Annotated in this window: 109 protein-coding genes and 1 riboswitch (1 of these 110 cut by a window edge); of the genes, 55 read left to right on the forward strand and 54 right to left on the reverse strand. The window is 72.4% G+C overall.

Annotated features, from left to right (window positions below; genetic code table 11):
* Window positions 1–65 precede the first annotated feature (65 nt).
* Window positions 66–464: a hypothetical protein gene (locus tag AB0J87_RS24890; protein ID WP_363968718.1), complete on the reverse strand. Its 399-nt coding sequence runs from the start codon at window positions 462–464 to the stop codon at window positions 66–68.
* Window positions 465–578: 114 nt separating this feature from the next.
* Between AB0J87_RS24890 and AB0J87_RS24895 the strand changes: the two genes are divergently transcribed.
* Both AB0J87_RS24895 and AB0J87_RS24900 read left to right on the forward strand, forming a co-directional pair.
* Entirely contained in the window at window positions 579–1139 is a 561-nt protein-coding gene (locus AB0J87_RS24895) for a TetR/AcrR family transcriptional regulator C-terminal domain-containing protein (protein ID WP_355198945.1), read from the forward strand.
* Window positions 1140–1339: 200 nt separating this feature from the next.
* Window positions 1340–1531, forward strand: a complete 192-nt coding sequence (locus AB0J87_RS24900) for a DUF5999 family protein (protein ID WP_185074362.1) — start codon at window positions 1340–1342, stop codon at window positions 1529–1531.
* A 1-nt stretch (window position 1532) separates the two neighbouring features.
* Here the strand turns inward: AB0J87_RS24900 and AB0J87_RS24905 are convergent, their stop codons facing one another.
* A complete protein-coding gene (locus tag AB0J87_RS24905; protein ID WP_363968720.1) occupies window positions 1533–2123 on the reverse strand; it encodes an alpha/beta family hydrolase in 591 nt (196 codons plus the stop codon).
* A gap of 82 nt (window positions 2124–2205) precedes the next feature.
* On the opposite strand from AB0J87_RS24905, the gene AB0J87_RS24910 reads away from it, so the two are divergent.
* Complete coding sequence (locus tag AB0J87_RS24910; protein WP_363968722.1) at window positions 2206–2556, forward strand: hypothetical protein; 351 nt, start codon at window positions 2206–2208, stop codon at window positions 2554–2556.
* A gap of 146 nt (window positions 2557–2702) precedes the next feature.
* On the opposite strand, the gene AB0J87_RS24915 is transcribed toward AB0J87_RS24910, so the two are convergent.
* The 13 genes from AB0J87_RS24915 to AB0J87_RS24975 all read right to left on the reverse strand — a co-directional run bounded on the left by AB0J87_RS24915 (window position 2703) and on the right by AB0J87_RS24975 (window position 17377).
* Complete coding sequence (locus AB0J87_RS24915; RefSeq protein WP_363968724.1) at window positions 2703–3500, reverse strand: tetratricopeptide repeat protein; 798 nt, start codon at window positions 3498–3500, stop codon at window positions 2703–2705.
* A gap of 49 nt (window positions 3501–3549) precedes the next feature.
* Window positions 3550–4140, reverse strand: a complete 591-nt coding sequence (locus tag AB0J87_RS24920; RefSeq protein WP_363968726.1) for a hypothetical protein — start codon at window positions 4138–4140, stop codon at window positions 3550–3552.
* 175 nt (window positions 4141–4315) lie between these two features.
* Window positions 4316–7141 (reverse strand): aminomethyl-transferring glycine dehydrogenase, encoded by a 2826-nt coding sequence (gcvP, locus tag AB0J87_RS24925; RefSeq protein ID WP_363968728.1) that lies wholly within the window; start codon window positions 7139–7141, stop codon window positions 4316–4318.
* A gap of 168 nt (window positions 7142–7309) precedes the next feature.
* A riboswitch (glycine riboswitch) is annotated at window positions 7310–7409 on the reverse strand.
* A gap of 118 nt (window positions 7410–7527) precedes the next feature.
* Window positions 7528–8148: a MerR family transcriptional regulator gene (locus AB0J87_RS24930; RefSeq protein WP_350734655.1), complete on the reverse strand. Its 621-nt coding sequence runs from the start codon at window positions 8146–8148 to the stop codon at window positions 7528–7530.
* A 147-nt stretch (window positions 8149–8295) separates the two neighbouring features.
* Window positions 8296–8766, reverse strand: a complete 471-nt coding sequence (locus AB0J87_RS24935; RefSeq protein ID WP_090771501.1) for a bifunctional nuclease family protein — start codon at window positions 8764–8766, stop codon at window positions 8296–8298.
* Window positions 8767–8898: 132 nt separating this feature from the next.
* Window positions 8899–9552, reverse strand: a complete 654-nt coding sequence (locus tag AB0J87_RS24940) for a MerR family transcriptional regulator (RefSeq protein ID WP_363968731.1) — start codon at window positions 9550–9552, stop codon at window positions 8899–8901.
* Between the two features lie 46 nt (window positions 9553–9598).
* On the reverse strand, window positions 9599–10111 hold the full coding sequence (locus AB0J87_RS24945; protein WP_185074355.1) for an FHA domain-containing protein: 513 nt from the start codon (window positions 10109–10111) through the stop codon (window positions 9599–9601).
* Window positions 10112–10382: 271 nt separating this feature from the next.
* On the reverse strand, window positions 10383–12887 hold the full coding sequence (locus tag AB0J87_RS24950) for a mannose-1-phosphate guanyltransferase (RefSeq protein WP_350734658.1): 2505 nt from the start codon (window positions 12885–12887) through the stop codon (window positions 10383–10385).
* Between the two features lie 4 nt (window positions 12888–12891).
* Window positions 12892–13473: a CDP-alcohol phosphatidyltransferase family protein gene (locus AB0J87_RS24955; protein ID WP_319717518.1), complete on the reverse strand. Its 582-nt coding sequence runs from the start codon at window positions 13471–13473 to the stop codon at window positions 12892–12894.
* Window positions 13474–13561: 88 nt separating this feature from the next.
* Window positions 13562–14398: a GNAT family N-acetyltransferase gene (locus AB0J87_RS24960; RefSeq protein ID WP_363968734.1), complete on the reverse strand. Its 837-nt coding sequence runs from the start codon at window positions 14396–14398 to the stop codon at window positions 13562–13564.
* Window positions 14388–14984, reverse strand: a complete 597-nt coding sequence (locus AB0J87_RS24965; protein WP_363968736.1) for a phosphoribosylanthranilate isomerase — start codon at window positions 14982–14984, stop codon at window positions 14388–14390. Before AB0J87_RS24965 ends, AB0J87_RS24960 begins: the two co-directional genes overlap by 11 nt.
* 129 nt (window positions 14985–15113) lie before the next feature.
* Window positions 15114–15788 carry a response regulator transcription factor gene (locus tag AB0J87_RS24970; protein ID WP_192783287.1) on the reverse strand — a complete coding sequence of 225 codons (675 nt, stop codon included), beginning with the start codon at window positions 15786–15788 and terminating at the stop codon, window positions 15114–15116.
* Window positions 15785–17377, reverse strand: coding sequence for a histidine kinase (locus AB0J87_RS24975; RefSeq protein WP_363968738.1), 1593 nt, complete (start codon window positions 17375–17377; stop codon window positions 15785–15787). The genes AB0J87_RS24970 and AB0J87_RS24975 overlap by 4 nt, the downstream gene beginning before the upstream one ends.
* Window positions 17378–17505: 128 nt before the next feature.
* Here AB0J87_RS24975 and AB0J87_RS24980 point away from each other — a divergent pair, with 128 nt between their 5' ends.
* The gene (locus tag AB0J87_RS24980) at window positions 17506–18096 is read left to right on the forward strand and encodes a methyltransferase domain-containing protein (protein WP_363968740.1); all 591 of its coding nucleotides are present in this window, start codon (window positions 17506–17508) and stop codon (window positions 18094–18096) included.
* A gap of 191 nt (window positions 18097–18287) precedes the next feature.
* Here the strand turns inward: AB0J87_RS24980 and AB0J87_RS24985 are convergent, their stop codons facing one another.
* From AB0J87_RS24985 to AB0J87_RS25005, 5 genes are all read right to left on the reverse strand, one after another.
* The gene (locus AB0J87_RS24985; RefSeq protein ID WP_363968742.1) at window positions 18288–19070 is read right to left on the reverse strand and encodes an enoyl-CoA hydratase/isomerase family protein; all 783 of its coding nucleotides are present in this window, start codon (window positions 19068–19070) and stop codon (window positions 18288–18290) included.
* Window positions 19064–19981, reverse strand: a complete 918-nt coding sequence (locus tag AB0J87_RS24990) for an alpha/beta hydrolase (RefSeq protein WP_363968744.1) — start codon at window positions 19979–19981, stop codon at window positions 19064–19066. Before AB0J87_RS24990 ends, AB0J87_RS24985 begins: the two co-directional genes overlap by 7 nt.
* 9 nt (window positions 19982–19990) lie before the next feature.
* Window positions 19991–20677, reverse strand: coding sequence for a gamma-glutamyl-gamma-aminobutyrate hydrolase family protein (locus AB0J87_RS24995; RefSeq protein ID WP_363968746.1), 687 nt, complete (start codon window positions 20675–20677; stop codon window positions 19991–19993).
* Between the two features lie 372 nt (window positions 20678–21049).
* A complete protein-coding gene (locus tag AB0J87_RS25000) occupies window positions 21050–21349 on the reverse strand; it encodes a molybdopterin synthase sulfur carrier subunit (protein ID WP_192783282.1) in 300 nt (99 codons plus the stop codon).
* A gap of 3 nt (window positions 21350–21352) precedes the next feature.
* Window positions 21353–22432: an exo-alpha-sialidase gene (locus AB0J87_RS25005; protein ID WP_363968748.1), complete on the reverse strand. Its 1080-nt coding sequence runs from the start codon at window positions 22430–22432 to the stop codon at window positions 21353–21355.
* A gap of 178 nt (window positions 22433–22610) precedes the next feature.
* Between AB0J87_RS25005 and AB0J87_RS25010 the strand changes: the two genes are divergently transcribed.
* A complete protein-coding gene (locus AB0J87_RS25010) occupies window positions 22611–23378 on the forward strand; it encodes a helix-turn-helix transcriptional regulator (RefSeq protein WP_363968750.1) in 768 nt (255 codons plus the stop codon).
* 70 nt (window positions 23379–23448) lie between these two features.
* Here AB0J87_RS25010 and AB0J87_RS25015 read toward each other — a convergent pair whose 3' ends face one another.
* Both AB0J87_RS25015 and AB0J87_RS25020 read right to left on the reverse strand, forming a co-directional pair.
* Window positions 23449–24894 (reverse strand): sialidase family protein, encoded by a 1446-nt coding sequence (locus AB0J87_RS25015; protein ID WP_363968752.1) that lies wholly within the window; start codon window positions 24892–24894, stop codon window positions 23449–23451.
* 66 nt (window positions 24895–24960) lie between these two features.
* Window positions 24961–26079 (reverse strand): globin domain-containing protein, encoded by a 1119-nt coding sequence (locus AB0J87_RS25020; RefSeq protein WP_363968754.1) that lies wholly within the window; start codon window positions 26077–26079, stop codon window positions 24961–24963.
* A 306-nt stretch (window positions 26080–26385) separates the two neighbouring features.
* Between AB0J87_RS25020 and AB0J87_RS25025 the strand changes: the two genes are divergently transcribed.
* Window positions 26386–26676, forward strand: a complete 291-nt coding sequence (locus tag AB0J87_RS25025) for a hypothetical protein (protein WP_363968756.1) — start codon at window positions 26386–26388, stop codon at window positions 26674–26676.
* Between the two features lie 7 nt (window positions 26677–26683).
* Here the strand turns inward: AB0J87_RS25025 and thyX are convergent, their stop codons facing one another.
* The 3 genes from thyX to AB0J87_RS25040 all read right to left on the reverse strand — a co-directional run bounded on the left by thyX (window position 26684) and on the right by AB0J87_RS25040 (window position 30843).
* Window positions 26684–27418 (reverse strand): FAD-dependent thymidylate synthase, encoded by a 735-nt coding sequence (gene thyX / locus AB0J87_RS25030; RefSeq protein ID WP_363968758.1) that lies wholly within the window; start codon window positions 27416–27418, stop codon window positions 26684–26686.
* A gap of 87 nt (window positions 27419–27505) precedes the next feature.
* A complete protein-coding gene (locus AB0J87_RS25035) occupies window positions 27506–28666 on the reverse strand; it encodes an amidohydrolase family protein (RefSeq protein ID WP_363968760.1) in 1161 nt (386 codons plus the stop codon).
* A 50-nt stretch (window positions 28667–28716) separates the two neighbouring features.
* The gene (locus AB0J87_RS25040) at window positions 28717–30843 is read right to left on the reverse strand and encodes an anthranilate synthase component I (RefSeq protein ID WP_363968762.1); all 2127 of its coding nucleotides are present in this window, start codon (window positions 30841–30843) and stop codon (window positions 28717–28719) included.
* 312 nt (window positions 30844–31155) lie between these two features.
* Here AB0J87_RS25040 and AB0J87_RS25045 point away from each other — a divergent pair, with 312 nt between their 5' ends.
* The 6 genes from AB0J87_RS25045 (at window position 31156) to AB0J87_RS25070 (ending at window position 40015) form a co-directional block, all read left to right on the forward strand.
* Window positions 31156–32346 carry a cytochrome P450 gene (locus AB0J87_RS25045; protein WP_363968764.1) on the forward strand — a complete coding sequence of 397 codons (1191 nt, stop codon included), beginning with the start codon at window positions 31156–31158 and terminating at the stop codon, window positions 32344–32346.
* Window positions 32343–33173 carry an oxidoreductase gene (locus tag AB0J87_RS25050; protein WP_363968766.1) on the forward strand — a complete coding sequence of 277 codons (831 nt, stop codon included), beginning with the start codon at window positions 32343–32345 and terminating at the stop codon, window positions 33171–33173. Before AB0J87_RS25045 ends, AB0J87_RS25050 begins: the two co-directional genes overlap by 4 nt.
* On the forward strand, window positions 33170–33793 hold the full coding sequence (locus AB0J87_RS25055; protein ID WP_350734690.1) for a TetR/AcrR family transcriptional regulator: 624 nt from the start codon (window positions 33170–33172) through the stop codon (window positions 33791–33793). The genes AB0J87_RS25050 and AB0J87_RS25055 overlap by 4 nt, the downstream gene beginning before the upstream one ends.
* A 129-nt stretch (window positions 33794–33922) precedes the next feature.
* Window positions 33923–37444 (forward strand): S8 family serine peptidase, encoded by a 3522-nt coding sequence (locus AB0J87_RS25060; protein ID WP_363968769.1) that lies wholly within the window; start codon window positions 33923–33925, stop codon window positions 37442–37444.
* A 58-nt stretch (window positions 37445–37502) separates the two neighbouring features.
* Window positions 37503–39089, forward strand: a complete 1587-nt coding sequence (locus AB0J87_RS25065) for a CocE/NonD family hydrolase (protein WP_363968771.1) — start codon at window positions 37503–37505, stop codon at window positions 39087–39089.
* Window positions 39071–40015 (forward strand): WYL domain-containing protein, encoded by a 945-nt coding sequence (locus AB0J87_RS25070; protein WP_355198988.1) that lies wholly within the window; start codon window positions 39071–39073, stop codon window positions 40013–40015. Before AB0J87_RS25065 ends, AB0J87_RS25070 begins: the two co-directional genes overlap by 19 nt.
* A gap of 7 nt (window positions 40016–40022) precedes the next feature.
* On the opposite strand, the gene AB0J87_RS25075 is transcribed toward AB0J87_RS25070, so the two are convergent.
* Complete coding sequence (locus AB0J87_RS25075; protein WP_363968773.1) at window positions 40023–40913, reverse strand: SDR family oxidoreductase; 891 nt, start codon at window positions 40911–40913, stop codon at window positions 40023–40025.
* Between the two features lie 78 nt (window positions 40914–40991).
* Here AB0J87_RS25075 and AB0J87_RS25080 point away from each other — a divergent pair, with 78 nt between their 5' ends.
* From AB0J87_RS25080 to mctP, 3 genes are all read left to right on the forward strand, one after another.
* Entirely contained in the window at window positions 40992–41540 is a 549-nt protein-coding gene (locus AB0J87_RS25080; protein WP_363968775.1) for a VOC family protein, read from the forward strand.
* Window positions 41541–42022: 482 nt separating this feature from the next.
* Window positions 42023–42232: a DUF3311 domain-containing protein gene (locus tag AB0J87_RS25085; protein WP_350734699.1), complete on the forward strand. Its 210-nt coding sequence runs from the start codon at window positions 42023–42025 to the stop codon at window positions 42230–42232.
* Complete coding sequence (gene mctP / locus AB0J87_RS25090) at window positions 42229–43836, forward strand: monocarboxylate uptake permease MctP (protein WP_363968777.1); 1608 nt, start codon at window positions 42229–42231, stop codon at window positions 43834–43836. Before AB0J87_RS25085 ends, mctP begins: the two co-directional genes overlap by 4 nt.
* Window positions 43837–43878: 42 nt before the next feature.
* Here the strand turns inward: mctP and AB0J87_RS25095 are convergent, their stop codons facing one another.
* Window positions 43879–44223, reverse strand: coding sequence for a DUF6285 domain-containing protein (locus AB0J87_RS25095; RefSeq protein WP_363968779.1), 345 nt, complete (start codon window positions 44221–44223; stop codon window positions 43879–43881).
* A 61-nt stretch (window positions 44224–44284) separates the two neighbouring features.
* Here AB0J87_RS25095 and AB0J87_RS25100 point away from each other — a divergent pair, with 61 nt between their 5' ends.
* From AB0J87_RS25100 to AB0J87_RS25120, 5 genes are read left to right on the forward strand one after another with little or no spacing between them, the layout of a single operon-like run.
* Window positions 44285–45079 carry a CPBP family intramembrane glutamic endopeptidase gene (locus tag AB0J87_RS25100; RefSeq protein ID WP_363968781.1) on the forward strand — a complete coding sequence of 265 codons (795 nt, stop codon included), beginning with the start codon at window positions 44285–44287 and terminating at the stop codon, window positions 45077–45079.
* A gap of 52 nt (window positions 45080–45131) precedes the next feature.
* Window positions 45132–46322, forward strand: a complete 1191-nt coding sequence (locus tag AB0J87_RS25105; protein ID WP_363968783.1) for an acyl-CoA dehydrogenase family protein — start codon at window positions 45132–45134, stop codon at window positions 46320–46322.
* A complete protein-coding gene (locus AB0J87_RS25110; RefSeq protein ID WP_363968785.1) occupies window positions 46319–47284 on the forward strand; it encodes a phosphotransferase family protein in 966 nt (321 codons plus the stop codon). The genes AB0J87_RS25105 and AB0J87_RS25110 overlap by 4 nt, the downstream gene beginning before the upstream one ends.
* A gap of 22 nt (window positions 47285–47306) precedes the next feature.
* Entirely contained in the window at window positions 47307–48026 is a 720-nt protein-coding gene (locus AB0J87_RS25115) for an ABC transporter ATP-binding protein (protein WP_363968787.1), read from the forward strand.
* Complete coding sequence (locus AB0J87_RS25120) at window positions 48023–48844, forward strand: ABC transporter permease (protein ID WP_350734712.1); 822 nt, start codon at window positions 48023–48025, stop codon at window positions 48842–48844. Before AB0J87_RS25115 ends, AB0J87_RS25120 begins: the two co-directional genes overlap by 4 nt.
* Here the strand turns inward: AB0J87_RS25120 and AB0J87_RS25125 are convergent.
* Together AB0J87_RS25125 and AB0J87_RS25130 are read right to left on the reverse strand one after the other, a co-directional pair.
* On the reverse strand, window positions 48798–49424 hold the full coding sequence (locus tag AB0J87_RS25125) for a TetR/AcrR family transcriptional regulator (RefSeq protein ID WP_363968789.1): 627 nt from the start codon (window positions 49422–49424) through the stop codon (window positions 48798–48800). The genes AB0J87_RS25120 and AB0J87_RS25125 overlap by 47 nt on opposite strands.
* Before the next feature lie 33 nt (window positions 49425–49457).
* Window positions 49458–49916 (reverse strand): hypothetical protein, encoded by a 459-nt coding sequence (locus tag AB0J87_RS25130; protein ID WP_363968791.1) that lies wholly within the window; start codon window positions 49914–49916, stop codon window positions 49458–49460.
* Between the two features lie 148 nt (window positions 49917–50064).
* Between AB0J87_RS25130 and AB0J87_RS25135 the strand changes: the two genes are divergently transcribed.
* Genes AB0J87_RS25135 through AB0J87_RS25150 form a run of 4 tightly spaced genes read left to right on the forward strand, consistent with a single transcriptional unit; the run spans window position 50065 to window position 54660 of the window.
* Window positions 50065–50835 carry a hypothetical protein gene (locus tag AB0J87_RS25135; RefSeq protein ID WP_350734717.1) on the forward strand — a complete coding sequence of 257 codons (771 nt, stop codon included), beginning with the start codon at window positions 50065–50067 and terminating at the stop codon, window positions 50833–50835.
* The gene (locus AB0J87_RS25140; RefSeq protein WP_355199011.1) at window positions 50832–51962 is read left to right on the forward strand and encodes a hypothetical protein; all 1131 of its coding nucleotides are present in this window, start codon (window positions 50832–50834) and stop codon (window positions 51960–51962) included. Before AB0J87_RS25135 ends, AB0J87_RS25140 begins: the two co-directional genes overlap by 4 nt.
* A 2-nt stretch (window positions 51963–51964) precedes the next feature.
* Window positions 51965–53386: a hypothetical protein gene (locus AB0J87_RS25145; RefSeq protein WP_350734851.1), complete on the forward strand. Its 1422-nt coding sequence runs from the start codon at window positions 51965–51967 to the stop codon at window positions 53384–53386.
* A complete protein-coding gene (locus tag AB0J87_RS25150) occupies window positions 53383–54660 on the forward strand; it encodes an AAA family ATPase (protein ID WP_363968794.1) in 1278 nt (425 codons plus the stop codon). The genes AB0J87_RS25145 and AB0J87_RS25150 overlap by 4 nt, the downstream gene beginning before the upstream one ends.
* A gap of 12 nt (window positions 54661–54672) precedes the next feature.
* Here AB0J87_RS25150 and AB0J87_RS25155 read toward each other — a convergent pair whose 3' ends face one another.
* Window positions 54673–55617: a GNAT family N-acetyltransferase gene (locus AB0J87_RS25155; protein WP_363968796.1), complete on the reverse strand. Its 945-nt coding sequence runs from the start codon at window positions 55615–55617 to the stop codon at window positions 54673–54675.
* A gap of 95 nt (window positions 55618–55712) precedes the next feature.
* A complete protein-coding gene (locus tag AB0J87_RS25160; protein WP_363968798.1) occupies window positions 55713–57284 on the reverse strand; it encodes an MDR family MFS transporter in 1572 nt (523 codons plus the stop codon).
* A gap of 104 nt (window positions 57285–57388) precedes the next feature.
* Here AB0J87_RS25160 and AB0J87_RS25165 point away from each other — a divergent pair, with 104 nt between their 5' ends.
* On the forward strand, window positions 57389–57934 hold the full coding sequence (locus tag AB0J87_RS25165; protein WP_350734725.1) for a helix-turn-helix domain-containing protein: 546 nt from the start codon (window positions 57389–57391) through the stop codon (window positions 57932–57934).
* 93 nt (window positions 57935–58027) lie between these two features.
* Window positions 58028–58459 (forward strand): ATP-binding protein, encoded by a 432-nt coding sequence (locus AB0J87_RS25170; RefSeq protein ID WP_363968800.1) that lies wholly within the window; start codon window positions 58028–58030, stop codon window positions 58457–58459.
* Between the two features lie 18 nt (window positions 58460–58477).
* Here the strand turns inward: AB0J87_RS25170 and AB0J87_RS25175 are convergent, their stop codons facing one another.
* From AB0J87_RS25175 to AB0J87_RS25185, 3 genes are read right to left on the reverse strand one after another with little or no spacing between them, the layout of a single operon-like run.
* Window positions 58478–58837 carry a hypothetical protein gene (locus AB0J87_RS25175; protein WP_363968802.1) on the reverse strand — a complete coding sequence of 120 codons (360 nt, stop codon included), beginning with the start codon at window positions 58835–58837 and terminating at the stop codon, window positions 58478–58480.
* A 58-nt stretch (window positions 58838–58895) separates the two neighbouring features.
* Complete coding sequence (locus AB0J87_RS25180) at window positions 58896–59858, reverse strand: Ppx/GppA phosphatase family protein (protein ID WP_363968804.1); 963 nt, start codon at window positions 59856–59858, stop codon at window positions 58896–58898.
* 15 nt (window positions 59859–59873) lie between these two features.
* Window positions 59874–61094: a cytochrome P450 gene (locus tag AB0J87_RS25185; protein ID WP_363968806.1), complete on the reverse strand. Its 1221-nt coding sequence runs from the start codon at window positions 61092–61094 to the stop codon at window positions 59874–59876.
* Between the two features lie 118 nt (window positions 61095–61212).
* On the opposite strand from AB0J87_RS25185, the gene AB0J87_RS25190 reads away from it, so the two are divergent.
* Window positions 61213–62061 (forward strand): formylglycine-generating enzyme family protein, encoded by an 849-nt coding sequence (locus tag AB0J87_RS25190; RefSeq protein WP_363968808.1) that lies wholly within the window; start codon window positions 61213–61215, stop codon window positions 62059–62061.
* 4 nt (window positions 62062–62065) lie between these two features.
* Window positions 62066–63196 (forward strand): UDP-N-acetylglucosamine--N-acetylmuramyl-(pentapeptide) pyrophosphoryl-undecaprenol N-acetylglucosamine transferase, encoded by a 1131-nt coding sequence (locus AB0J87_RS25195; RefSeq protein WP_350734736.1) that lies wholly within the window; start codon window positions 62066–62068, stop codon window positions 63194–63196.
* Window positions 63197–63414: 218 nt separating this feature from the next.
* On the opposite strand, the gene AB0J87_RS25200 is transcribed toward AB0J87_RS25195, so the two are convergent.
* From AB0J87_RS25200 to AB0J87_RS25215, 4 genes are all read right to left on the reverse strand, one after another.
* Entirely contained in the window at window positions 63415–64299 is an 885-nt protein-coding gene (locus AB0J87_RS25200) for a hypothetical protein (RefSeq protein WP_350734738.1), read from the reverse strand.
* A 21-nt stretch (window positions 64300–64320) separates the two neighbouring features.
* On the reverse strand, window positions 64321–65229 hold the full coding sequence (locus AB0J87_RS25205; protein ID WP_363968811.1) for a hypothetical protein: 909 nt from the start codon (window positions 65227–65229) through the stop codon (window positions 64321–64323).
* 23 nt (window positions 65230–65252) lie between these two features.
* Window positions 65253–66140 (reverse strand): hypothetical protein, encoded by an 888-nt coding sequence (locus AB0J87_RS25210; protein WP_350734741.1) that lies wholly within the window; start codon window positions 66138–66140, stop codon window positions 65253–65255.
* A 186-nt stretch (window positions 66141–66326) separates the two neighbouring features.
* Window positions 66327–67898 carry a hypothetical protein gene (locus tag AB0J87_RS25215; protein WP_363968812.1) on the reverse strand — a complete coding sequence of 524 codons (1572 nt, stop codon included), beginning with the start codon at window positions 67896–67898 and terminating at the stop codon, window positions 66327–66329.
* A 152-nt stretch (window positions 67899–68050) separates the two neighbouring features.
* Here AB0J87_RS25215 and AB0J87_RS25220 point away from each other — a divergent pair, with 152 nt between their 5' ends.
* On the forward strand, window positions 68051–68707 hold the full coding sequence (locus tag AB0J87_RS25220) for a response regulator transcription factor (RefSeq protein ID WP_350734744.1): 657 nt from the start codon (window positions 68051–68053) through the stop codon (window positions 68705–68707).
* A 2-nt stretch (window positions 68708–68709) separates the two neighbouring features.
* Window positions 68710–69870, forward strand: a complete 1161-nt coding sequence (locus AB0J87_RS25225; protein WP_363968813.1) for a HAMP domain-containing sensor histidine kinase — start codon at window positions 68710–68712, stop codon at window positions 69868–69870.
* Here the strand turns inward: AB0J87_RS25225 and AB0J87_RS25230 are convergent, their stop codons facing one another.
* Together AB0J87_RS25230 and AB0J87_RS25235 are read right to left on the reverse strand one after the other, a co-directional pair.
* On the reverse strand, window positions 69871–72696 hold the full coding sequence (locus AB0J87_RS25230) for a hypothetical protein (protein ID WP_363968815.1): 2826 nt from the start codon (window positions 72694–72696) through the stop codon (window positions 69871–69873).
* A gap of 74 nt (window positions 72697–72770) precedes the next feature.
* Complete coding sequence (locus AB0J87_RS25235) at window positions 72771–74648, reverse strand: propionyl-CoA synthetase (protein WP_363968817.1); 1878 nt, start codon at window positions 74646–74648, stop codon at window positions 72771–72773.
* Between the two features lie 45 nt (window positions 74649–74693).
* Between AB0J87_RS25235 and AB0J87_RS25240 the strand changes: the two genes are divergently transcribed.
* The 3 genes from AB0J87_RS25240 to AB0J87_RS25250 are packed head-to-tail and all read left to right on the forward strand — an operon-like array spanning window position 74694 to window position 79197.
* Window positions 74694–75332, forward strand: coding sequence for a nucleotidyltransferase domain-containing protein (locus tag AB0J87_RS25240; protein WP_363968819.1), 639 nt, complete (start codon window positions 74694–74696; stop codon window positions 75330–75332).
* Entirely contained in the window at window positions 75329–76078 is a 750-nt protein-coding gene (locus tag AB0J87_RS25245) for a nucleotidyltransferase domain-containing protein (RefSeq protein ID WP_363968820.1), read from the forward strand. The genes AB0J87_RS25240 and AB0J87_RS25245 overlap by 4 nt, the downstream gene beginning before the upstream one ends.
* Window positions 76075–79197: an AAA family ATPase gene (locus tag AB0J87_RS25250; RefSeq protein WP_363968822.1), complete on the forward strand. Its 3123-nt coding sequence runs from the start codon at window positions 76075–76077 to the stop codon at window positions 79195–79197. Before AB0J87_RS25245 ends, AB0J87_RS25250 begins: the two co-directional genes overlap by 4 nt.
* A gap of 13 nt (window positions 79198–79210) precedes the next feature.
* Here the strand turns inward: AB0J87_RS25250 and AB0J87_RS25255 are convergent, their stop codons facing one another.
* Window positions 79211–79984: an arylamine N-acetyltransferase gene (locus AB0J87_RS25255; RefSeq protein ID WP_363968824.1), complete on the reverse strand. Its 774-nt coding sequence runs from the start codon at window positions 79982–79984 to the stop codon at window positions 79211–79213.
* Between the two features lie 36 nt (window positions 79985–80020).
* On the reverse strand, window positions 80021–80956 hold the full coding sequence (locus tag AB0J87_RS25260; protein ID WP_363968826.1) for a GNAT family N-acetyltransferase: 936 nt from the start codon (window positions 80954–80956) through the stop codon (window positions 80021–80023).
* Window positions 80957–81086: 130 nt separating this feature from the next.
* Between AB0J87_RS25260 and AB0J87_RS25265 the strand changes: the two genes are divergently transcribed.
* A complete protein-coding gene (locus AB0J87_RS25265) occupies window positions 81087–82013 on the forward strand; it encodes a hypothetical protein (protein ID WP_350734758.1) in 927 nt (308 codons plus the stop codon).
* A gap of 68 nt (window positions 82014–82081) precedes the next feature.
* A complete protein-coding gene (locus AB0J87_RS25270) occupies window positions 82082–82597 on the forward strand; it encodes a hypothetical protein (protein WP_363968828.1) in 516 nt (171 codons plus the stop codon).
* A 60-nt stretch (window positions 82598–82657) separates the two neighbouring features.
* On the opposite strand, the gene AB0J87_RS25275 is transcribed toward AB0J87_RS25270, so the two are convergent.
* Window positions 82658–83452 (reverse strand): methyltransferase domain-containing protein, encoded by a 795-nt coding sequence (locus tag AB0J87_RS25275; protein ID WP_363968830.1) that lies wholly within the window; start codon window positions 83450–83452, stop codon window positions 82658–82660.
* 146 nt (window positions 83453–83598) lie between these two features.
* Here AB0J87_RS25275 and def point away from each other — a divergent pair, with 146 nt between their 5' ends.
* The 5 genes from def to AB0J87_RS25300 all read left to right on the forward strand — a co-directional run bounded on the left by def (window position 83599) and on the right by AB0J87_RS25300 (window position 87040).
* The gene (gene def, locus AB0J87_RS25280) at window positions 83599–84138 is read left to right on the forward strand and encodes a peptide deformylase (protein ID WP_363968832.1); all 540 of its coding nucleotides are present in this window, start codon (window positions 83599–83601) and stop codon (window positions 84136–84138) included.
* A 7-nt stretch (window positions 84139–84145) separates the two neighbouring features.
* Window positions 84146–84766, forward strand: a complete 621-nt coding sequence (locus AB0J87_RS25285) for an XRE family transcriptional regulator (RefSeq protein WP_363968834.1) — start codon at window positions 84146–84148, stop codon at window positions 84764–84766.
* Window positions 84759–86180: a pyridoxal-dependent decarboxylase gene (locus tag AB0J87_RS25290; protein WP_363968836.1), complete on the forward strand. Its 1422-nt coding sequence runs from the start codon at window positions 84759–84761 to the stop codon at window positions 86178–86180. Before AB0J87_RS25285 ends, AB0J87_RS25290 begins: the two co-directional genes overlap by 8 nt.
* Window positions 86181–86265: 85 nt before the next feature.
* Window positions 86266–86682, forward strand: coding sequence for a CBS domain-containing protein (locus AB0J87_RS25295; protein WP_350734769.1), 417 nt, complete (start codon window positions 86266–86268; stop codon window positions 86680–86682).
* A gap of 10 nt (window positions 86683–86692) precedes the next feature.
* A complete protein-coding gene (locus tag AB0J87_RS25300; protein WP_355199057.1) occupies window positions 86693–87040 on the forward strand; it encodes an MmcQ/YjbR family DNA-binding protein in 348 nt (115 codons plus the stop codon).
* Between the two features lie 15 nt (window positions 87041–87055).
* Here AB0J87_RS25300 and AB0J87_RS25305 read toward each other — a convergent pair whose 3' ends face one another.
* Genes AB0J87_RS25305 through AB0J87_RS25315 form a run of 3 tightly spaced genes read right to left on the reverse strand, consistent with a single transcriptional unit; the run spans window position 87056 to window position 89112 of the window.
* Window positions 87056–87283 (reverse strand): 4-oxalocrotonate tautomerase family protein, encoded by a 228-nt coding sequence (locus AB0J87_RS25305; protein ID WP_363968838.1) that lies wholly within the window; start codon window positions 87281–87283, stop codon window positions 87056–87058.
* Window positions 87284–87316: 33 nt separating this feature from the next.
* Complete coding sequence (locus tag AB0J87_RS25310; RefSeq protein WP_363968840.1) at window positions 87317–88258, reverse strand: phosphotransferase; 942 nt, start codon at window positions 88256–88258, stop codon at window positions 87317–87319.
* On the reverse strand, window positions 88258–89112 hold the full coding sequence (locus AB0J87_RS25315; protein WP_363968842.1) for a hypothetical protein: 855 nt from the start codon (window positions 89110–89112) through the stop codon (window positions 88258–88260). Before AB0J87_RS25315 ends, AB0J87_RS25310 begins: the two co-directional genes overlap by 1 nt.
* An 88-nt stretch (window positions 89113–89200) precedes the next feature.
* Between AB0J87_RS25315 and AB0J87_RS25320 the strand changes: the two genes are divergently transcribed.
* From AB0J87_RS25320 to ptsP, 8 genes are read left to right on the forward strand one after another with little or no spacing between them, the layout of a single operon-like run.
* Window positions 89201–89962: a DeoR/GlpR family DNA-binding transcription regulator gene (locus tag AB0J87_RS25320; protein WP_363968844.1), complete on the forward strand. Its 762-nt coding sequence runs from the start codon at window positions 89201–89203 to the stop codon at window positions 89960–89962.
* On the forward strand, window positions 89959–90915 hold the full coding sequence (gene pfkB, locus AB0J87_RS25325; RefSeq protein WP_363968846.1) for a 1-phosphofructokinase: 957 nt from the start codon (window positions 89959–89961) through the stop codon (window positions 90913–90915). Before AB0J87_RS25320 ends, pfkB begins: the two co-directional genes overlap by 4 nt.
* A gap of 32 nt (window positions 90916–90947) precedes the next feature.
* Entirely contained in the window at window positions 90948–92057 is a 1110-nt protein-coding gene (locus AB0J87_RS25330; protein ID WP_350734782.1) for a PTS mannitol transporter subunit IICB, read from the forward strand.
* 3 nt (window positions 92058–92060) lie between these two features.
* Window positions 92061–92369, forward strand: a complete 309-nt coding sequence (locus AB0J87_RS25335) for a PTS lactose transporter subunit IIB (protein ID WP_225963163.1) — start codon at window positions 92061–92063, stop codon at window positions 92367–92369.
* Window positions 92362–92790, forward strand: a complete 429-nt coding sequence (locus AB0J87_RS25340; RefSeq protein ID WP_363968849.1) for a PTS sugar transporter subunit IIA — start codon at window positions 92362–92364, stop codon at window positions 92788–92790. The genes AB0J87_RS25335 and AB0J87_RS25340 overlap by 8 nt, the downstream gene beginning before the upstream one ends.
* A complete protein-coding gene (locus AB0J87_RS25345) occupies window positions 92787–93791 on the forward strand; it encodes a zinc-dependent dehydrogenase (protein ID WP_350734785.1) in 1005 nt (334 codons plus the stop codon). Before AB0J87_RS25340 ends, AB0J87_RS25345 begins: the two co-directional genes overlap by 4 nt.
* Before the next feature lie 10 nt (window positions 93792–93801).
* The gene (locus tag AB0J87_RS25350; protein ID WP_363968851.1) at window positions 93802–94083 is read left to right on the forward strand and encodes an HPr family phosphocarrier protein; all 282 of its coding nucleotides are present in this window, start codon (window positions 93802–93804) and stop codon (window positions 94081–94083) included.
* Complete coding sequence (gene ptsP / locus AB0J87_RS25355; RefSeq protein ID WP_363968853.1) at window positions 94076–95686, forward strand: phosphoenolpyruvate--protein phosphotransferase; 1611 nt, start codon at window positions 94076–94078, stop codon at window positions 95684–95686. The genes AB0J87_RS25350 and ptsP overlap by 8 nt, the downstream gene beginning before the upstream one ends.
* A 132-nt stretch (window positions 95687–95818) precedes the next feature.
* On the opposite strand, the gene AB0J87_RS25360 is transcribed toward ptsP, so the two are convergent.
* From AB0J87_RS25360 to AB0J87_RS25370, 3 genes are all read right to left on the reverse strand, one after another.
* Window positions 95819–98302, reverse strand: coding sequence for an ATP-dependent Clp protease ATP-binding subunit (locus AB0J87_RS25360; protein ID WP_363968855.1), 2484 nt, complete (start codon window positions 98300–98302; stop codon window positions 95819–95821).
* Window positions 98303–98384: 82 nt separating this feature from the next.
* The gene (locus AB0J87_RS25365) at window positions 98385–99428 is read right to left on the reverse strand and encodes an aldo/keto reductase (RefSeq protein ID WP_350734792.1); all 1044 of its coding nucleotides are present in this window, start codon (window positions 99426–99428) and stop codon (window positions 98385–98387) included.
* A complete protein-coding gene (locus AB0J87_RS25370; protein ID WP_363968857.1) occupies window positions 99425–100063 on the reverse strand; it encodes an SDR family oxidoreductase in 639 nt (212 codons plus the stop codon). Before AB0J87_RS25370 ends, AB0J87_RS25365 begins: the two co-directional genes overlap by 4 nt.
* Before the next feature lie 24 nt (window positions 100064–100087).
* Between AB0J87_RS25370 and AB0J87_RS25375 the strand changes: the two genes are divergently transcribed.
* From AB0J87_RS25375 to AB0J87_RS25385, 3 genes are all read left to right on the forward strand, one after another.
* Entirely contained in the window at window positions 100088–100780 is a 693-nt protein-coding gene (locus AB0J87_RS25375; protein ID WP_357741486.1) for an HAD family hydrolase, read from the forward strand.
* Window positions 100781–100843: 63 nt separating this feature from the next.
* The gene (gene gndA / locus AB0J87_RS25380) at window positions 100844–102268 is read left to right on the forward strand and encodes an NADP-dependent phosphogluconate dehydrogenase (protein WP_363968859.1); all 1425 of its coding nucleotides are present in this window, start codon (window positions 100844–100846) and stop codon (window positions 102266–102268) included.
* Window positions 102269–102665: 397 nt separating this feature from the next.
* Window positions 102666–103016 carry a VOC family protein gene (locus AB0J87_RS25385; RefSeq protein ID WP_363968861.1) on the forward strand — a complete coding sequence of 117 codons (351 nt, stop codon included), beginning with the start codon at window positions 102666–102668 and terminating at the stop codon, window positions 103014–103016.
* A gap of 27 nt (window positions 103017–103043) precedes the next feature.
* On the opposite strand, the gene AB0J87_RS25390 is transcribed toward AB0J87_RS25385, so the two are convergent.
* Genes AB0J87_RS25390 through AB0J87_RS25400 form a run of 3 tightly spaced genes read right to left on the reverse strand, consistent with a single transcriptional unit; the run spans window position 103044 to window position 105918 of the window.
* Complete coding sequence (locus AB0J87_RS25390; protein ID WP_363968863.1) at window positions 103044–104153, reverse strand: helix-turn-helix domain-containing protein; 1110 nt, start codon at window positions 104151–104153, stop codon at window positions 103044–103046.
* A gap of 42 nt (window positions 104154–104195) precedes the next feature.
* Window positions 104196–104969: an acyl-CoA thioesterase domain-containing protein gene (locus AB0J87_RS25395; RefSeq protein ID WP_363968865.1), complete on the reverse strand. Its 774-nt coding sequence runs from the start codon at window positions 104967–104969 to the stop codon at window positions 104196–104198.
* Window positions 104970–104973: 4 nt separating this feature from the next.
* Entirely contained in the window at window positions 104974–105918 is a 945-nt protein-coding gene (locus AB0J87_RS25400) for a YafY family protein (RefSeq protein WP_363968866.1), read from the reverse strand.
* Between the two features lie 51 nt (window positions 105919–105969).
* Between AB0J87_RS25400 and AB0J87_RS25405 the strand changes: the two genes are divergently transcribed.
* On the forward strand, window positions 105970–107046 hold the full coding sequence (locus AB0J87_RS25405; protein WP_363968868.1) for an epoxide hydrolase family protein: 1077 nt from the start codon (window positions 105970–105972) through the stop codon (window positions 107044–107046).
* A 13-nt stretch (window positions 107047–107059) separates the two neighbouring features.
* Here AB0J87_RS25405 and AB0J87_RS25410 read toward each other — a convergent pair whose 3' ends face one another.
* Both AB0J87_RS25410 and AB0J87_RS25415 read right to left on the reverse strand, forming a co-directional pair.
* Complete coding sequence (locus AB0J87_RS25410; RefSeq protein WP_363968870.1) at window positions 107060–107305, reverse strand: hypothetical protein; 246 nt, start codon at window positions 107303–107305, stop codon at window positions 107060–107062.
* A 13-nt stretch (window positions 107306–107318) separates the two neighbouring features.
* Window positions 107319–108431 carry an inorganic phosphate transporter gene (locus tag AB0J87_RS25415; protein WP_363968872.1) on the reverse strand — a complete coding sequence of 371 codons (1113 nt, stop codon included), beginning with the start codon at window positions 108429–108431 and terminating at the stop codon, window positions 107319–107321.
* A 179-nt stretch (window positions 108432–108610) separates the two neighbouring features.
* Between AB0J87_RS25415 and AB0J87_RS25420 the strand changes: the two genes are divergently transcribed.
* The 3 genes in view from AB0J87_RS25420 to AB0J87_RS25430 are tightly spaced (each overlapping or abutting the next) and all read left to right on the forward strand, a layout consistent with a single transcriptional unit that may run on beyond the window.
* Window positions 108611–109720 (forward strand): glycosyltransferase, encoded by a 1110-nt coding sequence (locus tag AB0J87_RS25420; RefSeq protein ID WP_363968874.1) that lies wholly within the window; start codon window positions 108611–108613, stop codon window positions 109718–109720.
* Complete coding sequence (locus tag AB0J87_RS25425; protein WP_363968876.1) at window positions 109717–110586, forward strand: SGNH/GDSL hydrolase family protein; 870 nt, start codon at window positions 109717–109719, stop codon at window positions 110584–110586. Before AB0J87_RS25420 ends, AB0J87_RS25425 begins: the two co-directional genes overlap by 4 nt.
* A protein-coding gene (locus AB0J87_RS25430; protein ID WP_363968878.1) for a glycosyltransferase family 1 protein crosses the window boundary here: on the forward strand, window positions 110510–111656 show its 5' portion. It continues 20 nt past the right edge of the window; 1147 of the gene's 1167 nt are visible here — the first part of the coding sequence; the start codon lies at window positions 110510–110512; its stop codon lies beyond the right edge, outside the window. Before AB0J87_RS25425 ends, AB0J87_RS25430 begins: the two co-directional genes overlap by 77 nt.

Consider the following 111656-nt stretch of genomic DNA (forward strand, 5'->3'; position numbering starts at 1 on the left):
CATGCCCGTGTTCATGCCCGTGGGTTTATGCCCGTGGGTTTTATGCCCGTGGGACGGGCGGAGCGTCAGAGGGTCGCGGGCACCGGGCGCGGCACGCGCGGGATCCCCCACATCCGGTTGTCCTCGCGCAGCGTGCGCAACCGGTCGACCTCGGCCGTCCACATCGACCCGGCGGGCGTCGCCTTGGCCTTGCGGCGCGCGATCCGGTCGTCGTAGGCCTTCACCCCGAACGTGGCCCGCTGCCCCGCCTCGGCGGCGCGCAGGGCGTCGGTCAGCGCGCGGTCGAAGGCCCGCCCGGCTGCCATCAGCTCGATCTCATCGGCCGCCGCGGCGCGCAGCACACGCAGCGTCTCCTCGGCTTCCCGGGCCTTGTCGAGCAACTCGGGGAAGCTCTTGGAGATCTCCTGGTCCGCGTGGTAGCGAACCTCGGCCTCCCGGCTCACCCGCGGACGGAAAAACGCCATCGACCCTGCCCTTTCACACAGCCGGCACTCGTTCAACCGCCAAGGGTACGCCGTGATACGACACAGCGGGAAATCGACCCGGCGCGACCGGCTTTACGAAGTAAGATGATCTCCATGCCCGCCAAGAGACCGCCCGTCCCGCTCTCCCGCGAGCGCATCATCGAGGCCGCACTCCACATCGCCGACAGCCAGGGCCTGCGCCGGCTCACCATGCGCCGCCTGGGCGACGCCCTGGAGGTGGAGGCCATGGCCATCTACCACCACCTGCCCAGGGGCAAGGAGGCGCTGATGGACGCCCTGGCCGAGCACGTCACCGCGGTCCGCGTCGAGCAGGCGGCCACCTGGCAGGAGACGGCCAAGGCCTGGTGCCGGGCGGGGCGGGAGCTGCTGCGCGAGCATCCGGGCGTGCTGGCGCTGGCCCTGACCAAGCCCCCCAAGGGCGCCACGGCCATCGCCATCAGGGAGCAGACGGAGCAACTCGCCGACGGCGGGCTGACCGACGCCGCGGAGGCCGTACGGGCGCTGAGAGCCTTCGTCTTCGGCAGCGTGGCCGTCGAGGTGCAGCAGTCGGGCTGGGCCGATCCTGAGGTTGATGAATGGGTCAGGCGGGACGAAAGGGCCGATATCGATTTCGAGCGCGGACTCGACGCTCTGCTCAAGGGATTGCAAACGTAGTGCGCGTGTCGCGCTTGGACCGTTATCCTGCATACGGCACGCTGTGTCGAAGGTCACACGAACGGGGATCCCTTCTGTAACAGTCCTGATGGACTATGTCCGGGAGCGTGACATCCGTCGCACACTTGCCAGAACAATTACCCGAGCCGGCTCCCGCCCCTCCCAACGGGAGCATCCCACGAGATATCGGAGGCACGCCGATGTGCCCGCACGACCCGGCCTGTCCGGATGCCGAGGCGCCCGACCGCGAGAAGGCACGCACTCTGGCCTGCCACCCCGAACAGGGGTGGAGCCTGCTCTGCAACGGTGTCGTCCTGTTCGAGGACACCGGGGAACTGCTGCCCAGCGGCGCCGCCATCGCACCACACCGACCCGTGGTCGGCGCGGCGTGAACTAGGCGTAGTGGACTATCCACTCCGCCACGACCTCGCCCACTCGGGCGGGGTCCTTCTTGAGGTCGTGTCCCTCCCCCGGCAGCACCACCAGGCGTGCCGCGTCAGCGGCGTCCGGCACGCCGAACGGATCCCGGTCCCCGTTGACCACCAGCACGTCCACTCCGGCGCCGCGTAGCTCGTCGGCCCTGGAGCGTTCCGGCTTCCCGGGCGGGTGCAGCGGAAAGGCCAGCGCCACCACGGCCGCCGCGCCGACCGCCCCGGCCGTACGGCAGGCGACCCGCGCCCCGTTGCTCCGCCCTCCCTGCACCAGCGGCAGCCCCGGCCAGAGCGTACGCACCTCCTTGAGGACGATCTCCCACGCCTCGTCCTGTTTGACCGCCGACCCCGGCGCCCGCGCCCCCGCCACCCTGAACGCCTGCGTCACCCTGGCCACGACGGCCCCGGACTCGAGCGCGGCGTCCCGTACGGCGAGCAGGTCGGGAGCGTCCACTCCCCCGGCCGAACCGTGGGTGAGCACCAGCAGCAGCCGCGGGTCCGCCACCTCGTCCACCTGGACGAGCGCGGGCCCTCGCGGGGTCATGACCTCCATGCCAGCACCGTACCTGGGGAGGATCGCGCCCTAGCCCTCAGGTTGGATGACGGCGTGGCGCCGGCGATGGATGATTGCTGTCATGCCAGATAAGCGCCCCATCCGGGATGATCTCCAGGCGACCCTGGACGCCCGCCGGGACCTCGGTCCCGAGTACGAAGCCGCGCTCGTCGAGTCGTTCGTGGAGCGGCTCGACGCCACGATCTCCGCCCGCGTACGTTCCGAGCTGGACCACCACGGCGCCACGCCGCACCGGCAGAAGAGCCCTCCGGGCGCGGCGATGATCCCGATCGCGCTGGGCTCGATGGGCATCGGCATCCCCTTGACGGCCATCGCGGCCGGCAACGCGGGGCTGGTGGGGCTGACGATCACGTGGATCGCGATCGTGGTCATCAACGTGGCCTCGGCCGCGGCCATCATGCGCCGCAACTGACCCCGGCGGAAGCACGGCGGAAACCCGGCGGAGGCCTACGGGAGCGCCCCCGCCCTTTCCCCCGCCCGGACGCCTCTCTCCGGTCGGGCGCGCCGAACGGGCTCGGCAGTCGGGCGTGCGTCAGGCGGGCACAGCCGGCCAGCGCGTCAGGCGTCGCGGTGGTAGCGGAGGCGGACCTCGGCGGCGAGGGTCTCGTCCTCGTGCTCCAGCCCGTACGACCACACCCGTCCCGCGTCGTCGGCGCGCCCCCGCAGCGGCAGCGTCCGGGCCAGGAGCTCGATGGCCAGGGCGCCGGTCTGCGGGTCCGCCCCGTACTCGACGGTCTCCGCGAACTCCGCGCAGGCCAGCTCCAGATGCGTGATCCCGAGCTGGACCCGCAGCCCCGGCACCTCCTCGGCCGGTGCGTATTCCAGCGCGTCCAGGAGCACGTCGGCCGCCGCCCCCGGCTCCCCGTGCTCCAGCAGCAGGTCGGCCAGCTCCTGGGCCGCCCGCGCGCCGACGCCCGGGTCGCCGCCCTCGATGGCGGCCCGCAGCTCCTTCTCGGCCTCGTCCAGGTCGCCGACGGCCGTCGCGAGCCGGGCCAGCGCGAGGTGAGCAAGCGGCACATATGCGGCCGTTCCGACCCCCAGGACGGCCTGCCAGGCGGCCCTGGCCTGCTCGGCACGGCCCTCCCGTTCGAACCCCTGGGCCAGGTGACAGGCGGCCTGGGCGGCGTACTCGGGATGCCCGGTGGCCAGCGCGGTCCTGGCGGCGGCCCTGGCGGCCTCCACGTCGCCGCGCTCCTCCAGCACCACGGCGAGCCCCACCGCGGCCTGGGCCCGGTCCGGGCCGTGGGGGTCGGCGGCCAGCTCGGCGAGTATGGCGGCGGCGCCGTCGAGATCACCGCGTTCGGCCAGGCGGCGGGCGGCGTCGAGGGGCGGGGTCTCCAGCTCTGAGGACGTCAAGAGAGCTCCTTCTGGCGACGGTCGCACCGAGCCTAACCATTTCTGTCGATCATGTCTGCTCAGTTGACGCGGAAGGACTGACCGGCTTCGGACCCCTGCGCAGCAGCAGGCGTACGGTCCTGATCATGACCAGCCCGAACGCGAGCTGGAACACCGCCTGCCCCACCACCAGCGGCCCTTCGGCCAGCACGACCGACACGCCGGAGGCCACCCCGGCGGCCACTTGTAAGCCGACCAGCGCCGCCCCGGTGGACGCCCACGACACCATGCGCACCGCCAGCACCAGCTCGTGCAGGAACAACGCCGCCCCGAACGACCTGTGTACCCAATGCACGCCGCTCCCGAGGGTGTAAGGCGTGAGCAGGATCCCCAGCAGAAGCACCGCGAACGAGTCCCCGGCCACCGCCACGAACCGCGGCGCGGGGAGGGCGGGCGCGGCGGCCCGCAGCGCTCTCCGGGTGTAGAGGGCCGCGCCGAGGAACCCGACGGCGTACGGGACGACCGTGCGCCAGTGGACGCCGAAGTCGCTCATCCCGCAGTTGAAGGAGAGGCATCCAGGCATGATCACCAGGCAGACGGCCAGCCCGGATAACAGGCATACCTGCCCTTTGGCCAGGTCGCCCACCACGCCGTCGCCCATCACCGGCCTCCCAGCCGATGATCCCACGCCAACCCGGCCCCCGCGATGCCCCCCACGGGGTGACGGACGCCCGCCAGGGGAGCCCGTGATCGGCGCGGGCGCGGTGGTGAAGCCGCGCCCGCGGTGAGCTCCTAGTCCTCCTACGCGAAGCGACGAGGACCCACGCCCAAGGCTCCTAGTCCTCGTAAGCCTCCAGCGGCGGGCAGGAGCAGACCAGGTTCCGGTCCCCGTAGGCCTGGTCGATCCGGCGCACCGGCACCCAGTACTTCCCGTCCCGCACCGACGGCAGCGGATAGGCGGCCTCGCCGCGCGTGTACGGGTGGTTCCACTCGTCGGCGCTGACCGACTCGGCCGTGTGGGGCGCGTTCCGCAGCGGGTTGTCCGCCGGGTCGTAGGCCCCCGACGCCACCTTGTCGATCTCGCCGCGGATCGCGATCAGCGCGTCCACGAACCGGTCGAGCTCCCCGAGGTCCTCGCTCTCGGTCGGCTCGATCATCAGCGTCCCCGCCACGGGGAACGACATGGTCGGCGCGTGGAAGCCGTAGTCGATGAGCCGCTTGGCGACGTCGTCCACGGTGACCCCGGTCTCCTTGGTGATCTGCCGCAGGTCGACGATGCACTCGTGGGCCACCAGCCCGCCGCGCCCCGTGTAGAGCACGGGGAAGTGCGGGGCGAGCCGCCTGGCCAGGTAGTTGGCCGACAGGATGGCCTGCTCGGTGGCCGCCGTGAGGCCCTCGGAGCCCATCATCCTGATGTACGCCCACGAGATCGGCAGGATCCCGGCCGAGCCGTACGGGGCCGCCGAGACGGGGCCCACCGGCGTGCCGTCGTGCAGCGGGTGGCCGGGCAGGAAGGCCGCCAGGTGGCCGCGGACCGCGACGGGGCCGACACCCGGTCCGCCGCCGCCGTGCGGGATGCAGAACGTCTTGTGCAGGTTGAGGTGGGACACGTCGGCCCCGAACTCGCCCGGCTTGGCCAGCCCGACCAGCGCGTTGAGGTTGGCCCCGTCCACGTAGACCTGGCCGCCGGCCTCGTGCACCTTGGCGCACACCTCGGTGATCGTCTCCTCGTACACGCCGTGCGTCGAGGGGTACGTCACCATGATCGCGGCCAGCGCGTCACGGTGCTTGTCGATCTTGGCGTCGAGGTCGGCCAGGTCCACGTTGCCGTCGGAGTCGCAGGCCACGACCACGACCCGCATGCCCGCCATGATCGCGCTGGCGGCGTTGGTGCCGTGGGCGGAGGACGGGATGAGGCAGACGTCGCGCTCGCCGTGGCCGTTGGCGCGGTGGTAGGCGCGGATGGCCAGCAGTCCGGCGAACTCGCCCTGCGAGCCGGCGTTCGGCTGGATGGAGACGCGGTCGTAGCCGGTCACCTCGGCCAGCCAGCCCTCCAGCGTGCCGATCAGCTCGCGGTAGCCCTCGGCCTGGTCGTCCGGCGCGTACGGGTGGATCGCGGCGAACTCGGGCCAGGTGATCGGCTCCATCTCGGTGGTCGCGTTCAGCTTCATCGTGCAGGAGCCGAGCGGGATCATGGAGCGGTCGAGCGCGATGTCCTTGTCCTGCAGCTTGCGCAGGTAGCGCAGCATGGCGGTCTCGGAGCGGTGGCTGTGGAAGACCGGGTGGGTGAGGTAGCCGGACTCGCGCGCCAGCGAGGCGGGCAGCGCGTCCGCGTCCAGGGCCACGCCGGCCCGCTCGACGCCGAAGGCGGCCCACACCTTGGCGACCTCGGCGGCGCCGGTCTTCTCGTCGCAGGAGATCGACACGTGGTCGTCGTCGACGCGCCAGAGGTTCACGCCCTGCTCGACGGCGGCGGCGACCACCTCGGCGGCCCGGCCGGGCACGCGTACGAGCACGGTGTCGAAGAACTCGCGGTGCACGACCTCCAGGCCCGCCTGGCGCAGCCCGCCGGCCAGGGCCACGGCGTGCCGGTGCGCCCGGTGGGCGATCCGGCGCAGCCCCTCGGGGCCGTGGTAGACGGCGTACATGCTCGCGATGACGGCGAGCAGGACCTGCGCGGTGCAGATGTTGCTGGTGGCCTTCTCGCGGCGGATGTGCTGCTCGCGGGTCTGCAGGGCCAGCCGGTACGCGGGGTCGCCGTCGGCGTCCACCGACACGCCCACCAGGCGGCCGGGAAGCTGGCGCTGCAGGCCCTCGCGTACGGACATGTAGGCCGCGTGCGGCCCGCCGAACCCGAACGGCACCCCGAACCGCTGCGAGGAGCCGATCGCGATGTCGGCGCCCAGCTCGCCGGGCGCGGCCACGAGGGTGAGGGCCAGCAGGTCGGCGGCGGCCACGACGAGCGCGCCCGCCTCGTGCGCGGCGGCGGCCACGGCGCGGAAGTCGCGCAGCCGCCCGGACGCGCCCGGGTACTGGACGAGCACGCCGAAACACTCGGGCAGCCCACCCTCGAGGGAGTGCTCCACCAGCGTGATGCCCAGGGGCTCGGCCCTGGTGGCGAGCACGGCCTTGGTCTGCGGCAGCGCGTCGGCGTCCACCACGAACACGCTGCTCTTGGACTTGCCCGAGCGGCGGGCCAGGGTCATCGCCTCGGCGGCGGCCGTGGCCTCGTCGAGGAGGGAGGCGCCCGCGACGGGCAGGCCCGTCAGGTCGGAGACGACGGTCTGGAAGTTCAGCAGCGCCTCGAGGCGGCCCTGCGAGATCTCCGGCTGGTACGGGGTGTAGGCGGTGTACCAGCCCGGGTTCTCCAGCAGGTTGCGCCGGATGACGGCGGGGGTGATCGTGTCGTGGTAGCCCAGGCCGATCATGGAGGTGAGCACGCGGTTGCGCCCGGCCAGGGCGCGCAGCTCGGCGATGGCCTCGGCCTCGCCGACGGCGGCGGGCAGCTGGAGCCGGTCCTTGGCCCTGATGGCCTCGGGGACGGCCACGGCCACCAGATCCGCCACGGACTCGAAGCCCACGGCCTCGAGCATGCGCTGCTGCTCGGTCGCGGATGGGCCGATGTGCCTGGACGAAAACGGCGGAGCTGACAGGTCGGTCATGGACAGTGCCTCCCGAGGCTATGGAGACCGGCGCCGTGGCGCGGGCGAATGCCGGGTCTCCCCCTCTGTCAGCGCGGCGACGCCGCGACCTGAGAGCTTCACCCCGGGAACGGGGCTTGCACCGTCGGTGAGGCACGCCTGGCGGGCGCGCCTGCTTTCCAGAGTTGCCTCACCCGAGCGGTACAGGGTGCCTGAGAGATTCCGGGGAGGGTTGCTCCTTCGGCGCCCTGAGACCGGCGGGTCCCAGGGACTCTCCCGCACGGGGTCGTCAGCCTTGCTGTCCTAGATTACAACCCTCCGCGTTACGCATGAATTTCCCCGTCGATGCGTTATGTGCGGATTGCCCGGTGGGCCGCGTCCGGCGGCCCACGGCAGAAGGGGGTGTGCTAGCTGAGGCGCCGCGCGCGGCGACGGCGGGCGAGCTCGTCAGCGGGGTGGTCGGCCGGGACGCTGTCCTCGACCGCCGCTCGTTCCCCCGGCAGCTCCGCGAGGGAGCCCTCGACCTCTCGCCAGACCCGGCCGAGCGCGATGCCGAACACGCCCTGACCGCCTTGGAGCAGGTCTATCACCTCGTCGGCCGAGGTGCACTCGTAGACGCTGACGCCGTCGCTCATGAGCGTGATCTGCGCGAGGTCGGCGACCCCGCGGTCACGCAGATGCTGGACGGCCGTACGGATCTGCTGCAGCGACACCCCGGTGTCGAGGAGCCGCTTGACGACCTTGAGCACCAGGATGTCCCGGAAGCTGTAGAGCCGCTGGGAGCCCGAGCCCTGCGCGGCTCTTATCGTGGGCTCCACGAGGCCCGTGCGCGCCCAGTAGTCGAGCTGCCTGTAGGTGATGCCGGCCGCCGCGCAGGCCGTCGGCCCGCGGTATCCGATGTCCGCCGGCAGCGACGCCGGCTGTTCGTCGAAGAGCAGGCCCTGCTCTCCGGCACGCTGCCGCGCGCTCTCGCGCCGAACCGGATCTTCCTGGCCGGCCGTCTTTCCCTCGCCGCTGCTGACCGCCACGCGGACCTCCGGCTTTCTCTCATCCCGCGGCCTGATCTGGGGGTTCGTAAAGGGCGACCACGGGTTTCACTTGCACCGTAGGACCGTGACCATGCTCAGTCAACGATCCGGCTCGGCGCGTCGTGAAGCGTAAATGCACCGAAATACCTACCCCGCCCTGCCGAAGTCTTCGGGAGTGATCGTGTCAAGGAACTCTCTGAACTTCTCCACCTCGTCTTCCTGGTCGTCCGGGATGATCACCCCGGCCTCCTGGACGACCTCCTCGCTGGCGAAGATGCGCGCTCCGGTGCGCAGGGCGAGCGCGATCGAGTCGGACGGCCGCGCGCTCACCTCCACGCCGTTGGAGAAGACCAGGTCGGCGAAGAAGATGCCGTCGCGCAAGGCGACGATGTTGACCGCTCGCAGGCCGACGCCCAGAGCGCTCAGCACGTCTCGGAAGAGGTCGTGGGTGAGCGGACGCGGCGGTGGCTCCTCCGCTTGGGCCAGCGCGATGGCCGTCGCCTCGGTCATGCCAATCCATATAGGAAGGAACCGCTCCCCGTGTGCCTCCTTGAGCAAGACGATCGGCTGATTTGTGGGCATTTCGACTCGAACGCCCACGACCTCCATCTGCAACACGGGCTGCTCCGTATTCCTGACCGGTCACCCGGCACAGCTATTTGCGGGTCGCTACTGCTGACTGGCTACTGCAATTCAACGTAACACCCGGCGGGCATGGAATGCGCCTCCGCCTCCCAGCTCGCCAGGGTCTCAACGCCCCAGTACGGACCGGATCCCCGACCGCACAAGGGATGCGTGCAGGTCGAGCAGGAGTGTGGAAAGCTCCCTGGCGACCTCGTCGGCCTCCCCGATGGCGCCGGGGGCCCGCCGTTTGAGTATGGGCGCGACCGCCTGCTCGACGAGCCCGCACTCGCGCTCGGCCGCGGCCTTGACCGCCCGCAGGTGGCGGGCGCGCAGGCCGAAGCGGGCCAGCGCGCCGATGCTGCGGGCCACGTTGAGCGCCTCTTCGTCGTAGCGCCTGGCCACCGGGGCGAGCAGCCCGTAGTCCTCGAGCTCGGTGAGCGTCTCGTCGTCGATCTCCGCCGCCTCGAGCAGCTCGGCCCGGCTGAGCCGGACCTCCGTCTTCTCCTGGACGGCGCGCGGACGGCCGAAGCTCTCGGCCATCCTGTCCTTGATCACCCGCAGCGGCAGGTAATGGTCGCGCTGCTCGCGCAGGATGAAGCGCAGCTGCTCCACGTGCAGGTGAGTGAACTTGCGGTAGCCGGACGGGCTGCGCTCCGGCTCGATCAGCCCCTCACCCTCCAGGAAGCGGATCTTGGAGATCGTCACATCGGGGAACTCGCCCTGCAGGAGCGCGAGCACCTCCCCGATGCTCATGTGAGAGCGTGCCGCCTGGGAGGTCATGTGACCTCCCGGGACGGCGCGTCCACGAGTCGCTCGCTCGGCTCGATCATGCGCCGGCGTGGGTCCGCATCAGGAAGACGAGGCGGAACTTGCCGATCTGCACCTCGTCTCCGGAGTGCAGGGGAACCTCCTCGATGCGTTCCCTGTTGACGTAGGTGCCGTTGAGGCTGCCCACGTCGCGCACGGAGAACTGACCGCCGGGGTGGCGGTAGAACTCGACGTGGCGGCGGGAGACCGTGATGTCGTCGAGGAAGATGTCGCTCTCCGGGTGGCGCCCGGTCGTGGTGAGGTTTTTGTCCAGCCGGAAACGGCTCCCCTGGTTGGGGCCCCTGGTCACCGTGAGCAGCGCCGTGCCGGGCGGCAGCTGCTCGACCAGAGCCCGCTCCGCCAGGAGCATGTCGCCTGCCTCAGCCTCGTATGCCTCGATTCCCGCGATGGAGATCGTCGACGTGGTGTCCCCGGAGACCTCGGGTCTGGTCAGCGGTGACCCACAGCGGGAACAGAAACGGGCATCCTCGGGGTTGGCGTGCCCGCACTGCGTGCAGTAGACGCTCGGCATCGATCGGCTCGGCCTCCTACCGCGAAGACGCGGCGACGGTGCTCAAAGACGCGCCTCGCTTCGCTTTTTCAAGTTTGCGAATGCCGCAAGATACGCTGATCAGCGGCAAAGGTCAAGGCGGGGCACTGGACTGTGGTTTGGACGCAGACAAAGTTACCGCCGCTTCCGCCCCTTGGTCCATGCCGCCGCGCGTTTCTACATTACGATCTTGCGGCACTGTCTGGGCACGTCAACCCTAATGGCTTTTTTCCTCACCCTCCGCGACGATTGTTCACATGGCGGCCTGCTCCACGATGCGGGCCCACCGTTCGAGCAGGGCCTGGGCGCCGTCCATGTCGCCCGCCTCGGCCCACAGATCGGTCACGGGCTCGGTGGCCGCGGGCAGCACGAGCACCCAGCTCCCGTCGTCGTGGGCCACCCGCACGCCGTCGGTGGTGTCGATGCGCCGGCCCTCGTGCTCGGCCTCCGCCGCCTCGATGACCGAGCGCATGACGGCGCCCTTGGCCGCCCACGGCGTGGGGATCGTGCGCTTGAGCATCTTGACCTCGGGGATCCTGGCGTCGATCTGGCTGAGCGACAGGCGGGTGCGGGCCACCAGCCCGAGCAGGCGCATGAACGAGGCCAGCCCGTCGATGGCCGGGCTGAACTCCGGCACCACGAAGCCGCCGCGCCCGTCCGCCGCGAAGATCATGTCGGGGCCGGCGGCGGCCGAGGTGAGGGCGTCGAGCGCGGTGGAGGTCCACTGCACCTGTACGCCGTGGAAGCGGCAGACCTGCTCGGCGACTCTGGTCGTGGTGACCGGCAGGGCCACCTGGCCGCCCCTGCGCTCGGCGGCGACGAGGTCGAGGACGACGAGCAGGGAGCGTTCGTCGTTGATGAGCTGGCCCATCTCGTCCACGAGGGCGATGCGCTCGCCGACCGGGTCGAAGCGGACCCCGAACGCCGCCCGCGACGAGCTGACCAGCTCCGACAGGCGCTGCAGGTCGCGGCGGCGCTCGGCGAGCGTCTCGGTGGGCGAGACGTCGTCGAGGCGGGCGTTGACGGTGAGCACCTCGACCCCGACGCGGCCGAGGAGCGTGGGCAGCACCAGCGAGGAGGTGCCCCCCGCGCAGTCCACGACGACCTTCATGTCCCTGACGTCGCCCACGTCCACGTGCCGCAGGAGCTCGTGGGTGTAGTCCTCGACGGCCCTGGCCGGATACGTGAGCTCGGCGATCTCCCCCGGGAACGCGCGCCGGAACTCCTGCCGGGAGAAGACCCGCTCCAGCTTGCGCTGCGCGGCCGGGGGCAGGTCCGCGCCGCGGCCGTCCATGATCACGATGTCCACGCTCTGCGGATCGCCCGGGGTGGTGCGCAGGGTGATGCCGCCCGCGGCCGACTCGCGGGCCGTGTGGAAGCGCGTGACCGGCAGCGGGGCGGCCTCCAGGTCCAGGACGTTGATCGCGCCCGCGGTGAGCGCGCCGATGACGGCCCGCTTGAGCGCCCTGGCGGCCAGGGAGCAGTCGCGGGAGGTGACGACGTACTCGCCCTTCTTGAGGGTGGTGGCGTACGCGCTGGCCAGCCGGACGCACAGCTCGGCGGTGATCTCGACGTTGACCAGGCCGCTGACGCCCCTCGGGCCGAACAGGTTGCGCTGGCCGCGCGACTCCCAGATGACGCTGGTGTTGACGACCGCGCCGGCCTCGATGGTCTTGAACGGGTAGACCTTGACGCCGCTGGAGACGTACGCCTCGGGCTCGATGACGCACTCGTCGCCGATGACGGCGTTCTCCTCGATGCGGGCGCCGGCCATGATGTCGGTGCTCTTGCCGATGACGCAGCCGCGCAGGTGGGCGCCGGGGCCGAGGTAGACGTTGTCGTGGACGACCGCGCGGTGCAGGAAGGCGCCCTCGCGGACGACCGCGTTGTTGCCGAGCACGGTGTACTCGCGCAGCTCGGCGCCCGCCTCGACCTTGGCGTAGTCGCCGATGAGCAGGGGGCCCTTGAGCACGGCGTCGGGGTCGACCGAGGCCGAGTCGGCGACCCAGACGCCCGGCGAGAGCTCGAAACCGCCGATCTCCAGGTTGACCCGGCCGGACAGGGCGTCGGCCTGGGCCTTGAGGTAGCTGTCGTGGGTGCCGACGTCCTCCCAGTAGCCGTCGGCCACGTAGCCGTAGATGGCGGCGCCGCTGTCGAGGAGGGCGGGGAAGACGTCCGAGGACCAGTCGACGGGCTCGCCCGCGGCGACGGTGGCGAGGACCTCGGGCTCCATGATGTAGATGCCGGTGTTGACGGTGTCGGAGAAGACCTGGCCCCAGGTGGGCTTCTCGAGAAAGCGCTGAACGCGTCCCCCGTCGTCCACGATGATGATCCCGAATTCGAGGGGGTTCGGGACGCGCTTGAGGCCGATTGTCACAAGTGCCGAATTTTCACGATGAAACCGGATCATGTCGGTTAAATCGATATCTGTCAGGGCGTCGCCGGAGATCACCAGGAAACGGTCGTCGCGGAGCCGGTCCTCGGCGTTCTTGACGCTGCCCGCCGTGCCGAGGGGCACGTCCTCGGTGGCGTACTGGAGGCTCATGCCGAGCTCGTCGCCGTCGCCGAAGTAGTTGCGTACGAGCGCCGCCAGGAACTGGAGCGTGACCACCGTCTCGGTGATGCCGTGGCGCTTCAGCAGGCGCAGCACGTGCTCCATGATCGGGCGGTTGACCACGGGCAGCAGGGGCTTGGGCTGGTTGGCGGTCATGGGACGCAGCCGAGTTCCCTCTCCGCCTGCCATGACGACCGCCTTCACCCGATCACTCCTTTTTGGCCGAGGTTACGAGTTGCAGCACCTGTACCACATACAACACGCCTGCCCACCAGTACAGGCCCGTTCCCCAAAGCGCGAACGCCCACCCGACAATTCGTGCTATATCGGCATACCACCCCGTATGGGAGGCAAGGAAGAGGAGAGGGAAGGCGTACATGAGGTTGAACATGGCAGCCTTGCCCAGGTAATGCACCTGAAGTGCCTTGTAGCCATGTTTGCGAAGTACGGGGATGAAACAGGCGACGAAGAGTTCGCGCCCCAGGATGACCACGACCAGCCACCACGGGATCACGTCGCGTAGCAGCAGGCCGATGATGGTGGCGAAGACGTAGAGCTTGTCGGCGGCGGGGTCGATGATCCGGCCGAGCCTGCTGGTCTGGTTGAAGGCGCGCGCGATCTTTCCGTCGAGCCAGTCCGTGAAACCGGCCACCGCGAGGATCGCGATGGCCCATCCGTCCGCCTTGGGCCCGAGAACCAGCCAGAGGAAGACGGGGACGCCGAGGAGTCGCAGGAAGCTCAGCAGGTTGGGAACCGTCCAGATACGGTCCTCGGCGGAAGTTTCGCTCACGAGCAGACCCTACTGCGTGGAACTCTGACACAGCGGTCCCGCATGGGGCGCTCACATTTCCGCCCTTCCCGCCCACCCCGGAGTGAGGTCAGGTGCGCAAGAAGGCGTGGGTGCGGCCCAGCTCCTCGAAGCCGAGCTCGGCGTAGAAGTCCTTCGGCCAGTCGGCCGCGTCGGCCACCAGGAAGATCAGCTCGGCCTCCGCCGCCTTGGCGAGCAGCGCGGTCATGAGGGCGCGCGCGTGCCCCTTGCCCCGATGATCCGCGCCGGTGAAGACGCTCTCGATCTGGGCCACGCCGCCGTGCTCGTACAGGTCGGCCCTGGCGGCGATCTCCCCGTCCGGGGCGCGTACCCCCCAGAAGCTCACCGCGTCGGCGCCGCGCAGCCGGCCCTCCACCCGCAGGGCGAGCCTGTCGATCACCTCGTCCGGCGCCTGCGGCAGCGTGTGGCGCCAGTCGCGCCGCAGCACCGGCAGCAGCTCGGCCAGGGAGATCCGCTCGGCCACCCCGGAGCCGGGCGGGGTCGCGCCGCGGAAGGCCATGATCAGGTTCGTCTCGTGCTCGTAGCCGGCGGCGAGGAACGCGGGCGCGAGCGCCGTACCGAGCCGGTCGTCGTCCACGCACACCAGCCGGTGCTCCCGCTCCGCGAGCACCTCGTCGGCCGCCCGCAGCAGCCGCTCCGCCGCCTCCCGGGCCTCCTCCGGAGTCTCCGGGACCGGCCCGGGGCCGACGATGAGCTTGTTGTCGTCGTGGGAGCCGGGATAGCGCCCGTCGATCACCGCGAACCCGCCCGGGACGGTCACCTCCCGCGGCGCCCTGCGGCGCGCGAAGGCGTGCTGGAAGCCCACCGCGCGAGCCAGGTCCGCGGCGCCGGTGTCCAGGGCCGCGTCCGGGGCCGCGGCCAGGTCCGCGGCGGGCTCAGCCGGCACGCCGCGCCGCCTCGAGGAACGCCCGGATGAGCGCCGAGTCCTTCACCCCGGGCGAGGTCTCCACGCCGCTGGACACGTCGACGCCCCACGGGGCGGCCGCCGCGATCGCCTCCGCCACGTTCGACGGGGCGAGCCCGCCGGCCAGCAGCCACTGCCCCGACGCGCGGCCGCGGACGGCCGCCCAGTCCCACGCCTGCCCGGACCCGGCGTGCGGCGCGTCCACGAGGAGCAGGTCCTCGTCGTAGGCCCCGCAGCGCAGGTCGGCCTCCGCGTCGACGGCCCTGATCAGCCGGAGGCCGAGGTCCTTGAGCGCGGTGAAGTCGCCGTGCGGGTGCCTGCCGTGCAGCTGGATGGCCCGTACGCCGGACGCCAGCGCCGCCGCGCGCACCGTGTCAGGGTCCTCGCCGCGGAACACCCCCACGGTCAGCACCTGGGCGGGCACCAGCGCGGCCAGCTCCGCGGCCCGCTCGGGCGCGATCATGCGCGGGCTCCGGGTCATGACGAACCCGATCGCGTCCGCGCCCGCCTCGACGGCGGTGGTCACATGCTCGGGCTCGCTCAACCCGCAGATCTTCACATACACCACACCCCCGACCCTAGCGGCGGCGGGGGCCACCGGTGACCATGCCCACGCCGGTCCACCCGGAGGATGAGCGGCCGTCCCCCGTCCGGCGGACGAGCGGGGCGGGTTCATGGGTGGGGTCAGGGGCGGGGGTCAGGGGCGAGGCAGGCGTACCGGGCGGAAGGAGGCGTCCACGAGGCCGGTGCGGTGGGCCACGACGGCGGCCTGGATGCGGTTGCGCAGCCCCAGCTTCTCCATGGCCGCCGCGATGTGGGTCTTGACCGTCGTCACGCCCACGTGCAGCTCCTCCGCGATCTCCGCGTTGGACAGCCCGGTGCCGACCAGGGCGAGCACCTCCAGCTCGCGTTCGGTCAGCCCTGCGGGCGGGGGCGCGGCGGCCTGCTCCTCGGCGTCCAGGAACCGCTCCACGACCCGGCGCAGCACCGACGGCGCCAGGAGCTGCTCCCCCGCCGCCGCCCGGCGCACGGCGTCCACCATGCGCTCCGGTTCGTCGTCCTTGACCAGGAATCCGACCGCGCCGGCCCGCAGGGCCGCGTACACGTTGGCGTCCTCCGCGAACGTCGTCAGCACCACGATCCGGGCGCCCGGCCGGGCGGCGAGCACGCGTTTGATCGCCTCCAGCCCGTCGACCCTGGGCATGCGCAGGTCCATGAGGATCACGTCGGGCAGGTGGCGCTCGGCCAGGCGGACCGCCTCGGCCCCGTCCACGGCCTCCCCCACGACCTCCATGTCGCCCGTGGCCTGCAGCAGCATCCGCACGCCCGCCCGTACGAGCGCCTGGTCGTCGGCCACCAGCACGCGGATCATGCGACGCTCCTGGCCGGGAGGCTGGCGGCCAGGAGCCAGCCGCCCTCTCCGTCGGGCCCGGCGGAGAGGGTGCCGCCGAGGGTGCGGACGCGTTCGCGCATGCCGGCCAGGCCGCGCCCGGACGAGGGCAGGCGCTCGACGACGGTGGGCGGGCGGCCGTTGCGGATCCGTACGGACAGGCCCTCCGCCGAGGGGGTGACGCTGACCCGGACCTCGGTGCCGGGGCCGGCGTGTTTGAGCACGTTCGTGAGTCCTTCCTGGACGATGCGGGCGGCGGAGGCCCTGGCGATGAGGGGCGCCCGGTCGGTGGCGGGGTCGAGTTCGAGGTCGACGACGAGCCCGGCGGCGGCCATGCGTTCGGCGGACTCGCGGACCACGTCGGCGGGGTTGGCCAGCAGGTCGGGCTGGCGTTCGGGGTCGCGCAGCAGGTCGAGCAGGTCGCGCAGGTCCTGCAGCACCTGGTGTCCCGTCTCGCGGATGTCGGTGAGCGCGTCGGCGACGGGGCCGTCGGGGGCGGTGTAGCGGGCGGCGCTGGCCCGCAGGACCATGGCGCCCACGTGGTGGGCCACGATGTCGTGCACGTCGCGGGCGATGCGCTCGCGTTCGGCGAGCTGGTCGGCGCGCACCTGGGCGACGGCCGCGCGGGCCGCCTCCTCGGCGCGCAGCCGCTCGGCGGCCGCCGCGGCCTGCCGCATGCCGAGGTAGCGGCCGATGGCGATCGGCGTGGCCACCAGCGTCATGAGGATGCCGACGCGGAACGGCGTGGTCTGGGTCTCCTGGCCGACGACGGCGATCGCGGTCAGCATGCAGCCGGCGGCGTAGGCGATGATCGTCCACGCCCAGGAGGTCACCCGCATCGCGAACACGCCGATCGCGATGAGCGTGAGGATCACGCAGGTGTTGACGACCTGGTTCAGATAGGTGTCGGCGGAGACGAGCAGCGCGCCCTGCAGCAGGAGCACCACCCCGGGCAGCCGCCGGGCGATGCCCAGCGACAGGCCGCCGACCACGGCGAGCAGGCCGACCACCCAGACGGGCTGGGTGCCCGCGTGCCAGGAGGTCCAGGTGCTGAGCACGGTGATCGCGACCCCGCCCGCCGCCAGCAGCGCGTCGGGGGTGACGTCCCGCTCCTCCAGCGGCCCCGCCGAGCCGCGCAGGTACGCCCCGAGCACGGCCGGGAAGACCGCCAGGAAGACCGAGTACACCCAGGTGTTCATGACGACCGGGATGCCGGGGTCGACGATGTTCATCGCGGTCGCGACCATCGCGGCGGCCACGGCGAGCACAGTGCCCCGCCAGCCGGAGCGGTATCCCACGACTCCGAGCGCCACGCAGACCAGGATCTGCGCCGTGTTGGACGTGAACGACCCGAGCTGGTCGGTCACCACCAGGAGCCCGGCCAGGTAGAGCGCGACGGGCACCGGCCGGCGCCGGACGAGCCCCATGGGCAGGCCCACCAGCAGCGCCATCGGGATGTTCATCTCGGCGGGCAGGTATCTGGTGTCGCCCGCGTGCGCCGTCGTCAACAGGTCCAGGCCCACACCTGAGACCGCGAGCAGGACATCCAGCGGCAAACCACGCCAACGCATGGACTCACGGTATCCGTGGAGCTTGTCGGCGGGGGTCCTCCTTGCGGAGGACCCCGTCTCCTCCAAGTGGCCGGAGGTCCGCCCGGAGGGCGGAGCGTCCACCCGCGATCTTGCCTTAGGTTCGGGGCATGCCCAATGACTCCGCACTTTTTCTCGGCCAGTTCTTCCGGGCGCCGACCACGATCGGGGCGGTCGCCCCCAGTTCGCGGTGGCTGGCCTCGGCTGTCTGCGCCCCGATCCCCGAGCGCGGCGAACCGACGGTGGTCGAGCTCGGCCCGGGCACGGGCCCGTTCACGGCGGAGATCCAGCAGCGGCTGGGCGGGCGTGGCCACCACCTGGCCGTGGAGGTCAACGAGCCCATGGCGCGGCTCCTGGCGGCCCGGTTTCCGGCCGTTGACGTGGTGAACGCCGATGCGGCGCGGCTGGGCGAGTTGCTGGCCGAGCGCGGGTTGCAGCAGGCGGACGTGGTGGTGAGCGGGTTGCCGTGGGCGGCGTTCCCGCAGGAGTTGCAGCATGCGCTGTTGAGTGCGGTGACGTCGGTGATGAGCCCTGGTGCGGCGTTCACGACGTTCTCCTACATTCACGCCATCCCGCTGAGCTCAGCGCGCCGGTTCCGGGCGCTGCTGGCCGAGCGGTTCGAGGAGGTCGTGCCGGGGCGTACGGTGTGGCGCAACACGCCGCCCGCCTTCGTCTTCCACGCGCGCCGCCCCCGCTCATAGGACGGGCACGTAAATCTCCGGCAAAGCTTCGGCGGAGGCGGCCGTGGTGCGCGCAGGCCGGGGTGAGTCTCTGCCTCGTCCCCGGAGCAACGTTCTCGGCCTCGGTGAACAAGCCCTCGGCATCCGCGCGGCGACCAGGCCGTCCCCGTCCACCCCCCGCTACCCGGACGCGGGGGAAGCACACCCGCGGATCAGCCGAACGACGGCGGCCGCTTCTCCCGCACCGCGCGCACGCCCTCGACCACGTCGGGGCCGGTGAAACCGAGGAACTCCATGGCCAGCGAGGCGTCGAACGAGGGCCCGGCCAGGCGCAGCCAGTTGTTGAGCGAGTATTTGGTCAGCCTGATCGCCTCCTGAGAGCCGGAGGCGAGCCTGACCGCGATCTCCATGGCCTTGTCGTGCACCTGGTCGTCGTCCACGCACAGGCTGACCAGCCCCATCCGCTCGGCCTGCTCGCCCGTGACGGGCTCGCACAGCAGCAGGTGGTATTTCGCCTTGGCCAGGCCGCACAGCAGCGGCCACACGATGGCCGCGTGGTCGCCGGCCGCGACGCCGAGCCTGGTGTGCCCGTCGATGATCCGCGCCGTACGGCCGGCGACGGAGATGTCGGCCAGCAGGGCCACGGCGAGCCCCGCGCCGACCGCCGGCCCCTGGATCGCCGAGACGATCGGCTTGGAGCAGTTGAGGACGTTGTAGACGATGTCGCGGGCCTCGGCGAACACGCGCAGCCTGGTCGCGTGGTCGAGGGTCATCTCCTCGATCATGGACAGGTCGCCGCCCGCGGAGAACGCCTCGCCCTCTCCCCTGACGACGACGGCCCTGACGCTGTCGTCCCGGTCGGCGTCGCGCCAGATCTCGCCCAGCTCGCGGTGGGCGGTCGCGTCCACGGCGTTGAGCCGGCCCGGCTCGCTGATCGTGACCCGCAGGACGCCGTCGGCCGGAGTGTCGATCGTGAGCTTGTCGTACGTCACCATGACCCCCGCAGCCGCTCCGCGACGTACTCGCGGGCCTCGACCGCCTGGTCGAACAGGCCCGGCAGGCCGAAGAAGCCGTGCACGGCGCCGTCCCATCTGCGGCTCTGCGCCGGCACGCCCGACTCCGCCAGGCGCCGGGCGTAGTGCTCGCCCTCGTCTCTCAGCACGTCGTACTCGGCCGTCACCACGGTCGCGGGCGCCAGGCCGGCGACGTCGGGCAGCCGCAGCGGCGACAGCCGCGGGCCGGCGGGGTCGGCGTCACCGGCGTACTGCCTGGCGTACCACGCCAGCTCGGCGGCGCCGAGCGCGTAACCCTTGGCGTATTCGGCGTGGCTGGGCGTGTCCATGGCCAGGTCGAGCACCGGGCAGACGAGCGCCTGGTGCGTGAGGCCCAGCCCGGCGTCGCGGGCCTGCCAGGCGGCGACGGCGGCCAGGTTGCCGCCCGCGCCCTCGCCGACGACCGCGACGCCGCCGTTGCCCTGGTAGAAGGCCGGCCGGGCGAACAGGTCGCGCACGACGGTCCACGCGTCGTCGGCGGCGGCCGGGAACGGGTGCTCGGGCGCGAGCCGGTAGTCCACGGACACCACCACCGCGCCCGTGCGGATCGCCAGGTCGCGGCAGAGCCGGTCGCTCCGTTTGACGCCGCCGTAGACCCAGCCGCCGCCGTGGAAGAAGACCGCGACGGGCAGCGCGCCGTCGCCGGGGTCGGCGCGGTAGATCCTGATGGGCACGCCCTCGGCCTGCTCGTCACGGACGAAGGGGAGCTTGGTGAGCGGGCCGCGGTGGATCGCCACCCGGTCGGGCTGCGCGCGCGTCTCCTGGATCTCTTCCGGGCCGAACGCGTCGTAGTCGGTGCCCGCGTCCGGCACGTAACGGGCGAGATAATCCCGCGCCTGAGGGTGCAGCGGCATGATCGCAGCCTATCGGGCCGCCTCGATGAACGCATCGAAGATCCGCGCATCTCCGTCACTCTCCGGATGCCATTGGACACCCACACCGAACCGGTGCCCCTGCAACTCGATCCCCTCCACGATCTGGTCCTCGGCCCAGGCCACGGCCAGCAGGCCGGTGCCGAGGCGGCGTACGGACTGGTGGTGAGGGGCGCTGACCTCGACCCGGTCGCCCACGGCCTTGCCGAGCTTGCTGGAGACGCTGACCTGGATCGTGTGGGTCGCGCCCGGCTCGCCGTGGCGGTCGCTGTCGAGCACCTCGGGCAGCCAGGGGATCAGCGTGCCGCCCTGGGCGACGTTGAGCACGTGCATGCCCCTGGCGATGGCCAGGATCGGCAGGTCGGCGCGGACGGCGGCCCTGGCCAGGGCCAGCTCGAACCGGTCGCGGTGCTGCTGCGGCTCGGCCACCCGCTCGTCGGGCTCGCCGCCGTAGTTGCCCGCGCCGAGCTCCACACCGTCGGCCAGGACGATGCCCTGCAGGCCGCTGATGTAGTCCTCGATGGCGGGGGTGCCGATCGGCGGGAGCATCACGGGAGCGCCCCCGGCCCGCCCGACCGCCCTGGCGTAGGAGGGGGGCGACAGTACGGCCTCGCGTACGTAGTCGCTCCAGCGGGCGGCTTCGAAGTAGGCGGTGATACCGATGAGCGGTCGGGACATGCGATCTCCAGGGGGCAAGGTGGAGTCCGTGCCGCCATCAGCCTGTCAAGATGACGGCCGCATGCCCCATCATGGCGCAAGGTCTTTCCGATATGTCAGGTCTCCCAAAGATCTACCACGTCTGTCCCCACCCTGACGCCACGCCCCCTCCGCCGGCACGACGCGACGGGCCGGGGCGGGCGCGGCGTGGTACGCCTTCGGGCCTCCCCACTCAAGCACCCACCTCGCCTCCAGCCGCCCTACACCGGCGGTCCTGGCGGCGCTCGCGCGCACGCGGGTGCGGCCGCGGGGCGCTGGGTTGCGGGCGCGGGTGAGGAGTGGGGTGTTGAGGTGCCGGGGTGGGCGTGGGGTTGGGGTGGGTGGGGTGGTGGGTTACGTGAGGGTGGGGGTTACGTAGATCTCGGCGCCCGGGGGGAGGGCGCAGTCGAGGTAGCCGAGTCCGTGGGCGTTCTCGCCGCACACGATCATGTTGATGTGCCGGCGGATCCGCCCGTACTCGTCGCGTAGCCGCTCCTCCAGCAGCGGATGCGTACGCCGGAGCATGTCGAGGGCCGCTCCCAGGGTGGGCGGCGAGTCGCGGTCGGCGGCCACGGCGAAGACCTTGACCTCCGAGCGCCCGCTCACCCAGCGCCGCAGCATGCCCGGGAGCACGAAGACGACCATCGTGACCATCGGCTAGAGCACCGCCGCCCGCACGGTGAGCACGTCGGGCAGGTGGCGGACGACCGGTGACCAGGTCTCGCCGCCGTCGCGCGAGCCGTGGACCTCGCCGTCGCGCGTGCCGAAGAACACCCCCGCCTCCGAGGCCGTCATCGCGTCACGCAGCACGGCCGCGTGCACGGGGCCCTCGGGCAGGCCCGAGGCGAACGGCTGCCAGGTCGCGCCCGCGTCGTCGCTGCGGAAGACGCGGTAGCGGTGGCCGACCGGGGTGCGGTCGATGTCGGCCGTCAGGGGCAGCACGAAGACCGTGTCGGGCCGGGACGGGTGGACCGCGATCGGGAAGCCGAAGTCGGACGGCAGGCCGGCGCCGATGTCGTGCCAGGCCTCGCCGAAGTCGTCGCTGCGGTAGACGCCGAAGTGGTGCTGGAGGTAGAGCCGCTCGGGCCGGGAGGGGTGCATGGCGACCTTGTGCACGCACTGCCCGAACTCCGGATATTGCGCCCCCTCGGGCAGGAACGCGGCCCGGATGTTGCGGTTGGCGGCCTGCCACGACAGCCCGCCGTCGAAGGAGCGGTAGAAGCCGCCGGTGGAGATCGCGACGCCGATGATCCGCGGGTCGGTCGAGTGCGGGACGATGGTGTGCAGGCACAGGCCGCCGCCGCCCGGCTGCCACTGCGGCCGGTGCGGGTGCTCCCACAGGCCCTCGACCAGCTGGTACGTGACGCCGCCGTCCTCCGAGCGGAACAGCGCGCCCGGCTCGACCCCGGCCCACACCACCCCCGGCTCGGACGGCGAGGGCGCGAGCTGCCACACCCTGGTCAGGGTCGCCTCGGTCTTCTCCGGGAAGGCGATGGGCGGCTGCTCCGCCTCCTTCCACGTCTTCCCGAGGTCATCCGAATACATGACGGACGGACCGAAATGGCCGTATTCGATCCCGGCCAGGAGCCGGGGTGAGGGGCCTCTCGTGTCGATCGCCACCGAGTGCACCCCGACCGTCGAGAACTGGATCGGCTCGACGTCGAACGGACCGCCGCCGGTGGAGCGGGCGAGGAAGAGGCCCTTGCGGGTGCCGATCGCGAGCAGTGTGTCACTCATGGCGTGCTCCCTTGTTGGTCTGCGGCCATCGTGCCACGCAGGGCCGACAGTCTCAGAGGACTGGGAGTTTTCGGCCCGCGAAGCCGCATTACCTGGGGGGTAATCGTGACGCTTCCCTCCAGCGGCTACTGTGCCGGGCATGGGAGCAGTAGCCGTAAAAGAAGAGACATTTGGTGAGTTGTTGCGTTCGTGGCGGCAGCGGCGGCGGGTGAGCCAGCTGGACCTGGCCATCGAGGCCGACGTTTCGGCCCGCCACATCAGTTTTCTGGAGACCGGGCGCGCCCGGCCGAGCCGCGAGATGGTGATGAAGCTGGCCGAGGAGCTGGATGTGCCGCTGCGGCAGCGCAACAGGCTGCTGATGTCCGCCGGGTTCGCTCCGGTCTATCCGGAACGCGAGGTCCGCGCTCCGGAGATGGAGGTCGTACGGCAGGCACTGGACAAGATCCTGGCGGGGCACGAGCCGTACCCGGCGGTCGTGGTGGACGCGGCCTGGAACCTGGTGGCGGCCAACTCGGCGGCCGCGATGTTCATGGACGGGGTGCCCGCCGAGCTGCTGAAGGAGCCGATCAACGTGATGCGGCTCTCGCTGCACCCCGACGCGATGGGCGGCCGGCTGCTGAACCTGGCCGAGGTCCGGGCGCACCTGCTCTACCAGCTGCGCAGGCAGGCCGAGGGGTCGGGCGACGCGCGGCTGGCCGCGCTGCACGACGAGCTGGCCTCGTACGAGTATCCGGGGGTGGACCTGAACGTGGCGCACGTGCCGGGCCCCGCCGACATCCTGGTGCCGCTGCGGATCGCGGCCGGTGACCGGGTGCTGTCGATGTTCACGACGATCGCGACGTTCGGGACGCCGGTGGACGTGACGGTCGCCGAGCTGGCCATCGAGACGTTCTGGCCGAACGACGAGGAGACCGCCGCCGCGTTCCACCAGGGCCTGCGGGGTTAGCGGGCGGGCCCCCTCCTCGCCTCCGGGGTCAGCCGGAGGGCCGGGCGCCCCAGCGGGCGGACTGGGCGCCTCAGCGGGCGGGGGCGGGCGGGCCGGGCAGTTCCTCGCCGGCCGCGATCGGCGCCTCGATGGCGAGCGTGGGGCGGCCTCCGCCGGTGATCGGCAGCCCGCCCGTGACGGTGTAGGTACGCATGTCGAACGCCCCGCCCGCCGGCGCCGCCGCGGCGGTGAAGGCCACGTGGGCGTTGCCGCCGGGGACGACCGAGGTGGAGATGTAGTCGCCCGCCATGCGGCCGTGCGCGGAGTCGGCGAGCCAGTCGAGCTCCATCGGCCCGTGCAGCTCGACGGGGGCCGACCAGCTCGCCCCGCCGTTGGCGGAGGAGGTGTAGCCGACCGTGAGGCGGCAGGTGGCGGCCGTGCAGGCGGCGGACGGGTAGCGGTAGTAGGCGAGCGCCAGCCGGGCCGTCTCGCCCGCGCCGGCGGGGTCGACGCCGAGGCCGGGGATGAAGTGGTCGCCGCCGTCGTCCGTGACGCGCAGGATGTGACTCCACTCCGCGCCCGTGGCCGAGGTGCTCATGACGATGTCGTTGCCGCCGCAGCTGAGCTGGAAGCGGCAGTCGGACCAGGCGACGTACACGGTGCCGGCGGCGTCCACCTCGGCCGAGGGCAGGGGCGCGGCCCGCAGCCCGCCCGCGACCTTGTGCCGCTGCACGGTGGCGACGAGCACGCTGCGGCCCCAGCTCTCGCCGCCGTCGCGGGAGCGCAGGGAGCGGATCTGGCCCTCGTCGCTCAGGTACGGGACGACGAGGGCGCCGTTCGGCCGCACGACCGGCTGCCCGCCCAGCCCGGTCGCGGACGTGCCGGTCTCGGCCCAGGTCAGGCCGCCGTCGGAGGAGCGGGCCACCTTGATCGCGTTGCCCGCGGCGACGTCGTCGTAGACCGCGTAGCAGCGCCCGTAGTACGGGCTGCGGGCGCCGTTGTCGCAGGCGACCCAGCTCTTGTCCAGGTCGCCCCCGCCCGCGACGGCGGTCGTGACGGGATCGCTCCAGGTCAGGCCGCCGTCGGCGGAGCGGCTGGTGAGCACCGCCGCCCCGGTGACCCCGTCCTGGTCGGTGAGCGCCAGCGAGGAGATCAGCCAGACGCCGTGCCGGGCGTCGTAGGCCACCGACGGGTCGCTGGCCCGCCCGTGCACGCCGCCGCCGGACGTGGTGATCCCCGGCAGCACGCCCCTGGTCCAGGTGGCGCCGTTGTCGGCCGAGGTCGCGTACGCGATGCCGGACGCCCCGCCGTCGAAGAACCTGCCGATCTGCTGGGCGGTCACGATCGTCGTGCCCGCCTGGAAGGTGTCGGGCCCGGCCTGAGTGCCCGCCTGAAACGTGTCGGGCCCCGCCTGCGGGGCGGTCCCCAGCTCCGTCAGCGGGAGGGCCTCCGACGACGCCAGGGCGGGCAGCGGGATCAGGAGGAGCACCAGGGTCAGCAGCCCGCCGATTCCTCGGCGCCGGGCGGGGGATGGCACAGTCCACCTCCACGTTGGCGTGTCATCCTCCACCTCGCACCTTTCGACCCGAAGTGTCAAGATCTGTCAGCGTTCGGCCTGGACGATGTCCCGGTGAATGCGTGACAGAGGCACGCCGTCGATCTGGAGGCGGCGTACGGTCTCGTTGACCATGCCGGGCGGGCCGCACACGTACACGTCGTGCTCGGCCCAGGAGTGGAAGCGCTGCACGACCTCGGGCAGGTGGCCGCGCATCCCGCCGTACCCCGGCTGGCCGGACACCACGGGCAGCACCCGCAGCCAGGGGAACGACGACTCCATCCTGATCAGGTCGGGCAGGTCGTAGAGCTCCTCGACCGTGCGCGCGCCGTACAGCAGGTGGATGTTGGGCCGGCGGCCGGAGGCGATGATGTGCTCGATGATCGCCTTCAGCGGGGCCAGGCCGGTGCCGCCCGCCACGCACAAGACGTCGCGCAGGCTGCTCTCGCACGGCCCCATCGTGCCCATCGGCGGGCCCAGCAGCAGCGTGTCGCCGATGCGGGTGTGCCTGATGAGCGTGCTGGACACCCAGCCGCCGGGGACCGAGCGGACGTGCAGCCTGAGCGTGTTGTCGGCGCGCGGCGCGTTCGCGATGGAGTACGTGCGCCAGACCCTCGGCCAGCGCGGGGTCTGCACGTTGAGGTACTGGCCCGGCGTGTACGGCAGCCGCTCGGCCGGCCGCAGCGTGAGGACCGCGATGTCGAGGTGGCGCCGCTCATGGTCGATCACCTCCGCCGGCCACCAGGCGGGCGAGACCCCGGAGTCGGACGCGGCCGACTCGATCATGAGCTTGGCGGCCGCCGTGTAGGCGGCGACCCAGGCGGCCTCGATCTCGTGGTTCCAGATCTCGGCGGCGAAGCGGCGGATGGTGGCGAGCAGGGCGTTGCCGACGGCGGTGTAGTGCTCGGCGATCACGCCGTACTTGCGGTGGTCCCTCCCCAACTGGCCCAGGTACGTCGCGAGGCTGCCCGGGCTGTCCAGGCTCCACACGATGCGGGTCAACGCGCTGAACAGGCGGTCCCGCTGGACGTCCATGGCGGGCGGGAACATGCCCCGCAGATGCGGGCTCTCGGCGAACAGCCGGCCGTAGAAGTAGGCCGTCGCCTTGTCGGCCACCGGTTCGATGACGGAGAAACTCTCTTTTACCAGGCGCGGATTCAACGACATTTACCAACCCCACCTATGGACCGGAATCGGGTTCCGGTCGTGTCGTTCACCTCCCTGACGGCTCCGGGTCTTGAGCGCGCGGCCCCTCCCCGGTACAACCGATGCGCTCAAAATTGAGTGTTACACCACTGATGACGCGTCACAACCGTTTCTCCTCAATACGGTGCGAAGCCAACCATCTGTAGTTACCTCGTTATGTCTCGCATACGAATTTCGGACGGAAAATGCGAGGAAAAATCGTATTTGCCGGTGGAGTTGGCGCTGGGAGCCATTCCCGTCCCAGCGCGAGGGGCGTACCATCCGGCCATGGCAGCGCTCCATCCCAGGCGCGTGGCCTGGGAAGGCGCCCGGATCTTCGTCTCCGCCGCGAACACGGACGCCTACTGGTGGCTCAGCGACACGGTCGGCCACCGCCTGGGGCCCATGTACCAGTCGCAGTTGTGCGAGACGCGGAGGCGGCTGCAGGCGCAGGCGGACGCGATCCACGCGGAGGCGGGCGCGTGGCGGGCCCGCCTGGACGAACTCCTCGACACCCACCCCGCGACCGCGTCGATCCTCACTCAGATGATCAGCGAGACCACGTCCCGCCTGCCCTGAGGCGAGGTCAGGGGCAGACCCGCCCGTTGGCCTCGAACGCCGCGTGGGTCAGAGGCATGAGCTCCGCCCACAAGGCCTCCATCTTCTCGGCGACCATCTCGATCTCACGCTGCGGGAACGACGGGAACGTGGAGTCCTCGCGCTTGACCCGCAGCGACAGGAAGTTCATCAGGGCGCGGGCGTTGCAGGTGGCGTACATCGAGGAGTAGAGGCCCACCGGCAGCACCGTACGGGCCACCTCGCGCGCCACCCCCGCCTCGAGCATTTCCAGATAGGCCCGATAGGACTGCCGGTAGCTCTCCTGGGTCGCCTCGGTCACCAGCTTGTGCTGCTCGGCGGTGCCGTCCAGGAACACGTACTTGCCGGGCTTTCCTTCCTGCACCAGCTTCCGCTCAGGCCCGGGCACATAGAAAACCGGCGTCAACTTCCGATACCTGCCGGACTCCTCGTTATAGGAAAAGGTCCGGTGCCTCATGAATTCCCGGAAAACGAAGATCGGCGCACTGACGTAGAAGGTCATGGAAGAGTGCTCGAACGGCGTGCCGTGCCGGTCGCGTATCAGGTAGTTGATGAGGCCCTTGGAACGCTGGGGATCGGCCTCGATCTCCTCCAGCGAGCTCTCACCCTTCGTGGAGACGCGCGCGGCCCACAGCACGTCGGCGTCCGACGCGGCGGCCTTGACCAGCTCCACGTCCACGTCGCTGCGGAACGTGATCTCGGCCTCGGGTTCGACAGTGCCCACGAAGAGCCCCCCTGCTCAGGTCGGGTGTTGTGACGGCCCCCAGCAAACCAGGTCGAGGCCGCCCGGCGCGAGTCGGCCCCCCGGGACTCACAGGCGGTAGACGCGGCGGGCGTTCCCCGAGCCGATCATGTGGGCGATCCGGGCGGCGTCCGCGGCGCTCCACTCCCCCGCCGCCAGCCTCGACCCGAGCGCCGCGCCGAGCGCCTGCCGGTAGTAGAGCGCGCCCAGGTAGCAGGTTTCGGCCACCCCGTGGCAGCCGGAGCTGAACAGCAGTTTATGGAACGGCGCCAGCTCCAGCAGCTCGTCCACGGCCCTGGCCGAGGCGGCGGCGGTGTGCGGGAGCGCGAGGCCGACGTCCACGTAGACGTGCGGGTGGACGCCGGCGAGGTAGGCGGCCTGGCGGTGGAACGGGTAGCAGTGCAGCAGGATGAGCGGCACTCCGACCGGCTGCAGCATCCTGGCGAACGCGCCCAGCCGGCCCGGGTCGGTGCGGTGCAGGTCGGGCCCCGAGCCGCCGAAACCGGTGTGGAACTGCACGGGCAGCCCTCTTTCCCTGGCCACGTCGACCGCGCTCCAGAGCAGGTGGCGCAGCAGGACCTCGTCCGTCAGCGGCTGCTTCGGGTCCGACAGCCGCCGGTTGGCCGCCGCGATCACCGCTCCCCTGGTGGGCCTGGCCGGGTCGAAGTCGAGGCCGTACAGCGACGCGACGACGGTCTTCAGCCCGACCGCCCGGGCGGCCCTGGCGGTCAGCTCCTCGCCGACGCCGTCGAGGTAGTCCACGGCCAGCGGGGCCTCCTCGGCCACGTCCCGCTCGATCTGCTCGATCCGTACGAGCTCGTCGGCGGCGGCCCCGCCGTGGCGGCCCATCTCGGTGGCCGTCAGCAGGTCGACGTCCCCCGGGCCAATGTCAGCGGGCGCGGTGTCCACCAGGAACGCCACCACCCCGGCCCCGGCCAGCAGCCGCCGGTTGACCTCGGCCGCGCCCAGCTCCTCCCGGCGCGAGACGTAGACGGCCGGCGGGGCGTGCGGCTCCAGGTCGAGCAGCGGCGCGCACCAGCGGCGCACGGCCACCCCGAGCGGCGCGTCGAAGTGGGTGGTGCCGGGCGGCGCCGGGCTGCCGCCCTCGTTGATGAGCAGTTCGAACTCGGCTCTGCTCAGATCGTCCCGCCGCACCCCGTGACAGTGGTGGTCGACGAGCGGGGCCAGCAGCGCGTCACGCACCGTGCCGGGCAGGTCTACGGGGAGCATGCGGAGACTCTAGGGGAGCCCCGCACGCTCCCGCGGCGGTTTTACCGTAGTTATCTGCGGGACAGACGCAGCACGTTCGCGATGACCTTCGCGCCCGCGCCGCCCTCCTGCGTGAGGATCGACTCGGGGTGGAACTGCACGGCGAAGCGCCGCCGCTCGACGTCCTCGATCGCCATGACGTTGCCGTCGGGCGTGAGCGCGGTCGCGGCGAAGCCGACGACGCCGGGCTGCTTGGCGTGCAGCGAGTGGTAGCGGGCCGCGGTGAACTCGTCGGGCAGCCCCTCCAGCAGCGCGCTGTCGGCGATCCGCGAGACCTGGCCGCGCTTGCCGTGCTCGGGGTAACCGAGCAGCTCCAGCGTGCCGCCGGCCTGCTCGACCATGGCCTGCAGGCCCAGGCAGACGCCGAAGACCGGCAGGTCGCGGGCGTAGATCTGGTCGATCAGCGCCGACATGCCGAAGTCGGACGGCCAGCCGGGCCCCGGCGAGAGCACCACCAGGTCGGGCGCGATCTCGTCGATCATGTGGGCCGGGAAGCCGTGGCGCAGCGTCACCACGTCGGCCCCTTCCTGGCGGAAGTAGTCGGCCAGCGTGTTGACGAAGGAGTCCTCGTGGTCGACGAGCAGCACCTTCATGCCCTGGCCCGGTTGCGGCCTGGGCTCGGGGACCGGGACGGTGCCCGGCCGGTTCACCGCGGCCAGGGCGCCGAGCAGGGCGCTGGCCTTGAGCTCGGTCTCGCGCTCCTCCGCTTCGGGGTCGGAGTCGAACAGCAGCGTCGCCCCGGCCCTGACCGTCGCCACGCCGTTCTTGATCTGGGCGGTACGCAGGGTCAGGCCGGTGTTCATGGAGCCGTCGAAGCCGATGAAGCCGATGGCGCCGCCGTACCACCTGCGGGTCGTGGCCTCGTGGTCCTCGATGAACTGCATGGCCCACGTCTTGGGCGCGCCGGTGACCGTCACGGCCCACATGTGGGTGAGGAACGCGTCGAGCGCGTCGAACTCCGGCCGCAGCCGCCCCTCGATGTGGTCGACCGTGTGGATCAGGCGGGAGTAGAGCTCGATCTGGCGGCGCCCGATGACCTTGACCGTGCCGGGGACGCAGATGCGCGACTTGTCGTTGCGGTCGACGTCGGTGCACATGGTCAGCTCCGACTCCTCCTTGACGCTGGACAGGAGGGTGCGGATGGCCTCGGCGTCCTCGACCGGGTTGCTGCCGCGGGCGATGGTGCCGGAGATGGGGCAGGTCTCGACGCGGTCGCCGCTGACCCGGACGTACATCTCGGGCGAGGCGCCGACCAGGTGCTCGCCCTCGCCGAGGCTGATGATGAACTCGTACGGCGCCGGGTTGCTCTGCCGCAGGCCGCGGTAGAAGGCCGACGGGTCGGCGCAGACGGAGTGGAAGACCTGCCCGGGCACGACCTCGAACAGGTCGCCGCGCTTGAACCTCTCCTTCGCGGCCGCCACGACCTTGGCGTACGTGCCCTTCTCCGGGTTCTCGGGCAGCTCGCCGGGGGTGACGGGCTCGGCGGTGGCGCCGGTGCGCTCCAGGCCGCGGGTGGTGGCGCCGTCGACGGTGAACTCGTAGCGGAATTCGACGCTGGACTCGCGCTGCCGGTCGATCACGATGATGCGGTCGGGCAGGTGGAGGACGAGGTCTCGCTGGTCGTCGGGGCGGACGAGCTCCTGCCTGATGGGCTCGAACTGGAAGGCCAGGTCGTAGCCGAACGCGCCGTACAGGCCGAGGTGCGGGTCGTCGCCCTTGAAGGCGGCGATGACCTCGCGGATCGCGGTGAACACCGTGGGCCGGCGGCTGCGCATCTCCTCCGGCAGCAGGTCCTCCGACTCGGGGACGTACACCTCGACGCGGTCCGGCGTCGGCTCGGCGACCGGCTTCCCGGCGGCCAGCAGGCAGGAGGCGACGGCGGGCAGCACGACCCTGCCGCGCTCGTTCAGCGCGGTCGCTGAGATGACGCGGCCCTTGGCGACCAGCTCCAGGCACGGGTCGACGTAGCCGAAGGCCCATCGGCTGTAACGGCCCGGGTAGTCCATGCCCGAGGAGAACGCGCCGCCGCGCCTGTGCCCGAGCGAGGTCACGATCTCTTCGAGTGCGGCCTCGTCCACCTCACGCGCCTCGCGCTCGACACCGATGCCCCCGGCGGTGGTATATCCGCTCGTCTCCACTTCCTGCCCCTTTACCACGTCAAATGATCGAGCCCCGGGGGCGGACACGCGAAAGGCCGCCATCCGGGGCGGCCGTCCGTTGAGGAATGCGAAACACGCGCCGCCTAGGAGCGGCGCCACCACTGGAGCTGAGCGTGACTTCGCATGCGAACAGGTTAACCGGCGGACCATGATCGCGCAACGCCGACCCGCCCCCCTGCCGACGTACGGCGCGCCAGCCCCCTCGCGCCCGGTGAGCGGCCGAGGGTGGGGTGGGTGCGCGAGTTTGAATACAGAGCTGTACTGTATTCATGGATCGAGAGGAGAACCACGATGTCCGAGACCGAGGCGATCACCCTCCCCACCCTGCGGCCGAACCCGTTCGACCCTCCCGACGGCCTCGCCGAGCTGCGCGCGACCGCCCCCATCACTCGCCTCGCCTACCCCGACGGCCACCTGGGCTGGCTGGTCACCAGCCACGCGCTCGTGCGCGAGGTGCTGGCCGACCGGCGCTTCAGCACCCGCACCGAGCTGCGGCACGTCCCCATCGAGAGCACCACCACGGGCCGGCCGAGCCCGCCCGGGATGTTCATCGGGATGGACCCGCCCGATCACACCCGTTACCGGCAGTTGCTCACCGGCGAGTTCACGGTGCGCAGGATGCGCATGCTCACCGAGCGCATCGAGGAGGTCACCGAGCGGCAGCTCGACCTCATGGAGCGGCAGGGCCCGCCGGCCGACCTGGTGGAGGCGTTCGCGGCGCCGGTGCCGGCGGTGGTGATCTGCGAGCTGCTCGGCGTGCCCGACGAGGAGCGGGCGGGCTTCATGGCCGAGGCCACCGAGCTGGTGCGCCCGGACGCCCCGCAGGAGCGGAAGGTCTCCACGTTCCTGACGATGCAGGCGCGCATCCGCGACCTGGTCGTGGCCAAGCGGGCCGAGCCCACCGACGACATGCTCAGCGGCCTGACCAGGAGCGACCTCTCCGACGAGGAGCTGGCCAACATCGGGTTCCTGCTCCTGGGCTCCGGCCTCGACACCACCGCCAACATGCTCGCCCTGGGCACGTTCGCGCTGCTGCGCCATCCCGGCCAGCTGGCCGTCCTGCGCGACGAGCCCGGCCGGGTGGACCAGATGGTGGAGGAGCTGCTGCGCTACCTCACGATCGTCCCCTTCCTCGTCCGTACGGCGCTGGAGGACGTCGAGCTGGGCGGCGAGCTGGTCAGGGCCGGTGAGACGGTCACCGTCTCGATGCCGTCCGCCAACCGCGACCCGGGCCGCTTCCCCGACCCGGACGTCCTCGACCTGCGCCGGGACACCGGCGGGCACGTGGGCTTCGGCCACGGCGTGCACCAGTGCCTGGGCCAGCAGCTGGCCAGGGTGGAGATGCGGGCCGGCTATCCGGCGCTGTTCAGGCGGTTCCCGTCGCTGCGGCTGGCGGTCGAGCCGGAGCAGGTGCCGCTCCGTACCGACATGCTCATCTACGGGGTCCACAGCCTCCCGGTGACCTGGGACGTCCGGGGATGAGCGGCGTCAAGGGCAGGGTCTGCCTCGTCACGGGCGCGTCGTCCGGCATCGGCCGCGCCACCGCGCTGGAGCTCCTGCGCGCCGGCCACACCGTGTACGGCCTGGCGCGCCGCGTGGAGCGGATGGACGCGCTCCGCGACGCCGGCGGCCACGCGATCGGCGCGGACGTGACCAAGGACGCCGACCTGGAGCGGGCCGTGCGGACGGTCCTCGACGAGCAGGGGCGCATCGACGTGCTGGTGAACAACGCGGGCACCTCCGTGTACGGCGCCACCGAGGAGGTGCCGATGGAGCGGGCGCGGCAGGTGTTCGAGGTCAACCTGTTCGGCCTGGCGCGGCTGACCCAGCTCGTCCTGCCGCACATGCGCGAGCGCCGCTCCGGCACGATCGTCAACATCTCCTCGATCGGCGGCGAGATCGCCCTGCCGCTGGGCGCCTGGTACCACGCCTCCAAGCACGCGCTGGAAGGGTATTCCGACTCGCTCCGGGAGGAGGTGGGGCGGTTCGGGGTGCGGGTCGTGGTGGTGCAGCCCGGGATCATCAAGACGGAGTTCGGCGACGACACGCCGCGCGAGCTGCGGGAGATCTCGGGGCACGGGGCATACGCGGACGACGCGGAGTGGATGGCGCGGCGGAGCGAGGCGGGGTTCGGGCCGGGCAGCAAGGCGTCGGACCCGAGCGTGGTGGGCCGGGCCGTCGTGCGGATCGTGGCCGCGCGCGACCCGAAACCCCGCTACGCCGTCGGCTACCTGGCCGGGCTGCTGCTGTGGGTCAATAGACTCCTGCCGGACCGCCTCTACGACAAGATGGTGACCCGCCGCGCATGATGACCACCGACGACCTCGGCACGACCGGCACGCGAGCCGCGCGACCGGCCGGACGGCCGCGCAACCAGGAGGCCGACACGGCCATCCTGGCGGCCGCGCTCGACCTGCTCATCGAGTACGGCGCCCAGCAGACCAGCATCGAGCAGGTCGCCAAGCGGGCCGGTGTGACGAGGGCGACGGTCTACCGCAGGTACACCGACAAGACGGCGCTGCTGGTGCGCACCCTGAAGTGGGCTTTGCACGACAACGACCCGGCGCTCACCGGCTGGCGCGACCTGGACCACATGTTCGAAGAATGGGCGCTGCATCTCGCCGATCCGCGTAACCGGGTCCTGCTCCGGCGGGTCTTCGGCACGGTCGACGACTATCCCGAGCTGGTGCGGACGTACCGGGAGAGCAACGGCGGGCGGCGGGCGGCGGTGGTGCGCGAGGCGCTGACCGCGGCCCGCGAGCGCGGGGAGCTCCCGCCCGACCTCGACGTGGACGTGGTGCAGGAGCTGCTGACCAGCGCGGTGACGGGCCATCTGGTCGGCCGTCCCGACGACGAGGGCGCCGAGGAGATCAAGGCGTACTTCCTTACGATCATGCGACAGGTCGGTTACCGGCGACATATCAGCTGACCAGATTACATTTCAGGCAGTCACGTTACATTTCGCGACACCTCTTGCTTTCCCGACACGATCTCTTCACGCTTCTCGACAGAAGCGTAAAGATCACCTCTTGTCTCGAGGGACTCGAAGGAGAGTCGCGTGCCCAACACCCCCCGCTGGCGTGCGGTCCTGGCCGGGATCGCCGTCATCGCAGGCTTATGCGTGCCGCAGGCCCCGGCGCTGGCCGCCCCGGAGCCCGCGAAGATCGACGCCGCCGTCCAGGCGCAGCTCGACAAGGACGACAAGGCCACCTTCTGGGTCCGGCTGAAAGGGGCGGCCGACCTGAGCGGCGCCCGCCGGGCCGTCACCAAGGACACGAAGGCCGAGCTGGTCTTCGAGGCCAAGACCGAACGGGCCGCCGCCTCCCAGGCGGGCCTGCGCAAGCTGCTCGACTCCCGCCGCACCGACTACACCCCGTACTGGATCGTCAACGCCGTACGGGTGACCGCCGACGCGAAGCTCGCGGGCGAGATCGCCAAGCTGGCCGAGGTCGAGAGCATCCAGCCGGTCCGCACCGTCAAGCTGCCGGACCCCACGCCGGGCAAGGCCGAAGCCAAGGTGAACGTCGCGGACTCGGCGACATCAGAAGTCGCCGTCGAGTGGAACATCGACCGCGTCAACGCCCCTCGTGTCTGGAGCGAGCTGGGCAACCGCGGCGAGGGCATCGTGATCGCCCACATCGACTCCGGCGCCCAGTTCGACCACCCCGAGCTGGTGCAGAGCTACCGGGGCAGGAACCAGGACGGCACGTTCACGCACGACTACAACTGGTTCGACCCGGCGCGCGTCTGCCCGACCGCCGCGCCGTGCGACAACAACGGCCACGGCACGCACACCATGGGCACGATGGTCGGCGCGAACGGCATCGGCGTCGCGCCCGGCGCCAAGTGGATCGCCGCCAAGGGCTGCGAGGTCAACACCTGCACCGACGCCTCCCTGCTGGCGGCCGGGCAGTGGGTCCTGGCGCCGACCGACCTGAACGGCCGGAACCCGCGCCCCGACCTGGCCCCCGACATCGTCAACAACTCCTGGGGCGGCGACGGGTACGACCCCTGGTACAAGGAGACGGTCGAGGCGTGGGTCGCGGCCGGGATCTTCCCGGCGTTCGCCAACGGCAACGAGGGCCCCGCCTGCCGCACCAGCGGCTCGCCCGGCCAGTACGTGGAGAGCTACAGCGCGGGCGGCTTCGACATCAACAACACGTTGTACAACCGCTCCAGCAAGGGCGAGGGCGAGAACGGCGAGATCAAGCCGAACATCGCGGCCCCGGCCGTCAACGTGCGCTCCTCGACCCCGGGCAACTCCTACGAAAGCTTCACCGGCACCTCGATGGCCTCGCCGCACGTGGCGGCCACGGTCGCGCTGATCTGGTCCGGCTCGCCCGGCCTGCAGGGCAAGGTGGCGGCCACCCGGCCGCTGCTCGACAGCACCGCCGTCGACGTCAGCGACACCAGCTGCGGCGGCACCGCGGCCGACAACAACGTCTGGGGCGAGGGCCGGCTCGACACGTACGCCGCCGTGCAGGCCGCGCCGCACGAGGACCTCGGCGACCTGCGCGGCACCGTCACCTCGGCCGGCTCGCCCGTGGCGGGCGTGACGATCACGCTCTCGGGGCCGCTGAGCCGTACCGTGACGACCGGCCAGGACGGCACGTACGCCGTGCCGCGCCTGCTGCCGGGCGACTACCAGGTCAGCGCGGAGAAGTTCGGCTACGAGAAGGCGAGCGCGACGGCCACGATCGCGGCCGGGCAGGCCGCGACCGCGGACGTGTCCATGACCAGGCTGCAGTCCGGCGTGGTGTCCGGCACGGTCAGCACCGCGGGCACGCCGGAGGCGGGCGCGACGGTGGAGGCCACCGGCACGCCGGTGAGCGCCGTGACCGACGCCTCGGGCCGCTACAGCCTGACGCTGCCGCGGGGCGACTACGAGCTGCGGATCACGCCGGTGTCCCGCTGCTCCAGCGGCACGACGGCGTCCGTCTCGGTGGCCGGTGACGTGACCAAGGACATCGAGCTGCCGCTGCGCGGCGACAACTTCGGCTACACCTGCAGGAGCGGTGCCCAGGCGTACGTGGCGGGCACCGAGAAGCTGGCGCTGAGCGGCGACGACGAGGCCGTGCAGGTGACGCTGCCGTTCCCGATCCCGTACTACGGCACGGGGTACGGCAAGGCGTGGATCGGCACGAACGGGTACGTCTCGTTCGCCACCGACCGGGTCACCACCGGCAGCAACGGCCGGCTGCCGACCACGACCACGCCCAACAACGCGGTCTACCCGTACTGGGACGACCTCATCATGGACGCCCAGGCCGGGGTCTACACCGGGGTGACGGGCACGGCGCCGCACCGGACGTTCGTCGTGGAGTGGCGCAACGCCGGCTTCTACAACGCCGCCGGCCTGCGGGTGTCGTTCTCGGCGCTGCTGGGTGAGGACGGCTCGATCGCCTTCCGGTACAAGGACATCGACAGTGAGCGCGAGCAGGGCTCCAGCGCCACCATCGGCATCGAGAACGCGGGCGGCACCGACGCCATGCTCTACTCCTACGAGGAGCCGGTGGTGTCCACCGGGCAGGGCCTGACGTTCACGGCCAGCCGGCACGGCCTGGTCACCGGCGCGGTCACCGACGCCAACGACGGCAAGCCGCTGGCCGGGGCGACGGTGAAGGTGGGCGACGTGGCCACGTTCACGACCGCCGAGGACGGCTCGTTCTACGGGCAGGTGCTGGCCGGCGACTACGAGGTCGTGGTGTCCAAGGAGCACTACGGCACCTTCACCAAGGCCGTCACGGTCGCGCCCACCACGGTGACGCGGATCGACACGGCGCTGGTCACCGGCCAGGTGAGCGCGTCGGCGGGCGAGCTGACCGTGGTGATGCCGGCCGGGTCCACCCGCACCAGGACGCTGGAGCTGACGAACCTGGGCGCGCCGACTCCGTACACGGTGGCCTCGGAGCCGTGGTTCGCCACGACGCCGGCCTCGGGCGAGCTGGCCAAGGGGCAGAAGGTGACCCTGAAGGCCACGCTCTCCAGCGCGGGCGTCGCGCCCGGCACGGTCAAGACCGGCACGCTCCTCGTCCGGTCGGCCAGCGGCCGGCAGCCGACCATCGAGATCAAGGTCTCGGTCGTGGTGCCGAAGCTGCAGGTCGCCATCGACACGGGCGCCACGAAGAACGTGGTCGACGGCGCCGGTGACACCTGGACGCCGGACAAGAAGTACGCGGCGGGCAGCTACGGCTACGTGGCCACCTCGACCAGCACGTCGAGCACGTCCAAGACCATCGCGGGCACCGCCGACCAGGCGCTGTTCAGGACCGCCAGGGAGAAGATGCTGGAGTACCGCTTCGACAACGTGCCCGCCGGCACGTACACGGTCGAGCTGGACTTCGCCGATCTGAAGAGCACGCAGCCGGGCAAGCGGGTCTTCGACGTCCTCGTCGAGGGGCAGCTGGCGATCCCGGCGCTCGACCTGGCCCTGGAGGCGGGCACGTACACGGCGGTGAGCAGGCAGTACACGGTGAAGGTCACCGACGGCCAGCTCAACGTGCGCTTCGCCACCCGGCAGGGCGCCACGATCGTGAACGCCGTCCGCATCTCGGAGCGCCCCGACCGGGCGACCCCGTAGCGGCCCACGGGTGCCCCCGGGCTGTCACGGCCCGGGGGCATCTGTTACTGGTTAGTACATGAGACGCGTGCGGCTCCAGCGGGATCTTCCCGTTCCGATGCCCGACGGCGTGACACTCCTGGCCGACCATTACGCCCCGGCCGGAGGCGAACGGGCACCCGTCATCCTGATGCGCTCCCCGTACGGCCGGCGCGGCCTGTTCGGCTGGTACTACGGCCGCGGCTTCGCGCGGCACGGCTTCCACGTCGTCATCCAGAGCTGCCGCGGCGGCTTCGGCTCCGGCGGGCTGCTCGACCCGCTCGGCGACGAGCACGACGACGGCCTGGCCACCATCGCCTGGCTGCGCAAGCAGGCCTGGTACGGCGGCTCGTTCGCGATGTTCGGCCCCTCCTACCTCGGCTACGCGCAGTGGGCCGTCGCGCCCTACGCCGGGCCCGAGCTGAAGGCCATGGCCACGCAGATCACCGCCTCCCAGTTCAGGGACGCGGCGTACGTGGGCGGCGCGTTCGCGCTGGAGTCGACGCTGAGCTGGACCACGCTCACCGACGGCATGTCGCGCCGGTTCGGCGGCGCCGCCCTGCTGACCGCGCCCCGGCTGACCCGCAGGGCGGTCCTGTCCGGCCGCCCCGTGGCCGAGCTGGACCTGGCCTCGGCCGGGCGGCCGCTCCGGTTCTACCAGGACCTGCTCATGCACCACGCCCACCCGGACGTCCCCTACTGGGACAAACGTGACTTCTCACCGCAGGTGGGCGAGGTGGAGGCGGCCGTCACCATGCTGGGCGGCTGGTACGACGTCTTCCTGCCGTGGCAGCTCAAGGACTACACGGCGATGCGGGCCGCGGGGCGGCGGCCGTACCTGACGATCGGGCCCTGGTACCACATCGACACCCGGCACGGGCGGCCCGCCATGGCCGAGTCGCTGGCCTGGTTCCGCGCGCACCTGCTGGGCGACCGCTCCGGGCTGCGGCCCGACCCCGTGCGCCTGTACGTGACGGGGGCCGAGGAGTGGCGCGACCTCCCCGACTGGCCGCCGCCGGGGATGCGGGAGCAGCGCTGGCACCTGCAGCACGGCTTCGGGCTGGGGACGGACGGGCCCCTGGACACCTCGCCCGACCGGTTCCGGTACCACCCCTCCCATCCGACGCCGGTGATCGGCGGGCCGGTCCTGCTCGGCGACTCCCGGCCGCGTGATCAGCGGCGGCTGGAACAGCGGCGCGACGTGCTGGTGTACAGTTCGGCGGCACTGGAGTCGGACGTGGAGATGATCGGGCCGGTGCGGGGCGAGCTGTTCGTGCGGTCGAGCACGCCGTACGTGGACGTGGTGGTGCGGGTGTGCGACGTGCACCCGGACGGGCGCTCGTTCAACGTGTGCGAGGGTGTGCGCCGCCTTTCGGCGTCGGACTCCCTGGACGGGGTACGGCGGGTCTCCGTGGACCTGTGGCCGATCGCGCACCGGTTCGGGCGCGACCACCGGATCAGGGTGCACGTGGCAGCCGGGGCGTACCCGACGATCGCCCGCAATCCCGGCAACGGCGACCCGCTCGGCGGGGGCGACGGCGCGATGGTGCCCGCCGACGTCGAGGTGTTCCACTCCCCCGACCGTCCCTCCGCCGTGGTGCTGCCGCTGTGCGCGCCTCGCGGTTGATGTCGCTGGTCCTGCTGCTGCAGGGCCGGGGCGGGATGACGGCGGCCGAGCTGGCCAAGGAGCTGGAGGTCTCCGAGCGGACCGTGCACCGGGACGTGCTCGCGCTGTCGGAGGCGGGCGTGCCCGTCTACGCCGACCGGGGACGGGGCGGCGGCTACCGGCTGCTGGACGGGTACCGGACGCGGCTGACCGGGCTGGACCGGGCCGAGGCGGAGGCGCTGTTCCTGTCGGGGGTGCCGGCGGCGCTGCGGGAGATGGGGCTGGAGGAGGTGGCGGCCACGGCCCGGCTGAAGGCCGCCGCCGCGCTCTCCCCCGCGCTGCGGGACGCGCCGGCCGTCGCGGCGCAGCGCTTCCACCTGGACGCGCCCGGCTGGTTCGTCGGCGACGACCCGCCGCCGGAGGCGCTCGCGCCGCTGGCCAGGGCCGTGTGGAACGACCGCCGCGTCTCGGCCGTCTACAAGGGGAAGGTGCGCACGCTGGAGCCGTACGGGCTGGTGCTCAAGGCGGGCGCCTGGTACCTGGCCGCGCGGCTCGGGACCCGGTTCCTGATCTTCCGGGTGCACCGGTTCGGCGCGGTGTCCGTGCTCGCCGAGCCGTTCGGCCGGGAGCCCTCCTTCGACCTGGCCGCCTTCTGGGCGGAGCAGTCGGCGGAGTTCAGCCGGTCGCTGCTGCGGGACGTGGTCACGCTGCGGCTCAGCGAGCACGGGGTGCGGATGCTGCGGCACATCGCCGACCCGGCCGCGCTCGACGACGCGCTCGCCTCGCTCCAGCCGGACGGGACGGTGCGGCTGGCGGTGGAGTCGGTGCCGGTGGCGTACTCGCAGGTGCTGCGGTTCGGGCCGGAGGCGGAGGTGCTGGACCCGCCCGAGCTGCGGGAACTGGTCGCCGACGCCGCCGCCCGCACGTCCGCCCTCTACCGGCCCTGACCGGCCTTCAGCGGTACTCGGCCGGGTCGGTGTCCTTGCCCGGCTCCCGTCCCTCCGTGATGAAGCTCCACACCCGCGGGCGGCTGCCGTCCACGTCCGTGAAGCCGTACGCGCCGGCCAGGTCCTCGCTGGAGACCGACCTGCCCGACCAGCGCTGCCGGTCGGGGTCGGTGGCGAGGGCGGCGACGCCTCTGCCGACGTACGCGGGGGTCTCGGAGACCATCCAGGTGACGTCCACCTTCGCCTCGCGCCAGTTGTCCTCGGTGACGCCGAAGTTGTCGAGCATGGCCTCCGAGCGCAGGAACCCCGGCGTCACCGCCACCGCGGTCCCCCCGTACGGGCGCAGCTCGCGCGACCAGGCGAAGGCCAGCCGGTTCACCGAGACCTTGGCCAGGTCGTAGTAGACGTTCTCGCGGTAGCGGGTCTCGTTGAAGGCCCAGGTGCCGTCGGTGACCTCGACGACCAGGCCGCCCTCGTTCCTGATCAGCAGCGGGAGCAGGTGGCGGCTGCTGATGATGTGCGTGTCGACCGCCAGCCTGAGCAGCCGGAAGCCCTTGTCCATGTCGTGCTTCCAGACCGGGGTGTCCCAGGCCCAGAGGTGGTCGCTGCCCCACACGTCGTTCACCAGCACGTCGAGCCTGCCCTGCTCGCGCTCCACCCGCTCGGCCAGCGCCTCGACCTGGCCGGGCTCCAGGTGGTCGACCTGGACCGCGATGCCCGTCCCGCCGGCCGCGGTCACCAGCTCCGCCGTCTCCTCGATGGTCTCCGGCCGGTTCATCTCCGAACGCCGCTCCCGCGTGCTCCTGCCCGTGCAGTAGACCGTCGCGCCGGCCGCGCCCAGCGCCACCGCGATGCCCCGTCCCGTTCCGCGGGTCGCCCCCGCCACCAAAGCAATCATGTGGCCGATCGTTCCCCGGATACCCGACATCTCATGTCATGTTTTTTCGTATAACCCTGTGATAAGTACGGAGTTACTATGAACAGCGAATTCGAGCTCCGCGGGGTCAACCATGTCGCGCTGGTCTGCTCGGACATGAAGCAGACCGTCGACTTCTACTCGGGCGTGCTGGGCATGCCGCTGATCAAGACGATCGAGCTGCCCATGGGCTGGGGCCAGCACTTCTTCTTCGACTGCGGGGGCGGGAACGCGCTGGCGTTCTTCTGGTTCCCGGACGCGCCGGAGGGCGTGCCGGGAGTGTCGGCGCCGAAGAACCTGCCGGATCGGGGGGAACTGCTGTCGGCGGTCGGGTCGATGAACCACATCGCCTTCGACGTGCCGCCGGAGCGGATCGAGGAGTACCGGGAACGGCTCGTGGCCAAGGGGGTGGACGTGGGGGTGGTGCTCAACCACGACGACAGCGAGTTCGGGGTGGCGCCGGAGATGCACGACGGGGTGTTCGTCAGGTCGATCTACTTCAAGGATCCCGATGGGGTGCTGGTGGAGTTCGCGGCCTGGACGCGCCGGGTGGGGCAGCCGGGGGACGTCCACCACGACCCCAGAACCGCCGCCGACCGCACCGTCTGACCCACGAACGCGGGCACCTCGCGCCCGTGGAGGGCTGGGCACCGACGACAGCGCCGACCTCCACCGCACCCCGACCCGCCGACGCGGCGCTCCGAAGCGCCACCCCACGACGGCCCTACGCCATGCGCCACGGCACGCGCCGCCCGGTGATGGCCCCACGCCGCCGCCCAAGCACCGCCCCACGACGGTCCGCCCGTCCGGTCCCGTTATCCGGAGACTCGCCGGTGCGGTGGCTTGGTGGGGTGCGGGACCGTTCGTCGCGGGGAAGGGACCATTCGGCGATCAGGGGGAGGCGTGCGGCGGGTGAGTGTTTATGGTTTCTGTGGCGACGCGTGTGGCCCCCTTTCAAGGGCCGAAGATTTAGGCCAAACCGTAATATTGCCGACATTTGGATTAATACCGCCGTAAAGCTACTCTCCCTCCATTGACTACCCGTCAGGAACCGGTCACAGCCGGCTCCAGATCCACTCATCGGAGGGTTGATGACTACCGGGGAACCCGGGCAGCCACGCACCGACCGCAGCCCCTGGAACTGGCTGCTGATCCTGCCCATCGTGCTGCCGCTGCTGACGTTCCTGTTCAACGCCGACGAGCCCCGCCTGCTGGGCTTCCCGCTCTTCTACTGGCTCCAGCTGGCCTTCATCGTGGTCGGCGTCGTGTCCACGACCATCGTCTACAGGATGACCAAGTGAGCGCGCACACGACCGAGCTGGTCGTCTTCGTGCTGCTGTTCCTCCTGGTCACCGTCATGGGGTTCGTCGCCGCGCGGTGGCGGCGGCCGAACGACCTGGCCAGCCTCAACGAGTGGGGGCTCGGCGGGCGCAGCTTCGGGTCCTGGATCACGTGGTTCCTGGTGGGCGGCGACCTCTACACCGCCTACACGTTCGTGGCGGTGCCGGCGCTGGTGTTCGGCTCCGGCGCGATCGGGTTCTACGCGCTGCCGTACACGGTCGTGGTGTACCCGCTGGTGTTCCTGGTGCTGGCGCGGATGTGGTCGGTGTCGCACGTGCACGGGTTCGTCACCCCTGCCGACTTCGTCCGGGCTCGCTTCGGGTCTCCGACGCTGGCGCTGGTGATCGCGATCACCGGGCTGGTGGCGACGATGCCGTACATCGCGCTCCAGCTCATCGGCATCGAGTCGGTGCTGAAGGCGATGGGCATCACCGGGCACCTGCCGATCGTGATCGCGTTCGCGATCCTGGCCGCGTACACCTACCAGTCGGGCCTGCGGGCGCCCGCGCTGATCGCGTTCGTGAAGGACACGCTGATCTACATCGTGATCCTGGCGGCCGTCATCTACATCCCGGCCAAGCTGGGCGGCTGGGACTCGATCTTCGACGCGGCCAAGGCCAAGTTCGACGCCACCCCGGCACCGGGCGACGGCATCATCCTGAACGCCAACAACCAGCTCCAGTACGTGACGCTGGCCTTCGGCTCGGCGCTGGCGCTGTTCCTCTACCCGCACAGCCTCACCGGCGTGCTGGCCTCGAAGAACCGCAACGTCATCAAGCGGAACATGACCGCGCTGCCCGCCTACAGCTTCGTGCTCGGCCTGATCGCGCTGCTCGGCTTCATGGCCATCGCGGCCGGCGTCAAGCCGGTGATGACCAACGGCAAGGCCGACAACAACACGATCGTGCCCCTGCTGTTCGACAAGATGTTCCCCGACTGGTTCACGGGCGTCGCGTACGCGGCCGTCGGCATCGGCGCGCTCGTCCCCGCGGCGATCATGTCGATCGCGGCGGCGAACCTGTTCACCCGCAACATCTACCGCGAGTACTTCAACAAGACCGCCAGCGACCGCGAGGAGGCCAACGTCTCCAAGATCGTGTCGCTGCTGGTCAAGGTGGGCGCGGTGCTGTGCATCCTGCTGCTCGACCCGCAGTTCTCGATCGACCTGCAGCTCATCGGCGGCGTGATCATCCTGCAGACGCTGCCGGCGGTGGCGCTGGGCCTGTACACGCGGTGGTTCCACAAGGGCGGCCTGATCGCGGGCTGGGCGGCCGGCCTGGTGGCGGGCATGTGGATGCTGTACCTCATCCCGAACCCGGCCAACGGCAAGCTGCACTTCGGCGGCTCGGCGTTCGCGCTGTCGAACCTGGGCTTCGACACCAAGATGACGATCTACCCCGGGTTCGTGGCGGTGGCCGTGAACGTGCTGGTGGCGGCGCTGGCCACGCTGCTGTTCCGGGCGACCAAGGTGGCCGACGGCGAGGACGCGACGGCTCGCGACGAGTACTTCGCCGACGAGGGCGACCCGAAGGTCAAGGACCTGGATCTGACCGGCTCGCACTGACCCCCCGCTGACGGCCCGTCCTGCCACGAGCGGGGCGGGCCGTCAGTCGTGCGGGTAGGCGGGGTTGGCGACCGCCAGCTTCGCCCGTACGGCCTGCTCCAGGGCGGTGACGAGCGCGTGGTCGTCCTCGATCCGGCCCTCGCGGATGGCGGCGGCCAGCTCGGCGTCGTCGGCCATGCCGAGCGCGGCCAGCCGCGCCGCGTGCTCGCGGGCCTGCTCCGGGCCGAGCGTGATCTCCCGTTCCACCATGCCGAGCACGTTGATCGCCACCCGCGCGTGGAAGCGCACCCGCCCGTCCACGGCCGGGAGCACGTCGCTCTGGAGGAAGTCGCGGACGGCGGCCACGAGCTGGGCCGCCGTCGGCACGTCGTGCGGAGCAGATGTCATCTGTTTTCTCCTCAAGGCACTATTTATTCGCGTCCGATCGATGAACGGCTAGCCTGCGGCCATGCGCACAGAGTCTCCCACCGCCTCCCCCCTGGGCCCGCCCCCGGCGCTCGGGCCCCGGCTCATCCGGGCCGAGCTGTTCGTCGTGTTCTCGGTCTCCCTCGGCGCCAGCGGCCTGCTGGCGCTGCTGCGGCTGATCGGCTCGCTCACGGCGCCCGAGCAGCTGAAGGGCCAGCAGGCCGTGCTGGTCCGGTCGATGGCGCCCGGGCGGCCGTGGCTGGACCTGGCGCTGCAGCTCGCCGACATCGCCGTCAGCGTGGCGCCGGTCGCGCTGGTGGCGTACCTGATGGTGCGCTCCGGGGAGTCGCTGCGCACGATCGGCGTGGACTTCCGGGAGAAGGGCCGCGACACGGTGCGCGGGGCGGTGCTGGCGGCCGCGATCGGCGGCACGGGGCTGGCGTTCTACCTCGTCGTGTGGGCCACGGGCGTGAACCTGACCGTCGTCGCCGGCCAGCTCCCCCAGGTGTGGTGGCAGGTCCCGGTGCTGCTGCTCGCGGCGGCGCAGAACGGGGTGCTGGAGGAGGTGCTCGTCGCCGGGTACCTGCTGCACCGGCTCGGGCAGGCCGGGTGGACGCCGTGGAAGGCGGTCGCGGTGTCGGCGCTGCTGCGGGGGTCGTACCACCTGTATCAGGGGTTCGGCGGATTCGTCGGGAACGTCGTGATGGGTCTGGTGTTCGGGCGGCTCTACCAGCGCTGGGGGCGCGCGATGCCGCTGGTGGTGGCGCACACGCTGATCGACGCCGTCGCCTTCGTCGGGTACGCCTTCCTGCACGGCCGCGTGAGCTGGCTGCCCTGAAACCGTCCCGAAACCGTTGACCTGACAACTGGTTTCGGGTGAGATCCGGAACATGAGCTTCGCCGTTCCCGACGGTGTCCGGCCGGTCCGCGACGCCGTCCACGCGTTCATGACCGAGCGGGTGGAGCCGGCCGAGCCGGTGCTGCACGCGGGCGGGCCCGAGGCCGCGGCGGCCCTGGACGAGCTGCGGGCCGAGGCCAGGAAGGAGGGCCTGTGGGCGCTCGGCCACCCGCGTGAGCTGGGCGGCGGCGGCCTGCCGTTCCTCGATTACGTCTACGTCAACGAGGTGCAGGGCCGCAGCGAGTACGGGCAGCTCGCGCTGGGCACGTTCACGCTGCAGGACTCGCTGATGCTGCACGAGCACGCCTCCCCCGAGCAGCGCGAGCGCTACCTCGAACCGCTCGTGCGGGGCGACATCTGGCCCAGCTTCGCCATGACCGAGCCGTCGATCTCCAGCAGCGACCCCACCCAGATCAGGACCGCCGCGGTGCTCGACGGGGACGAATGGGTGATCAACGGTCACAAGTGGTTCACGACCGGGGCCTCGCGGGCCGCGTACACGACCGTGATGTGCCGGACCGAGCAGGACGCGCCGCCCCACCTGGCCTTCTCCATGATCCTCGTGCCGACGGACACGCCCGGCTACCGCATCGTCCGCGAGACGCCCGTGCTGGGGCTCGACGGGGCGCACTGCGAGGTCCGGTACGAGGACGTCCGCGTCCCCGCCGCCAACCTGCTCGGCCCGCGCGGCCACGGGTTCGTCATCGCGCAGCGGCGGCTCGGCCCCGGCCGGATCTTCCACTGCATGCGCTGGCTCGGACAGGCGCAGCGGGCGTTCGACCTGATGTGCCGCAGGTTGCAGGAGCGGACCGCGTTCGGCGAGCCGCTGGCCGGGAAGCAGCTCATGCGCCAGCACGTGTTCGACTCCTACGCCGAGATCCAGGCCGCCCGGCTGCTCACGCTCCACGCCGCCGAGGCCATCGACGCGGGCTCGCAGGCCCGGGTCGAGATCGGCGCGATCAAGGTGGTCGGGGCGCGCACGCTGCACAACGTGATCGACCGGGCCATCCAGGTGTACGGCGCCGCCGGGCTCACCCCCGACACGCCCCTGGACCGGATGTACCGGCACGCGCGGGCCGGGCGGATCTACGACGGGCCCGACGAGGTGCACATCGACGCGGTGGGGCGGCGCATCCTGGGCGAGTACGCGGCGGGCGGCAACTGGGAGTTCGGCCTGCGATGACCCGGCTCCACGAGATCGTCGGCGAGGTGTTCGGGGCAGACGCGTCGGTGCCCTTCAGCGCCCGGCTGCCCGGCGGGGCGTCCCGGGAGACCTGGGCCCTCGACGTCGTCACGGGCTCCGAGCGGCACGAGCTGATCCTGCGGCTCGACTCCCCCGGGGCCGCGCTGGAGGCCGGCGCCCCGCTCGCGTCGGAGGCCGCGCTCATGCGGGCCGCGTCCGGCGCCGGGGTGCCGGTGCCCGCGATCGTCGCCGCCGGGGAGTCGTACATCCTCATGACCCGCGTGGCCGGCGAGACCATCCCGCGCAGGATCCTGCGCGACGACGCCTACGCGGCGGCGCGGCCCCTGCTGGCCGGGCAGTGCGGGCGGGCTCTGGCCGCGATCCACCGCATGCCGCCCGGCTGCCTGGCGCAGGAGGGGGCGGAGGATCCGCTGCGGCGCTGGCGGGACGTGCTGGACCTGCTGGGCGAGCCGCACCCGGTGTTCGAGCTGGCGCTGCGCCGGCTGGCCGCCGACCGGCCCATCGACCGGCCCACCGGCACGCGGCGCACGGTCGTGCACGGCGACTTCCGCAACGGCAACCTCATCGTCGGGCCCGACGGCATCAGGGCGGTGCTCGACTGGGAGCTCGCCCACCTCGGCGACCCCCTCGAAGACCTCGGCTGGCTCTGCGTGAAGGCGTGGCGGTTCGGCTCGCCGCTGCCGGTCGGCGGCTTCGGCGCCTACGACGAGCTGATCGACGCGTACGAGGCCGCCGGCGGGGACCCGGTGGACCGGGACGCGCTGCGCTGGTGGGAGACGTTCGGCGTGCTCAAGTGGGGGATCATCTGCGTCATGCAGACCATGCGGCACCTGCGCGGCGGCGCCCGGTCGGTGGAGCTGGCCGCGATCGGCCGGCGCGTGTGCGAGAACGAGTGGGACCTGCTGCGCATGCTCCGGGGAAAACCCGTTGCCCCGGCGTGACCCCGGACCGCACGCTTGACCGGTGGCCATCCTGGAAGCGTCCCATCTGGTCAAGCGGTTCGGCGGGGTCACCGCCGTGCGCGACCTCAGCCTCACCGTGGGCGAGGGCGAGGTCGTCGGCCTGCTGGGCCCCAACGGCGCGGGCAAGTCGACCACCCTCCACATGCTGCTCGGCCTGATCACCCCCGACGCGGGCACGATCCGGCTGTTCGGCCTCGAGCTGGCCCGGCACCGCACCGAGACGCTCAGCCAGGTCAACTTCGCCGCCAGCTACGTGGACCTGCCCGGCGTGCTGCACGTGCACGAGGTGCTCGACGCGTTCGCCCGGCTCTACGCGCTGCGCCACCCGCGCCGCCGGGTGGAGGAGATGATCGAGCTGTTCGAGCTGGGCCCGCTGCGCAGGCGGAAGGTGATGGACCTGTCGTCGGGCCAGCGCACCCGCGTGCACCTCGCCAAGGCGCTGCTCAACGCGCCCAGGCTGCTGGTGCTCGACGAGCCCACGGCCAACCTCGACCCCGACGCCGGCGACCGGGTCCGCAGCCTGCTGTCCCGCCTGGCCAGGGAGGAGGGCAGCGCCATGCTGATCACCTCGCACAACATGCGCGAGGTCGAGCGCATGTGCGACCGGATCCACTTCATGGCGGACGGCGTCGTCGTGGCCGCCGGCAGCGCCAAGGAGCTGGCCGGCCACTACGGGGCCGAGGACCTGGAAGAGGTGTTCCTGAAGGTGGCACGCGGATGACTACGGTGACTCTGCCCCCGTTGAGCCTGGCCGCCCGGCGCACGCGCGTCATGGGTGTGGTCCGGCGCGACTTCGCGGCGCTGCGGCGCAGCCCGGTCAGGATGTTCGAGATCCTGTTCTGGCCGACGATCGAGCTGGTGCTGTGGGGCTTCGTGACGCTGTTCCTGCAGGCGCAGCGCGTGCCGTTCGTGGTGGCGTTCCTGCTCGGGGCGGTGCTGCTCTGGCAGGTGCTGCAGAAGGCCAGCAACGAGATCTCGATCGCGTTCCTGGAGGACATCTGGTCGCGCAACCTGCTCAACGTGCAGGTCAGCCCGCTGTCGAGCGTCGAATACCTGGCGGGGCTCGTCCTGTTCTCGCTGGGCAAGGTGGCGTTCGCGGTCGCGGTGATGGCCGGGCTGGCCCTCGGCCTCTACGGGTTCGGGCTGTCGAGCATGGGCGTGGGGCTGGTGCCGTTCATGGGGATCCTGCTCGTCCTCGGCTGGTCGCTGGGCCTGGTCGGCATCGCGGCGGTGCTCCGCTTCGGTGAGAACGCACAGGTGATCGCCTGGTCGCTGGTGTTCGTGGTGCAGCCGCTGGCCGGGATCTTCTACCCGATCTCGGTGCTGCCGGAGCCGCTGCGGACGATCTCGTGGCTGCTGCCGGCCTCGCACGTGTTCGAGGGCATGCGCACGGTCATGGGCGGCGGCGCGGTGCCGTGGGACCGGCTGGCCTGGGCGGGCGGGCTCAACGTGGTCTACCTGGCCGGCACGGTGGGGCTGTTCGCCTGGGCGCTCAGGTATGCCCGGCGGCATGGGAAGCTCTCCCGTTTCGGGGACTGACGGCGGGCTGCCGGACGAGGGCCGCGGCGATCACGTCCACCAGGCCCTCGACCACCTGTACGCGGTCCACCTCGGGGTGCTCCAGCCACCAGTCGCCGGTCGTCTGCACCATGCCGACGAACGCGTGCCCCAGCACCTGCGCCCGCACCGGGTCGGGCACCGCGCGCTCGCCGGCCAGCAGGCCGCCGAGCTCCTCGCCCAGCCCCCGCACGAGCGCGGTCATGTGGGAGCGGAACCTGGAGTCCTCGGCGCTGGCCCGGTGGAACAGGAACCGGTAGAGGTTGCGGTTGGCCGAGATCAGGTCGAGGTAGACGCCGATGGTCGCCCGCGCCCGGCCCCGCAGGTCGGCGCCAGGGGCGACGAGCTCGGGACGCAGCTGGGCGATGACCGTGCGCACGTGGCGGTCGGCCAGCGCCTCGTAGAGGCCGCTCTTGTCGCCGAAGTGGCGGTAGAGGATGGGCTTGGTGATGCCGGCCTCGGCGGCGATGGCCGCCATCGAGACCTCGGGGCCCTGGGTCAGGATGACCCGGTCGGCTGCGTCGAGCAGCGCTCTGCGCCGGTCGGGGTCCCGTCCACTCACCCGCCCAGGATAGGCCGCCCCGGAATCCGCCCTTCACCTGCCCAGGACGGACCGCAACCGGCCGGGCAGCAGCGCCGAGAGCACCAGGAGCGCGCCGATGATCGTGTAGAGGCCGGTCATCCCGGCCATCGTGCCGGGCGGCTCGGTCAGCTCGGCCCAGGGGACGCCGTTCGGCTGCGACCACGGCAGGCCGCCCTCCCGCGCCCAGGGCAGGCTGCCCGCCACGCCGAGCGCGGCGTTCAGGTCGAGGGCGAACACGGCCCCCGCCGCCGCCAGCGGGATGCCGCAGCCGAGGGCCGCCGCGGGCCAGGCGGTCAGGAGGGTGACGATGACGGCCACCACGATCAGGTAGCCGAGCGCCGCGGGCGACGGGCCGAACGTGGCGCTGCTCGTACGCAGGGCTCTGGCGGCCGCCTCGGTCAGGTAGTAGACGGGCACGAGGGCGGCCACGCCTGCGGCGGCTCCCACCAGATGTCGATTCTCACGGGTCACACCGCCTTCGTCCCCGCCTCGTACGCCGATTACGCACGTCAGACCGCTGTCCACTGGCAGCGCGGCCGCCTTTACGTCGTAGATCACACGTTCGCCTCGAAATCGCTAAATTACTGGAAAATACTGGGACTGTTGGTACGCTCGCGCCATGAGTGACCGGCTGGACGATCTCGAACGGCGGATCGACGAGCTCCGGGCGGGCGTGCGCAAGGCGATGCGGGTCAGGGACGGCGCCACGGCCCGCGCCCTGCGCGCCGAGCTGCGTACCGCGGAGCGCGAATGGGACGCCCTCGTGAGCGGCGAGCCGGCTCAGGCCAAGCCGGAGCCACCGCGCCTGGTGACCGTGCGCGAGCAGGTGAACCAGGGGCTGCGGCTGCTCGGCGCGGCCGCCCAGCCGCGGCTCGTCGTGGCCGTCAGCGACGTGTTCTTCGGCGGCACGATCCGCAGCGCCCAGCTCACCAGCCTGCGCAGGGACGAGGAGCGCTCGTTCCGGTCGTCGCCGCACGGGCGGCCGTACTACCTGTGCGCCGCGCTGACCGACCGCCTCTCCCCCGCCCGGGGGCTGCTCACGCTCAGCACCTGGCCGCTGGAGCGGCGGGTGGTCGGTCCGCTCAGCCCTCGCGTCGACTTCCTGACCTGCGCCATCGCGGTGGCCTCGCACGAGTCGGCCGACGGGCGGGCCGACCGGTTACTCCTGCGGATGGCCAGGAACATCCCCGGCGCCACTGACGGCACGCTGGGCCCGTCCGACCCGGATCGGGTGATCGAGGCGGCCCGCGCCGAGCTGCGCGTGCACGGCGACCGCGACACGCGGGATCGCGCCGAGCTGGCAGAACGCGCCGCGGCGCAGCTCGGTGACGCCGCCCGCCTGTTCGGCGCCGCTACGCTGAGCACGATCAAGAAGGAGAACGCGAAGTGAGCGGCTTGAAGCGCGAGGGCGAACACATCCAGCGGCTTGACGCGTTGCGCGGCACGACGCCGCCCCGCCCGCACGACGCCCGCGCCATCGCGGCCCTGGCCGCCAACCCCGGCTGCACCCGCCGGGCCCTGCTCGACGGCGCCGGCATCGACAAGGACGCCGCCGCCCGCCACCTCGGCTTCCCGGCGCCGTTCGGCCAGTCGCCGTTCGCGATCACGCGCGGCAACATGTTCGAGGCGCTGGTCAAGGCCGACGGGTGCGCGGAGCTGCTGCGGATGCTACGCGAGCTGCTGCGCCTGCCGGTCGCCGAGGTCGCCTACCACGACGTCGAGAACGTCGGCGCCCACCTGCGCCACGCCCACACCCGCGCGCTGATCGACCGCGCGGCCCGCGACGGCCAGGACGCGGGCACGCTGTACGACCACCCGCTGCTCACCCTGGAGATCGCCGGTCACACCGCCTACCTGGAGCCCGATGTGGTGGCCTTCCAGCTCGGCGGCCGGTTCCACATCGTGGAGATCAAGTCGTTCGCGGTGATCGACGGTCAGGCCGACCCGGCGGCGGTGGCCGCGGCCGCGCGGCAGGCGGCGGTGTACGTGCTGGCGCTGCGCACGCTCCTGGAGGAGCTGGGCCACGACCCGGCCAAGGTCTCGCACGACGTGGTCCTGGTCTGCCCCGAGAACTTCGCCAACCGGCCTGTCGCGACCCTCGTCGACGTGCGCAAGCAGATGGCCGTGCTGCGCCGCCAGCTCACCCGGATGACCACACTCGACCGGCTGCTCGAAGGGCTGCCCGACGACCTCACGTTCGACCTGCGGCCCGGCGAGGACGGGCGGCCCACCCGGCCCGTCGCCGAGCTGGGCGACGCGCTGCGCAGGGCGACCGCCCGCTACGCGCCCGACTGCATGTCCGCGTGCGACCTGTGCTTCTTCTGCCGCGACGAGGCCCGCCAGGAGGGCGCCTCCGACCTGCTCGGCCGGCAGGTGCGCGACGAGCTGGGCGGGGTGGCCTCGGTGGCGGAGGCGCTCGGGCTGGCCGACGGCGCCCACGACCCCGCCGAGGGCCAGGAGGAGATCGCCCGGCTGCTCCGCAACGCCGAACGCCTGCGCAGGGAGTGCCTCACGTGAGCATGCTGACCTCGCTCGCGCGGCTGCGGGCCCTGGAGGAGGGCATCGCGCAGCCCGTCGCGACCGTCAGGCACTGCCATCTGTCGGAGCGGCCGATGGTGTTCATCCCGCTCAAGCTCTCGGGCGAGGCCGCCGCGCCGCTGGCCGCCATGCTCGGCACCGACCGGGACCGGCCGCGCCTGCTCGTGGTGACCCAGCCGCGCAACCGCGACCTGCGCTTCGCCTGGGCCGCCGAGCTGGCCGGGGTGCTGCTGCCGTACGTCGAGGGCTTCATGGCCGACACCGAGACGGTGGAGCGCAAGAACGCCGACCCCTACGAGCGCGTGCTGGACGCGCCGCAGCTCATCGTGCCCAACCAGACCGGGGTGGCCTTCACCAGGCTGCTCGGCCGCTCCACGCGCTTCCGCCGGGCCGACGGGCCCTATCCGGTGCCCGAGGCGGTGCCGCTGCTGGGGCGGTGGCTGACGTACTTCGCGGAGCGGGCCGCGTACCCGGGCTCGTCGATGATGCTGGCCGCGACCGAGGAGCTGGGCCGGCACTGGGCGAGCGGGCAGAGCTCGCTGGAGGACGCCAACCTGGCCGCGCTGCTGGCCTGGATCACCAGGGGGCCGGACGACGAGGCCGAGGACCCGCTGATCTGGCCGCCCGCCGGGCCCGCGACCGATCCGGGGTTCGACGCGGAGGTGCTGTCGCCGGCGATGGACAGCGAGTCGCCCGAGCGCATCACCGAGGCGCTGCGCACCCAGCTCGAGCCCACGTGGCGGCTCATGTGGCAGGCCGTCGAGCTGCTGGCCGGGCTGGAGGAGGGTTCGAGCGCCGCGCAGCGGTGGGAGCAGGACCGCGGCTCGTTCAGCGGCATGGCGGTGCACATCGCCGAGGGGGCGCCGCCGCAGGCCAGGCGCGACGGGGCGGTGGCCGCCGCGGCCAAGCTGGCCCGCATGGAGCGGGCCCAGGCCGCGTACGACGTGCAGCGCGCCTACGACGACCCCCTGGTCATGGCCGAGTACCGGCTGACCGGGGAGGCGTTCGCGGGCGAGGTGATCGAGACCGTCCCCGACAACACCGAGGGCGAGGGCCGCTCCCGCAAGCTCCGCCCGCTGGTGGTGATCAAGACCGACGACCCGGTACGCCTGGCGCCCGGCACCTCGCTGGGCACCCCGCAGCGCCGCGGCCAGGGCGCCGAGCTCGTGGAGGCCGGCCAGGGCCTGGTCACCCTGAAGATCACCAAAGGCATGGGCCGGGGCAAGACGGCCGCGCCGGGAGCGGTGCCCGAGGTCGGCGAGCGGGTCTGCTACACCTCGCTGACCGACGACTTCCAGGGCTCCCCCCACCTGCCCGACTCCGAGGCCACGCCGTGGACGCACGGCGGGCCGCCGCAGGAGTACGTGCCCGACGACGAGGACGCCCAGGAGGAGTGGTCGTGACCGACAGCCCGGAGCAGGTCATCAGGAACGTCCTCGCCGACCTGCCCCGGCACCGCGGCGTCGTGGTCGACTCGCCGCCCGGCGCGGGCAAGTCCACGCTGGTGGTGCGGGCGGCGGCGCACATCGCGGCGACCGGCGAGCCCCTGATGATCGTCGCCCAGACGAACGAGCAGGTCGACGACCTGGTGACCCGCATCTCCGAGAAGCACCCCCACCTGACCGTGGGACGGCTGTCGGCCGGTGGCTACGTGCCGCCGCTGCGGCTGCTGGAGCTGGCCGGCGTCCGGGTCGGCACCCGGATCCAGGATCTCGGCGACCCGGACATCGTCATCGCGACCGCCGACAAGTGGGCCTGGATCGGCGGCCGGGTGTGGCCGTGGGCGATCGTGGACGAGGCGTACCAGATGCGCTCGGACAAGCTGCTGCGGATCGCGGGGCTGTTCGAGCGGGCGCTGTTCGTGGGCGATCCGGGGCAGCTCGACCCGTTCTCGATCGTGGACGGGGACCGGTGGTCGGGGCTGTCGTGGGATCCGCTGCAGAGCGCGGTGTCGGTGCTGCTGCGCCACAATCCGGACATCCCGGTGCACCGGCTGCCGGTGTCGTGGCGCCTGCCGGCCTCGGCCGCGCCGGTGGTGTCGCAGGCGTTCTACCCGTTCACCGGGTTCCGGTCGGGGACGTCGCACGGCGATCGGCGGCTGGAGCTGGTGACGGGCGGCATGGGGACCGTGCACGACCGGGCGCTGGAGGAGGCCGCCCGGTCGGGGTGGGCGCTGCTGGAGCTGCCCAACCGGCACACCGTGCGTACCGACGGGGAGGCCGTGCAGGCGGTGGCCCTGCTGGCCGAGCGCCTGCTGCAGCGCGGCGCCGTGGCCTCCTCCGAGCAGGGCGAGCGGCCGGTGACGGCGGACCGCATCGCGGTCGGGGCCGCCCACCGCGACCAGGTGGCCGCCATCCGGGCCGCCGGGGTGCCGCCGGAGATCACCGTGGACACCGCGAACCGCCTGCAGGGGCGCGAGTACGACGTGACCGTCGTCCTGCACCCGCTGTCCGGCCGCCGCGACGCCACGGCCTTCCACCTGGAGTCGGGGCGGCTGTGCGTGCTGGCGTCCCGGCACCGGCACGCCTGCGTCGTGGTGGCCCGGGCGGGCATCGCCGAGCTCCTGGACGCCCACCCGTCGGCGGAGCCGGTGCAGCTGGGGGTGCCGGTCAAGTTCCCCGACGGCTGGGAGGCCAACCAGTCGATCCTCGAGCACCTTTCCCACCACCGCGTCTGAGAACGCCGGTCCTCAGACGCGGTGCTGCCAGACGTCGATGACCAGGACGGGGCGCATGCCCGCCGACTCGTAGAGCCCGAGCGCCGGGGTGGTGTTGTTGGAGTCGACGTGCAGGATCGTGCCCTTGCGGCCGCGCGCCGCGTCGGCGGCGAAGGCGTGGCGGAGCAGGAAGCGCCCCAGACCCCGGCCGCGGAACTCCGGAACGACCGCGAGCGTGGCCACGTAGCCGCAGCCCTCGTCCGGGACGAACTGGTTGTTGGCGATCAGCACCCCGGCGGGGCGGCCGTCGAGGCGGGCCAGGGTGAGCTGGGCCCAGTCCGTCGTCGACTGCGCCTGCCGGCGCGAATACCACACGTCGTAGTCGACCGGCACGAACCCGAAGTGCTCGGCGAAGCCCTCCTGGTGCACCCGGTGCGCCGCGCGCCGCGCGTCGTCGCTCTCCCCCGTGTGCAGGGTCAGCCCGGCGGGCGGAGCGGGCGGCTGCACGGGCCCGTCATGGTCGATGCGCATGCGGTGGAAGCTGGTGCCGGGCGAAAAGCCGCGCGCCTCGGCCGTGGCCCGCTTGGCGGTGTCGGCGCGGTAGATGCCGATGTGCAGGGTGGCGCCGTCGTGGCCGGCCTCGGCGGCCAGCTCGCCGGCCCGTCCGATCACCAGGGGCCAGAGCCGGTCGTCCAGGCCCGCCCGCCCCAGATCAGGGCCGGGCCGTACGATCACCTCGACGTCCACCGTGTCGCTGTCGCCGACGCGGCACGCCCAGGCCCACCCGTCGAGCCGGCCGTCGCCGTCGCGGGCGAGCCAGCCGTCCCTGTCGCGGTCGAAGCCGGGCTCGGCCAGCTCGTCGGCGACGTCGTCGAGCGTCATGTCGGGAGAGCCGATCACCGCGGTGTCGTAGACCGCGATCAGCTCATGGATGGCCGCGGCGTCTTCCACGCGCGGGCGGCCGAGGGTGTGGTGCATAGCGGGGATTGTCCACAAAACACCGGCCGCGCGCCTCCCATTTTTTCCCGAGGCATTTCCCGAGGTCGAAACCGGAGGCGCGCTCGGCCGGGTGCTCAGCCCGCCGCGGGGCTGACGGCCTGCTCGTCCTTGGCGGGCGCCGGGGCGCCGCCGCGCAGCGGGATCTCCTTGACGAACGCGGCCAGCACGGGCACGACGACCGCGAACAGGATGGCCCACCAGAAGACGCCGGAGATGGAGGTCGCCAGCGACTCCAACAGCCCGGTGCGCATCTGCGCGGGCATCTGGGCGACCGCGCCGGGGTCCATCCTGCCGCCGCTCTTGGCCACCCGCTCGGCCGCCTGCTCGCCGAAGCGGGAGGTCAGCTCCGACAGGAAGTGGTTGTTGAAGATCGCCCCGAACAGCGAGACGCCGAACGAGCCCCCGATCGACCTGAAGAACGTGGTGGCGCTGCTGGAGACGCCCAGGTCCTTCTGCTCGACGCTGTTCTGCGCGATGAGCATCGTGGTCTGCATGAGGAAGCCCATGCCGAGGCCGAGCACGGCGATGTAGACACCGGTGACCCAGGAGGCCGTGTGGACGTCCATCGTGGACAGCAGCCACATGCCCACCGCCATGCCGATCCCGCCGAGCACCGGGTAGATCTTGTACTTGCCCGTGACGGTGATCGCCTTGCCCACGAACAGCGACACGACCATCGCGGCGCCCATCATCGGCAGCATCAGCAGGCCGGAGTTGGTGGCCGTGGAGCCCTGCACCATCTGCTGGAACAGCGGCAGGAAGTTGATCGCGCCGAACATGGCGAAGCCCAGCAGGAAGCCGATGATCGAGATCAGCGTGAAGTTGCGGTTGGCGAAGAGCTGCAGCGGCATGATCGGCTCTTCGACCTTCCGCTCGACCACGACGAACAGCGCCAGCGTGACGACGGCGATCGCAACGAGGGTGAGGATCTGCCAGGAGCCCCAGGTGTACTCGTTGCCGCCCCAGGTGGTGATGAGCACCAGGGCGGTGATGCCGACGGACAGCAGGCCCGCGCCCGCCCAGTCGATGCGCACCTTGTTGCGCAGCTTCGGAAGGTGCAGCTGCGTCACGATCATGGCCAGCGCGATCGCGCCGATCGGCAGGTTGACGTAGAAGGCCCAGCGCCAGTCGATGTTGTCGGTGATGAAGCCGCCGACCAGCGGGCCCGCGATCATCGCCAGCGACATGACGCCGGCCATGATGCCCTGGTACTCGCCGCGCTCGCGGGGCGGCACCAGGTCGCCGATGATCGCCATGACGTTCACGATGAGGCCGCCCGCGCCGAGCCCCTGGATCGCGCGGAACGCGATCAGCTCGGCCATGCCGCCCTCCGGCCCGCCGAGCAGCGACGAGCCCGCCATGCCGCAGAGCGCGGAGCCGACCATGAAGATGACGATCGAGATGATGAAGATGGTCTTGCGACCGTACAGGTCGCCGATCTTGCCCCAGATCGGCGTCGAGACGGTCGTGCCCAGCACGTACGCCGTGACGACCCACGACAGATGCGTCAGACCGCCGAGCTCCCCGACGATGCGCGGCATGGCCGTGCCCACGATCATGTTGTCGAGCATCGCCAGGACCATGGCTAACATCAGTCCCGGTAGAACGACCATGACCTCACGGCGTCGTCCGACTGCCTCCGCCACCAGACACCCCCCATGTGCATTTTGGATCTTGCTTACTTGCCGCCCGGCAAGCATAGAATAAGGTAGATACTTACTTGCCGGCCGTCAAGTCGAAAAGGTGTGAAGTGCGGGAAGACACTCGGACCCGGATTCAGGAGATCGCGCTCCGGCTGTTCACCGAGCAGGGATACGAGGCGACGTCACTGCGGGAGATCGCCGAGGAGCTCGGAGTGACGAAGGCCGCCCTGTACTACCACTTCAAGACGAAGGACGACATCGTCACGAGCCTGGTCGGCAACCGGCTGGTCGAGCTCGAGGAGCTCCTGGCGTGGGCCCGGAGCCGGCCGAAGACGCCGGAGACGCGGCGCGAGCTGGTCGAGCGCTACGCCGCGGGGATCAGGCGGACCCAGCACATCGGGGTGGCCAGGTTCCTGGAGCGCAATCAGACCGCCCTGCGTGACCATCCGACGCTCACCAAGACCCGCGAGCTGATGATGGAGCTCGTGGCCGAGCTGAACGAGCCCGGCGCCACGCCCGTCGAGCGCGTCAGCCGGGCGACGGCGCTGTTCGCGATACACGCGGGGAAATGGATGATCGAGGAGGGCCGGCTGTCCGAGGATGAGGTCGACAAGGCCTCCCTGGAGGTCGCCATGCGCCTGCTGGAGCCATAGCTTCCGGACCCCGGACCTCTGACGGGACGATTGACGCACCGTAACGGGGGAAGGGGACTGAGCACGCATCCAGACAGAAGGAGGAGGCCCCGAATGGAGGCCACGATAGCGCTCCGACTGCCCAGGGATGCGGCGAGCGTCCCCCTGATAAGGAAGATGCTGGACGGCACGCTGCGTTCCCTCGGCGTCGATCCGCAGATCCGTGACGACATCGAACTCATGCTCACCGAGGCGTGTTCCAACGTGATCAGACACGCGGAGCCAAGCGACGACTACACGGTCAGCGCGTCCGTACTCGATGACCGGTGCGTCATCAAGGTCATCGACAACGGAGAAGGCTTCGACCCGAACAAGATCATCAACCCCGAGCCGGGCTCCGAGCACGGGCGCGGGCTGCTGATCATGCGCGCGCTCGCCGACGACATCCGGTTCGTCAACAGGCACGAGCACGGCGCGGTGGTCTGCCTGGAGAAGCGGCTGCGGTACGCGCCGGGGGCGGCCGGGCTCCACCTCATGGCCCTGTGAGCCGGCCCGCCCCATCCTTCACAGGCGCGTGTGCCGATCCACCGGCCGAGGTCCGCGGATCCGCGGACCGGGCGGGTGCCCGTGTTCCCTGGAGCGGACGGCACCGAGCAGGAAGCGGCGGCGCGTCCCTGACGTGCTCCCGCTCAGCTCCGCCCGCAACCGGGCGGGAACGGCGTCGCCGCTGCGTTTGAGCGTCAGCCTCGGCTCGCGCCGGGCCAACCTGGCCAGCCGCCGCCACAGGCCGTGCCAGTCGGTCACCATCGAGCCGGCCAGGCACCCGAGGACGACCAGCGCGACCACCGAGATGGCCAGCACGGCAAGGACGATGAGCAGGAGCACGACGGCGAGCGAGCCGATCGTGCCGAGCACCTCCATCATTCGGCGGAGAATGCCCGGCGCCCAGCGCTTTATGCCAATTTTTCGGGATAGATCGTCCTTACTCCAGCGCGCTATCGCTGCGCAGGTCGAACCGCCCCGGCAGGATGTCGAGCCGGCGCAGTATCACGCCCTCGCGCAACGCCCACGGGCACACCTCCAGCCGGTCCACCTCGAACAGGTCCATGGCCGCGTCGGCGACCAGCGCCCCGGCCGCGAGCTGCGCCGCCCGCCCCTCGGACACGCCGGGCAGCTGCGCCCGCTCGGCACCGCCCATGGTGGTCAGCTTGACCGCCCAGTCGGCCATGGCCTGCCTGGACAGCGGGCGGGAGACGTACGGGCCGTCGCTGGACGGCGCCGCTCCCGCGATCCTGGCGAGCTGCTTGAACGTCTTGGAGGTGGCCACCGCGCGGTCGGCCTCGCCGTTCCTGACGACGTCGCCGACCGTGCGGGCGATCTCGGTCCGTACGTGCTTGCGCAGCTTGCGCACCTCCTCGGCGGACGGCGGGTCGGCGGTGAACCAGTCACGCGTCAGCCGCCCGGCGCCCAGCGGCAGCGAGACCGCCACGTCGGGCTCCTCGTCCACACCGGAGGCGATCTCCAGCGAGCCGCCGCCGATGTCGAAGACCAGCAGCCGCCCCGACGACCACCCGTACCACCGCCGCACCGCCAGGAACGTCAGCCTGGCCTCGTCACGCCCGGACAGCACCTCGATGTGCACGCCACTGCGCTCCTCGACCTGTGCCAGGACCTCCTCGCCGTTGGCCGCCTCGCGCACGGCCGAGGTGGCGAAGGCCAGCAGGTCCTCCACCCCCTTGTCCTCCGCCAGGTGCACGGCCTCCTCCACGAAGGCGCCGAGCCGCTCGACGCCCTCGTCACCGAGCCGGTTGTCCTCGCCCAGGTATTCCGTGAGGCGGAGCCCCTCCTTGTGGGAGTAGGCGGGCATGGGCCGGGCGCCCCTGTGGGCGTCGACGACCAGTAAATGGACAGTGTTCGAGCCGATGTCCAGCACGCCGAGTCGCATGGGAAAACGCTACCGTTATGCGGCTTTTACAGCGAAGTTGAGTCGGAAGTGGTTGAGCATGGCCGGCAGCGCCCCCTCCAAGCGTACGGACGGTCTGACTGAGCGCTCGCGCAGGACGGCGTCCAGGAGGGCCGCGGCGGTGAACAGCACGAGGTCCTCCCCCGCGCAGCTCGCGAACCCGGCGCTGAACGGCACGCCCGCCCACTCGCCGCCGCCGTCGCGCCACAGCTCGGGGCGGTAGGAGTCGCCGGGCTCGGCCCGGTTCACGTACGGGCTGTAGATCGCCGCGGTGGTGCCCTCGGGGACGTCCCATTCGGTCGGGCCGACGGCCTCGCGCACGATGGTGATCGTGATGGGCCAGAGCCGCACGGACTCCAGCACGGTGGCCCTCAGGTCGGCGGGCCCCTGATGGGCGGGCTCCTGGTGGGCGGCCAGCGCGAGCGCCCGGTAGGCCGCGGCGGCGGCCCCGTCGAAGGCGAACAGCCAGTGCGGCACCTGCCCCTCGGGATGCACGTCGGCCGCGGCGTGCGCGCGGGCCAGCTCGGCCGCCAGGCTGCCCGGCTCGGCCCGGGCCAGGTGCCCGGCCAGCCGGCGCCGGAAGGCGTTGAACACGTCGGTGCGGAGCCCGCGCAGATCCGACCAGTTGGCGTCGGCGCGCAGCCGGTCGAGCTGCCGGGTGAGGATCACGTCGTCCCGCGCCCCGTCGCCGAGCACGATGCGCCGCACGATCCGCCAGTGCGTGGCGTGGAAGCGCGGCCAGGTCAGCAGCCCGTGGCGGGGCAGCGTGGCGGCCTCCTCCTCGACGACCCGGGCGAAGGGGGCGAAACCGGAGCAGAGCACCTGGTCGTTCAGGGCGCGCCGGCGCTCGCGCAGGCCGGGGTCGCGGGTGATCAGCAGGCCGTCGGGCTGGAAGTGGCCGAGCGCGCCGCGTTTCGCCCTGGCCGCCGGGGTGAAGTCCCGGTCGTCGAGCACCGCGCGCACGTCGCGCGCGGCCAGCGGCAGTATCACCCAGCCGCGTCCGGGCACCCGTACGAGCAGCGGGCCCTCGCCGTGCTCGGCGCGCAGCCGGGCGAGCAGCCGGATCGCCCGGCCGTCGGCGTCGGCGAGCTCCGCCAGCCGCACCGCGTACGGGCGGCGCGCGACGGGGCCCTGCGCGATCGACGGCAGCGCCACCGCGGCGGCCAGGGCCAGGGTCTCTTCGGCCGTGACCCGGGGCAGCCGTGTGATCGTGGACATGTTCCAGGGACTACCCTTCCTTGGTGTCGTGGACACGTTTGGGGGACTTTTGAGCACTTGCTGTGGGCCGAGCAGAGACGGTGCCGCGCAACCGTACGCGGGGCCCTACGCGCAGCCGGTGATCGCCGTGCGGCGGGAGGCGCCGCGCGGGATGGTGCGCGTGCCCGGCGGAACGTTCCTCATGGGCGGCGACGACCCCGACGGGCGGCCCGAGGACGGCGAGGGGCCGGTGCGCGAGGTGCGGCTGGACCCGTTCATGATCGATCCGACGTGCGTGACGAACGCGCAGTTCGCCACGTTCGTGAAGGAGACCGGCTACGTCACGGAGGCCGAGCGGATCGGCTGGTCGTTCGTGTTCGCCCAGTTCGCCACGGGCGGGGTGATGGACGCCAGCGTGCCCGGCGCGCCCTGGTGGGCGGGCGTCGAGGGCGCCTCGTGGCGCTCGCCGGAGGGCCCGGGGTCGTCGGCCGGCGACCGGCAGAACCACCCCGTCGTGCACGTGTCCTGGAACGACGCGACCGCGTACGCCACGTGGGCGGGCAAGCGGCTGCCCACGGAGGCGGAGTGGGAGATGGCCGCCCGCGGCGGCCTGGAGCGCAAGCGCTACCCGTGGGGCGACGAGCTGGCGCCCAAGGGGCGGCAGCGGTGCAACATCTGGCAGGGCCGCTTCCCGGTGGCGCCGAGCAAGGGGACGGTGCCGGTCAAGTCGTTCCAGCCCAACGGGTACGGCCTCTACAACGTCTCCGGCAACGTCTGGGAGTGGACGGCCGACTGGTGGGGCACGGCCTGGGAGGCGTTCGCCGACAACCCGGCCGGTCCCGCGCAGGGCGCGGCGAAGGTGATCCGCGGCGGCTCGTACATGTGCCACGACTCCTACTGCAACCGCTACCGCGTGGCCGCCCGCACCTCCAACACGCCTGACTCCTCCACCGGGCACACGGGTTTCCGCTGTGCGGCCCTAGTCTGATCGCATGTCACGAACCCTGCGACTGTTGATCACCGGCGGCGGCACCGGTGGTCACACCTATCCGGCTCTGACCACCCTGTCGGCCGTCCAGCGGCGTCAGGTGCCCCACGACGTGCTCTGGGTGGGCACGGCCAACGGCCTCGAGGCGCGGATCACGTCCGAGCACGGCATCCCGTTCAAGGCGATCACCACGGGCAAGCTGCGCCGCCGTCCGAACCTCAAGGAGCTGGGCACCAACATCGCCGACGTCTTCCGCATCCCGATCGGGGTGCTGCAGGCGGTGGGGCACGCGGCCCGCTACCTGCCGGACGTGGTGTTGTCGACCGGGGGCTACGTGGCGGTGCCCATCGGGGTCGCGGCCAAGCTGATCCGCCGGCCGCTGGTGATGCACGAGCAGACGACCGTCGTGGGGCTGGCCAACCGCATCCTGGCCAGGCTGGCGACCAGGATCGCGCTGTCACACGAGTCGTCGCTGGACTACTTGCCCGCCTCCGCCCGCTCGAGGGCCGTGGTGACCGGAAACCCGATCAGGCCCGAGCTGCTGCAGGGCAACCGGGCGGCGGCGTACGACCTGTTCGGGCTGACGTTCGAGGTGCCGCTGATCTACGTGACGGGCGGCGCGCAGGGCAGCAAGCAGGTCAACACCCTGATCGCGGAGATCCTGCCGCGGCTGCTGCCGCACGCGCAGGTCGTGCACCAGTGCGGGCCGGCGTGGATCGACCAGATGCGGGCCGTGGCGCTGCCCGTGGACCTGGCCGATCGCTACCATCCGGTGCCGTACGTGGGCGGGGAGCTGGCCGACCTGTTCGCCGCCGCCGACGTGGTGATCTCCCGCAGCGGGGCGGGGACGGTGTCGGAGCTGACCGCCATCGGCAAGCCCTCCGTGCTGGTGCCCCTGATCCCCACCGGGGGTGACGAGCAGCGCAAGAACGCCGCGTACCTGGTGTCGGCGGGGGCGGCCCGGGCCCTGCTGGAGCCGCATCCGACGGCCGAGCAGCTGCTCGCCGAGCTGATGCCGTTGCTGGCCGACCCGGGGCTGCGCCATTCGATGGGGCAGGCGTCGGCCAAGCTCGGCCGCGTGGACGCCGCCGACGCCCTGTGCGACCTCCTCCTGGAAACCGCCCGGCCCACCTGACCAGGCGCCCCCTCGTCCGAAGTGCGGACCGTACTCCGGCTGAGGTCCCTTCGAGGTGAGGAGCATCGGCCGGAGGGCGGGAGCCGCCGGCCGCACTCCGGCCGAGGCCCCTTTGGCGCCACCCCGGCGATCGGCGCGGGCCGCCCCTCCTGCGGCCCCGAGGACACCGGCCGGGGTACGGCGCGTTGGGCGTCACTGGCCGGGCTACGGCGGAGGGGTCAGGGGTCGAGGTAGCGGAAGGCTTCGTGGGCGGAGGTGACGCTTCGCCGCAGCGCCTGCTCCAGCCGGTCCGCGTCCTGCGCCAGCCGCTCCAGCTCCGGCACCGCGAACCCGTCGGCCCCCGTCTCGGCCACCAGTTCCTCGTACTGGTGCAGCCGCCCCCGCAGCTCCTCGATCTGGTGGTGGGCCTGGTACGCGCGCTCGGCGTCCGCGACGTTGGACGCGTAACGTTCCAGCGCCTCGACGCGGGCCAGCACGGCCGCCTCGCTGCTGTCGAGGGCCCGCGCGAGGGGTTCGGCCACGGCCTCCACCTCGGGGGTGAGCCCCTTGGACACGGTCTCCCTGTGCTTGGTGCGCAGCGCGGACAGCTTGGCCAGCAGGCGGGCGATCTCCCACTCCTGGGCGGGCAGCATCACCGCGTTGCTCACGTCGTCGAGCAGGCCCTCGGCGTTGACCCGGGACTCGGTCACGACGGCGATGGCGCGCTGGGCGCGGGCGAGCAGGCGGGCGGAGGCCTCGTCGAGGTCCTCGGTGAGCACGTAGCGGCCCTCGTACCAGCGCAGCTGCTCGTAGACCTCCCGCTCGTACTCCTCCTCGTCGTCGTCGGGCAGGTCGTTGCGGATGAACAGCACGATCATCATGGGGATGCCCAGCAGGACGAGCATCAGCAGGCCGAGACCCCGGCCGACCAGTCCGCTGACGGCCATCATCCCGAAGAGCGCCACCGATCCGAACGCCGCGACTATCCGGTACTGCGCGCTCGACAGGGCCCGCCTCGACTCGGGGGCCCAGCCCTGGCGCATCTTGAGCAGCACCCGCCGGCTCTCCCTGAGCAGTTGCGCGTCATCCGGCGGCACCTCGGGGTCTACCACCACATCCGCCACGAAATCGGATCCTAAGGGAAGTCACCCCCTCAGGTGGCGAAAAGCTTCGTGCGCGGAGCTGACGCTGTCACGAAGCGCTTGTTCAAGGCGGTCGGCGTCGTCGGACAACCGGCTCAGCTCCGGTACGGACGACCCGTCGGCGCCCGACTCGGCGAGGAGCTCCTCGTAACGGGGCAGCTTGGCGCTGAGGCGTTCGATCTGGTGCCGGGCGCGGTAGGCGCGCTCGGCGTCGCCGACGTGGCCGGCGTAACGTTCCAGCGCCTCGACACGGGCGATCACGGCCTGCTGGCTGCTGTCGAGCGCCTGGGCGAGGGGTTCGGCGACGGCGGCCACCTCGGGGGTGAGGCCTTCGGAGACGACCTCCTCGTGCTCGGCCCGCAGCTCCGACAGCTTGGCCAGCAGGCGGGCGATCTCCCACTCCTGGGCGGGCAGCATCACCGCGTTGCGCACGTCGTCCAGGAGGCCCTCGGCGTGGACGCTGGAGCCCATGACCTGGTCGATGGCGGTCTGGGCGCGGATCATGAGGGCCCTGGCGGGCTCGTCGAGCTGTTCGCGTACGACGTAACGGCCCTCGTGCCTGCGGGAGCTGTCGTAGACGGCCAGCTCCAGCGCGTGCGCGCGCTCCACCTCGGCGTCGGGCCTGGGCCTGAGCAGGACGCTGACGACGAGCAGGGCGGCGCCGGTCATGATCACGGCGAAGGGGGTGTAGCGTCCGGCGACGAAGAGGGCCAGGCCGTAGACGGCCGCGACGGCGGCGGTCCCGGTGGCGGCCAGCCTGGTCACGACGCCGACCAGCGGGCGATGGCGCTTGTGCGCGGGCACCCAGCCGGCGTGGATGCGTACGAGGAGCTTGCGGTTGTCACGTAAGAGGGCCGCGACGTCGTCGGCCACCGCCGGATCGACTATCACCTTCGCATGACGTCCGGGCACGTTATCGATCCTATGTCCGGGCGTCATCCTTCGAGATAGCGGAACGCCTCGTGGGCGGACCGGACGCTGCGTCGTAAGGTGCGTTCGAGCACGTCGGCGTCCTCGGTCAGGCGCTCGATCTCGGGCACGGCGAGCTTGTCCGCGCCCGACTCCGCCAGCAGTTCCTCGTAGCGCGGCAGCCGGGCACGCAGCTCCTCGATCTGGCCGCGGGCGTGGTAGGCGCGCTCGGCCTCGGCCACGTGGCCGGCGTAACGTTCCAGCGCCTCCACGCGGGCGACGACGGCGGCCTCGCTGTTGACCAGGGCCCGTTCGAGCGGCTCGATCACCGCGGCCACCTCGGGCGCGATGCCCCTGGCCAGCAGCTCCCGGTGTTCCAGGCGCAGCGCCGACAGCTTGGCGAGCAGGCGGGCGATCTCCCACTCCTGGGCGGGCAGCATCACGGCGTTGCGGGCGTCGTCGAGCAGTCCTTCGGCGTTGACGTGGGAGCGCAGCACCGACCCGATGGCCCGCTGCGCCCTGACCAGGACGGCCCGCGCCTCCGGGTCGAAGTCCTCGAGCAGCAGGTAGCGGCCGTCGTACCAGCGGGCCTGCTCGTACACGGCGCGCTCCTGCGGCCGGTCGTCCTCGGGGACCTCGCTCATGGAGGCGATCTTGACGAGGACGATGAAGACGTACGTGCCGAGCAGCACGAACCCGGCCGGCGCGAACGGCGAGGCGAGCAGGAGGCCCATGAGCGCGACCACGAAGGGGGTCGCGGCCAGGAGCATGGCGCTGGACGGGCTCTTGCGGCGGGACGGGGGCGTCTCGGCGGGCGGCACCCATCCGGCTCTGATCCTGGACAGCAGCGGGGCGTTGGCACGCAGCAGTCCGGCTACTTCCGGAGGCACTCCGGGATCGACGACCACACCCACGCTCTGTCCTGGCACCCTGGCGCCCCCAACGCTCGTGATGTACGGATATTACGTAACATTCCGGTGGAGTGTCAGCCTCAAAAGGGTCAGCCGGGGGAATCGGCGAGGGCGATCCAGGAGCGCGTCCATGGCCGGCCGGGCTCATGAGGGCGCCCCGACCAGCGGCGCGGCGGGCCGCCGGGCCCTTCAGGACGCGCGAGATCCGTTCGCCGATGCTCTCGGACGCGCAACATGATCGTAGCCACGGGGGTAACCACCCGACCGGCGCGGCGCCGGCCGCCGCACGGCCAGGGCGGCGGCCACGCAGGCGACGGGGATGGCGGGCAGGACGTAGCGGTGGTCGAAGTCGAGCGCGGCCACCGGCGCCACGAGCAGGAACACCGCGAACGACCACGGGAGCAGCGCCGCGCGCGGGCGCAGCACGGCGCCGGCCCCGCCGGCCAGCAGCAGGACGCCGAACAGCGTGCCGTGCAGGAACCACGGGTACGGGTAGGCGGCCAGGATCGAGGCGAACGGCTCGACGGACCGCATGCCCCGGATGTCCGGGTCGTACTCCTTCCTGACCTGGTCCACGAAGGGCTGGCCGGACGGCAGCGGCCAGGAGCCCCGCTGGAAGGCCGTGGTCGGGCTCATGCGCTTCGGGTGGGCGACGGGCTCCCACGTGAAGGCGAGCGAGGTGTCCCGGACGACCTCGCGCAGGTAGTCCAGGGGCTGCGCGGCGATGGCCCGGAGCGCGAACGCCCTGGCCAGGTCGTTGTGGGTGAACCGGTCGCCGGGCAGGCGGTTGAGCGAGGCCCGCGGGTCCCAGACGTACTCGGAGGCGGCGTCCAGGACGGTGCCGTTCGGGCAGAGCGCGGCCTGGTCCGCGGGCGGCCTGATGATCGAGCAGTCGGCGAAGGTCATGGTGCGGGCCCACAGGGCGACGCCGTCCGAGCCGCTCAGCGCGAACCTGCCGTGGTGCTGGGCGTACCAGCCGGCGTAGGCGGCCAGCGGCAGCGCCCCCGCCACCACCAGGGCGAGGGTCGCCCGCCACCGTGCCTGCCACCGCGCCTGCCACCGTGCCTGCCACCGTGCCTGCCACCGCGCCTGCCACCGCGCCTGCCACCGCGCCTGCCACCGCGCCTGCCACCGCGCCTGCCACCGCGCCTGCCACCGTGCCTGCCACCGTGCCTGCCACCGCGCCTGCCACGCGGTCCGCCGCAGCAGGAGGTAGAGGGCGGCCAGGCCGAGCAGCGGCACGGTGGCGGTACGGGTCAGACCGGCCAGGGCGAGGAGCACCCCGGCCACCGCCGCCGCCCGCGTGGACACCTCCCCGCGCCACATGAGCACCAGCAGCGCGGCCACGACGAGGAAGATCACCTGCGTGTCCGACAGCACGGCGTGCTCCAGGCGCACGAACGCCGGGTCGAACAGCACCGGCGCCGACGCCAGCGCCGCTCCCCAGGCGGGCAGCGACCGGCGGCGCAGCAGCAGGTAGATCATCACCCCGACGGCCAGCCCCATCGCGTGCTGCACCCCCGCGACGAGCTCCACGCTCTGGAAGGGCCGCAGCGCCCACAGGAACCAGGAGTAGCCCGCCGGGTGGAACGCGCCCTGCGGCCGCAGGCGCACGGCCGTGTCCAGGTAGGTGAACGAGTCGTACCAGTAGAGCCGCGCCGTGTCGTACCCCAGCATGACCAGCACGCGCAGCGCGGCGGCGAGCGCGAGCACGCACCCGAACAACCCGTGGTCACGTGGCCCCGCGAGCGTGGGCGCCATCGTCTTCTCCCCCGAGACCGCCAGGCGGATCCCGGCTTCAGGGGGGCCAGTCCAGCGCGCCGCCTATAACCTGAACGTCACCGATTCTGGTTATGCGCGCGTTATGCCGGCCAGAGCAGACTGGCGGGCATTTAACATCTTTTGGGGGCAAGGTGCGCGTTTTGGTCGCTGAGGATGAGCGGATGCTCGCCGACTCGATCGCCGAGGGGTTACGCGGAGAGGCACTGGCCGTCGACGTCGCCTACGACGGGGACGCGGCGCTCGAACGGCTCGGCGTGCACGACTACGACGTGCTGATCCTCGACCGCGACCTGCCGCAGGTGCACGGGGACGAGGTGTGCAAGGCCGTGGTCGAGCGCGGCTGGCTGGTGCGGGTGCTCATGCTGACCGCCGCGAGCGACGTGCGCTCGCGGGTGGTGGGGTTGTCGCTGGGGGCCGACGACTACCTGCCCAAGCCGTTCGCGTTCGAGGAGCTGGTGGCGCGGGTGCACGCGCTCGGGCGGCGGGCCAGGAGGGCCGATCCGCCCATGCTGGAGCGGGCCGGGGTGCGGCTGGACTGGGCGCACCGGCAGGTGTTCAGGGAGGGCCGGTACGTGCCGCTGGCCCGCAAGGAGTTCGGCGTGCTGGCCGAGCTGCTGCGGGCCCAGGGAGCGGTGGTCTCGGCGGAGACGTTGCTGGAGAAGGTGTGGGACGAGCACATCGACCCGTTCACGAACACGGTCCGCACCACGATGATGAAGCTGCGCAAGAAGCTCGGCGAGCCGCAGGTCATCGAGACCGTGCCGGGATCGGGGTATCGCATCCCATGAGCATGCGCCTGCGTTTCGCCCTGCTCAGCGGGGGCGTGTTCTTCGTGGTCGCCGCCCTCGCGCTGGTCGCCGTCTACTTCGTCGTCCAGACGAGCCTCCAGTACCGGGCCTCCGTGTTCACCCCCGACGAGATCCGGGTGGCGCGGGACAGTTACAGCCTCTACGCCGCGCGCTACCAGGACGGGTATGAGATAGCCAGGGGGTTCGCGCTCAAGACGCACCTCACCTACCAGGCCAGCGTCCTCGCCAACCTGCGCACCGCCGGCGGGCTCGCGGTGCTCGCCGGCACCGGGGTGGCGTTCGGGATCGGCTGGCGGACGGCGGGCATGGTGCTGCGCCCGCTCAGGAACGTCACCGACACCGCCCGCCGGGTCGCCCAGAGCCACAACCTGAGCGAGCGGATCGGCTACGACGGCCCCCAGGACGAGATCAAGGAGCTGACCGACGTCTACGACACCATGCTCGCCCGGCTGGCGCGCTCGTTCGACGGCCAGCGCAGGTTCGTCGCGAACGCTTCGCACGAGCTGCGCACCCCGCTCACGATCAACAGGACGCTCGTGGACGTGGCCGTGCGGCGGCCGGACGCGACCGAGGACGTCAAGCGGCTCGGCGAGTCGCTGCTGCTGGTCAATGCCCGCCACGAGCGCCTGATCGACGGCCTGCTGGCGCTGGCCGAGGGTGAGCAGGCGGTGCTGGACCGGCGGCCGTTCGACCTGGCGGACGTGGCCGAGCACGTGCTCGACCAGGCGGCGGCCGAGGCGGCCGAGCGTGAGGTGACCATGCACCGGCTGCTCGACCCCGCGCCGACGGCGGGCGAGGCGGTGCTGGTGGAGCGGCTGGTGCAGAACCTCGTGGAGAACGCCATCCGGCACAACCACGCCAAGGGCGAGGTGTGGGTGACGACGCGGCGGCGGGCCGATCGGGTCGAACTGGTCGTGGCCAACTCGGGACTGCAGGTGCCGTCGTACGAGATCGAGACGATCTTCGAGCCGTTCCGGCGGCTGCACGGCGACCGGCTGCGCTCGGACCGGGGCAGCGGGCTGGGGCTGTCGATCGTACGGGTGATCACCGAGGCGCACGACGGCACGGTCACGGCCACGCCCAGGGACGAGGGCGGCCTGACGATCAGCGTGGAGCTGCCGGTCGGCTCCGAGCAGGCCTGATCAGTCCAGGCCCTGGATCTCCCAGAGCGCCGTCTCCGGGACGCCCGCCTTGACGAGCTGCTCCCAGGTGCCCACCCGATCGGCCGGGTCGGCGAGCATGGCGCGCAGGAGCGGCCGCAGCTCCGTGTGGTCGGCGCCCTCCTCGGTCCACATCGCGCCCAGGGCCCGGTGCATGGCCGGCGACCGGACGGCCACGGTCCGCACCAGCTCGTCCAGGATGGCCAGGCGGTCCCGGTACGGCAGGAAGCGGCCCTTCCCCAGCGCCGCGACCAGCAGGTCGAGCAGGCGCCGGTGCCGGGCCGAGTGGCCGGTGGCGACCGCGACGACGACGTCGCCCATGCCGCCGGTCTCCGCGCCGCCGAGCACGACGTCCTCCTTGCCGTCCTCGAGCACGCGGTGCGCCGACAGGGCGGTCACCAGCCCGGTCCAGCCCTCCTGGCCGAGCTGCCCCTTCCACAGGTGGCTGAGCGAGGACCACTGCTCCAGGTGGTCGGGCCCGGACAGGATCGACGACACGCGGACCGGCTGCTCGGACGCGCAGACGATGAGCAGGGTGAGGTTGGCCGAGTAGGCGGCCAGGCGGCGGGTCATCGTGTGGCGTACCGGCCGGAATCCGATGAAGTGGCGGCGGGGCCGCTCGTGCAGCGACCGGCGCAGCAGCCCGGCCAGCAGCTCCACGCAGCGCTCGCGTACGGCGGAGGGCACCTCGTCCAGCAGCTCCAGGATGAACCCGACGGTCGGCCCGCGCTCGGCCAGGCACGAGTGGGACGTGACCGCGTACAGCAGGTCGTCGTCCACGGCCTGCACCAGCGCGAGCGGCTCGTCGCCGGCCAGGCGGCGGCGCCGGTCGAGGTCGCGCAGCGCGTACATGGTCAGCCAGGCCACCAGGAACTCGCCGAACGTGGCGTGCAGGAAGGCGTGCCCGTTCCTGCGCACGAAGAAGAAGCGCTCGGTGGCCTTACGCGCCCAGTCGACGCGGGCCTCCCCTGGTTGATCGGGGTCGCCGGGGTCGTCCTCGCCGCCCTGGCACAGGGCGGGCAGGTCGCGGTTGAGCGCCTCGTCGGTGATGACCTGGCGGCCGCTGGCCAGCATGGACAGGGCCACCGCGCCGAGCAGGACCAGCTCCTGGTCGATGGCCACCCGGCGCACGCCGCCGGTCTCGCGTTCGGTGTAGTCGCGCAGCAGCACCTCGTACAGGCGGGCGCGCCCGAGCGGGCCGTGGTCGCGCTGCAGCGCGTTGCTGCCCGCGTCGTAGAGGGCCAGCAGCAGCAGGAGCAGCGGCTGCCTGGCCATCTCGCCGTGGACGAGCGCCGCCTCGGCGGGCAGGGGCTTCAGGTCGCGGCGGGCGAGCAGGCCGCGGTTGCGCCGGTCCCAGATGTTCAGCCACTGCCGCACCTGGTCGTCGTCGAACGGCTGGAGCTGCAGCCCCAGCAGCCCCTTGGGGAACCTGATCCGGTCGGCCACCACCGTGCGGCCGGTCACGATCACCGCCACCGGGCGGCCCAGCTCCGCCTCCCTGGTCTGGAACTCCTGCACCCGTTCGAGGTAGTCGTGGCGGTCGACCCCGCCCTGGACCAGCTCGTCGAACCCGTCGAGGAGGATCACCGGCATCGCCCCGTCGGCGGCCGTCACCAGCTCGGCGTAGTCCACCTCCGTCCCCAGCACCGTGCCGAGGGCCTGCTCGACCTGCGCGGTGACGCCCGCCCGCGCGGACACGCCGGCCAGCTCGACCCGGATCGGCAGGAACTCCGACCTGGCCAGCCGTGCGGCGAGCACCTCGGTGAGCTTGGTCTTGCCCGAGCCGGGCTCGCCCAGCACGAGCAGGGGCGCCTGGGTGGCGCGCAGCGAGGTCAGATGGCCCACCAGGAACGCCTCGGTGTCGGGCACCGGCCGCCGGTCCTCCCACCAGTCCAGCTGGGCGGGAGTGGCGTCCCGGGTCAGCTCGGCGACCCGGAAGCGGGGGCTGAGGTAGCCCTCGCCGAGCAGCGGGAGCCAGACGTCCTCGGGCAGCTTGCCGGCGTGCAGGAGGGGCTGGTCGAGCGCGTTGGCGGCCATCCTGGCCTGGTGGATCACCGGACGGTCGCCCACCCGCGGCGGGGCCAGCTCGGCCAGCAGCCAGGCCACCCGCGACAGCGCCGTGGCGGGCGCCGGCTTCTCGGTGACGAGGCTGCGCACCCCGAACTCGTGGCTGTCGAGCGCCAGCGACCGGTAGTCCTCGTCGTAGATGCGCAGCGCGCGGGCGGGCGGGCCCTCGGCCAGCATGCGGGGCAGCAGGAGCTGGTCGTCGACCGTCAGGTCGTCCCAGACGCTCAGCCCGCCCACGTATCCGGCCATGGCCTCCGACATGCGCTGGTAGGCACGTTCCACGGCGAGGCGGGTCTCGGAGTAGGGCAGATGCGGCTCGGGCGTGGGCAGCCGCTCCAGCAGCAGGCTCGCCACCAGCCGGGCGAAGCGCTCGGCGGTCGGCACGCCGTGCGAGATCTTGCCGCCGCGGTCGAGCTGGTCGAGCGTGAACGGCAGCTTCGCCTCGCCGAGCGCCTCGAAGTAGGCCGAGATGACGATCACCGCGTGCGCGGAGGCCAGCCGCTGGGTGCGGGTGTACCGGTCGACGCCGCTCTTCAGCTCGGGCATGCGCCGCACGACGTCCTCGCCATAGCCGACGATGCTGTTGCGCATGTCGGTCAGGCCCGTCGTGAGCTGCCCCGCCCCGGCCAGCGCCCAGCCGGTACGCGCCGCCGCCGCGGCGAACCCGACCACCTTGACGAGCCGGGCGTCCTTGCACCCGAGGATCCTCAGGGCATCGGCGTAGCTCGGGGTCTCGATCATGTGCCTTCTCCCGGGGACTGGGAGTCCCATCATGCGCTGTGCGGCCGGGCCTTTTGGCGGAAGTTACCGGGCCGTCATGTTCGCTTCACGGCCTCCTCGATCTCCGGCAGCGCCGCGGGATCCTCGATCGTGGAGGGCGTGGTGTACGGGTTGCCGTCGGCGATGTCCCGCATGGTAGCGCGCAGGATCTTGCCCGAGCGCGTCTTCGGCAGCCGGGCCACCACGGCGGCGCGGCGGAAGGCGGCGACGGGGCCGATGCGCTCGCGTACCAGGGCGGTCAGCTCGCGCTCGATCTCCGCCGGGTCGCGGTCGGCGCCCGCCTTGAGCACCACGAACCCGACGGGCAGCTGGCCCTTCAGCTCGTCGGCCACGCCGATCACCGCGCACTCGGCCACGTCGGGGTGGGCGGCGATGACCTCCTCCATCGCGCCGGTCGACAGGCGGTGCCCGGCGACGTTGATCACGTCGTCGATGCGGCCCATGACGTAGAGGTAGCCGTCGGCGTCCACGTGGCCGCCGTCGCCGGTGAGGTAGTGGCCGGGGTAGCGCTCCAGGTAGGAGCGGGCGAAGCGGGCCTCGTCGCGGTAGAGGGTGGGCAGCGCGCCGGGCGGGAGCGGCAGCCTGACGGTGACGGCGCCGTCCACGCCCGGCGGGCACTCGTCGCCGCCGGGGTCGAGGATGCGCACGTCCCAGCCGGGGACGGGCTTGGTGGGCGAGCCGGGCTTGAGCGGCAGCGGCTCGATGCCGACGCAGTTGGCGGCGATGGGCCAGCCGGTCTCGGTCTGCCACCAGTGGTCGATGACGGGGATGCCGAGCAGGTCGGAGGCCCAGTGGTAGGTGTCGGGGTCGAGGCGTTCGCCGGCGAGGAAGAGGTAACGCAGCCCCGACAGGTCCCACTTTTTCGGGAAAAGGCCGGATGGGTCCTCTTTTTTGATGGCCCTGATCGCGGTCGGCGCGGTGAACAGCGTGCGCACCCCGTACGTGGACACCACCCGCCAGAACGCGCCCGGGTCGGGGGTGCCGACCGGTTTGCCCTCGTACAGCACGGTCGTGCACCCGGCCAGCAGCGGCCCGTACACGATGTAGGAGTGGCCGACCACCCAGCCCACGTCGGAGGCCGCCCAGTAGACCTCGCCCGGGGCGGCCCCGTAGACGTGGGACATGCTCCAGTGGAGCGCGACCGCGTGCCCGCCGTTGTCGCGCACCACGCCCTTGGGCAGGCCGGTGGTGCCGGAGGTGTAGAGGATGTAGAGCGGGTCGGTGGCGGCCACGCTGACGCAGTCGGCCGGCTCGGCGGCGCGCACCGCCCGCGCCCAGTCGAGGTCGCGGCCCTCGTCGAGCTCGGCCACGGCCTGCGGCCGCTGCAGGATCACGCACCTGGCGGGCCGGTGCTCGGCCTGCTCCAGCGCGGCGTCCAGCAGCGGCTTGTACGCCACCACCCGCGACGGCTCGATGCCGCAGGACGCCGAGAGCACCACCTTGGGCCTGGCGTGGTCGATCCGCACGGCCAGCTCCCTGGCCGCGAACCCGCCGAACACCACCGAGTGCACCGCCCCGAGCCGCGCGCAGGCCAGCATCGCGATCACGGCCTCCGGCACCATGGGCATGTAGATCACCACGGTGTCGCCCACCGTCACGCCGAGGTCGCGCAGCATGCCGGCCGTCCTGGCCACCTGGTCGAGCAGCTCGGCGTACGTGTACGTAAGGGCCGTCCCGGTCACCGGGCTGTCGTATATCAGCGCCGCCTGGTCGCCGCGCCCGGCCGCCACGTGGCGGTCGACCGCGTTGAAGCAGGTGTTGAGCCGCCCGTCGGGGAACCACCGGCCGCCGGCCGTCACGGTCGCCGGCGCCACGTCCCAGGAGATCCCCAGTGCCGCCTCGGACCAGAACTCGTCGGGTTGCTCGATGCTGCGCCGGTAAGCCTGCCGGTAAGCCTCGCCATAACCGCTCACTTATCGATCAGACCAGTCCACGGGCCCATGGCGCAAGATATCCGGGTGACCGATGACATGATCCTTACCGTCGTCATGGGGTCGAGGGCGTACGGACTCGAGACGGAAGCCTCCGACACCGACCGGCGGGGCGTCTTCGTGGCGCCGACGGCCGCGTTCTGGCGGTTGGAGAAACCGGCGACGCACCGGGACGGGCCGCTGCCCGAGCAGTTCTCGTGGGAGGTCGAGCGCTTCTGCGTCCTCGCCCTCGAGGCGAACCCCACCGCGCTGGAGTGCCTGTGGTCCCCCATGGTGGAGGTGATCACGCCTGCCGGGCGGCGGCTGCGCGAGCTGCGCCGGGCCTTCCTGTCGGAACGGGCGCGGCACTCGTTCGCCGGGTACGCCGACTCGCAGTTCCGCCGGCTCGACCCGGCCGCGCCGAAGTGGAAGCAGGCCATGCACATGATCCGGCTGCTGCTCAGCGGCCTGCACCTGATCCGCCACGGCGAACCGCTGGTCCAGGTGGGACCCTATCGGGAGCGGCTGCTGGCGATCCGGCACGGCGAGGTGCCGTGGGCGGAGGTGGACGCCTGGCGGACCGAACTGGCCGCCGAGGTGGGCGAGGCCGGCAGCGTGCTGCCGGAGCGGCCGGACCGGGAGCGGGTGGAGGAGTTCCTGGTCGGCGTGCGGAAGGAGAACCTGTGAAGCTGCCGGATTGGCTGGCCGAGATCCCTGGCGAGCAGCCGTACCCGCTGGTGTTCGCGACGGTGAGCGGGGCGCACCTGTACGGGTTCCCCTCGGTGGACTCGGACGTGGACCTGCGCGGCGTGCACGTGCTGCCGGTGGAGGAGGTGGCGGGGCTGCGGCACGGGCCGCAGACGCTGGAGCGGATGTGGACGCGCGACGGCGTCGAGGTGGACCTGGTGACGCACGACCTGGCCAAGTTCTGCCGATTACTGCTGGGGCGCAACGGCTATGTGCTGGAGCAGCTGCTGTCGCCGCTGGTCGTGACGTCGTCGCCGGTGCACGAGGAGCTGGTGGCGCTGGCCCCCGGCTGCCTGACGCGGCACCACGCCCATCACTACCTGGGGTTCGCGCGGACGCAGTGGCGGCTGTTCACCAAGCGTCTGGAGCTGAAGCCGCTGCTCTACACCTTCCGCGTGCTGGCCACCGGGACACACCTCATGCGCACCGGCGAGCTGGAGGCCGACCTGACGCGCCTGTACGCGTACGGGCCCGCGTACCTGCCGGACCTGGTCGCCCGCAAGGTGGAGGCCGAGCACGTGCGCGCGCCCTCCACGCTCGGCCTGGAGGCGGACGTGGAACGGATGACGGCCGCGCTGGAGGCGGCGCGCGACTCCTCCGCCCTGCCCGAGCGGGCCACGGCGGAGGCGGCGCTGCACGACCTGGTGGTGCGGGCGCGCGTGCGCGGGTGGAGCTCCCTGACGTGACGTCGGCAGGCGGGGAGCCGGCGGGCCGGACGGACGCGCTCGGAGTCGTCGGCGGCGAGCTGGTGGGCCGGACGGACGCGCTCGGGGTCGTCGGCGGCGAGCTGGTGGGCCGGACGGACGCGCTCGGGGTCGTCGGCGGGGTCCTGGCGGCGGGGTCGGGGTGCGTGGTGGTGGAGGGACCGGCGGGCATCGGCAAGAGCCGCCTGCTGGAGGAGGGCGCGGCGCGGGCGCGGGTGCGCGGGACCGCGGTGGTGCTCGGCCGCGCCACCGAGCTGGACCGGGTGGCACCCCTGTCCACCCTCCTCCGCCCGCTCGCCTCCGTTGGCGGGCCGCTCCCTTCCGTTGGCGGGCCGCTCCCCTCCGGTGGCGGGCCGCTGGGCCCGGGGTTCGGGGGTGACGGGTTCCGGGTGATCGAGCGGGTCGGCGAGGCGGTCGAGCGCTTCACGCGCTCCCGGCCGCTGGCGATCGTCCTGGACGACGTGCAATGGGCGGACGAGCTGACCTGCCTGGCGCTGCGGCAGCTCGTACCGGGACTGGCCGGGTCCCCCGTGGTGTGGCTGCTGGGGCGGCGGCCGCTGCCCCAGCAGGAGGCGGTGGACCGGCTCATCGAGGAGGGTGCCCGGCGCTTGCCGCTGCCTCCGCTCGGCCCGGAGGAGGCGGCCGAGCTGAGCGCGCGCCTGCTCGGCGCCGCACCCGGCCCGTCGGTGCTGGAGCTGGTGCGGGGCAGCGGCGGCAACCCGTTCCTGCTGGAGGAGGTGCTGACGGGGCTGCGCGCCGAGGGCCGGATCTCGGTGCGCGACGGCGTGGCCGAGGTCGCGGCGGGCGGCGCGGACCCCGTGATGGGCCCAGCGGGTGGCAGGGCGAGTGGCCCTGCGGGTGGAGGAGCGGGTGGCGCGGCGAGTCGCGGGGCGGGTGGCCCGGCGGGTGGCCCGGCGGGTGGCCCGGCGGGTGGCGGGGCGGGTGGCGGGGCGGGTGGCGGGGTGGCGTTGCCCGCCGGGTTCGTGGCGGCGGTCGAGAGGCGGCTGCGCGACCTGTCCGCCGAGGCGCGGCGGCTGCTGGAGGCGGCCTCCGTGCTGCGGCGGCCGTTCTCGGTGCACGAGGCGGCGGGGGTGCTGGGGGTGACGGCGGGGGCGCTGTTCGGGCATGTGGAGGAGGCCGTGAGGGCGGGCGCGCTCGTCGGTGAGGGGGATCGGCTGGCGTTCCGGCACGACCTCATCCGGGAGGCCGTCTACGGCGGGCTCGGCGCGCCCATCAGGACGGCGCTGCACCGGGAGGCGGCGTCCGTGCTGCGGGCCGAAGGACGGCCGCCCGCCGAGCTGGCCGAGCACCTGAGGCACGGCGCCCGCCGGGGGGACGCGGCGGCGGTCCGGGAGCTGCGGGCGGCTGCCGAGGAGATGACGGCCGCCGCCCCTTCGGCCGCCGCCGACCTGATGCTGCGTGCCCTCGAACTGGCCCACCCCCGCGACATCGCACCGGAGGCGACGCAAGGCACCACACCGGAGACCACGCGCCACCCCGCGCCAGAGACCACACGAGGCACCACGCCGGAGACCACACGAGGCACCGCGCCAGAGGCCACGCGAGGCACCGCTCCGGAGGCCACGCGCGACGCCGCGCCGCTGGTGGCCGGGGCCGTGCGGTTGCTGGCTTCGGCGGGGCGGCTGGGTGAGGCCAGAGAGCTCGCCGACCGCCTCGGCGTACCGCTCACGGCGGCCGAGGAGGCTGGGGTCGCGCTCGGGCTGGCCGAGGCGCTCAAGCACATCGGCGACGACCGGGGCGTCATCCGGCGGACCGGACAGGTGCTGGGCCGCTCGGGCGTGCCGGGTCGGGAGCGGGCGCGGCTGCTGGCCGTACGGGCCCACGCGCTGATGATGACCGGCGAGATCGACGCGGCCGCCGAGGCGGCGGCCGGCGCGGTCGCGGAGGGCGAGGTGTTCGCCCAGGTGGTGGGGTTGGAGGCGCGATCCACCGTGGCGCTGTTCCGGGGCGACCTCGACGGTGCGCTGCGGCACGCCGAACGGTCGGTCGAGCTGGCCGACGCGGCGGGCGGTGAGGCGGCCCACCGGCATCCGCGGTTGTGGCTGGGCGCGGCGATGGTGGCGCTGGACCGGTTCGAGGAGGCCGAGGGCCTGTACGCGGTGGTCGAACGGGAGGCCGGGCGGCTGGGCACGGCGTGGGCGCTGCCGCTGCTGCACCGGTTCAGGGCTGAGTTGCTGCTGGCCTGGGGGCGGCTCGACGACGCGGCGGCCGAGGCGGAGGCGGGGCTGCGGGTGGCCGGGCAGCTCTCGGCGATGGCGCTGGCCCCGGCGCTGCTCGGCGTGCTCGGCCACGTGGCGCTCCTCCGGGACGAGACGGAGGCGGCGCGTGGATACCTGGATCAGGGCCGCGAGATGGCCGGGGAGGGGCCCGGCCTGGTGTCCGAGGAGCTGCGGTGGCGGCGCGAGCTCCTCGACGAGGCGACGGGCGCCTCCCATGGCCGCAAGCTCCTCGACGAGGCGACGGACACCTCCCATGGCCGCAAGCTCCTCGGCGAGGTGACGGACACCTCCCATGGGCGCGATCTCCTCGGCGAGGCGGCGGGCACGGGCGTCTCCGATGGAGGCCCGTCCTATGGCGGTGCCCTGGCGTACCTGATCGTGCAGGAGCCGTGGACGGCGGCGCGGTGGCGGGCGGATCCGCGCGTGGTCGCGTGCGTGCGGGACCTCGCCCGCCGCAACCCCGGCGTCACGTCCCTCGCGGCCGGCCTCGCGCACGCGGAGGGCAGGCTGGAGGAGGCCGTCGAGCTGTACCGGAGCGCCCCGCGGCCGCTCGGGCTGGCGGCGGCCCTGGAGGAGGCGGGGCGGCGGGAGGAGGCCTTCGAGGTCTACCGGTCGTGCGGGGCCGCGGCGGGGAGGGTGCGGCGGGAGGTGACAGGGCGCGGGTGGGCGGCGCTGACGGCCTCCGAGCTGCGCGTCGTCCGGCTCGTCGCCCAGGGCATGACGAACCGGGAGGCGGCGGCCACCCTGTTCCTGTCGCCGCACACGGTCGACAGCCACCTCCGCCACGCGTTCGCCAAGCTGGGGGTGAACAGCCGGGTGGAGCTGACCAGGCAGGTGCTGGCGCACGAGCCCGGCCAATGAGTCAGCCCATGAGTCAGCCCGTGAGGTCGGCCTGGAGCACGGGCAGCAACTCGCGGGCGTCCTCCTCGGTGATCTCGATCCCGAGGCGCTCGCGCAGCCCCTCGGCCAGCTCCGCGGCCGTGCTCGCCGCCAGGTCCTCGGCGCGGACGCGGGCGTCGGCCGTGGTGCGCTGGGCCAGCACGTGGTGGACGAACGGCGAGCGGGGGCTGTTGGCGACGTAGAAGTTGGCCACCTCGAAGTCGCTCGGATAGTGCGGCTCGTCCGGGCGGAATGCGTACAGCTCGGCCGGGCCCGCGTGCAGCACCCGGAAGTCGCCGTCCCGGCCCAGCCGCCACTCCCACGGGCCGGACCGCGCCGTCGCCCCGTCCTCGAAGGCGATCGGCACCACCAGCCCCTCACCGCCGAAGCCCACGTCGGCCAGCCACGTGCGGCCGTCCGCCTCGACGGTGAGCGTGGCGTGCGAGCGCGGCAGGTGGCGGCGGCCCAGCCGGATCCTGGCCAGGTGCCGGGTCAGGACGAAGCCGAGGCGTTCGAGCGCGGCGGCGAACAGCAGGTTCTGCTCGTGGCAGTAGCCGCCGCGCCCGCCCGTGACGAGCTTGTCCTGGAGGCTGCCCACGTCGAGGGCGATGCCCCGGCCGAGGACGACGTCGAGGTTCTCGAAGGGGATGGAGCGCACGTGCGCGAGGTGCAGCGCGCGCAGCGTCTCATATGTCGGCGTGAGCGGGCCGCCGTGTCCGATCCTGGCCAGGTACGCCTCAAGATCGAGCTTGTCGATGTCCCATGTCATGAGATCGACGATCTCGTACGCGACGGCCCGCCCGCATCACGCGTTCACGGGATTCGCCGACAGGACGAGCCTGATGGCGAAGTTGTGATAGCCGGCGCGTTCGAACGCCCTGGCCATCGGCATGTTGCCGGAGTCCGTGTCCGCCAGGATCCGCTGGACCCCGCGCTCGGCGTGGACGCGGGTGATCTCGCCGAGCAGGTCGTCCACGTACCCGTGGCCCCGGTGCTCGGGCACCACGCCGAGGTAGCCGACCACGGGCCCGCCGTCGTTGGCCGAGGGCAGGGCGACCCCGACGAGGTCCCCGCTCTTGTCGTACGCCAGCCGCCACCACGACCGGTCGCCCCGCATGGACCGGTTGTCGCGGACGTCCTCGCGCGCCTGCTCCAGGGGGTCCATGGTGCCCAGGGCCTGCCGGGTGTGGAAGTCGAGCGTACCGACGGCCACCCGGCGGAACGCCTCCACGAACACCTCGTCGTCGTCATCCCCACGAAAGACGAGCCGGTCGGACGGCTCGGGGACGGGCCCGTCCGTCCATTCGTACCGGAGCCGTTCCAGCTCCTCGGTCAGCCCGGCGCGACCGGCCGCCTCCCAGCGCCAGGCGATGGCCGCCGATGCCTTCGGGTGGTCGCGCCAGCCGCGAGTGACGAACACGTGGTACTCGATCGCCCGCCCGTACGCGTCGTGGGCGCGGCGCAGCAGCTCCGCGGCCAGCCCCACGCGATCGTCCACCGACGGATGGACGTACACGCAGTCGAGCGCGAGGGGCCTGTCGCCGTCGGGGAAGCTCCACCAGACGGCGCGGGCCAGGATCTCACCGTCGTCGGCGACGGCGAGCCAGATGCGGTCGTATCGGTAGTTGCCGCTCTCCAGGAACGAGAGCAGGCGTTCGGGATGCGCCCAGCTGATGGACTCGTCGACGACGCAGCCGAGCAGGCGGTCTAGATCGTCCTCGACCGCGGGACGGAAAAGCACAATTCCTCCGAGAAGTAGAAGCGGGCACAGTGAGTGCCCGAAGTAGTGCCGAACATCTCAGCCCCTCCTTTCTTCCGACTTTTCGGCGTCACGGGGCACTGTAGCGGAAATATCGCGACAGGATGGGCTCGTGAGGTCCTACGACGACACCCTGCCCCTGCAGCCCCCGATCCGGCTGCCCGAGGAGGCCACGCTCGCGGCGGCCGTCCGTGCCGCTCCCCTGGCCGAGGAGCTGAAGCCGGAGGGCTCCGACGCGGAGGTCCTGACCTTCTGGGCGGGCCACTGCCGCGAACGGCTGGCCGCCGACCAGGGGCTGCTGCTGGAGCTCATCAGGATGTTCCTGTCGCGCGAGCCGCATCCGGGCGCCGTGCCCGAGGTGCTGACCGGGCTTGGCCTGGTACGCCAGGCGGAGCCGTACACGCTGAGCTGGCTCGGCCTGTGGGCGGCGCGGCTGATCATCGCGGAGACCACCGGGCAGGAGGTGCCGGTCATCGGGTCGCTCGCGGACGCCGACGCCACCAAGCTGCTGCACGGCCTTCGCTCCTACCCGGAGACGGAACGCGGCGAGGAGCTGGCCGGGTGGCTCAAGGGCCGGGACCCGGACGCGGCGGTGGCCGAGATCGCCTCGGCGCTGGCCCCGGTGAGCCCGCTCAGCCGGGCGGTCGGCGTGGAGCTGCTGTCGTCGGACTTCGGCGAGGAGGGGAAGCGGGCGCTGGCCGGGCTGCTGGAGGAGCCCGGGCTCGGGGCGGTGATCGCCACCAGGACGGAGCGTGACGACCGCCCGGCCGCCCCGGAGGAGATCGCCTGGGTGTTCGTGGACATGGCGGCGGCGCTGCTGGAGTTCGGGGGCGAGGCGGGCGAGGTGATCGAGTCGATCGCCATGGGGATGGACGCGGAGGAGCAGGCGGGGACGATCGCGATCCTGGCGTTCGGGGACCATCCGTGGACGGGGCAGGTGCTGCGGGTGCTCATCGACCACCACCCCGACGAGCGCGTCGCCGCCGCGGCCCGCAAGGCCCTGCGCCGGCTGCACGGGCTCGCGGACCTGCGCGGCTGACGGTCCGGGGGTGGCCCGGGGTGCGCCGGGTGCCCGGGACGGCGGCGGGCGGCGGTAGAGTCGGCCCGGTGACGACGCATGCGATCTCCCCGCAGACCGGCATCCTGGGTGACGCGTTCGCCTGTGAGTGCGGCGCCGTGCTCGCCGGGCGGATGACGGCCGAGCTGCACGCCGCCGAGAACGGCCTGTGCTCGGTCTGCCTCGGATCCGGCCAGGAGGAGATGGCGCCCGGGCTGACGCACGGCTGCACGGCGTGCGCGGCCACCGGGGGCCGCAAGGAGCAGGTCATCTGGCAGCTCGCCTACGCCGAGGCCGAGCACCTCATCACGATCGCCGTCGTACGCGGGATCGTGGCGAACTTCGACGGCCCGTTCCACCTGTCGGAGGCCGCCGACGCGGTGCGGACCGGGATGGGGCTGCCCGCCGGACGGCTGCCGGTCGGCCCGCGGGTACGCGACCTGCTGCTGGAGATGCAGGCCGCGGGCGAGATCACCATGCTGTCGGCGCCGGACGAGATGATCGGCTCGGACATGGTCCTCTACCGCGACCCCCAGTGGCAGCGGGCCCACACCCTGGGCCTGTGACCCACCCGGCGCGTGCCGGGGACGCGCGCCCGTTGACGCGCGCCGTGGCGGCGGGCGTCGTCAGGCACGGCAGATGATCTCGCCGTGGACGATGGAGATCCAGCCGTCCTCGGCCTCCGCCCACTTCAGCCACCCCCGCGAGATCCGCCGCAGGTCGGCCTCCGTGGCCGCGCCGGTCGACAGGGCCTGCTCGGCCATGGCGGAGCCCAGGATGCGGTCCGCCCACATCCCGCCCCACCAGGCCCGGTCCTCCGGCGTGGCGAAGCACCACGTCGAGGAGGTGGCGGTGACGTCGGTGAAGCCCGCCGCCCTGGCCCACGACAGCAGCCGCCGACCCGCGTCCGGCTCGCCGCCGTTCGCCCGCGCGAGCCTCTGGTACAGCGCCATCCACTCGTCCAGCTCCGGCAGCAGCGGATACCAGGCGAACGCCGCGTAGTCGCTGTCGCGCGCCGCCACGTACCCGGTCGGCTTGGTCACCCGGCCCATCTCCCGCAGCGCCCGCACCGGGTCGCCGACGTGCTGCAGCACCTGGTGCGCGTGGACCACGCAGAACGTGTCGTCGGGGAAGTCGAGGGCGTGCGCGTCCGCGACGGCGAAGTCGACGTTGTCCAGCCCCCTGGCGGTGATCTCGGCCCTGGACAGCTCGAGCGCCTCCTCGGTCACCTCCGACGCCGTCAGGTGGCCGACCAGGCCCGCCAGGTCGGCGGCGATCGTGCCGGGGCCGCTGCCCACGTCCAGCACCTTCATGTGCGGCTTGAGGTGGGGCAGCAGGTACGCGGCCGAGTTCTCGGCGGTGCGCCAGCGGTGCGAGCGCAGCACGGACTCATGGTGGCCATGCGTGTACACGGCGTTCATCGGCAAACTCCTTCGTCTCCGCTCCGACGCCGATCACTCTAGCGTTGGTCTCATCATCCAAGAAGAAACGTCTTGAATATCGAGACGGCGAAGAGACCGTAAACTTTGTTGCGAAACGTTCGCAAATTCGGAGAGAGGCGTTGGTCGTGGGAGAGGTCCGGCCGATCGTGCACGTCGGAGACCCGGTGCTGCATCACCCGTGCGAGCCGGTCACCCGGTTCGACGACGCGCTGGCGGCGCTGGTGGAGGACATGTTCGCGAGCATGTACGCGGCGGAGGGCGTGGGCCTGGCCGCCAACCAGATCGGCGTGGCCCTGCGCGTGTTCATCTACGACTGCCCGGACGCGGACGGGGAGCACCACAAGGGCGTCGTCGTCAACCCCACCCTGGAGCTCCCCGGGGTGGGCGAGCGCCATCTCGACGCGGACGACGAGGGCTGCCTGTCGGTGCCCGGCCAGTACGCGCCACTCCCCCGCCCCGACCACGCCACCGTGCACGGGTTCGACGCCGCCGGGGAGCCCGTCACGGTCGAGGGGACGGGGCTGCTGGCCCGCTGTCTCCAGCACGAGACCGACCATCTCGACGGCTACCTGTACATCGACCGCCTTCCCGCCAAACGCCGCAAGCGGGTGCTGGCCGCCTACGAGGAGGCCCGTTCCACTATCGCGGACAAAGCACCGCTATAGTGGAGGAATGGAAGGCGAAGGGGTCCTGTCGAGCGGCCTGTCGATGGCCGAGCTCGGGCTGCGGATCCGCACGGAGCGGCGGGCGCGCGGGCTGACCGTCGAGCGGCTGGCCACGCTGAGCGGCATCAGCCGGAGCATGGTCTCGGAGGTCGAGCGGGGCGCCAAGACCCCGACGGTGCTGGTGCTCGACCGGCTGGCCACGGCGCTCGGCACGTCGATCGGCCGGCTGCTCGACGAGCCGGCGCACTCGGCGATGCGCGTGCTGCGCCACGCCGGGCAGCGGGTCCTGCGCGACCCGTCCGGCTGGGAGCGCCGCGTGTTGTCGCCGGTGCTCGGGGACGTGGAGTTCGAGTTCATGCGGACGACCCTCGGGCCCGGCGTGGACGCGGGCGAGTTCGCGCCGCACGCGCCGGGGTCGCGGGAGTACCTCGCGGTCGAGCGCGGCAGCCTGCGGCTGACGATCAACGGCAGGCCGTACGAGCTGGCGACCGGCGACTCGGCCTACTACCCCGGCGACTGCCGCCACGCCTTCGCCAACGACGGCGCCGACGACTGCGTCTACTACCTCGCCATGGAGCTGGGCGGCGCCGGACAGCACGACCCCTGGAAGGAGCCCTCCGATGGCTGATCTCCACCCGACCGACGTGGCCGCGGCGGCGGCGATCGCCGCCGAGCACCTGGCGGGCCTCGGCGAGCGGCCCGTGTGGCGGCCCGTGCCGGAGGCCGAGCGGGCCTGGCTGAGCGGTCAGGAGCTGCCCGAACGCGGGCGGCCCCTCGGCGAGCTGCTCGAGGACGCCCGTACGCATGTGCTGCCGTACCCCATGGGCAACGGCCACCCCCGCTTCTTCGGCTGGGTGAACTCCCCGCCCAACCCCGCGGGCGTGCTCGTCGAGCCGCTGGCCGCCGCCTTCAACCCGAGCTGCGCCGGCGGCGACCACGCGGGCCCGCACCTGGAGCGCGCGGTGGTGCGGTGGCTGGCCGAGCTGGTCGGCTTCCCGCACCCGCCGGGTGGCGGCTTGCTGACCAGCGGCGCCTCCATGGCCACCGTGATCTGCCTGGCCACCGCCCGCCAGCGGGCCGCGCTCGCCGACGGCTGGGACGCCCGCGAGGAGGGCCTGTCCGGGCGGCCGCCCATGGTCATGTACGTCACCGAGGAGGGCCACAGCTGCCTGCACAAGGCCGCCCAGCTCCTCGGCCTCGGATCGCGGCAGGTCCGCGTGGTCCCGGTGGACGGCGCGTACCGGATGGACGTGGGCGCGCTCCGCACCATGGTCGAGGAGGACCTGCGGGCGGGCCTGCGGCCGTTCTGCGCGGCGGGCAGCGCGGGCACCGTCAACTCCGGCGCGGTCGACCCGCTCGACGAGATCGCCGACGTGGCCGCCGAGCACGGGCTCTGGTTCCACGTGGACGGCGCGTACGGCGCGCTCGGCGTCCTGGCCGACGGCGCCGCGCCGCATTACGCGGGCCTGGAGCGGGCCGACTCGCTGGCCCTCGACCCGCACAAGTGGCTCGGCGTCCCGGTGGGCTGCGGCTGCGCCCTGCTGCGCGACCCGGGGGCGGCGCGGGCCGCGTTCAGCCTGGTGCCGTCGTACCTGATCGACGACAACGCGGGCGATCTGGGGTGGTTCTCCGAGTACGGGCCCGAGCAGACCCGCCCGTTCCGCGCGCTGAAGACCTGGGCCACGCTGTCGCACCTGGGCCGCTCCGGCGTCGAGCGCCTGGTGAACCACACGACCGGGCTGGCCCGCACGCTCGCCGCCATGGTCGAGGAGGCCGCCGACTTCGAGCTGCTGGCGCCGGTCACCACCTCGATCACCGCCTTCCGTTACCGGCCCGGCCCGGACAGGTCGGACGCTGATGACCTGGATGCCCTCAACCGGGCGATCCCGGGCGCGGTTCAGGCGCGCGGGAACGCGTTCATCACCGGCACCCGGCTGGGCGGCCGCGACGCGCTGCGCGCCTGCTTCCTGCACCCGGACACCACCGAGCGGGACCTGACCGTCCTGCTGGAGGAGATCCGCCTGGCGGCCAAGACGTTCTAGCCGAACGCAGAGACCCGGCAAAGGCCGGTGAGCCGCGCATCCGCCGGGGTAGGGGGTCGGGGACCGATCAGGCAGGAGGATCCCCATGGCCGACACCGTGGCAGAGGTGATGACGTCCCACCCGGCGGCGGTCGAGGCCGACCAGCCGGTGTCCGTCGCGGCCGCGCTGATGCGCGACCACGACACCGGCGCCGTGATCGTCAACGAGAACGGCCGGATCCAGGGCATCATCACCGACCGCGACATCGCCGTGCGCGTCGTCGCGGCCGAGAAGTCCTCCCAGACGCCGGTACGCGAGGCGTGCAGCCCGTACGTCGAGGCCATCGACCCCGACACCACCATCGACCAGGCGGTGCGGATCATGCGCTCGCACGCCGTCCGCCGCCTGCCGGTGCTGGAGGACGGCCGCGCGGTCGGCATCGTCAGCCTCGGCGACCTGGCCCTGGAGCGCGACCCGCACTCCGCGCTCGCCGACATTTCGGCCGCGGAGGGCAACCAGTAACGTTTGCCCCGTGTTCACAGTCGACGATGTACGGCAGTTCGCCCGCACGCTCCCCCGCTCGTCGGAGCACCTCATCCGGGACCGGGTCAAGTTCCGCGTAGGCAAGATCGTCTACGTGGCGTTCTCGCGCGACGAGACGCTGATGGGCTTCGGGTTCCCGAAGGAGGAGCGCGCCGCGCTGGTGGCGGCCGAGCCGGACAAGTTCCTCATGCCCGGAGAGTCCGACCTGCGCTTCAACTGGGTGGTGGCGCGCATGGACGCCCTCGACCCGGCCGAGATGCGGGAGCTGGTCCTGGAGGCGTGGCGGATGTGCGTACCGAAGAAGGTGCGCCTGGAACAGCAGGCCCAGGCCCTGTGACGCGCCCGCGGCAGCTCAACGGGGTCGCAGGCCCGCGGCCATCGCCCTCACCTCTGCGGTCGTCATCGGCTTCCCGCCGACGCCCCAGTCGCCGCTCTTGACCTCCTCCACGATGACCAGGGTCAGCGGGCGCATGTTCTCGCCCTCGATGGCGACCATCACGTCGGTCAGCTTCTCCACCATCTCGGCCTTCTGAGCGGCACTGAAAACGCCCTCGATGACCTTCACGTTGATGAGCGGCATGGCTTCCCTCCTCCAGCGGACCTGCCCCCGCGCCTAAGGGGCAAACCCGGCCAGCCGCCGTCGCAGCCAGTGCAGCGACGCCTTGCCCAGCGCGGTGGCCATGTCGATCAGGTGGCGATCGGCGCCCGGCCCGGCGCCGGCCGCCAGCCGCAGCAGGAAGCCGGCGTGCGTGGCGAGGAAGGCGTCGATCGCCTCCGGGGGAAGGTCGCGGGTCAGCGGATGCCGCTGGGCGAACGGCTGCGGGTCCACCCCGCTCAGCGAGGCGCTCGACAGCAGGGTGAGCACGTCGCAGTGCGCGGCCCCGGCCCACGCGTGGGGCCAGTCGACGACGAGGACGCGGTCCGGGGTGAGCATGATGTTGAACGGATAGAGATCTCCGTGCAGGAGCGTCTCACCCGCCAGGTACGGCGCGGCCGCCTCCTCCAGCGCGACCAGTTCGTCCAGATGATCGCCGGCCCACCGCGACGGCATGGCGCCGCCCTCGTCCGCCAGCGCGCGCCACCCGCCGAGCCGTGGCCGGGCGAGCACGGCCGGGTCGATCGGCGACGGGGTCAGCACCCGCGCCAGCCCGGTCGCGGCGGCGAGCACCCGGTCGAGCTCGTCGCGTACCCACGGCTGGGCCGGCAGCCGTCCCTCGACGTCCTCGAACACCAGGGCCACCCACGTGCCGTCGTCATGGGCGTGGAGCAGCCGGGGTGCCGGCACCCCGGCGGGGAGCCGCCGGGAGACCTCGATCTCCCGGCGGTGGAACTGCGCCACCCCCGGCGCCACGAGCGAGCTCGCCGCCTTGACGAACGCCCGCCCGCCGTCGGCGAGGCGCAGCCGGGCGGCCACGCCTTCGGAGAAGCCGCCCGGCTGGCCGGCCGCGCCGGCCACCTTGCTTCCGAGCAGCTTCTCGATCGCCGTCCGCACCTCGGCGGGCACCTCGGCCCAGGTGATGCGCCGGCCGCCGGTGGCGTGCGGCATGCCCGTCATCAGGAAAGGCCGCGATACAGGTCGCCCGTCAGCTTGGTGACGCGGGTAACCGAGGAGGCCCACGTGCCGCCCGCCGGGTGCGCCGTCAGCACCGCCATGACGTACCGCTCGTTCTTGCCCACCAGTCCCGTCGTGTGCAGCACCGGACGGCCGTAGTCGGGCACGCCCGAGCCGGTGGCGCGCTGGGCGATCCACGAGATGGGCGCCCCGACCGCCCGGGCGCCGGAGCACCGCGTGGGCGGCGTGTCGCCGAACCCCGACCAGCCCTGCTTGACCGCCCACGGCCGGGGCACCGCGCCGGGGATGCCGAACGTCTGGTCGAAGCCGTCGGTCCCGCACGGCGTGGACTGCCGCAGGTGCCCCAGGATCATGTCGCGGACCCTGGGCTCGGCCCTGTCGAGCAGGTAGCGGTACGTGCGCACGATGTCGTACGCGCTCAGCGAGGTGTAGCCCCAGAAGCCGGGCTTGGAGGCGGGCGGCGGCGCGGTGTCGGACAGGCCGAGCTTGCGCGCCATCCGCACGATGATCTGCCCCTTTCCGGCGCGGTCCCAGAACGCCGAGGCCGCGTCGTCGTCGCTGGAGCGCAGCATGATCTTCAGCAGCCGCGCGTCGGCGGCCGGCACGCTCTTGCGCCGCTCCAGGTAGTCGATCGCGATGAGGATCTTGACGACCGAGGCCGAGCGGAACTTCCGGTGCGCGTTACGCGTGGCCACGAACTTGCCCGCCTGCCGGTCGAACACCAGCCACGACGCCGTGGTGCCCGCGGGCACCCGCGGGGCCGCCTGGGCGGGCGTGGCGAGCCCGACGACAAGGGGGACGGCCGCCATCGCGGCGGCCAGGGGCTTGCTTCGCATTCGCCTATACCTACCAAGCCTTGACCCGGCCAACAAAGCGGGTATAAACAAAGATGAAACCAACCCGAAACGGCGGTGAACCAACATCATGTACGCCGAGGAGCGGCACCAGGAGATCCTGCGGAGGGCGCGCGCCGCGGGCCGCGTCGACGTGGTGACGCTGGCCGCCGAGCTCGACGTGACCACCGAGACGATCCGCCGCGACCTGACGTCGCTGGAGCGGGCGGGCGTGCTGCGCCGGGTGCACGGGGGCGCGATCCCCGTCGAGCGCCTCGGGTTCGAGCCCGCGCTGGCCGCCCGCGACGAGGTGATGACGGCCGAGAAGGAGCGCATCGCCAAGGCGGCGCTGGCCGAGCTGCCCGAGGACGGTTCCGTGATCATCGACGCGGGCACCACGACGGGCCGGCTGGTCAAGGTGCTGCCCGCCGACCGCGAGCTCACCGTCGTGGTGAACTCGCCGCCGCTGGCCACCGCCCTGGCCGCCCGCCCCAACCTGCACGTGATCATGCTGGGCGGCCGGGTGCGCGGCAAGACGCTCGCCACGGTCGACGACTGGGCGCTGCGCCCGCTGGCCGACCTCAACGTGGACGTGGCCTTCATGGCGGCCAACGGCTGCTCGCTCGCCCGGGGCCTGACCACGCCCGACCCGGCCGAGGCGGCGATCAAGCGGGCCATGGTCAAGGCCGCCCAGCGCAGCGTCCTGCTGGCCGACCACACGAAGTTCACGAACACGTACCTGGCCAGGTTCGCCGGCCTGGACGAGATCGACGTGCTCATCACCGACACCGGGCTGGACATCGCGCTCGCCGCCGATCTGGCGGCGGCGGGGCCGGAGGTGATCCGGGCATGATCCTCACCCTAACCCTGAACCCCAGCCTCGACCGCACCATCGAGATCGCCGCGCTCGACCGGGGCGCCGTCATCCGGGCCGCCGCCGCGCACCTCGACCCGGGCGGCAAGGGCGTCAACGTCTCACGTGCCCTGCTGGCCAACGCCGTGGCGAGCCGGGCGGTGGTGCCGTTCGGCGGCGACGAGGGCAGGCAGCTCGTACGGCTCCTCGCGGCCGAGGGGCTCGACATGGTCACCGTCCCGGTGGCCGGCCCGACCAGGTCCAACGTCACCCTGGCCGAGCCCGACGGCACCATCACCAAGATCAACGAGCCCGGCACGGCGCTGTCGGCCGAGGAGCTGGACACGATCGCCGACGCCGTGCTCGACGCCGCCCACGAGGCCGACTGGGTGGTCGCCTCGGGCAGCCTGCCGCCCGAGGTCCCGGCCGACGTCTACGCCCGGCTGTGCCGCAGGTTCGCCGGGGCGGGCATCCACGTGGCCGTCGACACCAGCGGCCCGGCGCTCGCGTGCGCGCTCGGCGCCGCGCCCGCGCTGGTCAAGCCGAACCTCGAGGAGCTGTCCGCCGCCACCGGCATGCTCATCCGCCACCTGGGCGACGTGGTCGAGGCGGCCGGCAAGCTGCGGGCCGCGGGCGCGCGTACCGTGCTGGCCAGCCTGGGCGCCGACGGCGCGGTGCTCGTCGAGGAGCAGGGCATCTGGTACGGCGAGGCCGCCGTCACCGAGCCGCGCAGCTCCGTCGGCGCCGGGGACGCCATGCTGGCCGGTTTCCTGGCCGGCGGCGGGCGCGGCCCCGACGCGCTGGCACGGGCGCTGGCCTGGGGCGCCGCGGCGGTCCGCCTGCCCGGCAGCCGCATGCCCGGCCCCGCCGACATCGACCCCGTCGTCGTCGCCGTCCACCCGCCCGACCCGTCCCGCCCCCTCACCTCCCCCCTTGTCCCGCACAGCGGCTGATCAACTGCTCATCCCCCCGAAGGAGCAAGTCCATGGCCGACAGTTACACTCCCCCGGTCACCGGAACCGGTGTCAAGGCCACCATCCAGCGCATCGGCGGCCACCTGGCCGGCATGATCATGCCGAACATCGGCGCGTTCATCGCCTGGGGCCTGATCACCGCGCTGTTCATCCCGACCGGCTGGCTGCCCAACGAGACGCTCGCGAAGATGGTCGGCCCGATCATCTCGACCCTGCTGCCGATCCTCATCGCCTACACCGGTGGCCGGATGGTGCACGGGCAGCGCGGCGCGGTCGTGGGCGCGGTGGCGGTGATGGGCGTCGTGGTGGGCACGGACTCTCCGATGTTCCTCGGCGCCATGATCATCGGCCCGCTCACCGCCTTGATCCTGAAATATGTGGACAAGTTCACGGAGCAGCGGACCAAGGCCGGCTTCGAGATGCTCGTGGACAACTTCTCCGCCGGCATCGTGGGCGGCGCGATGGCCGTGGTCGGGATGTTCGGCATCGGCCCGATCGTCCAGACGGTCACCACCGCCGCCGGCAACGCGGTGAGCTGGCTCATCGGCCACAACCTGCTCCCCGTCGCCTCCGTGCTGATCGAGCCGGCCAAGGTCCTGTTCCTGAACAACGCCATCAACCACGGCGTGCTCGGCCCGCTCGGCGTCGCCCAGGCGGCGGAGACGGGCAAGTCGATCCTGTTCATGCTGGAGTCGAACCCGGGACCCGGCCTCGGGCTGCTGCTGGCGTACCTGCTGTTCGGCCCGCGCGAGCTGCGCCCGAGCACGCCCGCCGCCATGATCATCCACTTCTTCGGCGGCATCCACGAGATCTACTTCCCGTACGTGCTCATGAAGCCCCGCCTCATCCTCGCGGTCATCGCGGGCGGCGCGGCCGGCGTGTTCACGTTCATGGTCACCGGGGCGGGCCTGGTCGCCACGCCGTCGCCGGGCAGCATCTTCGCCTACATCGCGGTCACGCCGAAGGGCGGTTGGCTCGGCTCCAGCCTGGGGATCCTCGTGGCCACGGGCGTGTCGTTCGCCGTCGCCGCGATCCTGCTCGGCTTCGGCCGGGGCGAGAAGAAGGACGAGTCCGCGGACTCGCAGGAAACCGTCACCGAACCCGCCACCAAGGAGGCGTGAGCCATGGCCGGCATCGACAGCAAGGACATCCACAAGATCATCGTGGCCTGCGACGCGGGCATGGGCAGCAGCGTGATGCTCGCCTCCACGCTGCGCAAGCAGCTCAAGGACACCGGCGTCAGCGTCGAGCACACGCCCGTCAACTCCATCCCCGACGACGCCGACGTGGTCCTGTGCCACGCCGGGCTGGCCGCCCGCGCCAGGGCCGCCGCCCCCGGGAAGGTCCTGGTCTCGTTCCAGATCTTCCTCGGCGACCCGGCGGTGACCCGGCTGGTCAACACCATCAAGAACGGCGGCACGGTCGATGCGTGACGGCCTGCTCGACCCGCGGGCCGTGCTGCTGAGCGAGAGCGCCCCCGACCGCGCCGCGGCCATCCGCCGGTGCGGGCGGGCGCTGGTCGAGGTGGGGGCGGTCGCGGAGCCGTACATCGAGGCGATGCTCGAACGGGAGCGGACGATCTCCACGTACGTCGGCGAGGGCGTGGCCATCCCCCACGGGACCAACGCCTCCAAGGAGGACGTCCGGCGCGACGCCATCTGCGTGGTGCGCTTCCCTGGGGGCATCGACTGGGACGGCGAGCAGGTCACGCTCTGCGTCGGCATCGCGGCCAAGGACGACGGGCACGTGCCGCTGCTGGCGGCGCTGGCCGAGATCCTGCTCGACCCCGACCGCGCCAGGACGCTGCGCGAGGCCACCGAAGTCTCACAAGTGATGAAGGAGCTCACAGCGTGAAAGTCGCCAGATTCCATGCTCCCGGCGACATCCGGATCGAGGACGCGCCGGAGCCCGTCGCCGGGCCCGGCGAGCTGAAGATCCGCGTACGGAACTGCTCGACGTGCGGCACGGACGCCAAGATCCTCAAGTTCGGGCACCACCACATCAGGCCGCCGCGCGTGATGGGCCACGAGATCGCCGGCGAGGTCGTGGACACGGGCGAGCGGGTGCAGGTGATCGCCGCGATCCCGTGCGGCGCCTGCCCGGAGTGCCTGCGCGGCCGCCTGACCGTCTGCCCGAACCAGGAGTCGATGGGCTACCACTACGACGGCGGCTTCGCCGAGTACATGGTGATCCCGGCCAAGGTGCTGGCCGTGAACGGCGTCAACGCCATCCCGCCGGGCGTCGGCTTCGCCGAGGCGTCGGTGGCCGAGCCCCTCGCCTGCGTGCTCAACGGGCAGTCGCTGGCGCGCGTGGGGGCGGGTGACGACGTGGTGGTGATGGGCGCGGGCCCGATCGGCTGCCTGCACGTACGCCTCGCGCGGGCGCGCGGCGCCGCCCGCGTCTTCCTCGTGGACGTCAACCCGCAGCGCCTGGCGATGGCCGCCGAGCTGGTACGCCCGGACGCGGCGATCGACGCCGACCCGGTCGAGCAGGTGTTCAAGCTGACCGGCGGGCGCGGCGCCGACGTGGTGATCACGGCGGCGGCCTCGGGTGCGGCGCAGGAGCAGGCGGTACGGATGGCGGCCCGGCAGGGGCGCATCAGCTTCTTCGGCGGCCTGCCCAAGGACGACCCGCTCGTCACCCTGGACTCCAACCTCGTTCACTACCGCGAGCTGACCATCGTCGGCGCGAACGGCTCCAGCCCGGCCCACAACGCCGAGGCGCTGCGGCTCGTAGCCTCGGGGGACGTGGTGGTGTCCGACCTCATCACCCACCGGCTGCCGCTGCCCCGGGTGCTCGACGGGATCGACCTCGTCAGCAGGGGCGCGGCCATCAAGGTCACTATTGAGCCCTAGGAGGTTCGGGATGGCACAGCGAACGGTGATCGTGGCCTCTGCCAGCGGCCTGCACGCCCGGCCCGCCAAGCTGTTCGTGCAGGCGGCGGCGCGGCTGGGGGTGCCGGTGACGGTGCGGCTCGGCGAGAAGGCGGTCCCGGCGAAGAGCATGCTCGGCGTGCTGTCGCTGGGGGCCGTGCGCGGCATGGAGGTGACGCTGGAGGCGGACGGGCCGGGGGCGGAGGAGGCGCTGGACTCGCTGGCGGCGCTGCTCTCGCGCGACCTCGACGCGGAAGAGGCCCTCGATGCCTGACCGGCCCGCCTTCTCCGGCTCGGGCGGGCTGCTGACCGGCCTCGGGGTCAGCCAGGGGCGGGCGGCGGGGCCGACGATGCGGATGGCCGCCCCTCCGACGCTGCCCCCGCCGCGCCCGGTCGCCGACCCCGCCGCCGAGTCGGCCGCCGTCGCCGGGGCCCTGGAGGCGGTCGCCGCGGACCTCACCCGGCGCGCCGCCGGCGCCTCAGGGGAGGCGGCGGACATCCTCGAGGCGCTGGCGATGATCGCCGACGACCCGATGCTGCTGGAGGACGCCCAGGGCCGGGCCCAGGAGGGCATGGACGCCGCCCACGCGCTGGACGCGGCCTTCGCGCAGCACCGGGACACGCTGGCCGCGCTCGGCGGCTACCTGGCCGAGCGGGCCGCCGACCTCGACGACCTCAAGCACCGGGCCGTGGCGTTCGCGCTCGGCCTCCCCATGCCGGGGCTCCCCTCCCCCGGCCACCCGTACGTGCTGGTGGCCGAGGACCTCTCCCCCGCCGACACCGCGGGCCTGGGCCCGGACGTGCTGGCGCTGGTGACCGAGCGGGGCGGGCCGACGAGCCACACCGCGATCCTGGCCCGCGGCCGGGGCCTGCCCGCCGTGGTGGCCTGCAAGGGGATCATGGACGTCCCGGACGGCACCGTGGTCGGCGTGGACGGCCGCACCGGCGAGCTCGCCGTCGGCCTCACCGAGCGGGAGGCGGCCGAGGTCCAGGAGGCCGACCGCGCGGAGCGGGCCAGGCTGGCGGCCGGCCGGGGCCCGGGCCGGACGGCGGACGGCCATCCGGTGAAGCTGCTGCTCAACATCGGCTCGGCCGGGGACCTGCGGCCGGGCGCCGAGGGGGTCGGGCTGTTCAGGACGGAGTTCCTGTTCCTGGACCGTACGACGGCGCCGTCGTTCGAGGAGCAGGTGGCCGCGTACGCCGAGGTGTTCGCCCAGGCGGAGAGCGTGATCGTGCGGACGCTCGACGCGGGCACCGACAAGCCCCTGCCCTTCCTCGGCCTGCCCGGCGAGCCGAACCCGGCCCTCGGCGTGCGCGGCCTGCGCGTCGACCGGCTGCTGCCGGACGTCCTGGACACCCAGCTCGACGCCATCGCCGAGGCGGCCCGCAAGACGGGCGCCGAGGCGTGGGTGATGGCGCCCATGGTCACCACGACGGCGGAGGCGACCGGGTTCGCGCGGCGCGCCCGCGCCAGGGGCATCGCCAGGGTGGGCGCGATGATCGAGGTCCCGGCGGCGGCGCTGCGGGCCGGGCGGCTGCTGCGGGAGATGGACTTCCTCAGCATCGGCACCAACGACCTGGCCCAGTACACCTTCGCCGCCGACCGCCAGCACTCCGCCCTCGCCGACCTGCTCGACCCGCGCCAGCCCGCGCTGCTGGAGCTGATCGCCATGTGCGCCGCCGCGGGGCAGGAGGCGGGCAAGCCGGTCGGGGTGTGCGGGGAGGCGGCCGGAGACCCGCTGCTCGCGCCCCTGCTGGTGGGGCTCGGCGTGACCAGCCTGTCCATGGCCCCGGTGTGCGTCCCCGCCGTACGCGAGGCCCTGGCGGACCTCACGCTGGCCGACTGCCGCGAACGCGCCGCGGCCGCCCTCGCCTGACCGCGCCCGGGCTCCCCCAGGGGCCCTCGGCGCGCGTTCGCATGATGCCGCGATGCGCGTGCGGCCGCCCGCCTCCTTTCGGCTCCCTCAAAGGACACCAGCCACGTCCGGCGGGCCGCGGGGTCGCGGCGGTCAGGGGGTCGGCTGCGCGGCGGTGGCGCGGAAGGCGAGGTGATCGCCCTCGACGTCCACCGTCACCCGGCCCCCCTCCTCGACCTCCCCGGTCAGCAGCATCGTGGCCAGCCGGTTGTCCACCTCCCGCTGCACCGTGCGGCGCAGCGGCCGGGCCCCGAACTCCGGCTGGTAGCCGCGCTCGGCCAGCCAGTCCTTGGCCGCGTCCGTGACCTCCAGCGTGACGCCCTGCCCGCGCAGCCGCTGCCGGGTGCGCTCCAGCATCAGGTCCACGATCTGGCGCAGCTGTTCCTTCTCCAGCCGCTTGAAGATGATCGTCTCGTCGATGCGGTTGAGCAGCTCCGGCCGGAGCGAGTGCCGCAGCAGGTCCATGAGCCGGTCCTCGAGCTCCTTGACGTCGCCCGGCGAGTCCAGGATGAGCTGGGCGCCGATGTTGCTGGTCATGATGACGATCGTGTTGGTGAAGTCCACCGTGCGGCCCTGGCCGTCGGTGAGGCGGCCGTCGTCGAGCATCTGCAGCAGGATGTTCATGACGTCCGGGTGGGCCTTCTCGATCTCGTCCAGCAGGATCACGCCGTGCGGGCGGCGGCGGACGGCCTCGGTGAGCTGACCGGCCTCTTCGTACCCGACGTATCCGGGCGGCGCGCCGATGAGGCGGGAGACCGTGTGCCGCTCCTGGAACTCGCTCATGTCGATGCGCACCATGTGGTCCTCGCCGCCGAACAGCGCCGCGGCGAGCGCCCTGGCCAGCTCCGTCTTGCCGACCCCCGTCGGGCCGAGGAACAGGAAGCTGCCGATCGGGCGGTTCGGGTCCTTCAGGCCCGCCCGCGCCCGGCGTACGGCCTCGGCGATGGCGGTGACCGCCTCCTCCTGGCCGATCACGCGCTCGTGCAGGTGCTCCTCCAGCCGCATCAGGCGCTCGCGTTCCTGCTGGGTGAGCTGGGTGACCGGGATGCCGGTGCGGCGGGAGACGATCTCGGCGATGTCCTCGACCGTGACCAGGGGCACGCTGTCCGTGCCGTGCCGGGCGCGTTCGACCTCCGGCCTGATCTTGTCGATCTGCGTGGTGAGGTCCTTGGCGCGGTCGAAGTCCTCGGCGGAGACGGCCTGGTCCTTGTCCCGGCGCAGCGCGTCGAGCCGTTCCTCCAGCTCCCGTACGTCGGCGCCGGGCGTGCGCGAGCGCAGCCGCACCCGGGCGGAGGCCTGGTCCATGAGGTCGATGGCCTTGTCGGGCAGGAACCGGTCGGAGATGTAGCGGTCGGACAGGGTCGCGGCCGCGTCGAGCGCCTCGTCGGTGATGCGGACCTGGTGGTGCGCCTCGTACGCGTCCCGCAGCCCGGCCAGGATCTCGACCGTCTCCTCCACGCTCGGCTCGGCGACCAGGATGGGCTGGAAGCGGCGTTCGAGCGCGGCGTCCTTCTCGATGTTCTTGCGGTACTCGTCGATCGTGGTGGCCGCGATGATGTGCAGTTCGCCGCGGGCCAGGGCGGGCTTGAGGATGTTGGCCGCGTCCATGGCGCCTTCGGCGGCGCCCGCGCCGACCAGGTTGTGGACCTCGTCGATGAAGACGATGATCTCGTCGGAGTGCGCGCGCACCTCGTCGATGACCTTCTTGATGCGCTCCTCGAACTCGCCGCGGTACTTCGTCCCGGCCACCATGCCGGTCAGGTCGAGGCCGACGACGCGCCGGTCCTTCAGCGTGTCGGGGACGCTGTTGTTCACGATGCGCTGGGCGATGCCCTCGACGATCGCGGTCTTGCCGACGCCCGGCTCGCCGATCAGGCACGGGTTGTTCTTGGTGCGGCGCGAGAGCACCTCGATGGCCTGCTCGATCTCCTCCTCGCGGCCGACGACCGGGTCGAGCCTGCCCTGCCTGGCCTCCTCGGTCATGTCCCTGCCGTACTCGTCGAGCGTCGGTGTGTCGCTCTGGCGGCGCGGCTCGCCGTCGGTCCGGCGCGGGACGGCCGTCATGGCCTCCTGCAGCTCGTTGGCGGAGACGCCCTCGTCCTGGAGGATCCGGGCGGCGCCGGAGTCGGGGCGCGCGGCGATCGCGAGCAGCAGGTGCTCGGGCCCGATGTACGACGACCGCAGCGCACGCGAGATCCGCTGGGCGTCGAGGATGGCCCTCTTGGCGGCCGGTGAGAGCGTGGCGGGCGGCTCGCCGGCCTCGCCCGGCCCGGCCATCTCGTCGATGCGGTCGCGCACCCGGCCCACGTCCACCCCGGCCGTGCGCAGCGTGTTGCGGATGGCGTCGTCCTCCGTCAGGGCGTCGAGGATGTCGAGCACGTCCAGGTCGGACGCGCCGCGCTGACCGGCGGCGTCCATGGCCCGCGCCAGGACCTCCCTCGCCGAGGCGGACAGCAGCCGGCCGACGTCCACCCGCTGCACGCCGGGCCGGGTAGGCGGCCAGGATTCCATGCCGCCGAACACCCGGCCCGTGAGCTCCTCGAACCCTCTGAACGGGTCCCCACCGAAAAACGACATCGCATGTCCCCCCTCGATTCGGGGGACCCCTACCGCGTACGCCGAACGTCACACCCAGCGTCAGGCAAAGCCTCGGGCCAGGTCAGGGACGTCGGCGCAGGCCCGCGTCGCCCAGCTCCGGCGGCTGCCAGCCCCGGTCGGCGGGGTTGAGCGTGACGCCCGGCGGGACGATCTCGTCGATCCTGTCGAGCACGTCGTCCGTCAGCCGCACATCGGCGGCCGTGAGCTGGCCCTCCAGGTGTTCCATGGTGCGCGGCCCGATGATGGCCGACGTCACCGCCCGGTGCCTGATCGTGAACGCGATCGCCAGCTCGACCAGCGTGACGCCCGCCTCCTCGGCCAGCACGGCGAGCTGCTCGACGGCGTCCAGCTTGCGCTGGTTGACCTCCTTGGTCAGGTCGTACCGCTCGGGCAGCCGGGACGCCCTGCGCGTCTGCGGCTGCTCCTGCCCCTTGCGGTAGCGGCCGCTCAGCCAGCCGCCGGCCAGCGGGCTCCACACGATGACGCCCATGCCGTACTTCTCGGCCACGGGCAGCATGTCGGCCTCGATGCCGCGGGCGAGCAGCGAGTACGGCGGCTGCTCGCACACGAACCGCTCGAGCGAGCGCCGCTCCGCCGCCCACTGGGCCTCGACGATCTGGTGGGCGGGGAAGGTGGAGCTGCCGATGTAGCGGACCTTGCCCTGCCGTACGAGGTCGGTGAGCGCGCCGAGGGTCTCCTCGATGTCGGTGGCCGGGTCGGGCCGGTGGATCTGGTAGAGGTCGATCCAGTCGGTGCCGAGGCGGCGCAGGCTGTTCTCGACCTCCTGGATGATCCAGCGGCGGGAGTTGCCCCGCTGGTTGGGGCCCTCGCCCATGGCGCCGTGGACCTTGGTGGCCAGCACCACGTCGTCGCGTCTGCCCGACTTGGCGAGCGCCTGGCCGACGAACTCCTCCGACTGGCCCTGGGCGTAGACGTCGGCGGTGTCGATGAAGTTGATCCCCGAGTCGAGCGCGCGGTCGATGATCCTGGCGCACTCCGCGGGGTCGGATTCACCCCACCCGCCGAACATCATCGCTCCCAGGCAGAGCGGGCTTACCTTGAGTCCAGTACGTCCAAGTACGCGATATTCAGTCACAGAAGTCACTCTGTCCCAATGGCGGTCTTGATGGGAGTGTCCCCGGAGACGAGTTCCAGGGTCCTGCGGGCCGTACCGGGGGCTTCGAGCAGGGCCGCGATGACGGCGGCCACGTCGTCACGGGGCACCGCCCCCGGCGGGACCTCGGGGGCCAGCCGCACCAGGCCCGTGCCGGGCTCGTCGGTCAGCCGTCCGGGCCGCAGGATCGTCCAGTCGAGGTCGCGGGCGCGCAGGTCCTCCTCGGCCTCGGTCTTGGCCGTGATGTACGCGGCCCAGACCTCGTCGCCACCCTGCGGCGCTCTGCCCGCGCCCATGGAGGAGACCTGGATGAACCGCCGCACACCCGCGCGCTCGGCGGCGTCGGCCAGCAGCACGGACGCGGCGCGGTCCACGGTGTCCTTGCGGGCCGCGCCGCTGCCGGGACCGGCTCCGGCCGCGAAGACCACCGCGTCGGCGCCCTCGGCGATCGCCGCCACCTCTTCGACGGTCGCCCGCTCCAGGTCGCACACCACGGCCTCGGCTCCGGTGGCCTCGATGTCGGCGACATGCGCGGGATTGCGCACGATGCCGACCGCGCCGGACTTGAGCCGCTCCTCCAGAAGCAGGGCGATCTTCCCGTGACCACCCGCGATGATGATCCGCATAGTCCCTCATGGTGTCATGGACCCATGAGCGAGTTTCCGGAGGCCCCGACGCCGGCATTCCTGTTCGACCTGGACGGCACCCTGATAGACAGCGTTTACCAGCACGTCATCGCATGGCGGCAGGCGTTGTCGAGCATGGGGATCGACCTGTCGGTGTGGCGGATCCACCGGCGCATCGGCATGAGCGGCGGGCTGTTCGTCAGCGCCCTGCTGCGCGAGACCGGGCTGAAGCTGACGCGGGAGCAGATCGAACAGTTGCAGACCACGCACATGGAGGCCTACGAGCAGCAGGTCCACTCCGTACGGCCGCTGCCCGGCGCGGCGGAGCTGCTGTCGGAGCTCTCCTCGCGCGGCGTGCCGTGGGCGATCGCCACCAGCGGGTACGCCCGCACGGCGCGGCTCGCGCTGGGCATGCTGGGCCTGCCGGAGGACACCCCGATGATCACGCGCGACATGGTGCGCCGGGCGAAGCCGGACCCCGACCTGTTCCTGGCCGGTGCGGCACTGGTCCGGGTGGACCCCGCGCATGCCATGGTGGTGGGCGACAGCGTCTGGGACCTGCTCGCCGCCCGCCGGGCCGGCGCGCTGGGCATCGGGCTGCAGTCCGGTGGGTACGGCAGGGACGAGCTCGAACGCGCCGGCGCCTTCAGGGTCTACGCCGATCCGGCTGACATGCTGGACAGGCTCGACGAGCTGGGCGTCCGACAGTCCGACTGATGCTGGAATATCCCCTGGAACCACCGAGCTGGATCATGCGTATCCCCCACAAAGGAGCTTGAGATGGACTTGGCAGACATCGGCGTCACCGGCCTGGCCACCATGGGGCGCAACCTGGCCCGCAACCTGGCCAGGCACGGATACGCGGTAGCCGTGCACAACCGCACATATGGGCGCACGCAGCAGCTGGTCAAGGAGTTCGGCGGGGAGGGCACGTTCGTCCCTTCCGAGGACCTGGCCGCCTTCGTGGCCTCGCTGAAGCGGCCACGCCGGGCGATCATCATGGTGAAGGCGGGGGCGGGCACCGACGCGGTGATCGACCAGCTCGCCGACCTGATGGAGCCGGGCGACATGATCGTCGACGGCGGCAACGCGCACTTCGACGACACCCGGCGGCGCGAGGCGGCGCTGCGCGAGCGCGGCCTGCACTTCGTCGGCACCGGCATCTCGGGCGGCGAGGAAGGCGCGCTGCACGGGCCCAGCATCATGCCGGGCGGCTCGAAGGAGTCGTGGGAGGCGCTCGGCCCGATCCTGCAGGACATCTCGGCCAAGGTGGACGGGGTGCCGTGCTGCGTCCACGTCGGCCCCGACGGTGCCGGACATTTCGTGAAAATGGTCCACAACGGCATCGAGTATTCGGACATGCAGCTCATCGCCGAGTCGTACGACCTGCTGCGCCAGGCCCTGGGCGCGACTCCGGCGGAGCTGGCCTCGGTGTTCCGCGAGTGGAACCGGGGTGAGCTGGACTCGTACCTGATCGAGATCACCGCCGAGGTGCTCGACCAGGTGGACGCCGAGACGGGCCGGCCGTTCGTGGACGTCGTGGTGGACCAGGCCGAGCAGAAGGGCACCGGCCGGTGGACCGTGCAGAGCGCGCTCGACCTGGGCGTGCCGGTGACGGGCATCGCCGAGGCGACCTTCGCCCGCGCCCTGTCCGGCCACCCGGAGCAGCGCGCCGCCGCCGCGTCCCTGCAGGGTCCCGGACTTTCCGGGGTCGGGGGGAGCGAGCTGGTGGAGGACGTGCGGCAGGCCCTGTACGCGTCCAAGATCGTCGCGTACGCGCAGGGCTTCGACCAGATGGCCGCCGCCTCCCGTGAGTACGGCTGGGACGTCGACCTGGGGGCCATGGCCACGATCTGGCGCGGCGGGTGCATCATCCGGGCCAAGTTCCTGGACCGGATCCGGGCCGCGTACGACGCCAACCCGGCCCTGCCGACGCTCCTGGCCGACCCGACCTTCGCGGCCGCGCTGGACGCGGGGCAGGAGGCCTGGCGGCGCGTGGTGACGACGGCGGTGCAGATCGGCGTGCCCACGCCCGGCTTCTCGTCGGCGCTGGCCTACTACGACGGCCTGCGGCGCGACCGCCTCCCGGCCGCGCTGGTCCAGGGGCTGCGCGACTTCTTCGGCGCGCACACCTACCGCCGGGTGGACAAGGAGGGCTCCTTCCACACGGACTGGTCCGGCGACCGCACCGAACACCCGGCCTGACCCGCACCCAACGCCGCCGCCACCCACACCGGACCGCCACCCACGCCGGACCGCCGCCCACGCCGGACCGGAGCCCCGGAGCCCTGGAGCCCCGGCGGCCACGCCACCCGCCGGCCCAACCATCCGCCCGCCGGCCGCACCGCCACCGACACGCGGCGACCGTGCCGGTGGGCGGCGGCCTGCTCGGGGGGCGCCTCGGGGGGCCGTCTCGGGGGTGCGGCAGCCGTCTCAGGGAGCGTCTCGGGGGTCTGGCGGTCACGTCGGGGGCGGTCGATGCGGTTTCGGCCAGATGCGGTTTCGGCCAGATGCGGTGGCGGTCGATGTGCGGGTGGCGGTGATGGGCGGTGGCGCAAGGATGTTCAAGACCCGGACGCCCGGTCCCCGGGAGGCTGGGCGCATGACAGCGACACTTACCTCTATCGTCATCGATTGCGCCGACCCCGCCGCCCTGGCGTCCTTCTACGCGCAGGCCACCGGCTGGCGGATCACCCCGGGTGACCCCGACTTCGTCAGCCTCGAGGGCGGCCCGGTCTCGGTCGGTTTCCAGCGGATCGACGGCTACCGGGGCCCGGCCTGGCCGGACAGCGGCAAGCACGCGCACCTCGACTTCACGGTCCCCGACGTCGAGGCCGCCATGAAGGAACTGGCCGATCTCGGCGCCACCGTGCCCGACTTCCAGCCGGGCGGCGGCGACTGGACCGTGCTCCTCGACCCCGAAGGCCACCCCTTCTGCGTCATGGGCGGCTGACTCGTCCGGTGTCCCTCGCGCTCTCGTTCAGGGAGTGCGGGGGGTGAGCAGGCGGCGCAGGGCGGTCGGGGTGTGGCCGACGTGGTGGCGGATCGTACGGGTGAGGTGGGCCTGGTCGGCGAACCCGAGGTCGGCGGCCAGCCCGGCCAGGCTCGGCTCGCCGTCCTCCAGCCGGTCGAGCGCCCGGCCCACGCGCACGCGATTGCGGTAGTAGGTCAGGGAGACGCCCAGCTCCCGGGTGAACGCCCGGCTGAGCTGGTACGGCGAGACGGCCAGGAGCTCGGCCAGCGTCATCAGCCCACTGGCCGCCGGATGATCGGCGGCGATGGCCTCCCGGGCGGCGTCGGCGATCACCGCCCCGGACCTCGGCCCACCGCCGCCCCGGGAGGCGCTCCCCTTGGCCGCACTGGTGTCGGCTCCTCCCACGCCACCAACCCCGGCGTCGTCCGTCCGAGAGGCGGCGGCGTCGGTACCCAGCCGGGGGCCGGGCATCACGCCGGCGGTGCCCGGCCGAGAAGCGAGGGCCGCGCCGGGGGTTGCCTCGGTGCCGCGCGACCCAAGAGCCGGCGCTACGGTGCTTTCCGGCCCGAGGGCAGGCGCCGTGGTCCTGGGGACGGACGCCTCGGTGGTGCTCGCTCCGGGGCGGGCCGCATCGGTGGCGCCCGAGCCGGAAGAGGCCGGTGTCAGGGTTGGGGTCAGTCGGGCGAGGGTGGTGGCGACGAGGGAGAGCAGGGACTCGGCCAGCTCGAAAGCCGTGTCCCCGCCCCGCGCCGCCACCAGGAACCGCCGATGGGCGAGGTCGAGGCGGGCGTCCACGTACAGGGTCGGCCGGCCCGGCGGGCCCTCCCCCGCGAGCGTGTGCCACAGCTCCGGGGTCAGGGACACCGAGGTGCACACGTCGCCGCCCGCCGGATGGGCGAAGTGCTCCTCCTCGCCGGGCACCCCGAGGTAGGCCATCGTCGGGTCGATCACGGCGGCCCGGCCGTCCGCCTTGCGCCGGAACAGGCCACGGCGCACCAGCACCAGGCGGTGCGCGGAGCCCAGCTCCGCCGCCGACCACCCGCGATGGTCGTCGGCACAGGTCACGGCATCGAGGTGGAACCCGTCCCCGGCAGCGAGACGCACAGCTGAACGCACCCGCGGAACGTTACGCCGCGGGTACGACATTCTCCTGCGGCACTAGCGGCCGCCGATGCCGATCGTGTTGGCGACCGCCGTCACCACGCAGAACCCGAACGGCCCGCTCGCGTCATGCATGGTGACCTGCCCCGTGGCGACCCCGGCGGCGGACAGGTGGCCGGTGGCCTCGACCCCGATCAGCTCCGCGGACGGGAGCCGGGCGAGCGTCAGCGTGTAGTCGGCGTTGATGAAGCGCAGCCCCTCCACCCCGGAGTTGCTCAGCGGGCTGGCGAAGTCGGCGGCCAGCGCCGCGCGTACGAACGGCGTCAAAGGCTCCTCGTCCACCAGCGGATACGACTCCCGCATCCACACCCGCCCCGGCCCGGGCGCCGCCCACTCGGTCACCCGCCACAGGTCGAACGGCGGCTTCCACGTGGCCTGCCCGTCCACCGGCGGCTCGGAGGGCGCGGGCGTGTCCCACGGGGGCGTGACGAACGTCTGCTCCCCCTCCGGCTGCTCCCCCTGCCGCAGCAGGACCGCGCCGGCCCGCCCGATCACCCCCTGCTCGGTGATGATCACCGCGTCGGCCACGAGGATCCTGCGCCCGGCCCTGACCAGCGAGGTCTCCACCGTGACCGGCACCATCGGGCTGTTGCGGAACAGGTCGACCGTCAGGCGGGCGAAGTGCAGCCCCGGCTGGGCGTAGCGGCGCTCGATGGCGCGGGCGGCGAGCCCGCCGAGCAGGCGGCCGTGGAGCATGTCGGGGGACCAGGGACCTCGGGCGTGCGGCGCGGGGACCAGCTCGCCCTTCTTCTGGGTGAAGAACGCTGACACAGAATCAGATTCTAGAGGAGAGCAGCCGTTCACCGAGAGCGCGCAGGTGTTCCTTCAGCTCCAGGGGCTCCAGCACCTCGAAGTCCACGTCCAGGAAGGCCGCCACCATGGCCATCATGCGCAGGTCGTCGCCGCGCAGGGTGAGCAGGCAGGTGTGCTCGTCCACCGGCTCGACGGCGCCCGCCGTCCGGCCCTCGATCCGCTCGGCGGGCGCGCGCAGCAGGAATCGGCTCTCGTACGGCCACATCTCGTGCGCCAGGCGGTGCTGCACCCAGGCGGCCACGTCGGGGGCGGGCGGCTCGCGCGGCGTGAAGCGCGGGCCGTTCGGGGTCCGCAGGCGCATCCGGTCGGCCCGGTACGTGCGCCAGTCGCCGCGGTCGGCGTCCCAGCCGACCAGGTACCAGCGGTTGCCCTTGGTGACGAGGCTGTGCGGCTCGGCCCTCCTGAGCGCGCTCTCGCCCCGGTGGCCGGTGTAGTCGAAGCGGAGCTGCTCGTGGTCGCGGCAGGCGGCGGCCACGCCGGTGAGCACGTCCGGGTCCACGGTGGGGCCCGCGCGATCGATGCGTACGGTGTGCCGCTGCAGCGTGTTGACCCGCTGCCGCAGGCGGGCGGGCAGGACCTGTTCGAGCTTGGCCAGCGCGCGCAGGGAGGTCTCCTCGATGCCGGTCACGGTGCCGTTCGCGGCGGTGCGCAGGCCGACCGCGACCGCCACGGCCTCCTCGTCGTCGAGCAGCAGGGGTGGCAGCTGCGCGCCCGCGCCCAGCCGGTAGCCACCGGAGACGCCGGGCGTCGAATGGACCGGGTAGCCGAGGCTGCGCAGCCGGTCGACGTCGCGGCGCATCGTCCGGGGGGCGACGCCGAGCCGCTCCGCCAGGTCGGCGCCGGGCCACTCGCGCCGGGCCTGCAGGAGGGCCAGCAGGCGCAGCAATCTCGCCGAGGTGTCCAACACGGACACCATTGTGGCCCGAATCTGGCCGCAATGGCTCCTAGCGTTGCGGGCATGGACGAATTCGTCATCGACATATCCCAGGACCGGCTCGACGACCTGCGTGAGCGGCTGGAGCGCACCCGCCGGCCCGACGCCCTCGACGGGGTCGGCTGGTCGTACGGGGTCCCGCCCGAAGCGGTCGGCGAGCTGGCCGCGTACTGGCTCGACGGCTACTCCTGGCGCGCGCACGAGGCCAGGCTCAACGCGTTCCCGCAGTACACGACCGTGATCGACGGGCAGCGCGTGCACTTCGCGCACGTGCGCTCGCCCCGGCCCGACGCGCTGCCGCTGCTGCTGACGCACGGCTGGCCCAGCACGTTCGCGGACTTCTCGCGCGTCGCCGGGCCGCTCAGCCGGGACTTCCACCTGGTCATCCCGTCCATCCCGGGGTTCGCGTTCTCGGGCCCCACGACGGAGCCGGGCTGGGGCGTGCGGCGGGTCGCCGCCGCCTGGGTGGAGCTGATGGCGCGGCTCGGTTACGAGCGCTACGGCACGCAGGGCGGCGACTTCGGCGCCCTGGTCTCCCCCGCCGTCGCGCGACTGGCCCCCGAACGGGTGGTCGGCGTGCACGTGAACGCGCTCACCGCGTTCGTCACCGACGACATGTCGGGCCTGACCGAGGCCGAGACGGAGCGGGCCCGGGGCGTCGAGCGGTGGCGGAAGGAGTTCTCCGGGTACGCCGCCATCCAGGGCACCAGGCCGCAGACGCTCGCGTACGCCCTGGCGGACTCGCCGGCCGGGCTGCTCGGCTGGACCCTCGACGCGTTCGCCTCCTGGGGACGGGACGTGGGCGGGGTGCCCGCCGACGACGTCCTCACCGACGTCTCCATCCTCTGGCTCACCGGCACCGCCGGATCCTCCACCCGCATCTACCGGGAGAGCGGCGGCGACTGGGCGGCGCCGGACGCGCCGGGCAAGACCCCGACGGGCGTGGCGGTCTTCCCCGGCGACAGCACGGTCCGGCGGTACGCCGAGCAGGCGCACAACGTGGTGCACTGGTCGGAGTTCGCGACGGGCGGCCACTACGCCGCTCTGGAGGCCCCCGACCTGCTGGCCGCCGACATCAAAACCTTCTTCGCAGGGCTGTGAACGCCCCCGGAGGTCAGTGGAACTGCGGGACGATCAGGTAGATGCCGTACAGCACGACCGCGGCGCAGGCGGTGAAGCACAGGACGGCCTCGGCCAGGCCGCCAGCGCCGGTGCCGGTCCCCCGCTCCTGCGCCGACTGACGGGCCGACTGACGGGCCGCGAGCGCCAGCGCGCCGAGCGAGAAGACCGCGACGACGACCACGCTGACGGCCAGGCTGATGACGAAGACCTGTCCGAGGGCGTCCCATTTGATGTCCATCGGCGTCCGCCCTTCAGACCGGGGCGGGCACGTCGTTGACGTTGCCCGCGTGAACGGGTTCGCGGCGGCCGGCCGCGTACAGGCCGACCGCCGCCGCGATCGCCACCAGCGCGGTGACGGCGACGCCGAGGGTGCCGGTGGTGGCCACGGCCGCCACGACCGCGCCCACCGCGGCGGCGGACGGCAGGGTCAGCAGCCAGGCCAGCGCCATCCGGCCCGCCACGCTCCAGCGCACCTTGGCCAGCCGGCGGCCCAGCCCGGTGCCGAGGATCGCGCCGGACACCACCTGCGTGGTCGACAGCGCGAACCCCAGGTGCGAGGAGGCGAGGATGACCGTGGTGGCACTCGCCTCGGCGGCGAAGCCCTGCGGCGACTCGATCTCGGTGAGCCCCTTGCCCATGGTGCGGATGATCCGCCAGCCCCCGAGGTACGTGCCCAGCCCGATGGCCAGCCCGGCGGTGGCGATCACCCACAGCGGCGGGTTCGAGCCGGAGGCCAGCGCCCCGGACGAGATCAGCGTGAGCGTGATGACGCCCATGGTCTTCTGGGCGTCGTTGGTGCCGTGCGCCAGCGACACCAGCGAGGCCGAGACGATCTGCCCGAACCGGAACGTGCCCGTCACCGACTCGTGCCGGGCCCTGGCGGTGAGCGAGTACGCCAGGAAGGTGGCGGTCATCGCGACGAACCCGGCGATCAGCGGCGAGGCCACCGCCGGGATGAGGATCTTCTGCACCACCGTGCCGAAGTTCACGCCCTGGATGCCGGCGCCCACCCACACCGCGCCGATAAGCCCTCCGAACAGCGCGTGCGAGGAGCTGGACGGCAGCCCCAGGAGCCAGGTGAGCAGGTTCCACAGGATCGCGCCGATCAGCCCGGCGAACACCATCGGCGGGGTCACCAGGGTGTCGTCCACGATCCCGCCCGAGATCGTCTTGGCCACCTCGACCGACAGGAACGCGCCCACCACGTTCAGCACGCCCGAGATCGCCACCGCCACCCGCGGCCGCAGCGCGCCTGTCGCGATCGAGGTGGCCATCGCGTTGGCCGTGTCGTGGAAGCCGTTCGTGAAGTCGAACACCAGCGCCGTGATGATCACCACGACGACCAGGAACGTCACATGCTCCATGAGGGTTTCCCCATTGTCTCGACGTCACCAGGACGGTAGACCGGGGCGATGAACCGGCCGTGAACTCCTGTCGGCCATCATGCCTACCCACGGCGCCGCCAAATACCGGCCAAGGAGGGTTACGAAGTGGTTCATGGTTAATTAGCCGATTAGGACAGATGTCCGGCCATCATCCAGACGTGCGCATCGTTCGGTTAGCGAACTTCGTCACTCCCACGTCGGGCGGGCTGCGTACCGCCCTGCATGAGCTCGGCGCCGGCTACGCGGCGGCGGGACACGAGCCCGTCCTGGTCGTCCCCGGCGTGGCGGCCCGCGACGAGCGGACCCCGGCCGGACGGGTCGTCACCCTGCCGGGCCCGGTGGTCCCGGGTCTCGGCGGCTACCGGGTCATCGCCGCCCGCGGCACGCTGAGACGCCTCCTGGAGGAGCTGGCACCCGACCGGATCGAGGTGTCGGACCGCACCACCCTGCGCTGGCTCGGCCCCTGGGCCAGGGCCGCGGGCGTCCGCTCGGTCATGGTCTCGCACGAGAGCCTGTCGGCGTTGCTGCGCCTGTACGGTCCACTCGGCCGGCTGGCCGACCCCGTCAACCGCGCCACCGCGGCCCGGTTCGACACCGTGGTGTGCACGACGGCCTGGGCGGCGGCCGAGTTCGCCAGGCTGGGCGTGCCGAACCTGGTCCGGGTGCCGCTCGGGGTGGACCTCGCCACGTTCTCCCCCGAGCGCTTCGACCCCGGCCTGCGCTCCCGCCTGGCCGCGCGGGGCGAGGCGCTGCTGGTGCACTGCAGCCGCCTGTCCCCCGAGAAGCGGCCCGACCGCTCCATCCGCGCCCTCGCCGAGCTGCGCCGCAGGGGTGTCCCGGCCGTGCTGGTGGTGGCCGGCGACGGGCCGCTGCGGCCCAGGCTCACCCGGCTGGCGGACGGACTGCCGGTCCGCTTCCTCGGCCACCTCGCCGAACGGGACGCGCTGGCCGCGCTGCTCGCGACCGCGGACGTGGCCCTCGCCCCCGGCCCGGTGGAGACGTTCGGCCTGGCGGCGCTGGAGGCGCTGGCCGGCGGCACCCCGGTCGTGGCCACGCGCGACAGCGCCCTGCCCGAGGTCATCGGCCCGGCGGGGGCGGCGGTGGCCGACGATCCGGCGGCCTACGCCGGTGCGATCGAGGAGCTGCTGTCCGATCCCGCGCGCCGGGAGCGGGCCCGGGCCAGGGCCGAGCGGTACGGCTGGCCCGCCGCGGTCCGGGGCTTCCTGGACGCGCACGGCCTGATCGGCACGCCCGCGAGGCCGCGATGACGCGGATGGTCTCCCTGGGCGACTCGGTCACGGTCGGACTGGGCGATCCGGTGCCGGGGCGCGGCTGGGCCGGGCTCCTGGCCGAGGCGCTGGCGCCCGCCGAGCTGAGCAACCTCGCCGTCTGCGGCGCCCGCGTCGGCGACGTCGTACGCGACCAGCTCCCCCGGGCGCTGGCCCTGCGCCCGTCCCTCGCCACCGTGCTCGTCGGCGTGAACGACACCCTGCGCGGCGACTTCGCCCCCCACCAGATCCACGCGGACCTGGAACGCCTGATCACCCGGCTGCGCGCGGACCAGGTCACCGTGCTCACCGCCACGCTGCCCGACCCCGGCCTCATGCTGCGGATCCCGGAGCTGCTGCGCCGTCCCCTCGCCCGGCGCGTCCACGTGGTCAACACGATCGTGACCGGTCTCGCGCACCGCCACGGAACCATCCACCTCGACCTCGCCCGGCAACCCGCCCTGTACGAGCGGCGCATGTGGGGCGCCGACCGCCTGCACCCCAGCGAACGCGGGCACCGCCACCTGGCCCGGCTCTTCGCCGCCGAACTGCGCGAGCGCGGCGTCCCCGCGCGGCTGCCGGACCCGGAGCCCGCGAACGCCGAGCCCACCGCCTGGGCCAGCGCCTTCTGGCTGGCCACCGCGGGCACCGCCTGGCTGGTCCGGCGGTCCCGCGACTTCCTGCCCGCCTTCGCGAGGCTCGTCGCCCAGGAGATCTGGCACGAGAAATTCGCCGTACGGGCGACTGCCGGTGAACCGGACGTCGCCCCCAACCGGGATGAAACATCACATGAGGGTCGCCATTGTGGCCGAGTCGTTCCTGCCCCAGGTCAACGGGGTCACCAACTCGGTCTGCCGCGTTCTTGACCACCTGGCCGCCACCGGGCACGACGCCATGGTGGTCGCCCCGGCCCCCGCTCCCCCGTCCTACGCGGGTTTCCCGGTCCACCCGGTCCGCAGCCTCGCCCTGCCGTTCTACCGAACCGTCACGGTGGGCCTGCCCGGCATGCGCCTGTCCCGTACGCTCGCCGGCTTCAAGCCCGACGTCGTCCATCTCGCCTCCCCCGCCCTGCTGGGCGCGGCCGGGATGGCCGCCGCCCGGCGGCTCGGCCTGCCCACCGTGGCCGTGTTCCAGACCGATCTGGCCGGATTCGCCCGCCAGTACGGCGTCCGCGGCGACCCGGTCATCTGGTCGTGGCTGCGGCGGGTGCACCGGCACGCCACCCGTACCCTCGCCCCCTCCACGCCGACCCTGCGCGAGCTGGCCGGCCACGGCATACCCCGCCTGTCGTTGTGGGGCCGCGGCGTCGACCTCGACCTGTTCCATCCCCGGCAGCGCAGCGAGGAGCTGCGCCGCCGGCTCGCCCCGGACGGCCGGACCATCGTCGGATACGCCGGTCGCCTGGCCGCCGAGAAACAGCCTCAGCTGCTCGCCGCGCTCGCCGACGTCCCCGGGGTGCGGCTGGCCGTCGTGGGGACGGGCCCCATGGAGCGGCGGCTGCGCGGGCTGCTGCCCGGGGCGGAGTTCTTCGGCCTGCGCACCGGCCCCGACCTGGCCCGTGTCCTCGCCTCCCTGGACGTGTTCGTCCACACCGGCAGCAACGAGACCTTCTGCCAGGCCGTCCAGGAGGCCCTCGCCTCCGGCGTGCCGGTCGTCGCCCCGGCCGCGGGCGGCCCCCTCGACCTGGTCCGGCCGGGGGCCAACGGCCTGCTCTACGCCGGCGGCGACCCGTCGGCGCTGCGCGCGGCCGTCGCCGCCCTCGCCGGGGACCCCGATCGCCGCGCCCGCATGGCCCGGCAGGCCAGGGAGTCGGTCCGCGACCGCGACTGGGCCTCCGTGTGCGAGGAGCTGGTCGGCCACTATCACGGCGTCATGATGGGCGAGCCGGCCTCTCCGGGCCCGGCTGGATTTCGGCGGCGCGCCGCCGTAGGCTCCC

The organism is Nonomuraea sp. NPDC049625, assembly GCF_040675285.1.
Taxonomy (GTDB): Bacteria; Actinomycetota; Actinomycetes; order Streptosporangiales; family Streptosporangiaceae; genus Nonomuraea; species Nonomuraea angiospora_A.

Excerpts from the sequence above, each read along its gene's own strand:
- AB0J87_RS24890 (WP_363968718.1), bottom strand. The coding sequence starts at position 464 with ATGGCGTTTTTCCGTCCGCGGGTGAGCCGGGAGGCCGAGGTTCGCTAC.
- AB0J87_RS24895 (WP_355198945.1), top strand. The coding sequence starts at position 579 with ATGCCCGCCAAGAGACCGCCCGTCCCGCTCTCCCGCGAGCGCATCATC.
- AB0J87_RS24900 (WP_185074362.1), top strand. The coding sequence starts at position 1,340 with ATGTGCCCGCACGACCCGGCCTGTCCGGATGCCGAGGCGCCCGACCGC.
- AB0J87_RS24905 (WP_363968720.1), bottom strand. The coding sequence starts at position 2,123 with ATGGAGGTCATGACCCCGCGAGGGCCCGCGCTCGTCCAGGTGGACGAG.
- AB0J87_RS24910 (WP_363968722.1), top strand. The coding sequence starts at position 2,206 with ATGCCAGATAAGCGCCCCATCCGGGATGATCTCCAGGCGACCCTGGAC.
- AB0J87_RS24920 (WP_363968726.1), bottom strand. The coding sequence starts at position 4,140 with ATGGGCGACGGCGTGGTGGGCGACCTGGCCAAAGGGCAGGTATGCCTG.
- gcvP (WP_363968728.1), bottom strand. The coding sequence starts at position 7,141 with ATGACCGACCTGTCAGCTCCGCCGTTTTCGTCCAGGCACATCGGCCCA.
- AB0J87_RS24940 (WP_363968731.1), bottom strand. The coding sequence starts at position 9,552 with ATGACCTCCCAGGCGGCACGCTCTCACATGAGCATCGGGGAGGTGCTC.
- AB0J87_RS24945 (WP_185074355.1), bottom strand. The coding sequence starts at position 10,111 with ATGCCGAGCGTCTACTGCACGCAGTGCGGGCACGCCAACCCCGAGGAT.
- AB0J87_RS24970 (WP_192783287.1), bottom strand. The coding sequence starts at position 15,788 with ATGATCCGCGTGCTGGTGGCCGACGACCAGGCGCTCGTACGGGCGGGC.
- AB0J87_RS24975 (WP_363968738.1), bottom strand. The coding sequence starts at position 17,377 with ATGCGTTGGCGTGGTTTGCCGCTGGATGTCCTGCTCGCGGTCTCAGGT.
- AB0J87_RS24980 (WP_363968740.1), top strand. The coding sequence starts at position 17,506 with ATGCCCAATGACTCCGCACTTTTTCTCGGCCAGTTCTTCCGGGCGCCG.
- AB0J87_RS24985 (WP_363968742.1), bottom strand. The coding sequence starts at position 19,070 with ATGGTGACGTACGACAAGCTCACGATCGACACTCCGGCCGACGGCGTC.
- AB0J87_RS24990 (WP_363968744.1), bottom strand. The coding sequence starts at position 19,981 with ATGCCGCTGCACCCTCAGGCGCGGGATTATCTCGCCCGTTACGTGCCG.
- AB0J87_RS24995 (WP_363968746.1), bottom strand. The coding sequence starts at position 20,677 with ATGTCCCGACCGCTCATCGGTATCACCGCCTACTTCGAAGCCGCCCGC.
- AB0J87_RS25000 (WP_192783282.1), bottom strand. The coding sequence starts at position 21,349 with ATGGTCACGATGGTCGTCTTCGTGCTCCCGGGCATGCTGCGGCGCTGG.
- AB0J87_RS25005 (WP_363968748.1), bottom strand. The coding sequence starts at position 22,432 with ATGAGTGACACACTGCTCGCGATCGGCACCCGCAAGGGCCTCTTCCTC.
- AB0J87_RS25020 (WP_363968754.1), bottom strand. The coding sequence starts at position 26,079 with ATGTCGTTGAATCCGCGCCTGGTAAAAGAGAGTTTCTCCGTCATCGAA.
- AB0J87_RS25025 (WP_363968756.1), top strand. The coding sequence starts at position 26,386 with ATGGCAGCGCTCCATCCCAGGCGCGTGGCCTGGGAAGGCGCCCGGATC.
- AB0J87_RS25035 (WP_363968760.1), bottom strand. The coding sequence starts at position 28,666 with ATGCTCCCCGTAGACCTGCCCGGCACGGTGCGTGACGCGCTGCTGGCC.
- AB0J87_RS25045 (WP_363968764.1), top strand. The coding sequence starts at position 31,156 with ATGTCCGAGACCGAGGCGATCACCCTCCCCACCCTGCGGCCGAACCCG.
- AB0J87_RS25050 (WP_363968766.1), top strand. The coding sequence starts at position 32,343 with ATGAGCGGCGTCAAGGGCAGGGTCTGCCTCGTCACGGGCGCGTCGTCC.
- AB0J87_RS25055 (WP_350734690.1), top strand. The coding sequence starts at position 33,170 with ATGATGACCACCGACGACCTCGGCACGACCGGCACGCGAGCCGCGCGA.
- AB0J87_RS25065 (WP_363968771.1), top strand. The coding sequence starts at position 37,503 with ATGAGACGCGTGCGGCTCCAGCGGGATCTTCCCGTTCCGATGCCCGAC.
- AB0J87_RS25075 (WP_363968773.1), bottom strand. The coding sequence starts at position 40,913 with ATGATTGCTTTGGTGGCGGGGGCGACCCGCGGAACGGGACGGGGCATC.
- AB0J87_RS25080 (WP_363968775.1), top strand. The coding sequence starts at position 40,992 with ATGAACAGCGAATTCGAGCTCCGCGGGGTCAACCATGTCGCGCTGGTC.
- AB0J87_RS25085 (WP_350734699.1), top strand. The coding sequence starts at position 42,023 with ATGACTACCGGGGAACCCGGGCAGCCACGCACCGACCGCAGCCCCTGG.
- AB0J87_RS25095 (WP_363968779.1), bottom strand. The coding sequence starts at position 44,223 with ATGACATCTGCTCCGCACGACGTGCCGACGGCGGCCCAGCTCGTGGCC.
- AB0J87_RS25100 (WP_363968781.1), top strand. The coding sequence starts at position 44,285 with ATGCGCACAGAGTCTCCCACCGCCTCCCCCCTGGGCCCGCCCCCGGCG.
- AB0J87_RS25105 (WP_363968783.1), top strand. The coding sequence starts at position 45,132 with ATGAGCTTCGCCGTTCCCGACGGTGTCCGGCCGGTCCGCGACGCCGTC.
- AB0J87_RS25110 (WP_363968785.1), top strand. The coding sequence starts at position 46,319 with ATGACCCGGCTCCACGAGATCGTCGGCGAGGTGTTCGGGGCAGACGCG.
- AB0J87_RS25120 (WP_350734712.1), top strand. The coding sequence starts at position 48,023 with ATGACTACGGTGACTCTGCCCCCGTTGAGCCTGGCCGCCCGGCGCACG.
- AB0J87_RS25135 (WP_350734717.1), top strand. The coding sequence starts at position 50,065 with ATGAGTGACCGGCTGGACGATCTCGAACGGCGGATCGACGAGCTCCGG.
- AB0J87_RS25145 (WP_350734851.1), top strand. The coding sequence starts at position 51,965 with ATGCTGACCTCGCTCGCGCGGCTGCGGGCCCTGGAGGAGGGCATCGCG.
- AB0J87_RS25155 (WP_363968796.1), bottom strand. The coding sequence starts at position 55,617 with ATGCACCACACCCTCGGCCGCCCGCGCGTGGAAGACGCCGCGGCCATC.
- AB0J87_RS25170 (WP_363968800.1), top strand. The coding sequence starts at position 58,028 with ATGGAGGCCACGATAGCGCTCCGACTGCCCAGGGATGCGGCGAGCGTC.
- AB0J87_RS25175 (WP_363968802.1), bottom strand. The coding sequence starts at position 58,837 with ATGATGGAGGTGCTCGGCACGATCGGCTCGCTCGCCGTCGTGCTCCTG.
- AB0J87_RS25180 (WP_363968804.1), bottom strand. The coding sequence starts at position 59,858 with ATGCGACTCGGCGTGCTGGACATCGGCTCGAACACTGTCCATTTACTG.
- AB0J87_RS25185 (WP_363968806.1), bottom strand. The coding sequence starts at position 61,094 with ATGTCCACGATCACACGGCTGCCCCGGGTCACGGCCGAAGAGACCCTG.
- AB0J87_RS25195 (WP_350734736.1), top strand. The coding sequence starts at position 62,066 with ATGTCACGAACCCTGCGACTGTTGATCACCGGCGGCGGCACCGGTGGT.
- AB0J87_RS25215 (WP_363968812.1), bottom strand. The coding sequence starts at position 67,898 with ATGGCGCCCACGCTCGCGGGGCCACGTGACCACGGGTTGTTCGGGTGC.
- AB0J87_RS25225 (WP_363968813.1), top strand. The coding sequence starts at position 68,710 with ATGCGCCTGCGTTTCGCCCTGCTCAGCGGGGGCGTGTTCTTCGTGGTC.
- AB0J87_RS25230 (WP_363968815.1), bottom strand. The coding sequence starts at position 72,696 with ATGATCGAGACCCCGAGCTACGCCGATGCCCTGAGGATCCTCGGGTGC.
- AB0J87_RS25255 (WP_363968824.1), bottom strand. The coding sequence starts at position 79,984 with ATGACATGGGACATCGACAAGCTCGATCTTGAGGCGTACCTGGCCAGG.
- AB0J87_RS25275 (WP_363968830.1), bottom strand. The coding sequence starts at position 83,452 with ATGAACGCCGTGTACACGCATGGCCACCATGAGTCCGTGCTGCGCTCG.
- AB0J87_RS25285 (WP_363968834.1), top strand. The coding sequence starts at position 84,146 with ATGGAAGGCGAAGGGGTCCTGTCGAGCGGCCTGTCGATGGCCGAGCTC.
- AB0J87_RS25290 (WP_363968836.1), top strand. The coding sequence starts at position 84,759 with ATGGCTGATCTCCACCCGACCGACGTGGCCGCGGCGGCGGCGATCGCC.
- AB0J87_RS25295 (WP_350734769.1), top strand. The coding sequence starts at position 86,266 with ATGGCCGACACCGTGGCAGAGGTGATGACGTCCCACCCGGCGGCGGTC.
- AB0J87_RS25305 (WP_363968838.1), bottom strand. The coding sequence starts at position 87,283 with ATGCCGCTCATCAACGTGAAGGTCATCGAGGGCGTTTTCAGTGCCGCT.
- AB0J87_RS25310 (WP_363968840.1), bottom strand. The coding sequence starts at position 88,258 with ATGACGGGCATGCCGCACGCCACCGGCGGCCGGCGCATCACCTGGGCC.
- AB0J87_RS25315 (WP_363968842.1), bottom strand. The coding sequence starts at position 89,112 with ATGCGAAGCAAGCCCCTGGCCGCCGCGATGGCGGCCGTCCCCCTTGTC.
- AB0J87_RS25320 (WP_363968844.1), top strand. The coding sequence starts at position 89,201 with ATGTACGCCGAGGAGCGGCACCAGGAGATCCTGCGGAGGGCGCGCGCC.
- pfkB (WP_363968846.1), top strand. The coding sequence starts at position 89,959 with ATGATCCTCACCCTAACCCTGAACCCCAGCCTCGACCGCACCATCGAG.
- AB0J87_RS25330 (WP_350734782.1), top strand. The coding sequence starts at position 90,948 with ATGGCCGACAGTTACACTCCCCCGGTCACCGGAACCGGTGTCAAGGCC.
- AB0J87_RS25335 (WP_225963163.1), top strand. The coding sequence starts at position 92,061 with ATGGCCGGCATCGACAGCAAGGACATCCACAAGATCATCGTGGCCTGC.
- AB0J87_RS25340 (WP_363968849.1), top strand. The coding sequence starts at position 92,362 with ATGCGTGACGGCCTGCTCGACCCGCGGGCCGTGCTGCTGAGCGAGAGC.
- AB0J87_RS25350 (WP_363968851.1), top strand. The coding sequence starts at position 93,802 with ATGGCACAGCGAACGGTGATCGTGGCCTCTGCCAGCGGCCTGCACGCC.
- ptsP (WP_363968853.1), top strand. The coding sequence starts at position 94,076 with ATGCCTGACCGGCCCGCCTTCTCCGGCTCGGGCGGGCTGCTGACCGGC.
- AB0J87_RS25360 (WP_363968855.1), bottom strand. The coding sequence starts at position 98,302 with ATGTCGTTTTTCGGTGGGGACCCGTTCAGAGGGTTCGAGGAGCTCACG.
- AB0J87_RS25370 (WP_363968857.1), bottom strand. The coding sequence starts at position 100,063 with ATGCGGATCATCATCGCGGGTGGTCACGGGAAGATCGCCCTGCTTCTG.
- AB0J87_RS25375 (WP_357741486.1), top strand. The coding sequence starts at position 100,088 with ATGAGCGAGTTTCCGGAGGCCCCGACGCCGGCATTCCTGTTCGACCTG.
- gndA (WP_363968859.1), top strand. The coding sequence starts at position 100,844 with ATGGACTTGGCAGACATCGGCGTCACCGGCCTGGCCACCATGGGGCGC.
- AB0J87_RS25385 (WP_363968861.1), top strand. The coding sequence starts at position 102,666 with ATGACAGCGACACTTACCTCTATCGTCATCGATTGCGCCGACCCCGCC.
- AB0J87_RS25405 (WP_363968868.1), top strand. The coding sequence starts at position 105,970 with ATGGACGAATTCGTCATCGACATATCCCAGGACCGGCTCGACGACCTG.
- AB0J87_RS25410 (WP_363968870.1), bottom strand. The coding sequence starts at position 107,305 with ATGGACATCAAATGGGACGCCCTCGGACAGGTCTTCGTCATCAGCCTG.
- AB0J87_RS25415 (WP_363968872.1), bottom strand. The coding sequence starts at position 108,431 with ATGGAGCATGTGACGTTCCTGGTCGTCGTGGTGATCATCACGGCGCTG.
- AB0J87_RS25425 (WP_363968876.1), top strand. The coding sequence starts at position 109,717 with ATGACGCGGATGGTCTCCCTGGGCGACTCGGTCACGGTCGGACTGGGC.